The organism is Pseudomonas sp. GL-R-19, from assembly GCF_019956375.1.
GTDB lineage: Bacteria > Pseudomonadota > Gammaproteobacteria > Pseudomonadales > Pseudomonadaceae > Aquipseudomonas.
The window spans coordinates 1-115,343 of the sequence record NZ_JAHBDJ010000003.1; the positions used below are offsets into that span (position 1 = coordinate 1).

The window sequence follows — 115,343 nt, forward strand, 5'->3', positions numbered from 1 at the left end:
TCGACCTGATCGACGACCGACAATTTAAAGGTCAACGTGTAGTCGCGCTGACTGCGCCTTTCACCCGTGTTCATTACTTCCTCCTGAGAATGGGTCAGAAGGTGTAAACCTTATTCAGGACGGGACACTGCACTAAAAAAGGGGCGACCAATACGGTCGCCCCTTTTTTGCAATTGCGCTCAGCGAATCAGGCCAGATCCACCAGAACGATCTCACTGTCCTCAATGGCCGTCACCCGCAACACGGTCTCATCGGCAACCGCGACACCATCTCGAGCTTGTGCACGCAACCCATTGACTTCAATGATTCCGGTGGCCGGCACCAGGTATGCACGACGACCGCTGTCCAAATGGTATTCGGCAGACTCGCCGGCCTTCAGATTGGCGGCTACCAGCCGGGCGTCGGCGCGGATGCGCAAACTCTGGTCGTCACCTTCCTTGCCGCTGGCCAGGGTGACAAAACCTTCGCGGTTGCCTTTAGGGAACGGCTTGGCGCCCCAGGAAGGGGCCAGGCCGGACTCGTTCGGGATGATCCAGATCTGGAAAATCCTGGTCGGCGTCGCTTCCAGGTTGTACTCGCTGTGGGCGATCCCGGTGCCTGCACTCATGACCTGGACGTCGCCCGCTTCGGTGCGGCCCTTGTTGCCAAGGTTGTCCTGGTGGGTGATGGCGCCTTCGCGGACATAGGTGATGATTTCCATGTCCCGGTGCGGGTGTTGCGGGAAACCGGTGCCGGGGGCGATCACGTCGTCATTCCAGACCCGCAGGTTGCCCCAGTTCATGCGCTTGGGATCGTAGTACTCGGCGAACGAAAAATGATGGTGAGCATCCAGCCAGCCATGATGAGCACCGCCGAGCGAGTTGAAAGGTCTGAGTTCAAGCATGATCGTCTCCAGAAAAGGTTCGTCATGGGGCAAGGCGCCTGAGCCACGAAGCGAGACCGGTGGGTGATGACGGCCATCATCCAACAGGCAATAATCGATAAAAAGCGTAAAAAATGCAGCATTCCCATCGAATATATTGATATAAAACGAACTCGAAAGTTTCTCATCCAGCCTTCACTTCATCGCATAAGCCAATGAGTCATAAGCAATTGACTAGAACTCCAGAGCAAATGCAGACACCATAGCGCTCAACAGCCTCACACCCTGGAGTCAGTCCGCGTGCCGCAACACACCCCCGATCTTCCTCCTGAACTTCGCCCCTTGGCCGAGATGCCGCTGATCAAGCGATTGCTCGCCCGATTCTTCGGTTACAGCCTGACCCGCCTGCATGCCCAGCACCGAGCATCGTGGTTGCACGGCCAGGCGGACGGTTTTCGCAGTGGCCACAGCGCCGGGGTCGATTACGGTTACAAGGAAGGCAAGCTCGAAGGACTGGAGGAGGGTCGACAGGTCCTGCTGATCCGCGACTCGCGCGCAACCGAACACCGGCCACCGAATGTCGATGACCTGTTGTTCGACGATTGGCGCCTGCCGTTGAACGCCGAATTGAAGAAGCGCATGAAGGCGGATGTTGCCCGGTTGTTGCCGGCTCATGCCCAACCCAGCGCCGCCCAGTGGAAAATGATCTTCAGCGATACACCGTCCACTTCGGTGATCGCGGGCGCCGGTGCCGGTAAATCGACCACGCTGGTGCTGCGTATCCTGCTGCTGAGCCATTACCTGGGCTTCGAGCTGAGTTCGATGACGGTGGTGACCTTCACCCGTGAGTCGCGCAAGGATTTCATCAATAAACTGATCGAACTGTTTGCGCTCTGGGGCCACGCCATCAGTTTCAAGGCGGCGCGGGATCTGGTGCGCACTTTTCACTCGCGGATCCTGCCGATGGTGCGCAGTCTTCCGGGTTTCGAGCGTTTGCAGGCTTTCGAGAACCTCAGCCTGCGGGCTGCACAGGGTGACGAGGAAGTCGACAGCAACCCGTTCGATCTGCGCATCAACGACGCTCAACGCCAACAGCTCAACGCCTGCTATCACCGGCTGCACCGTGACGATGAGCGCTTTCGCGAGTTGATCAAGCCACTGTCCCGGCATGCCTTGCAACTCAAGGAGCTGGAACGGGACCACCCGGATGTGCAGAAACGCATGGGCGTTACCGAACTGGCGGCCAAACGCGATGAAGAACTGTGCGACGTCATTGAAGACCTGTGGTTTCGCGCCGGTGCCTGGCCGATCAAGGGCATCGAACCGAAACGTCAGTCGTTCGATATCAACGGTTCGACATTCCATTGTCACGGCTACATCCCGTCCCTGGATGCCTGGGTGGTGCTGGGGTTCGATCCTCGGGAAAACCCGCAGGTCACGCGGCCAAACGCCAAGCTGACGGTGCGCGCAGAGTGGGCGGTCAAACGCACCCTGTTTCAAGCTTTCTGTCGTAAGCCATTGATATGGCTAGATAGTTATGAGTCATCGAAACGTGTTTTGGCCTCGCTCGCGGGTGATGCCAGCGCCGGGCCGGGCTTCGATTACAAGGTCAAGGGCGAGCTCGCCTCCGCGCCGTTGCTCGATTGCTTTGTCGCCGCCGCCGGATTCATCGAAAACCTCGGGCTGGATGTGCCGAGCGCCGTCGGCCAGATGAGTTTCGCCAAGGACGATCCCGACCGGTTCTTCTTCGAGGCCTTGAGCCTTTACTGGCGGGCACTGGAAGATCACTTGCTGGATCAGAAACCGCCGATCATGACCTACAACCGGATGTTTGCCCTGTTCAGCGAGCATTCGCCGGAGAACCTCAAACTGCTCGGCGATGAACTGCTGCGGCCGCTGTCGCACCTGATGATCGACGAATTTCAGGATGTCTCGCCGCAAATCGTCTCCTGGATCAGGGCCAGCCTGGCAGAGATCCGCAGTCGCGGACCGGCCATGCACGTCGGACGTGGAGCCCAGCGCTCCTCATTGCTCTGTGTAGGCGATGACTGGCAATCCATCTATGGATGGCGCGGCAGTTCGCCGACCTACTTCATGGAGTTCAACAAGGAGTTCCCGTCGCCGAGCACCACCAAGGTCATGCTCAGCGACAACTACCGCAGCCACCAGCACATCATCGATGCCGCCGAGCACATCGTGCGCGCTGCACCGGCAATTGCCGGGAAGAAAGCCAAGGCCAGCGGCGAACCCAAGGCATTGCTGCCCGTGAACGTGCTCGATCGTGATGACCAGGGCATGGCACAGCGCCTGATGGAGCATTACCGAAAGGGCGACTCAATCTTGATGCTTTATCGAAAAAGCAGCGATAAGTCATTGATAGAAGAGCATATTCAGTCTGTAGTTAATGTTGATTCGAGCTTGCCGCATGAGGCTCGCAGGCTCAAGCAACTGACCTATCACAGTGCCAAGGGCCTCCAGGCCGATGCGGTATTCCTGCTGGGCGACTGCCAGCACCTGACCAGCTCACCTTACAAGAATCAGGTGTACCGGATGGCGGGCCTGGGCAAGGCCGGTGACAGCGAACCCTACGACAACGCCCAGAAGGACGAGATCCTGCGGCTGGCCTACGTGGGCATTACCCGCGCCATCAGCCATTGCTACTGGTACGTCGATGCGCAAGACACCCAGGCCGCGAACATGCCCAAGGCATCCGACCGGATCGGCAAGGGCAAGGCGTTTTTTGTCGACCATCGTGAAGGCCAAATCACCGCCTGAATCGGCACTCTGTAGGAGCAGCCGGTCGACGCTCGATTGCTCGCGATGGTCGTTAACGATAACGCGTATTTACTGGCTAAACGCGGCGCTCTTGAGTCCATCGCGAGCGAGCTCGCTCCTACAGGGAACAACGCTCAACAAAAAGCCCACTTAAAGTGGGCCTTTTAATAACCGAGCCTTCAGGCATAACTCCTGAGGGTCTCCGGTGGGATGAAGGTTTCAAGTTCATCCTCCACCGCTTCGATTATTAGCTCTACATCCGCGGCATTCATGACGGTGGCGCAAGGAATACCGGCAATGGCGATCATGGTCTCGCCAGTGGCACGATCAAAAAGACGGGCAATCATGCTGCCCGGGGCGTCCATGCTCGCCTCGAAACCCATGGGATGAAAATGCCAGCGCATCAGCTGGCAGGCGTTTGGAAACGTGACCTTACTGAACCCTCTATTCATGTGTTACCCGCCTTCATTATCGAGCGCTTCCCTTAGCTCATGGTAGGAGGGAAGAACCTTCATTGGTTCAACCAGTGACAATGTTTAAAAGTAGCATCCGGATGTGAAAAGCGTGTGGCTTTTTCAGGCCATTTGGCGATTGCCGCCATTATTTTGATTCAGTCATGCTCGTGCGCATTTGCGGCCAAAAGCCATCATCCGTTTAGTCGTTGAAGACAAGGCGCAAGTTGGGCAAGCTCGGGGTTTTCCCGTCGAGATGTTCAATGCACGCCGATGATGATGGCCCGCTGCAAACCCAGGCCACGGGCGAGACGGTCATGCGCTATCACTTGCGCTGGAAGCACCGGGATCTGGACGGCGTCATGGCGCTCTATCACCCAGAAGTCCAGTACAACGACTTTTTCCAGAACCGGGTCATGGGCCTGGACCAATTGCGTGAATACGTGCGCAACAGCATGCCCCGGGATCCGGATGAAGCGCTGGAGCATTCCGACCGCATACGACTGGACGGCAACACGGCGTTCATTCAATACCGCATCACCTTGCGCGGCGGTGAAGGGCTGGTGTCGTTCCGCGCCAGCGAAGCGATTACCGTCAAGGACGGGCTGATCTGGCGGGTAAACGAATACGCTTCATTAGTGCATGAGCAACCTGCAAGCACAACGTCCAGCAACCAGCGCCCGGCGGTCAGCCGACTCGGGTTGTCGCCACGCCAATTGAGCTTCATGGCCGATGATCTGCAGCAATATTTTCAGCGTCAGCAACCTTATCTGGACCCGGAACTCGATCTGCAACGGGTGGCGAAGGAGTGCGGGTACAGCCGCAATCAGATTTCCTATCTGTTGAACCAGGTGCTGGGGCAAAGCTTCTACCGCTACGTCAACCAGGCGCGCCTGCAACACTTGCTCGCGGCGCTGGATGCCGCCACGCCGCCGCTGCGTATCGATGAACTGGCCTTCGCTGCCGGATTCAATTCGCTGTCGGCGTTCTACAGCAGTTTCCGCCAGCACACCGGCCAGTCACCCAAGGCCTACGTCAAACAGATTTCTTTGCGTGCACGCACGCAAGACAGCCCCTGAGCCCACGCACTAGGATCGACGCCATCGAAGTTTGAGTGGCGGAGTCTTGCATGCCGGCGTGGCGCACTATCAGTTTGTGGATGGACCAGCTCGACGAGCCTCTATTGGCGCGTCCGGCGCTGGAGCGGGACCTGGATGTGGACGTGGCGATCATCGGCGCGGGCTACACCGGTCTCTGGACCGCGTACTACCTCAAACAGCACAAACCGGACCTGAGCATTGTGATTGTCGAAGCGCAGACCGCCGGTTTCGGCGCGTCGGGGCGCAATGGCGGCTGGCTGATGGGCAACTTGCTGGGTGAAGATCGCCTGCTGGCCGACCTGCCGGCCGAAGAGCGACGTGCCTCCTACGATTTGTTGCATCACATACCGGATGAAGTGGAGATTGTCCTCGAACGTGAGGGGATCGACTGTGATTACCGTAAAGGCGGAGCGCTGTACTGCGCTGCGCGCTATCCGGAGCAGGAGACCAGCCTTCGCCACTATCTGGACGATCTCCACCGCCAGGGCCTCAACGACAGCCACTATCGCTGGCTGAGCCCGGAACAACTGGCGCAACAGATCCGCGTCGCCAAACCCTACGGCGCAATCTTCGCGCCGCACGTGGCGACCATTCACCCGGCCAGGCTGGTCCGAGGGCTGGCCCGGGCGGTGGAGCGCCTGGGAGTCAGAATCTACGAAAACAGCCCAGTCACCCATTGGCAGTCCGGCAGCCTGCGCACGGCCAAAGCTTCGGTGCGCAGTCGCTGGGTGGTGCCGGCGGTAGAAGGCTACTCCGTGACGCTGCCGCCATTGGGGCGTTACCAGATGCCGGTGCAGAGCCTGATCGTCGCGACCGAGCCATTGTCGGCGGCCACCTGGGACGAAATCGGCCTGAGCCGCGGCCAGGCGTTCAGCGAGGCCAGTCGCCAGGTCACCTACGGCCAGCGCACCGCTGACAACCGATTGATCTTTGGCGCCCGTGGCGGCTATCAGTTCGCGGGCAAACTGCGCCACGACTTCGACCTGACCACGGATGAAAAAGACCTGCGGCGCTACCTGTTCGGCGAGCTGTTCCCGCAGCTGAAGAACGTGCAGATCACTCATTCCTGGGGCGGCAACCTGGGCATGTCCCGGCACTTCAAGCCGCACATGCTCTGCGACCAGGCCAACGGCATTGCCTTGTCTGGCGGCTATGGCGGGGAGGGTATCGGCGCCAGCAACCTGGGAGGACGGACGCTGGCCGACCTGATCCTGGGCCGCGACACCGATCTGGTGCGCCAGCCGTGGGTCATCCCGCAGCGCGGCCTCGACGCACTCAGGGCCTGGGAGCCGGAACCCATCCGCTGGCTCGGCTACAACGCGATCATCCGCAGCTTTGTCCATGAGGACCAGACCCTGGCCAACCCGGCGACCGCGCCCTGGCGGCGCAAGCTGGCCAGCGGGGTTGCCGGTTTCATGGAAGGTTTCATGCACTGAACGGCGCGCTCTTCATCTACAGGCTACATCGACAGGTATTCCCATGAGCATCACGCAATTCAAGAACACTGCAACCCTGAAACTGGATGAGTCCAACCCGGTCGCCGTGCCGGCCGACGCTCCGGACGAAAAGGCCGGTTACGCCTTCATGGACTACCTGCTGCGCCCGGACGTCATGGCCAGCGTCAGCAACTACGTGCATTACGCCAATGGCAACGAGACGGCCGACAACCTGATCGACCCGGCGATCAAGAACGACACCAAGGTTTACCCAAGTCCTGAAATGATGGGCAAGCTGTTTGCGCTGGAGGCCATGCCGCTGAATATCGATCGGGTGCGTACGCGAGTGTGGAACAAGATTCGCACCGGCAGTTGAAGCGGTGAGCGGCCATCGGGACAGGACGTCCCGATGCCATCGTCCTCAGCCGACCGGCTCGGCTGCGCAATTCATCTTTGCTGAACCGGGTATCTGCAAAAACACGTCATCGCCGATTTGCCAGAAGCTGTAGTTGCCTTTGTAATCCTTGCCCGTGTACTGGGTTCCGTAATTGTTCGGTACCTGGTCCAGGGTGATGGAGGTGTTGGCCCACTTCAGGAGCACAACGCCCGGTTCGACCGTAAAGAAGGTCGCGGCAACCAATGCGTTAAACCCTGCGCAACGATAAGCCAAGGGGCCTTCCGTGAGCCTGCTTGGGTCCTTGGTTCTCGCTATGGCCGAACCCTGACGCAGCTGGAACGCACGCTCGGCATAACTTCGCACGATGCACGCCCGGGCTTGCGGCCCGGCACCACACTGGTTACGGGACTCTAACCAAAACCGATGATCAATCTCGACTTTATTCGGGCGCGGCACTGAATGTTCATCGGTGAGCGCCAGCAGATATAGACGATTGAGCTCCAGGTCCATGCTCGCCAGTTGGGCGTCGTGGCAGATGAGTTTTTCGACGGATGCCTGGGGCGTGGCGCAATCGAAACTGGTTTTGTACGTTGGCAAGGGCTTTGGTTTTGGTTTTGCTTTTGTGGCGGCGTCACACAGGCTCGCCGTCACGCACGCGCTGACGGCGAGCACAGTGGCCAGAAGTGGCGTGACCATTTTCATTTCGACGTCACCTGAGTCTTTGCGTGATGCCCGCATTGCAACGCATCGTGTCGAAGCGTTGCACAGTCATTCGGTCGCACGGGGCCTATCGAGTGTAAAGCAGTGCTCGAAACCTGCCACATCGTGCCAGCAGAAACGTTAGTCTTCCTTGAGAATCGTCGCCACTTCGTCAGACCTGACTTTCACCGTCTTACCTGAAATGTCCTCAAACTCGAAGAAGCCGTCGATGGTTTTGGTTTTCGGCATGTCTTTGGTCAGGTACTGAGTGCCGTTCTGCAGCGTCACCACCGTTGGCGTCGAGCAACCGGCCAGCGTCAGCAGGGCCGCTCCCGCCAGGGGCCAGCCCAAAGTCTTGAAATCCATAATCACCTCCATACGTTCTGAAGCAGCGCCATCCGTTCGATGGCTTTCACTGCACCTCTATCGCGGTTGGTGCCGCCGGGGGGCAGAAAGTTCTACTGCTCGGGAAAAATTCCTACGGCGCCATTTATCCTTTTCCGATTGCACCGGGCAGGGTGGAACTGGTATCTGTACGCATAACCAGTACTCGCTCGCCATGGCCCATTTCCCTGTGACTGCAAATCCCCTCGACGATCCGTTCTATTACCTGAACAACTTCATGCAAGTGCTTGATTGGCTTGAGCGGCGCTCTGGCGATGTGTTGAGCGTCGAAGAGCAGCATTTCATTCAAGCGTTCAAGGGGTTACCCCGTGAATCGCAGGCACTGCTGGTCAGAATGGTGATGCGCAAAGGCATTCATTTCAGGGCGAGCAAGCTGCATTACGACGAAATCGGCGATATCGGCACAGCCATCGGCCCGTTGCTTGAACTGGGTTGGGTCGACAGGCAAATGCCCATCGCCATCGACGAACTGTTCGAGGTGCTGCTCAAGGCCGAAATCCTCCAGACCTTTGCCGCTGCCATCGAGCAACCCAAAGGCAGGAAAAACGACTGGTTGCCGACGCTGAGCGCGCAATTTCCCCAGACGCAGAGCTTTAACGACTGGTGTCCGTGGCTGGATGAGCGCCTGTTCAGCCTGACCATCATGGCGTTGTGCGATCGCCTGCGCCTGATGTTCTTCGGCAACCTGTACCAGGACTGGTCGGAGTTTGTGTTGGCCGACCTGGGCATTTATACCTACGAAAAAGTCGAGTTCTGTGCCGAGTCCCGCGGCTTGCGCTGCCGCGAAGACGTGGATGCCTGTGTCCTCCTGTACGCGTACCAGCAACAATTCGAGGCCGGTGAAGCGCTGGAAGAAGTAGTCGAGCGCATCAAGGGGCTGGTGCTGGACAACCCATGGTTGCAACGGCGGCGCGGCAAGCTGCTGTTCCAGATGGGCCAGTATTGCGAACGCATCACGGATTTCGCCATGGCCCTGAACCTCTACCGCGAATGTGCCTATCCGGGCGCGCGTTCACGGCTGATTCGCGTGCTGGAACGCAGTGGCGAGTTTGAGTCGGCGCTGGACCTGGCCGCACAGGCCGAACAGGCACCGGAAAGCGCCGCCGAACAACAACAGCTGCTGCGTGTGCTGCCGCGCCTGCGGCGCAAGCTCGGCGGGCCGCCCATCAAGCGGGCTGCGCCTCGGGAAATGCAGCGTCTGGACCTGCAACTACCCAGAGTCGATCCCGCCGTGTCGGTCGAGTTTTATGTTCAGACGCATCTGGCTGAGGATTCGGCGCCGGTGCACTACGTCGAAAACAGCCTGTTCAACTCGCTGTTCGGCTTGTTGTGCTGGCCGGCGATTTTCGCGCCGTTGCCGGGCGCGTTTTTTCACCCGTTCCAGCGTGGGCCGGTGGATTTGCTCAGCGAAGATTTCCATGGCCGTCGGGCCGAACTGTTTCAGGTTTGCCTGGCCGAACTCGACGACGGGCGCTACCGGCAGACCATCCGCGAACGTTATGCCGCCAAGTGGGGCGTGCAGTCGCCTTTCGTGTTCTGGAGCGTGCTCAGCGAAGAACTGCTGGAGCAAGCGCTGGATTGCCTCCCGGCCGAGCACCTCAAGCACTGGTTCAACCGGTTGTTGCTGGACATCAAGGCCAATCGCGCCGGCATGCCGGACCTGATCCAGTTCTGGCCGCAACAAAAGACCTACCGCATGATCGAAGTCAAAGGCCCGGGCGATCGCCTGCAGGACAACCAGTTGCGTTGGCTGGAGTTCTGCCACGAACACCAGATGCCGATTGCCGTGTGCTACGTGCAATGGGCGGAGCAGGGCGCTTGAGCTACAGCATTGCGGTGCGGGCGATGTGTGAGTTCACCGCCAAGGCCGGCGACCTCGATCTGCGCTTCACGCCGTCGCCCACCGCGCTGGAGGGTATCGTCGGGCACCGCACCGTGGCATCGCGGCGCAGCGAGGGTTACCAAAGCGAAGTCGTCCTTGAGGGCCAGTATCGAACCTTGACGGTCAAGGGCAGGGCGGACGGCTACGACCCTGGGCAAAACTGCCTGGAAGAGGTCAAGACCTACCGCGGCGACTTGAGCAAGCAACCGGCCAACCACCGTCAGTTGCATTGGGCCCAGGCGAAAATCTACGGCTGGTTGATGTGCCGCAAACTGGACCTGCCCCGGATCAACCTGGCACTGGTGTATTTCGACATCGTCAGCGAAAAGGAAACCTGTCTGGTCGAGCCCTTCGAGGCGGCGCAGCTGCAACCGTTCTTCGAACGGCATTGCGCGCGGTTCCTGCAATGGGCCGAACAGGAAGTCGCCCATCGTGACGGGCGCAATCTCGCGGCGCAGCGTCTGGCGTTTCCCCACGCCGACTTTCGGCCGGGGCAACGCCATCTGGCCGAGTCGGTGTTCAAGGCGGTCAGCACGGGGCGCTGCCTGATGGCCCAGGCACCCACCGGAATCGGCAAAACCCTGGGCACCTTGTTCCCCATGCTCAAGGCGCTGGCGCCGCAGCAGCTGGACAAAGTGTTCTTCCTCACGGCGAAAACCCCGGGACGCAAACTGGCCCTGGACGCCGCGCAAGTGATGCTTGCCAGCGCCGATGCGCCGCCGTTGCGGGTGCTGGAGATGATCGCCCGGGACAAGGCCTGCGAACACCCGGACAAAGCCTGCCACGGTGAGTCGTGCCCATTGGCCCGGGGTTTCTACGATCGCCTGCCCGCCGCGCGGCAGGCGGCCAGTCGACTGAGCCTGTTGAACCAGAGCGCCTTGCGCGAGATCGCCCTGGCGCACGATGTCTGTCCGTATTACCTGAGCCAGGAAATGGCGCGCTGGGCCGACGTGGTGGTTGCCGACTACAACTATTACTTCGACTTCAGCGCCTTGTTGTTCGGTCTGGCCCAGGCCAACAACTGGAAAGTCGCGGTGCTGGTCGACGAAGCCCATAACCTGGTGGAACGCGGCCGGCAGATGTACAGCGCCAGCCTCGATCAAGGGACCTTCAACGGCGTGCGCAAAACCGCGCCCGAAGCGCTGAAAAAGCCGATGCAGCGGGTCAACCGCGAGTGGCATGCCCTGCATGGCGCGCAAACCGGTGCTTATCAGGCCTATGACAAGGCGCCGGAAAAGCTCCTTCAGGCACTGTCGTCGTGCAGCGCCAGCATCGGTGATTACCTGAACGATCACCCTCAAGGGCTGGACAGTGCATTGCAGGGTTTTTACTTCGACATGCTGCATTTTTGCCGGGTGGCCGAGCTGTTCGATGAGCAGTTCCTGTTCGACATCAGCAAGCGCGACCTCGAGCGCCAGCGCAACCTCTCGCAGCTGTGCCTGCGCAATGTGGTCCCTGCCGGGTTCATCCGCCCGCGCCTGACGGCCGCGCGCAGCACGGTGCTGTTTTCCGCGACCCTCAGCCCCCGGCACTATTACGCCGATTTACTGGGGACACCGGCGGACACGGTGTGCATCGACGTCGAGTCGCCGTTTCATGCCGATCAACTGCAAGTGCACATCGTCGACCAGATTTCCACGCGGTTCGTGCATCGCCAGTCCTCCCTCGAACCGATCGTGGACTTGATCGCCAGACAGTTCTGCGCACGCCCCGGCAATTACCTGGCGTTTTTCAGCAGCTTCGATTATTTGCAGCAGGTGGCGCAGTTACTCACCGAGAAGCATCCGCACATCAGTCTGTGGTCGCAGTCCCGAGGCATGGGCGAAGCGCAACGTCAGCAGTTTCTCGATCAGTTCCACGCCGACGGCCAGGGTGTCGGCTTTGCGGTGCTGGGCGGAGCCTTTGGTGAAGGCATCGACTTGCCTGGTGCCCGGCTGATCGGCGCATTTATCGCCACCTTGGGGCTGGCGCAGCTCAATCCGGTGAACGAGCAACTGAAACGGCGAATGGCCGCCATTTTTGGCGCCGGTTACGACTACACCTACCTTTATCCCGGTGTGCAGAAAGTGGTGCAGGCCGCTGGACGGGTGATCCGCACCCAGCAGGATCAAGGGGTGGTGATGTTGATCGACGACCGTTTTGGCGAGAGCAAGGTCAGGCAGTTGCTGCCGCGTTGGTGGGCCATAACAGGCAATTGGGTTGTCACCCTGTAGGAGCGAGCCTGCTTGCGATGGTCGTTAACGATTACGCGTATTTACTGGCTAAACGCGGCGCCTTTGAGTCCATCGCGAGCAAGTTCGCTCCTACAAGGGGTATCAGGCCTTGAGGTTGCGCAAACTGCGTTCCATCCGCGCAATGCCTTCTTCCAGCAGCGATCGTGGGCAGCCGAAGTTCAGGCGCACGAACTGCTTGCAGTCATCGCCAAAGTCCAGCCCGGCGCTCAAGCCAACTTTGGCCTGTTCGAGGAAGAACTGTTGCGGGTTGTCCAGCCCCAGTGCCGTGCAGTCGAGCCACGCCAGATAAGTGCTTTGCGGCAGGTTCATGGTGATGCCCGGCAGGCGGGTGCGCACAGCCTCGGCGAGGAAATCGCGGTTGCCTTGCAGGTAGACCTTCAGCTCGGCCAGCCACGGCGCGGCTTCGCTGTAGGCGACGCGGGTGGCTTCCATACCCAGCGGATTGACGCTGTCGACCATGCCGCAACGGGCGTGGTTGACCTTCTCACGCAGGTGACGGTCCTGGATGATCATGAACGAGGTCTTGAGACCCGCGATGTTGTAGGCCTTGCTCGCCGACATCAGCGTGATGGTGCGCTGGGCCACTTGTGCGCTCAATGTGGCCATCGGAATGTGCTGGCGCCCGTCGTAGCACAACTCGGCGTGGATCTCGTCGGAAATGATCCAGGCGTCATGCTCCAGGCAAATGTCGGCAATGGCTTGCAGCTCTGTGCGGGGGAAGGCCTTGCCCAGCGGGTTATGCGGGTTGCTCAGCAGCAGTGCGCCGCCACCTTGCAGCGACTGGCTCAAGGTATCCAGCGGCGTGGTGTAGGTGCCATCGGCTTGCGCATCGAAGTTCAGCTCGACCTTGTTCAGGCCCCAATGCCCGGGTGCGTGGCGCAGCGGCGGGTAGTTCGGCACCTGCACAACGACGTTCTGTGACGCCTGCACCAGGGCCTTCAGCGCCATGTTGAAACCGGACTCGACGCCCGGCAGGAAGATCAGCTCCTGGGGCTCGACGCGCCAGGCGTACTTGTTCCAGAGGTCGGCGACGATCGCCTCGCGCAGGTCGTCCCGGGCCACGCTGTAACCGACCATCGGGTGTTCCAGGCGTTTTTGCAGGGCCTGGATGATCACCGGCGGCGCGGCGAAATCCATGTCGGCGACCCACATCGGCAACACATCGGCCGGGTAGCGGCTCCATTTTGTACTGCCGGTGTTGTGACGGTCGAACACCTGATCAAAATCGAAAGTCATGCGCAAATCTCGTAAAGGCCGGTTAATCATGCCAGCCATGATAAGCGCCAACCCCCTGTAGGAGCGAGCCTGCTCGCGAAGGAGTGTCAGATACGGTGATGTCGACTGACACACCATCGCGAGCAGGCTCGCTCCTACAAGGATCTTCACGGCCCGCTGGATTTGCCCGACGGTCGGTTTTCACACAAAACGCTAGTGCATTGACTACAGTTTGTAGTGTCGGCAGTCAGACTGCCACTACCGTGGTTGTTCAAAAAAACCCGGCCATATACCGGGTTCCACCTGATCAGGAGTGCACGATGGATCTCAGCCGTCGTCAGTTCTTCAAGGTCGCCGGTATCGGCCTTGCAGGCTCTAGCCTGGGCGCGTTGGGCATGGCCCCGACGACAGCCTTTGCCGAACAGGTGCGTCACTTCAAGCTTGCCCACACCCATGAAACCCGCAACACCTGTCCGTATTGCTCGGTCGGCTGCGGGTTGATCATGTACAGCCAGGGCGATGACGCGAAGAATGTCGCGCAAAACATCATCCACATCGAAGGTGACGCTGACCACCCGGTCAACCGCGGCACCCTTTGCCCCAAAGGTGCAGGCCTGCTGGACTTCATTCACAGCCCCAGTCGTCTCCAGTACCCGCAGGTGCGCAAGCCTGGCACCACGGAGTGGACGCGAATCTCCTGGGATGAAGCGCTCGATCGCATCGCCGACCTGATGAAGGCCGACCGCGACGCCAACTTCATCGAGAAGAACGCCAAGGGGCAAACGGTGAACCGCTGGCTGACCACCGGTTTTCTCGCGGCGTCGGCATCGTCCAACGAAGCGGGTTACATCACCCACAAGGTGATTCGCAGTCTCGGCATACTGGGGTTCGATAACCAGGCGCGTGTCTGACACGGTCCGACGGTGGCAAGTCTTGCCCCGACGTATGGCCGTGGTGCCATGACCAACCACTGGACCGATATCGCCAACGCGAATCTGGTTCTGGTGATGGGTGGCAATGCCGCCGAAGCGCACCCTTGTGGTTTCAAATGGGTCACCGAAGCCAAAGCCCACAACAGGGCGCGGCTGATTGTGGTCGACCCGCGTTTCACCCGTACGGCCTCGGTGGCCGACTATTACGCGCCGATCCGCACCGGGACCGACATTGCCTTCATGGGCGGGCTGATCAATTACCTGTTGACCGAAGACAAGATCCAGCACGAGTACGTGCGGGCCTATACGGACGTGTCGTTCATCGTCAAGGCCAGCTACGGTTTCGAGGACGGGTTGTTCAGCGGTTACGACGCGAGCAAGCGCAGCTACACCGACAAGTCCGGTTGGGGCTATGAAATCGGCGAGGACGGCTTCGCCAAAGTCGACCCGACCTTGCAAGACCCTCGCTGCGTCTACCAATTGATGAAGCAGCATTACAGCCGCTACACCCTGGAGCTGTCCAGTCAGGTCTGCGGCATGCCCGTGGACGCAATGCAGAAAATCTGGGAAGAGATCGCCACCTGCTCGCAACCGGGCAAAACCATGACGATTCTCTACGCGTTGGGCTGGACCCAGCACTCAACCGGCTCGCAGATGATCCGCAGCGCGGCCATGGTGCAATTGCTGCTGGGCAACGTCGGCATGCCGGGGGGGGGCGTCAACGCCTTGCGTGGGCACTCCAATATTCAGGGCCTGACCGACCTCGGCTTGCTGTCCAACCTGTTGCCCGGTTACCTGACCCTGCCGGCCGAAGCCGAACAGGATTACAACACCTACATCGCCAAGCGCGCACTCAAGCCGCTACGTCCCGGGCAGATGTCTTACTGGCAGAACTACGGCAAGTTCCACGTCAGCCTCATGAAGGCCTGGTACGGCGCCAATGCCACCGTCGAGAACAACTGGGGCTACGACTGGCTGCCCAAGCTGGACATTCCCGGCTACGACATCCTGAAAATGTTCGACATGATGGGCAAGGGCGAGGTCAATGGCTACCTGTGCCAGGGCTTCAACCCGATCGCCGCCTTGCCGGACAAAAACCGGGTGATGAAGGCGCTGGCCAAACTCAAGTGGCTGGTGGTGATGGACCCATTGGCTACCGAAACCTCGGAGTTCTGGCGCAACGTCGGGCCTTACAACGACGTGGAAACGGCCAACATCCAGACCGAGGTCATCCGCCTGCCCACCACCTGCTTCGCCGAAGAAAACGGTTCGCTGGTCAACAGCGGCCGCTGGCTGCAATGGCACTGGAAGGGTGCCGATGGCCCGGGGCTGGCGCGCACCGACGTGAAAATCATGGCCGAGCTGTTCTTGCGCCTGCGCAAGCGTTACCAGGCCAATGGCGGTGCCTGGGCCGAGCCGATCCTCAAGCTCGACTGGCCCTACAAAATACCGGATGACCCGACGCCGGAAGAGCTGGCCCGGGAATTCAACGGCTACGCCGTCGCCGATGTCACCGACGCCTCGGGCGCGGTGGTCAAGGCCGGTCAGCAGTTGTCCGGCTTCGGCCAGCTCAAGGACGATGGCAGCACGGCATCCGGTTGCTGGATTTTCTGCGGCAGCTGGACCGAGCAGGGCAACAACATGGCCCGGCGTGATAACAGCGACCCTTACGGGATGAAGCAGAACCTCGGCTGGGCCTGGGCCTGGCCGGCAAATCGACGGATCCTCTATAACCGCGCCTCGTGCGACCCGAAAGGCAAACCATGGGACGCGAACAAAAGGCTGGTGTGGTGGAACGGCAAGGTCTGGACCGGCACCGACGTGCCCGACTACAAAGTCGACGCCGCACCGGAAGCGGGCATCAACCCGTTCATCATGAACCCCGAAGGCGTGGCGCGTTTCTTCGCCCTCGACAAGATGAACGAAGGGCCGTTCCCGGAACACTATGAGCCGTTCGAGACGCCCATCGGCATCAACCCGATGCACCCCAACAACAAGCAGGCGACCAGCAACCCGGCCGGGCGGATCTTCGATTCAGTCTGGGAAAGCCTCGGGCAGGCCAAGGACTTCCCGTATGCGGCGACCAGCTACCGGCTGACCGAACACTTCCACTTCTGGACCAAGCATTGCCCGATCAACGCCATTACCCAACCCGAACAATTCGTCGAAATCGGCGAGGTGCTGGCCAAGGAGAAGGGCATTGCTGCCGGTGACCGAGTAAGGGTCAGCTCCAAGCGCGGGCATATCGAAGCGGTGGCGGTAGTGACCAAGCGGATTCGTCCGCTGCAGGTCAACAATCAGGTCGTTCACCAGATCGGTATCCCCTTGCACTGGGGCTTCACCGGCGCTACCCGTCACGGCTACCTGACCAACACCCTGGTGCCGTTCCTCGGCGATGGCAACACCCAGACCCCGGAATCCAAGTCATTCCTGGTCAACGTGGAGAAAGTCTAAATGGCCAGCCAAGACATCATTGCCCGCTCGGCCACCACCACCCCCGCGCCGTCGATACGCGGCGTGGAGGAAGTCGCCAAGCTGATCGACACCACCAAATGCATCGGCTGCAAGGCCTGCCAGGTCGCCTGCTCGGAATGGAACGAGTTGCGTGACGAGGTCGGTCACAACCATGGCACCTACGGCAACCCGCAGGACCTCACCGCAGAAACCTGGACCTTGATGCGCTTCACCGAGCACGAGACCGACGCCGGCAACCTGGAATGGCTGATCCGCAAGGACGGCTGCATGCACTGCGCCGAGCCCGGTTGCCTGGCGGCATGCCCCAGCCCGGGGGCGATCATCAAGCACGCCAACGGCATCGTCGATTTCGATCAGGACCACTGCATTGGCTGCGGCTACTGCATCACCGGTTGTCCGTTCAACATTCCACGGATCTCGCAGAAGGATCACAAGGCCTACAAATGTACGTTGTGTTCGGACCGGGTGGCGGTAGGGCTGGAACCGGCCTGCGTGAAAACCTGCCCGACCGGTGCCATCGTGTTCGGCTCCAAGGACGACATGAAGGAACATGCCGCCGAGCGTATCGTTGATCTCAAGAGCCGTGGCTTTGAAAACGCCGGTCTGTATGACCCCGCGGGCGTCGGCGGCACCCATGTGATGTACGTACTGCACCACGCCGATACGCCGAAACTGTACGCCGGTTTGCCGGCCGATCCGATCATCAGTCCCTTGGTCAACCTGTGGAAAGGCGTGAGCAAACCTCTGGCGCTGCTGGCCATGGGTGCGGCGGTGCTGGCCGGGTTCTTCCACTACGTGCGGGTCGGCCCGCAAGTGGTCGAAGAGGATGAACACCCGAGCCCGCCGGATACCTCGGTGCACGAAGTCGACCCGGCGGTGCATACCTTCGATCCCCGTGGGGAGGGTAAGCCATGAGCAACAAGACCATCCTGCGCTATACGAGCAACCAGCGCACCCATCACTGGCTGGTGGCGATTCTGTTCTTCATGGCCGGGTTGTCCGGGCTGGCGCTGTTCCACCCGGCGCTGTTCTGGCTGAGCAACCTGTTCGGGGGCGGGCCATGGACGCGCATTCTGCATCCGTTCATGGGCGTGCTGATGTTTTTGCTGTTCCTCGGTCTGGTGCTGCGTTTCTGGCGCGCCAACTACTTCATCGCCAACGATCGCCTGTGGCTCAAGCGCATCGACCGGGTAATCAAGAATGAAGAGGAGGGCGTTCCACCCATTGGCAAGTACAACCCCGGGCAGAAGTTGCTGTTCTGGACTTTACTGCTGTGCATGCTGGTGTTGCTGTTCAGCGGCCTGGTGATCTGGCGCGCGTATTTCAGCGATTACTTCGGCATCACGCTTATCCGCTGGGCGAGTTTGCTGCATGCGCTGGCCGCTTTCGTGCTGATCCTGAGCATCATCGTGCACATCTATGCCGGGATCTGGATCAAGGGCTCGGTCAGCGCCATGGTGCACGGCTGGGTCAGCCGCGCCTGGGCGAAGAAGCACCACGAACTCTGGTACCGCCAAGTAACTCAAGATGAGACGCGCAACGCAGCACCCAAGCGACCGATCACCAAAAAGGGCTGACATTTGCCAACTATCCTGGAACCTGGAGAAATCGAAGCGGCGGCCAGTTCGCCGCCGTTTCTGTACATGCCGCCGCCTAACCTGTTCAGCCTGCGCGCCCAGCGCCTGGAAACCCTGGCCGAAGGCCACCCGCTGGCCGATTACCTGCGCCTGATTGCCGGATTGTGCCGGGTGCAGCAACAGGTGCTGGACGACCCGCCGCTAAGCGAGCCCCTCGACCGACAACGCATCGAGTTGTGCCAGCAACACGGCTTGCCGCCGTTCGCGGCCGACAGCCTGGCGCGCGAAGACGATTGGCAGCTTTACCTCGATGCTTTGCTGCAGCGCTATAGCGCACCGTCACAATCCGCCGTGGCCGATGCCGTGCAAACCTTGCGCCTGGCCGGTGCCGGGCAGCGTCGCGCCTGGGCGGTGGCGTTGGTCAGCGGCCAGTATTCGCTGGTGTCGGCAGCATTGGTGCCGTTTCTCGGTGCGGCGCTGCAAACAGCCTGGAGCCACTGGCTGTTGAGCACGCCCAATCTGCAACTTACCCCCGGTGACAGCCTCAGCCAGTGCCCGGCCTGTGGCTCGCCGGCCATGGCCGGGGTCATCCGCCATCGTGGCAAGTACAATGGTTTGCGTTATCTGGTCTGTTCGCTGTGCGCCTGCGAGTGGCATGTGGTGCGGGTCAAGTGCGTGTATTGCGAGCAGAGCAAGGGCCTGGAATACCTCAGCCTTGAAGATGACCGCCATGCCGCCAACCAGGCGCCGTTGCGCGCTGAAGTCTGCCCCGGTTGTAACAGTTATCTGAAGTTGCTCTATCTGGAGAACGATGCGGATGCCGAAGCGCTATCGGCAGACCTGTCCAGCCTGATGCTCGACATGCGCCTGACCCAGGACGGTTATCAGCGTTTGGCCCCGAATCTGCTGCTGGCTCCGGGAGACGAATAAGCGCAGCGTCTACACTCTGGCGCGAGGGTCTTTCGTTTTCAGGAGCGTCAGATGTCTGCACGCGGTGCCAGCCAACCCCTGCGTCTACCTTCCATCGACAGTCTGTTGCGGCACCCGGCGTGCCAGCCGTTGGCCGAACGCTATGGACGCGACGCCTTGCTGAGTACCTTGCGGCTTTTGCTGGATGAGTTGCGCGAAGGGGTGCAGCGGGGGTTGCTCGAACCTGCAGAAGTCAGCGCCGAAGTGCTGGCGGGCAGGGTCGGCGAACGATTGACAACCCAGCATCGCAGCCAGGTGCGCCGAGTGTTCAACCTCACCGGCACGGTGCTGCACACCAACCTCGGGCGGGCGTTGCTGCCCGAAGAGGCGATTGAGGCGTTGCAAATGGCGGCCCGCTATCCGCTCAACCTGGAATTTGACCTGCGCAGCGGCAAACGCGGTGACCGCGACGACCTGATCGAAGGCTTGATCCGCGAACTGACCGGCGCTGAAGCGGTGACCGTGGTCAACAACAATGCCGCAGCGGTCTTGCTGACCCTCAACAGCCTGGGTGCGCGCAAGGAAGGGATTATTTCCCGGGGCGAACTGATTGAAATCGGTGGCGCCTTTCGCATCCCCGACATCATGGGCCGCGCCGGGGTGAAGCTGATTGAGGTCGGCACCACCAACCGCACCCATGCCCGCGACTACGAGGCCGCCATTGGCCCGCGCAGCGCATTGATCATGCGCGTGCATGCGAGCAACTACAGCATTCAAGGCTTCACCACGCGTGTGGCGACGGCTGAACTGGCGAAAATCGCCCACCAGCATGGACTGCCGTTGCTCGAAGACCTCGGCAGCGGCAGCCTGCTGGACCTGACCCGCTGGGGCTTGCCCGCCGAACCGACGGTACGCCAGGCGCTGCTCGATGGCGCGGACATCGTTACCTTCAGTGGCGACAAACTGCTTGGCGGGCCGCAAGCCGGGCTTATCGTCGGCCGCAAGAAATTGATCGCCAGGATCAAGAAGAACCCGCTCAAGCGTGCGCTGCGGGTCGACAAAATGACCCTGGCTGCCCTGGAAGCGGTGTTGGCTTTGTACCGCAACCCGGACCGACTGGCCGAGCGCTTGCCGAGCCTGCGTCTGTTGACCCGGCCACAGGCCGATATCCTCGCCCAGGCTGAGCGATTGCGGCCAGCGCTGGCGCAGGTGCTGGGTGAGGGCTGGAGCGTCAGTGCCATGCCGTCACTGGGCATGATCGGCAGCGGCAGCCAACCGGTGGCACGGCTGGCCAGTGCGGCGCTGTGTGTGCGACCACTCACCTCGAAGCGTTTGCGCGGGCGATTTTTGCTGAATCTTGAGCAGGCTTTGCGCGGTTTACCGATTGCGGTTCTCGGGCGCATTGACGACGACGCCCTGTGGCTGGACCTGCGACAACTGGACGACGAGCCGGCATGGCTGGCGCAGCTCGATCAATTACACGTGGAGGGCCGGACAGGGTGATTGTCGGCACCGCAGGGCACATCGACCATGGCAAAACCGCGCTGCTCCAGGCGCTGACCGGTCAGGCGGGTGACCGGCGCCGGGAAGAGCGCGAGCGCGGCATGACCATCGACCTCGGCTACCTGTATGCCGCGCTGGCGCCGGGAGCGGGCCTGACCGGTTTCATCGATGTTCCCGGCCATGAACGCTTCACCCACAACATGCTCGCCGGAGCGCAGGGTATCGATCTGGTGTTGCTGGTAGTAGCCGCCGATGACGGGGTGATGCCACAGACCCGCGAGCATCTGGCGATTGTCGAGCTGCTGGGCATTCCCCGGGCGCTGGTGGCAATCACTAAATGCGACCGGGTCGATGGTGCCCGGGTGCAGGCTGTTCGCGAGCAGGTGAGCGCATTGCTGGCGCCCGGTCCGTATGCCGGTGCACCGCTGATGGCGCTGTCGAGCGTGACCCTTGATGGCATCGGCACCTTGCGCCAGGCGTTGCTCGATGCCCAGCGTGAAGTGTCGCAACGCAGCACCGAAGGTGGTTTTCGCCTGGCGATCGATCGCGCCTTCAGCGTGGCCGGGGCCGGTATCGTGGTGACCGGTACGGCGCTGTCCGGCCAGGTCGCGGTCGGCGATACCCTGCTACTGGGGCCGCAAGGCAAACCGGTGCGCATTCGCGGCCTGCACGCGCAAAACCAGGCCACCGACCATGCCTTTGCCGGCCAGCGCGTGGCGTTGAACCTGAGTGCCGAACGGCTGGCCCTGGAGCACATCCATCGCGGCCACTGGTTGCTGGCCGCCGGCTTGTACGCACCGACACAGCGCCTGGACATCGACATGCAGTTACTCCCCGGCGAACCCCGCGCCTTCGAGCACTTTCAACCGGTGCACGCGCACCTCGGTACCCAGGACGTCACCGGGCGAGTCGCCTTGCTCGAAGGCACCAGCCTGGCGCCCGGTGGGCGGATGTTGGCCCAACTGCTGCTCAATGCACCGGTGCATGCGGTGAGAGGCGATCCGCTGGTCCTGCGCGATCAGAGTGCCCAACGTACGCTGGGCGGCGGCCGGGTGCTCGACCCGTTTGCCCCCACCCGGCAACGTCGCAGCCCCGAACGGTTGGCGCAGCTGGTCGCGCTGGCGAACAGCGCAACGCTGGAAGATGTATTGCCGGCATTGTTGGCCCATAGTGACAGCGGGATCGATCCGCAGCGCCTGGAACGGCAGTTCAACCGACCGCGCAGCAGTTGGGTGTTGCCCGCTGACGTGCGCTTGATCGACACCCGTCAAGGCGCGTTGCTGTTCAGCGCCAGTCGTTGGGAAGCCTTGAAGCTGGCGGTACTGGAGCACCTCGCACGCTTTCATCAGCTCGATGCGGATCAAATGGGGCCGGACCGGGATCGCTTGCGTCGATTCGCCGGCAGCACGATGGAACGCGCGACATTTATCACCCTGCTCGAGGAGTTACTGGCCAGCGGCGACATCGCCAGCAGCGGCCCGTGGTTGCATCTGCCCGGGCATCAGGTGCGCTTGAGCGAAACGGACGAAACCCTGTGGCTGCACTTGCAGCCGTTGTTCGAACAGGCCGGTTTCGACCCGCCGTGGGTGCGCGACCTGGGGCATGAGGAAGCGGCCGTGCGCGACTTGCTGCGCAAAATGGCGCGCCTGGGCTTGATGCACCAGGTGGTGCGCGATCTGTTCTATACCGACAGCATGATTCGCCGATTGGCGGCTATGCTGTTGCAACTGGCCGACGCCAACCCGGTGATTCAGGTGGCGGCATTTCGGGATGCGGTGGGCCTGGGGCGCAAGCGCAGCATTCAGATACTGGAGTACTTCGACCGTATCGGCCTGACCCGGCGCTTTGGCGATCGACGACAGATTCGCCCGGACAGTGCGTTGGCCCAGCACACAGAGCACTGATTCAAAGGCATGACTTCAAGGAAGGCAATCGCGCCCGGTGGCGCGGCCGGGCTTCAAACCCGGTTGGGGACGGCATCCGTTCCCGGGCAGGTTCGACTCCGGCTGCCTTCCGCCACTTTCCACTCAGAACGGCCCGAAGTCCAACGGGTACTGGATGACCACGTACACCCGGTCGATGTCATCGCCGGCCTGGGCCGCGTTGGCCCGGTGCGACACATGGGACAGTTGCAGCGACAAGCCCTTGGCCGCCCCGGACTGCACGACGTAGTGCAGGTCGATGTCGCGCTCCCAGTGTTTGCCCCCGTCACCCTGTTGCGGCACGAAGGTGCCGGTCGCCGGGTCGAACGGGTTGTAGGCCCCGCCTTGTGGCGCATGGGTGCCGTCGATCTGGTCGCCGGTGACGTAGCGGGTCATGAACTTCAGGCCGGGTACCCCGAAGGTGGCCAGGTCCAGGTCGTAGCGAACCTGCCAGGAGCGTTCGTGGGCGCCGTTGAAGTCGGCGTACTTGATCGAGTTGGCCAGGTAGATGGAGTCGCCACCGACAAAATCGAACGGCGTATCACCGTTGATTTTCTGATAGGCCAGGGTGAAACCATGGGCGCCCAGCGTGTATCGGCCGGACAGGCTGTACGCCGTATTGTCGATGGCGCCGGCCAGTGCCTGACCGGTGTCCCGGGTGTGATAGAGGTTGGCGTCGAGGAAGACTTCGGTCTGCTTGAAGTGCAGGTTGCCGTAGTACTGATGCCAGGTGTCAGTCAGATCCGAGGCATACAGGGCGCCACCGACCGGGCTTTGGGTAAACAGGTCTGCGCCGACAAACGAAATGCCGCCGGCCTCGGTGTTGGCGCCATAACCGAAAAAGTTGCCCTTGCCTGACGCACTGTCCTGATTCTTGAATGCCGTGAAGTGGCCGGCCTGCAGGTTCATACCGTCGATTTCGCGGCTGTCGAGCAGAAACCCGGTGGCGTACTCCGGTTGCAGGCGTTTGTCCGCGGTGTCGAACACCGGGCTTTCGACCTCCATTTCACCAAACGCCAGGGTGGTGTTCGAGGCCTTGAGCTTGATCGCGCCGCCACCGCCGGAGTAATCGCTTTCACTGCGGCCGTCACTGCCCACCGGCAGTAATCCGGTCCCGGAATGGCCCTTGCCGCCATCGAGTTTCAATCCCAGAAAGGCATGGGCATCGAGGCCGAAGCCGACCGTGCCCGGCGTGAAACCGGATGTAAAAGCGCCGATAAAGCCTTGAGCCCATTCGGCTTTGTAGCTCTTGCCGGTTGGCGAAGGGGATCGATAGTCGCTGTTCAGGTAAAAGTTTCGGCTGAGTACGCCAAGGGTCGCTCCGTCGAAAAATCCTTCTGCGCCTTGCGCCGGTTCATCGGCCAGTGCGTGGGTAGCGAACAGGCAGAAGCACAGGGCAATCGTCACCCTGAAGTCTTGCGGGAAGAGGGTCATCAATGGCTCACCACAGGGGGTAGCGACTGCGATGATTCACTGTAGGAGCGAGCTTGCTCGCGATGGTCGTTAACGATAACGCTTGTTTACTGGCTAAACGCGGCGTTCTTGAGACCATCGCGAGCAAGCTCGCTCCTACGGGAGTCCGCCTGCAGTCGCTGGTTTTTCAACGGACCTTAATGGCCTTCGGATGCACCAAACATGGTCTTGGCGTAGATCAGGCCCAGACCGTAGGCACCACCGTTGGCAATCGAGGTTTTCACCGTTTCGTCGTAGGTCTCGGTGCGGGCCCAGTCGCGTTGCAATTCCAGCAGGTATTGCAGCGCGGTCATCGGCCGGGCGCCGATCTGGATCATGCGCTGCATGGCCATTTCATGGGCTTCGGTGCTGACGTCGCCACAGGCATCGGCAATCACATACACCTCGAAGCCCTGATCGATCGCCGACAGCGCCGGGCCGACGATGCAAACGGACGTCCACAAGCCGGCGAGGACAATCTTCTGCTTGCCGATGGCATTGACTTCCACAGCAATGCGTTCGTCTTCCCAGGTGTTCATGCTGGTGCGGTCGATGACGTTGTGTTCCGGGAACACAGCTTTGATTTCGTCGAAGATCGGCCCGGAAAAGCTCTTCTCGGCGACGGTGGTGAGAATGGTCGAGACCTTGAAGCCACGGGCTGCCTTGGCTACCAGTGCGGCGTTGTTGCGCAGGGTCACGGCATCGATCGACTTGGTCGCGAAGGACATCTGCGACTGGTGGTCGATCATGATCAGGGTGTGGTCGGTCGGGGTCAGCAGGGTTTTGCCGGGGACTGCTTTTGCAATGGCCATGACAGGGTCCTTACGGGGTGAGTGAGGACGTCATGGTTACGCAGATCGAATCGGGAATATTGAATTGGTGTGCTGTCTTTGACCGACGCGAGCAGTGAGCGAGGCGCGTACCTGTAGGAGCGAGCCTGCTCGCGATGAGGCAGGTACATTCAATAATGATGTCGGCTGACATGCCGCCATCGCGAGCAGGCTCGCTCCCACAGGGGGCTGTGTTTGCCAATCCTTTTCAGTTCGTTTTCACCACGGCCGGTGGGGTCCATTGGCCGTTGAGTGCCTCGGACTCTGGCCAGTAAGCCCGGATATACAGCGAAAAACTGGCGTCCCTGGGCGAGGGCAGCCAGTTGCTTTCCTTGTCCTTGCCGGGTGATTCGCTTTGCACGTAAAGGGTCAACGAGCCATCAGGGTTGGTTTGCAGGGACTTGTTCCTGGTGCCAATGGAATAGCGCTTGAGGGCATTCGGGGCGAAGAAATGCTGTTCGTTGTACAGCGTCAGCGACCAGAAGCCCCTGACCGGCGGCAGCTTGCCTTTGGCGAATGTCACGCTGTAGCCGTACTGGCCGTTAAGGCGCAGGCCGTTCTCATCCAGGTCCTGGTAGAAGTATTTGGCCTCTTTCTGCTGGTTCACGAAAATGTTCGAGCGCGCCACGGCGGTACGACTGAAATAGTCAGTGCCGAACGCTGCGCCGTTGCTCACTGTGCTCCAGTGATCGGGCAATTGCAGGCCATAGTTGCGGAACTGCAACAGCGGGTCGATCACTTCGTTGTCAGCCTTTTTCGCCTCGTCGATCATCGCGGCCCGAAGTTGCGGGTCGGCCTTGGCGATGGCCGCCAGGGCGGCCATTTGTGCGTAGCGGGACTCTTCGCCCGGCAATGGCTTGGCATCCTTGAGCAGGGTCGGCAGTTCGTCGAAGAACTTCTCCGGTATCACCCATTTGGTTTCGGCGTTGCCTTCGGAAGCCTGGGCCGGGAATTTCGGCAGCCTGGCCCAGGCACGCGTCTTCATCTTGCCGTCGTACTGCGACAGTGGGTACATGTCGATGCCCGACAGTGCCGGTTGCACAGCCAGACGGTCGGTAGCGGTGTCATCCAGGAATACCCGCGGGATCACGAACCCGGTGTTGGTGCGCGCTCGGTACACCCGCTTGATGCCGGGCGGCACCTTGCCGTTCCAGTCCGGGCCGACCAGCAGGTAGAAACCCGGTTGGGTGTTATACATTTTGCCCAGTTCGGCAAAGCTGTCGGAACGCAGGTCGACCACCTGATACACCCAGAAACGGCCGTCGAAGTCCGGTACTTGCAGCACCACCGGCTCAATGTCCAGGGCGATGCTGCCGGCGCCGTACACCACGTCCTGGTTCGGACAGGCCACCAACCGCTCGGCCGGGTCGATGTAGTCGCTGAGCATCGACAACCGATTGATCGGAGCCACGGGCACGATGCCGCCCATCAATCCGGGTTCGGGCAGGTTTTTTAAGGTCTCGCGACGATTGAAGATGTTGGCCATCGGCCAACCCCAGAAATACGCCTCGCGCGCCATCATGCGCACGTACGGCTCAGTGACTTTGGTGCCGGCGACGGGGCCCGCGACCGCGCTGGCGGCGGTGGCTTCGACAGCGCGGTTCTGTGCCCCCGGCAGAGGAGTGGCGGCGAGCGTACTGGCAATGGTCAAGGCAAAAAGAGCGTGGCGTCGGGGCAAACGAATCATAATGCGTCCTGACTTGTCAGCGGTCACCTGATGCAGGTGAGTTGCTGAAAAGATAGCTCATGTTTGCCGCAGCAATACCTGTAGGAGCCGGCTTGCCGGCGATGGACTCAAGTGCACCGCGTTTATCCGGTTCACACGCGTTATCGTTTACGACCATCGCCAGCAAGCTGGCTCCTGCAAGGGATCGTGCCCACGAAGGTGGTTATTCGGCAACAGCAGGCGAATGCCGGATCCGCCCTTAAAGATGATCCGCATCGATCACCGCCTTGGCGAACGCCTGCGGATCTTCCTGCGGCAGGTTGTGGCCGATGCCGCCACTGATCAGCCGGAATTGGTACTTGCCGGTGAAACGCTTGGCATAATCCGCGGGGGCAGGGTGGGGCGCGCCGTTGGCATCGCCTTCCAGGGTAATGGTCGGCACGCTGATGGACGGCGCCGTGGCCAGTTTCTGCTCCAGCGCTTCGTACCGGCTTTCGCCCTGGACCAGGCCCAGGCGCCAGCGGTAGTTGAACACGGTGATGTCGACATGGTCCGGGTTGTCCAGCGCCTTGGCACTGCGGTCGAAGGTGGCGTCATCGAACGCCCATTTCGGCGAAGCCGATTGCCAGATCAACCTGGCGAAGTCGTGGGTGTTCTTTTCATAACCGGCGCGACCACGGTCAGTGGCGAAGTAGAACTGATACCACCACTGCAATTCCGCCTTGGGTGGCAACGGGTTCTTGCCGGCCGCCTGGTTGCCGATCAGATAACCGCTGACCGAGACCAGCGCCTTGACCCGCTCAGGCCGCAACGCCGAGACAATGTCGGCCGAACGCGCACCCCAGTCATAACCACCGAGCACCGCTTGCTTGATCTTCAGGGCATCCATGAAGTCGATGACATCACTGGCCAGCGCAGCCGGTTGGCCATTGCGCAGGGTTTTGTCGGAGAGGAAATGTGTATCGCCATAGCCGCGGGCATAGGGCATCAGCACCCGGTAACCCTTGGCTGCCAGCAAGGGCGCGACCTCATCATAGCTATGAATGTCGTATGGCCAGCCGTGCAGCAGGATCACCACCGGCCCGTTGGCCGGGCCTGTTTCGGCATACGCCACGTCCAGCAGCCCGGCGTTGACATGCTTGAGCGGGCCGAACGGCGAGGGCGCCGCCTGAGTGGTGCCAGCCGCGGTTGCCGCTGGCTGCGCAGCGGTGGCCGTTTGCCCGTGGGCTGCGCCGAAAACGCCGAACAGGGTCAGCGCAAGGATCGAAGGGCCGACCAAGTGGCGGCGAGCGTTGCCGGTGTTGCTGTTGCTGTTGCTGTTGCTGTTGCTGTTGCGCAGTGCCATCTTCATGGGGTTTCTCCATTGCTAGTCATGGGTCAGGGGGCCGGTCCGAGCCCCTTTAAAGCTGGCTTGCATTGAAACGCGGCAACGTATCCGGCCTGTGTCGAATCGCCGGGCGGGTGAAAGTCTGTGTATCGGGCGTTGGCGTTGACACACTGTGATACACAGGGACTTGGCCTGAGCCTCTTGGATACGCAGCGAAACTTGGTTGAGACTGAGGAGCGGGGAAGTCGACCGGTTTTCTGGTACGGCTTCGAGCCAGAGTAAAAGCCAACTCGACTAAAGCACTATTTAGTCGAGTTATGTCGGCAAATGCTGCGAATGCGGCACTAAGATCGCGAATAATGGGGTATACGACAAATGACTCAAAGCACCCTGAAAATTGGAGAAATGATCAAAGCCCTGGGTCTTGAGCCCCATATCGAAGGTGGATTCTTCCGCAGAACCTACCAATCGGCCGACGAGAACACGGTTGTGATTGCGGGTGGCCTACGGCATTGCATGACGTCGATTTTCTATCTGTTGACCCAGGATTCTCCGATAGGTCATTTCCATCTCAACCAGTCAGACATCGTTCATTACTATCATCTGGGCGATCCGATTCAGTACACGTTGATTTTTCCGGATGGCACGTTGAAAACCATCGTGATGGGTCACGACGTTCTCGCCGGACAATGCTTGCAACTGCACGTGCCCGGTGGCATCTGGAAAGCTTCGCAGGTGATGCAAGGCGCTGCAGGATTCGGCTTGATCAGTGAAGCGGTTACGCCAGGATTTGATTTCGCCGATATGGAAATGGGCGACCGGCAAAAGCTCGGTCAGCAGTTTCCTGAACATTGGGCGCTGATCGAAAAGCTGACGCGGGGCTGAGGTGGTTGCGTGTTTCAAGATCTGTGCGTGTCAGGGTCAATCTGGCAATATGGCGTTACGCATAATGTATATTATGTTAAATCGTGTATTGAGGCAGCCCCCACTGCAGGTGTCTTCGTCAACGATGAAAACGTTGAAAGAAAACCGGAATCTATTGAAGTTTGACTGGAATCGCCAGTTTTTCAGAGCAATGCATATTAAATATAATCCTAAATCTAACCAGCTTCGATGCCCTTCATCGATTGATAATCGACCCCCCCAATCGCTAACCCACTGAAATTGAACACAAGCTCAAGAAATTCCGGTTTGTTCTGTGGGAAATCTCACGTCAAAACTTTATCGGACAGATTGTTTTGAGTGTGTATCAGTTGATTTTTTTCTTCTAAAATCAGCCTCTTAAGTGTCGTAAATTAAAGCGGACGATTTAAGGTCAGTGATTTTGCCCTTCACCTAGGGTCAATTTTGTCTCGCGTCTTAGGGGGCTCGTCCTCTCAGAAGATGGCGCGATCCCAAGCAACCTTCTTAAACCACCGCATCAACCTGACCAACCTCAGGCGCAAGCATCTCCGTTGCCATATTGTTAGTGATGCCGAAGGGGATGTGCACTGACGGAGCAACCGCGCTGGTCGATTTGAGATGGCCGGATTGGTCATCAAAGAAGATGTGGGGTTTCAGTACGCCCAAAATCTTACCTTTCTCGATGCCACCCAAGAAGAACGCGTCATTGGCCATAACGCCCCAACTCTTGAGTGTATTCATCGCGCGTTCATGGGACGGTGCATTACGTGCCGTCACGATCGAAACGCGTATGCGGTTTTCGTATTCAGGATTGAGCTTCTTGTGCTTTTCCTCGACGGTTTGGATCTTGGATATCCGCACCATGAATTCCTTCAGCGGCCCGGGGTTGTGGGGCTGCATGACGTTCTTAACTTCATGGGCATGAAACACTGTCAGCCCAGAGGTCTGCATAATCGATTCAGATTCATCGCCGGCGAGTACGCCGTCAAAGTCGAATGCGATGCGCAGGGTTTTGTCAGTTTCGTCGTCTTCGAATTTTGAATCGAGCACCTGCCCTGCCGGATACCCTGCCTTAATCGCACCCTCTACGTCCTTTTTTTCACCAGACAAAAACAGCGCGATATTCAGTGCAGGGATGTACTCATACGGCGATTTTCCCTGCATGAAAATTGCCCTTGTCATCCCAAGTCCGTAGTGCTCGATGGTCTTCAATACGCGCAGCCCAGTATCGGGATCATTTCGCGATAGAAGTATCACCTCGACAAGTGGATCCGCAGGATCGACGCTGAGGTCATTCACCGACAACAGACGCTTGATGAAGGGAAACGCTATCCCCTTGGGAAGCGGGACGTGGAGGTTTTCTTGCTGAAACTTCCGATACTCCTCCTCTCCCTGGCTCTGAAAAACTGCATCTGACGCCACCAGGTCGAACACGGCACTGGAAGCCACCCCGATCACTAAGCGATTTTCTAACTCGTAGGGCATTGGAACCTCTCTCGATGCTTTTGAACGCAAAGTTTGTCGGGCGCCGAACATATCGATCGCTAGTCGGCGCGCGGCGCAACTTACAAACTGCACGCGCAACGTCTAATTTCAGGTGCTAGATAACACCATGCCTTTCGATTTGGTGGTGGCGCTGATGAGATCCCCCTTCTGCGTCACGGTCTGTACGAAACCTTTCGCTTGAAGGGCATTGACCAGTCTCATGTTGAGATCGCTGTACGGCACTTCAATTTTTTTAACTGCTGGTGACAGCTTGGAAAAACCGTCGCCTAACAAGCCAAGGACGGAGGCTGATTCTGCCCAGTTGTACGATGGCAAGCATTGGATCAGCATTTCAGAACGTTGATGGTGAGCCAGCCCTTCCCCACCGACAAAATTCTTGAGCTCAGGGATCAGAGTTGATGGGAAGCTTGATGAGCGTTGATTCGCCAAGCCACAAACTCTAGCAATTTCCTCAATGGCCTCGTTGCTGCCACGAATGAGCTCAGGCGGTAAGCTTGCCCACATGTTCATTTTCTCATCCAGTTCAGACACTCGGCTTTTGCTTATGGCCAGCACTACATCGAGGGGCAATTGGGATAGCTCAATTTGCCCACGAGCCTGCGCCCAGTGTGCCACAAGGTATGGCGCCTCCAAATCCGCGCTGAAAGAGTGGACTGCGTTACGAATCTCCGGGCTAAAGGCTAGGAAGGGTGCGCTGATGAGCATTTCCCAGCGTTCCCTGGATTCCAGTCCCTTGAGGATCAAAGGATCGTCAAGGACAGTTTTTGCGAAGAGCACTGCAAGCGTTTCGTTAGAAAGCCCTGTTGGGCCGAGTAGGTAACTCTGCAGTACATGATGTATGGGAAAATTGTCATCCCACAGTACATCGCGTAACTCTTGTGCGTGACGTTGGATGAAACTCGCGAAGGCTTCCATGTCGAACGTTGCGCAACCTTTTTCCTCAAGAGCCGGAATGAAAACGTCTTTGAAGAATCTCCACACTGCCTCAGGCTTCATTTTCACCCGATCAGACAGAAGCATTTTCGCCCACAACGACGGAGTCATATCTTCGAGTTGATCGAACGTACAGGTCGTGTGATCAAAAAGTTGAGCCGCTGCATCAGAGTCTGAGGATTCGTCTAAGATGGCCTGTACCAATGCAGAAAAAGAAGCCGTGGACTCGTCCAGCATTCCCACTTGAGTCAAAAGAGTGTTCGCAAAGTGTTCCGGCGACTCCAACAGGAGATCTTCCAACCCCTCGATATCCAGCGTCTGTAATTGACGATATGAGATGAGCCCTACATCGTTGTCGTCGGTCTTCTTGGTTTGAGCAGATTCTGCTTTGTGGCAAATCAGGGAAAGCATGTGCAGATTTATGTCAATGCAGCCCCCCCTGATTAGCCTCTTGAGGTCGTCAAGGAGGATGGTGTCATCCAAGTTAGTGAAACGCATCGGCTGCGCGGTCAGCCAAGGCCAACCTTTAGCAGTAGTCTCAATCCCAGCCATCAGGCGCGAGACATCTTCCAGATTCGCAATCAGGTCGTAGATTGTCGTATTCGGCTGAGAATCAAGCTGTCTGATCTGAGCAACCTCCAATCCATCCATCATCGCACCTATCAGGGCCTGTTTCGATACAGCCGACTCAAAGCGTTCGGCCTTCAACAACTCTCGGAATAACCTGGGCTCGGTAGCATAAACAGCCTGGACAAATCGAGGCGAAGTCGGGCCCGAAACCAATATTTCTGTTGCCTCAGCCACCCTATCTAAGTGTCCTTCAAGCCCACTCTTGAGAATGGTTGCAAGCGTATTGCGCTGATGACTCATGCTGGGTTCGTGGTAGAGACAACTGGAGAGGTAGTCCATCAGTGCGACAATAATCCCCCTGCCATTAGTCAGGTCGTCTGTATCAAGTTTTTCTACGACCTTTTCTGGGGCGCTAATCACTGTGGCGACATCTACGGAGCCACCACTCCGGAGGCTCAATATCAGGTTCTTGTCTTCGGATGTGAGAGACCCTGGGTAGAAATAGCCAAAGTAGTCCATATAATCCGTATCGATGTAACCGTGGCGCAACAAGTAATTGATGACATCCAGGCCTTTCAGCTTTTGAGTGATGATCTCGCCATAGTCTTTTTTTACAGATGCACGAAAGGTCTGGTGGTTAATACGATTAGCCTCAATTCGTTGCTCGGCTATCGCACTATCGATCTCAACGATCGTTCGCTGAAGGAGGTCATACCTCTTTTTATAGAGCGTCGACATCAAGAGCTCCTTCGCCCCTATGGCTGCCGAAGACCGACTGTACACCTGCCCATGCTCATTGACGGCGATCATTATCAGTTGAGCATCCTGAGAAAAGATCGCTTCAAAAATTTCATCGAGAACGAATTCCTTCAGGCTATATTGTTCGCCTCGTCGCACTTGAACGTGAGTGGCGATAGAAATACCTGATTTTTTCAGCAACTCAAGCCAAACGTAGGCCCGAAGCTCACCCGTGCTATTAGCGATTTCCTGCCCACGTCTTTCCCTTTGCTCTCGCAACGCTTGGTAAGCATCATCAGCCTGCTTGAATTGCTGGAAGCGCCAATCACTGAATCCATGAATGGCGTCGTAAATGACTCCATGCCTCCTTACCAGATCAGCGTATTCGATCGGGTGAAGGTTCCGAATCGCGATGATTGCAAACAGCTTGTTTGGATCAAGCTTCAGTCCGGAGCCAGCGCCAATGATGCTGGAAAACATGTCGTATTCATTGACAATATTTTTGATCAACCGCATGTCGTCAATGAAATAACAAACGGTTTCCAACAACGAGTAATCAAGCCCGGCACCTAGCTCAGCACCGTTGAATTGGCGTTCACGAAGCAGCTCAAGCATCTTCTCACGAGAGTTTTCAGAGTTGACAACGGGAATGATTGGGATGATCAGGTCGAAAAATTTCGTTTTCTCACCGACGGCGAATAGCTCGTCGCGAAGCGCGTAAATGAAATAAACAGGGCGTTTGATTTGCGGAGATTGCTTGATGATGAAATTGATTTCCCGCAAGCGTGTAAAAACGTCATGAATACCGAATCGATCCAGATCCTCAATCACCACGACGTCGATTTTGCTGCGTTCGAAGCAGTAGACGATTTCATCAACGTTTTTATGCAACACGGAGCCATGATGGGTCGTTTCCAGCTTCCCTCCCTTGATTGTGAAGCCATCAATGCTGAACAATGATGCCAGTTTTAACGCGGAGAACATCATGTACAGCGCCCCGCTCCCGAGCACGACGACGGCCGCCAACCCCGGAATTTGTAGAAGCCCTTCGACCAACCATGCCGGATCGATGTTCGGTAGTTTTTCAACCGTCGGAACGTAAAGTCTAAGGCCTGCCACAACCATCAAAAGAGTAAAAATGGTTCGAAGCCAGATGATCGATGAAGACGCCTGAATGATGCGCTTCAATCGAGTCTTCGGTAGTTGTCCGGAGGGAACCGCATATAGAAGTTGCTGAACAACGGTCTCTTCGATTCGCGTCAAGATGTCGGAATCGCTTTTTTTCTCTGCAGCTTTTTGATCTGAGGCGCTCCAAGTGGACTCAAGGGGGACGGTTGGCGAGTCAACCGCGGCCCTACCCGCCCTCTCCTTGTCCAGGTCTTTGCCAAAGGCTGCCAATGAAACGAACGTGTAGGTGAGCTCAGGATGACGGTCGACAAACGTACGAATAACGCTGCTCTTACCGGCGCCATACTCACCAGTGATGGCGATATTGCGAACCTGGTCATTGTTAAGCGCACTCAACAGCTCGCTTTCGTAACGGCGTGACCGATCTGATTCCAGCAGAACAGGCGTCAAAGGCTCGAAAACATTTGTACTGCTGGGAAGAGACAGGAACTCGGTTGCGGCAGACACCGCTTTTTTGCCCGCTTTCTTGTAGCGCTTGAACTGCCCATTAATACGACCTAGTGCATAGTTGAAGCGCTCGTACGGTGAGCAAAAAAATCGAGTGATATGACGGAACATCCCTGTCTCCTAAGTCGCGTAAGGCTGTCCGTGGGAACCGCCAAAAAATGGGCTTTACTGGATAGGCACACGCAGTAAAACGTAAGGGGAGCAGCGGAGCAGCTATGGCACCGAAGTCTGAGCTGTCAGCTCCAAAATCGACCACCCGGCTGTTTTGAGCGCCGCCCTCCGCTTCTCTCCAGCGGCACCCTCCCCCAAGGTGCTCTGACGTATGGCCAGGCACAGCATGTGAGTCGGCCGAGTCATCCCCACGTACATCAGCATCATGTCTTTCTTAGCGCTGTCCGCTGGTCTCTTGGCAGCGGCCTTTTGGCCCTCAAGCCACGGCATGAGTTTCTGAATGAAGTGGGTCTTCCTGAAGGTCTCTAGGATCAGCGTCGCAGAGTGGGTTTTGCCCTTTTCCGAATGAATTGATGACATCCGGATATCGACGCCGTCGGCGCCCTCCTGGAATCGGTAGGTGTTGATCAGTGATCCGCCGCTTTCTCCGGCTTCAGTGGCTGCGGGGGCAGGCTCCCAGGCGAGGTACTGATGGCCTTGAAGATCAGCTGCTACGCCCTCGGCATCATGTAGAACAGCTGCCAGCAGTAAGAGTTTGGGCGAAATGACCTTGACCCAATCCCGCTCTGTGACCTCCGACGGCACGAACAGAATCTGCTGAATGCACTCGCGGTACCGAGCGAACGCTTCAGGTTTGGTCGTGAGTTTCTCTTCGACTGAAGCTTGGCGCCGGCCTCTCAACTGCACCAGGCTGTCAGGAAACGCTAGTACGCCCAGGTTGGCCAGGCAGGAAGCCAGCAGCTCAACGGCTGAAGCAGCTGTGGGTTCTCGCATCGCGTAACGCCGAGCAATGTGTGCACCTTCAGCGAACGTGCGAGGCTTGAACGATGTCTTGGTCGTATCAGACCGATAGGATGGCCAGTAGTGCTCCAGGGCCTTCGGGTACTGGTTCGCTTTGAAGTTCTCAAGCCGATGCACGGCGCCGACGGCGAACACACCCGCCTTGCGGGTTTCCGTCGGCAGATGCTTCAGCACCAGCTTTGCGAACTCATCCAACACCTGGGTCGCATCTTCGTCAGGGAAGACGATGATCGTGTTGGGGACACTGTCTGGCGTACGCGGAGCCCGAAGTCCTACCAAACCATTCGTGATGGGAACATACGCAAAGGGGTTGGCGATCGATGCAATGGCCTGATCAAAGCGGAAACTGCTGGCGATCTCCAGCTGACGCCCCGGGTCAGGGAACGGATCCTGCAGTGACGTCTTCTTCTCGAAGATTTCCTGGTTTGGATCACCGACGCGAATGACCCGTACATCTGGGTCATCGTGGGGAAAGACACGCTGAAGCACGCCCGCCTGGTCAGGTTGGGTGTCCTGCATTTCATCGATCAAGACGCAAGGGAAGCGCAGGCGTAATGCAGCGCCCACGCCCGCCTCCTGATCGAGTAAGGCGTGGCCCAGCACGAACACCTCATCGAAGCAGAAGTAGCCAGCCTTGGCTGCGCCACTGAGCGATTTCACCACGCTCTTGTAGGTGTCCGTGTGTGGCGCAAAACCAATATCTTCAGCGCCGAGCGGTTGGTCGAAATCGGCAGACCGGATCCGCAAGCTGTGAAGACTTTTGAATTTTTTCTCGAAGGCGGCTTGTGCACCTAAGTGCTCGCGGTACGTCAGCTCCCTTCGGCGTGCTTTATGCGTGGCCTCATCGTCAATGACCTGCAACGCAATCCCTTTCGAGCGTAACCATGGCGAGGCCAGGAATCGGCCGGTGAAACCATGGATGGTGTCGATGTAGTGAGGAAAGCGCAGCAGCCGTTGCCCCACCTCGGTGCCGCCTAGCCGTTTCTCGATCTCTTCTCGAGCCGCGTTGGTATGCGATAGCACGCAGATTCCTTGCATGCGGCTTTTCCAGTGGCGTGCCAGAATCGCCAGCTTCGCCACTACCAAGGTCGTTTTGCCGCTGCCGGGACAAGCCGCGACATCAACGGTATCCATGGACTTCAGAAAATCGCGACGAGGCTCGTCTAGCGCCTCAAGCCCCATCAGCTCCGTGACCCAGTCCACATCGGCGTCAGTGATGGGGGCAACCAGATGGCTGAGCGTCATTTGGCGACCTCCTCCACCGGGTCAGCAGATCCTGGGTTTGGCGCGGTGAGTACCATCACGGGGTGAGCCGAACTGGAGGTCGTGCCTAATGCTGAACCCCGCGTCGCATATTCGATCGCGTGGACAACGTAAGTGGGCAGCAGTCCTCGCAGCGTCGTGGCATCCAGGGTGCGGTCATCGAAACGTTGGTCGATCAAGTCGATCAGGTGCTGTGCTGCGATCGCTTTGGAGGCCCTTTTGAACAGCTTTTGAATCGCGGAGCACCGAGCTTCCTCGCTGGCATGGGTGGTCTGAATTTTAGCAAAGGCCGTGTCTGCCTTTTTCAGCAAGCTGCCTTTGGTTTCCTTGCCTTCATCGACCTTGTCCTCATTGATGGCCAGGTATCCGGCATGATGGACTTCCCTCGAGAGGCCTTTGAACGCCAGGTCGTATTCGAGCGTCCAGTGGTCGGCAACGAACGTGCGTACACATTGCCCATCGCTCTCGGTTCGCTTGTCGCGATGCGCCTTGAGACCTTTTTCAAGGTCGGCCGGTGTGATACCAAAGTCTTTCATGGCGCGCCAGCGCCGGTCAGCTTTGTCTGGCCAGACCGATCCTTTCACCCCCTTCAGGCTCATAATCTCGGGCGCGCAGTCCGGCATCACGTCCATGTCGGTGATGCATGCCGTAGGCACGGTGATCTCGCCTTTTGAAGCATCTTTGCGTTGCAAGATTTTTGAGTAGCGCCGCAGCCCCACACCGCCCACATTGATGATCGATACGCCGTGCTTGGTGAGATCCTTGCCCAACCGTCGAGCAAGCGAAGGCAGCAGGATTGCTTCCGCATCGCCTTCGACGACAAGCAAGCCCTTTGCGAAGAACAGCCCTGCCTTGGTGACGTCCAGGAAGCGGCTGAGGAAGCGATAATCATCAGGCGCCAGACAGGTCTGACTCTCTGCGAGCGAGAAGGCCTGTTGCCGTTGCATCAGCACCAGGTTCTGCAACGGTATCTTCGAACTCAGGTTGGGGCTATGGGTGGTGAGGATGACTTGTACCGGCCTCAAACCTTCGGAAGGCCTCGCTGCCGCTTCGAGAAACTCCATCAATTGGAGCTGACGTTGCGGGTGCAAGTGCGCTTCTGGCTCTTCGATGAGGAGCAGCGGGAGTCCGTCCGGCTCCTTACCGAGCAGCAGCAATTCGCAGGCCATGAACAATACGTTGTTTGACCCCAGCCCGTAGATGCCTCGCGCTTGTCCAGTGGCATGATCCAGCAGCCCCAGCTCCAATCGCTCCAGGATCTGCTTGAGCTTGGCTGGATCAGCTCCGGCTTCTCCAAAGCCGATGCGACTCGTGAGCGGCTGGCCAGCGAGTGAAAGTGGGCGAAGGTAAGTTTCGTTGATCTCCTTCTGAGCGGAGATGATGGCGCCGTGACGGTTCACTAGGTGGCGAAGGAAATCGCCCATGCCGGCAATGCTGAGCGCCTCCGCGTCAGGGAGGTCGGCCGGGAGTGCGGCGGGATCGAACGAATTGCCCTCATCAATATTAGGGAAACTGCTTAATACTTGGGACAGCCTGGAATTGCGGCCAGGGGACATTTCCCGCTCAGCGTCCCGCAGTGGTTTCAGGTATGCAGTGGCTAACAGTTGCCGTACACCCACATCCAGAGTCGGGCCTTCTCCGTTCTCACCCGATCGAACCGAGATATCGACCCATTTGCGGGTTGAGGCCGATGCAACGACGCGGCGAGCCGACCAATGAACGTACAGCCGCCCCACGCCACCGGTGTAAGTCACGTACTCAGCGAAAGCGCCGAGTTCGGCCAGGCTAAGGCCTTCCAGGGTGCATCTGAGGGTGATGGTCTCCGCCTGAGTGCCATCGTTGGCAATGTGGAAGTCCTCGATTTGCAATCGAAGGTACTCAGCATCCCGGGTCTGCAAAACGTACCGGATCGCATCGATGACGGCAGTTTTACCCGCATCGTTTTCACCTACAAGAGCAGTCACGCCTTCGTTGAATTGGATGTTCAACGCATGATTGTCATGGCCGAACTGGCGGAAATTTTCGATTTTCAAAGCCGAAAGGTACACAGCGCTGCCCCCATCCTGATTCCGTGGCAGGGAGAGGGTTTGCCTATCGCCAGCCTGGCTATAACCATTCCTCCCTGGATGTCGTAGCTATATGCCACGAAAGCCTGGCGAAGGCTACTCGATTCGGCCGCGTTGAATCCTTCTAGCCCAAGACGATGCGGTGTCCTGGCACCGGGCGAACATACAGCATCATGCTTCCTCGCTCTGGAGACGGCGGCGTGGTAATCGATCGCCATAATCATCCTTGCCTCGCCACTTAGCCTTGAGCGAATGGAGTAAAAAGGGTCGAGCAAGCTAGTCGACCTCATACGTTCTCCTATGCCACGATCATGCACCAAACAAGTGGGGTGGAAATGACATGGCTTTCAGCGATGACAGCGGCGGATTCGCTTTTTCATGCACGGACGCAAAGATTTCCATTGGCGCGTCGACATGGGCTACGCGTTTGAGTCAAATCAACAAAGCCACCGGCGAAATCTTGATCCTGACCCGTGGTCTCCGTCGGCGAGAAAAGCTGAGGCTCGATCGGCATCTTCAGATTGATTTTTGACTCCTTCTCCCGGATACGCTCCACGAAGACAGCCCTTCTCTTAGCCCAGACGTCTGCCCCGAGCCTATCCACAAGCAGCTTGTAGAAAGCTTTGATTCTTGCACGCTCAACCTGACGAACATCCAGCGCAATCTCTCCCTATATCGATCTAGCTAGCGAACCGAGCAGATAATCAGCGTGATTAACGATTGGTAGCTTTCAGATGCGGGGACAAGTGAGTATCAAAAATGAAATAGTCACTTTTATTATCGCTATCGATTGTAGTCACTCTATGAAGTAAAACATTACTGAGGGCGTCAGATTTTTCAATGAGCGCTCGCAGTGCGGAGACGTTACTTTTCTGCGCTTGATTCATGTCTTTCTTGAAAGCAATCAGGCTTTTAGTAGGTGTTTTTTCAATAAATGAGAAGTACCTACCTAAAAAACCAGCAACAATATCAGAAAGCTGTATTTCGAAGTGCTGCTTGGAGTCGACAAACTGATAAGGAATTTCCCTTCCGTCGTGTGTAATTCTATATTTTTCAATCGCCTCCCTTACTGATTTTTCCTCATCAAAGATATGGGAAGAGTTTTTAAAAGCACAAAGTCGATATAGAAAAAAAGAATCAATACCCTTAATTAACACCCCCGGATTATTACCTACTAAAAAACAAAGCTCTGGTACTACCCTAGCTCGCAAAATGATTTCCTTTAATGCGTTTGTCGGTGCAAAAACGGTTTCAGGCCAGTTAGCAACAAGAAAGCTATAAAGCTCTTTCAGGAACTCGAAAGTAGCCTCTCGCTCGACATTAGGATAATCATACTTATTAATCAGAGCCAAAAAGCTCGGCATATCTTTTGTTGCAATGTTATGCAGTTCATTTTTTAGTTCGCGATGCATCAGAAAATAAGAAGCAAACTCGTCGCAAGCAATTATTGAGTCAATGATATCTACGATGAACCAGTTCACTATATTTAAATTTGTGTAGTGAATTCCGATATCTCGCTCCAAAAGCCACTTGAGTACATAATTAAGCTTCGACGAGCCCAATACCTTTTCAAATGCACCATGACCCACCATGTCAAACTTAACTTCATCCGCAGTAGGTTGTATTCTAAATAACTTCCGAAACTCGCTCGCATCACCAGCATTTTGGTTTGGCTTTAAAACTATTCCGCCCAATACAAAATTATCACTTTTAGTTACATTCAAGCCGGCTGCAGAAAGCTTCAAATTTCCAAAGTTATTTGTTTCATCATAATAAAGAGTTAGATCCTGATCAGTCCCTCGACCTGTAGGTGTTTCGAAATAAAACTGCTTAGCTTCGACTTCAATTTTTTCCACTAACGGCGAATCCGATGTCATACACTAACTCCTTGAGTTTTTGAGCTCATAAATTATAGCGACAAACGCGCAAAGAGATAAAACGCACGAAATTTTACTGATCCTGAGCTTGTCCAGTGCCGGCATTATCTCCTACCGTCCCCTCCGTGCGCCCAGAGTGAGTGACGCGTATTGAGTCACTCACTGTAATTTCTTGGGTACTATGCAAGTCCTGGTATCTCCACCCACCAACCTGGCTATACATAGGAAAAAACGACCAAAATGCCTCGAACTCCGAGTCACTCGAAAAGTCCAACTTATCCTTGCGCGAAAAAGGCAATATAAATACGTATACAAAAGACCCAAACCTCAACTCAGTCAGCACATGAGGTAGAGTGTAGTCTTTAGTTTTTCGAGTAAATACCGCGATCGAAAAATTCGAGTCACTAGGTTTGCTGTGGACAATATTAATCGCCACTTTCGGGAGCCGGACTTGTGGCCGGTCATTTCTGACCCAAGCTACTGTATCCTCCAGCCCAATCATATCGTCGGTCTTTATAACCGACAATGTGATCTTGCAAAGAGCGCGATATAATTTCGCAGGCGTTAACTTTCTGGCCCCACCTAAATCAACAAATATTCCATCATCAGTGACTTTTATCTTTTTAGCTATTACCGTTGGAACCCCATTATGAGAGGTAATTTCACCATTTGTATATTTGAGGTTAGGCACCCCACTCTTCCCCTTGACCCCGAGAAAAGCGCGATATATATCGAACTGCCCAATTAGATGAGGCTCGATACTGTCACCGAAATATTTATTACATTCGTCGCACTCATCACCCAGGATAAGAGATTTATTTCCCAGCGCCTCAGGTATTGCATGCGCAACCTTGGCGAACGAAGAACCAGTGTCCAAACTCCCCCTACAGAATCGACAGACTCTGTCATCTTTTTTAGCATTTCCGATTGTGACTCGTATGTCTGTGCGAGGAGTGAATAGGTCGTAACTATCAAGAAGGCTTCCAGTAAAATCCTTTACACTCTCAACTCTTCTTTTCCATTCGGCTCCGACCTCAGCTTCATCAAACTCGTTTAGAACCTCCAGCAGTATTTCCAGCTCACTCTTCGTTGAAGAGTCCGCCGGCATATCCTTAGCAATAAGAAATATCTCACCATCCGGCATATCCTGAATTTTCTTTTGCAACCTATGAAAATAATGATGCGTCTTGCCGTGCCTCGAAACAAAACGTTCAACATCAAGCTTAATTTCTGGATTGACCGTCACCCAAAGCTTATACTTTCCAGTTTTATAAAAGCATCTCAATAGCTCACTATAAACTTCAGCACCACTAGGAGTTGGCTCACCGAACTCCATCCTAAACCCACCCTTCAACATCATAAACTCGACAGCTAAAACATCCATGTGATCACTCACTTATCTTTAAATAAAACAGTGACTAGGACTATTCGATCTTCCACCCCCTTCATTAGCCTGCATCACGCAGTGATCGAAGGGCACAATAAATAACAAAATTTTCTCCGGTTATCCGGATAATTACCACCCTACAGTATCAAGTAGTCTTAGTAGCTGGCCGTTAGCACAACTGCTGTTGGGCTTAACGAGTCCTTACACAATACTTTTGACCAGATAATAGCAATATGCCATATGAAGGCAGCGAATTCTAGCTGGTGCCAGCCATGCAGTCTGAACGCTTCAGATAGCCCGGAGCGTACTCATCACAGCTCAACGGACAAGCGCTCCTCCGCTAGTGCAATGTGCAGCGGCGGCATTGGTGTACAGTCAGCGACAGTGATAATGCCTCTCGGGGCCAGTGCCCACTCACCATGCTCCCTAATGAAGGAACCATCATGGACGATCTCTTCACCTACGCCCGGTTCTGGCGCTGCGCCCTGCAGGTCAACCCGTTTTCATACCATGGTGCATACCGAGGTGCCGATCACCAACTGGACGAAGCCGCCTACAACCAAGCACTGCTTCAGAAATGCTTGGAACTAGATATCAGGGTAGTTGGGGTCGCCGACCATGGAAGCGTCGCGGCGGTAGAGGCTTTGCGCCAGGCCCTGACCCCTCACGGGATCGTGGTGTTTCCGGGCTTTGAGATTGCGGCGAGTGACAAGACCCATTTCGTCTGCCTGTTCCCCGAAGACACCTCGGTGCAGTCCCTTGAGCGTTACCTGGGGAACCTTGAGCTGCTGGATCCTCAAGAGCGCATTCTTCCCTCTCAGTTGAGCTCCATCAAGCTGATCGACAAGATCGAGCAACTGGGTGGATTTATCTATGCCGCCCACTGCACGCACGACAGCGGGCTGCTGAAAAATCGCCTGAGCCACGTCTGGAAGCACCCTACGCTCAGGGCAGCCCAGATACCCTACTCCGTCGAGAATCTGGCAGGCGAAGAGAGTGACTTCTACCGTCGCGCGCTTCTGGGCAGGGATGAAGCGTATCGGCGAGAAAAACCCATCGCGGTCATCAATGCAAAAGATGTCGCGAAGCCTGAAGACCTTGAGAAGCCCAACGCAACGTGCCTGATCAAGATGACCCGGCCGACCTTTGCGGCTTTCAAGGTGGCATTCCTCGATCCCGAGTCACGCATACGACTGAACTCGACTGAGGCCAAAAGCCCCATTGGCCGACTGATCAGCATGAGAGTGGCCGGGGGTTACCTTGACGGAGTGCATATCAATTTTTCCGACCACTTGAACACCGTCATTGGTGGCCGGGGTACAGGCAAGTCGACGCTGCTCGAATGTGTACGGTTTGCGCTCGACTGCAAGCCAAAAGGAAAACAGGCGCAAAAGCTGCACACCGAGATCATCAAGGAGAATATTGGCCTTGAAGGTGGACGGGTAGAGCTGACCCTGGTTTCGTCTTCACAAAACGGCCGGCGGTATACCATCAGCCGCCGCTTTGGCGAGCCGCCAGTGGTTCGAGACGAAAACGGCGCAGTCTCAACCATGACGCCGGGCGACGTGATGCCCGGGATTGATATCTATGGTCAAAACGAGATCTATGAGCTCGCCCAAGACGAATCCAGCCGCATACAGCTGCTCGAACGGTTTCTTCCCGAGGAGGGTGATTACAACCACAAGCGAACTGACGCTCAACGCCGGCTGAAAGCAAACCAGCAAAGCATTTCTGAATCACTCGGAGCCATCGATGATTTGGCGACACAGGTCAATCGCCTACCCAATCTGGAAGAGCATTTGCGCGGTTTCGACGATCTGGGCGTAAAGGAAAAGCTGGCCAAGACCTCCCTGCTTGCACGAGAGCGTGAGATAGCCAGGAGCTCCAAAGAAGCGATCCGCAAGGTCGAAACCGCAGTACCTACCTTCGGCGACCACTTTTCAGACCTCTCATTTATCAGTGATGAAGTTCTTGAGGGTGTGCCCGACATCGATGCTCTGGTCGCCATACGCGGTACTTTGGAAAAACTCACAACGGACTGTGCCGTCCACCTCCAGGCGATGCAGACGCTCGTGGACGCAGCATTACAGACTTTCAATGCCCAGCATGACGCTTGGGAGCAGCAGGTCAAACATCATGACGCCGAGCTTGAGAGAGAGCTTCGTGGCCTCCCCGACGCGGCCGGCAAAACAGGTCAAGCGATCGGTGCGGAGTACCAGCGCGTGCAGGAAGAGATCGAGCGTATCAAGCCACTGAACGCGAAGCTCCCTACCCACCAGGCGCAGCTTAAGGAACTCGAACAGGAGCGCCGCAATGTCCTGGCTGAGCTATCTGATCTGCGCGGCGAGCGCATTGGCGCCTTGGTTAAAGCTGCAAAGAAAATGAGCAAGCGGCTCCAAGGCAAGCTCAAGATCGAGATCATCCCTGAAGCGGACAGATCCCCTATCTTCCAATTTCTCATGGCCTGCAAGCTCGACAACGTTGGCGAAAAACGCCTGGGGTGGATTGAGACAGTCGCAGCCATAACGCCCATGGCTTTGGTGACTTCCATCAAGCAGGGCCCCGCTGTCATCTGCCTCGACTGGGGCACACCGCAGATGGTGGCCGATGCACTTGCCAAACTACAGCCCTCTCAAATAATGGAGCTTGAAGCACTGGAGCTGGCCCACAGAGTCGATATTTCTTTGAACGTCGCTCATGGTGGTGCCGAGCCGGTTTTCAGGCCATTGAGCAAGCTGTCGACAGGACAGCAATGCACGGCGATCCTTCACATGCTGTTGCTCGACAACCCCGACCCGCTGCTCATGGATCAACCTGAAGACAACCTGGACAACGCGTTTATCGCCGAAAGGATCGTGGCCGAACTGAGGGATGCGAAGACTTACAGACAGTTCCTGTTCGCCACGCACAACGCAAACATCCCGGTTTTCGGTGACGCCGAATGGATTGGGGTTTTCACGGCGGAGGAAAGTCGAGGATCGCTGAACTTGGAAGCTCAAGGCTCGATTGATGTGCCGGCGATAAGAGATCAAGTGGCGAAGATCCTGGAGGGTGGCCGGGCAGCCTTCATTCAGCGCAAAGAGAAATACGAGTTCTAGGTAGTTCTCACTCCAAGGTCTTTCAAGTAAGCCGAATCAGCGGCAGACAAACCGCCCGGGAATCCGGGCGGCGCCTGAAAAAAAGGTGACACGTCAGTTTTTGTTGGCGGCCCCCGACATGTAGGTGTCAGGCGGCTCCGGTAGTGCGGCAAGCATGTCGTGCAGTCCGGCAGCCCACTGCATTCGGACACGAATGAAGTACGGGTCATCGGCCGTGATGCGATAACTTTTGGCACCGCTAAAACTGTCTTTCCTGTACACCAGCAGATCCAGCGGCATGCCTACCGACAGGTTGCTGTGCATGGTCGAGTCGAACGAGATCAGCCCACAACGCAGGCCCTCCTCGAGTGACGCTCGATGTGTCAGATTGCGATCGAGGATCGGCCGGCCATATTTGCTTTCACCCAATTGCAGGAAAGGTGTGTCCTCGGTCGCCTGAATGAAGTTGCCTTGCGGGTAAATGCTGTACACGTCCATCGGCTCGTGCGCGATCTGCCCGCCGACCAGAAATGAGCAGCTCAAGTCGGTCTTGCCTGCCAACTTGGTGCGATCCCGGGCGACGACTTCGCGAACGGTTTCGGCCACCAGTACCGTGGCGTCATAGAGCGAGCGGACATTCAACAGGTGCGGGCCCTGCCCCATGGAGCGCTGCTTGAGCAGGTTGACCACCGATTGCGAAGTGGCCAGGTTGCCCGCGACTTGCAACACAATCAGGCGTTCGCCCGGCGTGCTGAAAATAAACAACTTACGGAACGTTGAAATCTGATCAATGCCTGCATTGGTTCGTGAGTCGGAGATGAACACCAGCCCGTCGGCCAAGTGCATAGCGACGCAATAAGTCATTCGTGTTAACTCATGAATTTGAGATGAGAGGCCATACCGTCTCCACGACGGTATAGCCAGTTTGCTGCGACTGATTCGGGGGTTATTGGTGCTGAACCTGAAACAGGGACGTTACCTGTACCCGAGCCAGCATCGACTCAGCCCCGCCGCCACGACGCATACCGCGTACCGGACAAGCGTCCAGATAGTCCAGACCCACCGCCAGTTTCAAATGGCGTTCAGGCCGGGCCAACCGATTCGTCACGTCGAAGCTGTACCAGCCATCGTCGAACCACGCTTCGGCCCAAGCATGACTGGCCAAGTGATTTTCATCTTCAGTACACAGGTAGCCAGAGACATAACGTGCGGGAATTCCCAGGCTGCGGGCGCAGGCCAGGAAAGCATGGGTGTGGTCCTGGCACACCCCTCCTCCGCCCGCAAACGCCTCGGCTGCGGTGGTATCCACCGTGGTCGCGCCCGGGTTGTAGACCATGTGGTCGGCCAGGCCATTCATCAAGTCGATCAGCGCCGCCCGGTCACGCCGCGCGCCGCAGTGTTGCAAGGCAAAGGCGTTAAGGGCGTCATCGGCCTTGGTCAGATGGCTGGTGCGCAAGAACGGCAGCGGCGACTGAGTGTCGTGCTCCACGTCCATCGTCTGATCGATTTCAACCTGACCATAGGCAGTCAGTACCAGGGTGCCGTGGGGTTCGTCCATCGTCAACACATGCAAGACGTTGCCGTAAGGATCGAACTGGCTGCGCACCAGGCGCGGCAGCTCCAGGTGCCACTCCAGAATGTGCTGGCGCTCGGTGTTCTTGGGCGTCAAACGCAGGAACTGGATGCTGGCGCAGACTTCGTCGGCGTAGCTGTAAGTGGTGTCGTGGCGTATGGACAGTTTCATACGACCTCCAGATAGGATTCGTGAACGGTCTGACCGAGATGGCGAACCTGGGAGATGAAATCAGTCAGCCACAGGTGCAGACCGAAGCCGAGAATCTCGTCGATCCCGGTGTAACGCAGCCGCGCATTCAGTTCTGCGGCCAGGCGTTGGGCCGGACGACCGTTGTTGCCTGGCAGGCTGGCGAGGATCTGGTCCAGTTCCTCGATGCAGGCGTGCAGCGAGCGTGGCACATCGCCGCGCAACAGCAGCATTTCGGAAACCTGCTCGGCGCCGGGCGCATTGCGGTAGATCTCGTTGAACGCCTCGAACGACGACAGCGCCCGCAACAACGCGCTCCACTGGTAGTAGCCGCGAGCCGAGTTATCACTCACCTCCTCCGACTCTTCGCCGAACATTTCGTAGCGTGCATCCAGCAGACGCAGGGTGTTGTCGGCCCGTTCGAGGAAGGTGCCCAGGCGAATGAAGCAGTAGGCATCGTTGCGCATGATCGTGCCTGAGGTCGCCCCGCGAAACAGGTGCGAGCGCTCCTTGACCCACTCGCAGAAATGGCTGATGCCGTATCGACCCAGACCATTGCTGGCGATATTGCGCATTTCCAGCCAGGTGGCGTTGATGTTCTCCCACATATCGGCAGTGATACGTCCGCGCACGGCGTGAGCATTGGACCGAGCCGCCTGCAGGCAGCAATAGATACTGTCGGGGTTGGTTTCATCCAGCGCGAAGAAGTGCAGCATGCGCTCGGTGTTGAGTTCGCCGTAGCGTTCGTTGTAGTCGTCCAGCGTGCCGGCGGCCAATAGCGACATCGCCAGCTCGGCGCGGCCATCGGTGCGCCCGGCCTGGGGCATCAGCGACAGCGAGTAACTGACTTCGAGCATGCGCGCCAGGTTTTCGGCGCGCTCCAGGTAACGGGACATCCAGTAGAGGTCCGAAGCGGTTCTTGAAAGCATGTCTTAGTCCTCCACTACCCAAGTGTCTTTGGTGCCGCCGCCCTGAGACGAGTTCACCACCAGCGAGCCTTCGCGCAATGCCACGCGGGTCAGGCCACCGGGCACCAGACGGGTTTCACTGCCCGACAACACAAACGGGCGCAGGTCAATGTGGCGTGGAGCGATGCCGTTTTCGACAAAGGTTGGGCACGTCGACAGGCACAGGGTTGGTTGGGCTATGTAGGCTTCAGGGCGCGCCTTGAGACGCCGGCGGAAGTCCTCGATTTCCGCCGCCGTGGCGGCCGGGCCGACGAGCATCCCGTAGCCGCCGGAACCTTGGGTTTCCTTGACCACCAGTTCGGGCAGATGAGCCAGCACATGGGACAGCTCTTCGGGTTTGCGGCATTGCCAGGTTGGCACGTTCTTGAGGATCGGTTCCTCGCTGAGGTAGAAGCGGATCATGTCGTCGACATAGGGATAGATCGATTTGTCGTCGGCCACACCGGTGCCGACGGCGTTCGCCAGCACCACATTGCCCGAGCGGTAAGCGGCAATCAGGCCTGGCACACCGAGCATGGAGTCCGGGTTGAAGGACAGCGGATCGAGGAACGCATCGTCGAGACGGCGATAGATCACATCCACCTGTTTCGGGCCAGCGGTGGTGCGCATGTAGACATGATCGTCACGGACAAACAGATCGGCGCCTTCCACCAGCTCCACACCCATTTCACGGGCCAGGAACGCGTGTTCGAAGTAAGCACTGTTGAAGCGACCCGGGGTCAGCACCACGGCAGTGGGGTTGTCCAGGGGGCTGGAGCTCTTGAGGGTGTCCAGCAGCAGGTTGGGGTAGTGATCGATGGGCGCCACACGCTGGGCGGCGAAGAGTTCGGGGAACAAGCGCATCATCATCTTGCGGTCTTCGAGCATGTAGCTGACGCCGCTGGGGGTGCGCAGATTGTCTTCCAGCACGTAGTAACTGCCATCACCGTCGCGGACCAGATCGACCCCGGAGATATGGGCATAAATGCCGCGGTGCAGATTCAGGCCCTGCATGGCGACCTGATAACCCTCGTTGGCCAACACCTGTTCGGCCGGAATAATGCCCTCCTTGAGAATGCGTTGCCCGTGGTAGATGTCGGCCAGGAACATGTTCAATGCCTGGACCCGTTGAATGCAGCCACGCTCGACCGTCTGCCATTCGCAGGCTGTGATGCTGCGTGGAATGATGTCGAACGGAATCAACCGCTCTGTGCCCTGCTCGTCCCCGTATAAGGTGAAGGTGATGCCGGCTCGGTGGAACAACAGGTCGGCTTCGCGACGACGTTGATCCAGCAACTCCAGAGGTGTGTCCGCCAACCAACGCGCGAACTCCTGGTAATGTGGGCGGCAGCCACCACTCGCATCATACATTTCGTTAAAAAAAGCTTGGGACATACCCTACTCCTTGCCACGATACAGACGGCATTTTCTTATAACTTCGCTATTTCAATAAAATTAGGCCTTACGTTGTTTAGTGAGTACTGTTTCTGTTGAGCACCTCAGTGTGCGTCGTTAACTTCCTGTTTCATGCGAAAATAAATTCCTCATGATTTCGGCAATCTATTGACGCGTTCCGACGCCAGAGATTTTGCCTTTCTGATTTGATTTCTGGCGCCCAATTTATAACGTTCCCCATTATCTTTTTCGTAGAAAACCACACTTTCGGTGATTTGAAAGTACTTTTGCAAAGGCTGTGCCTAAGTAGTGTTACAGGTGGCAAAAAGGCAAGAAACCCTTCAATAAAGATACCTTGGCGACATTTTGTGTCACTTTTGAGCCGAAAATCGTAAAGCTTACTGAAGCGTTTTTTCCACTTGTAACTTGCACAACTCTGAAGCGTACGAAAACGGTGCAATTAGCAACTCAAGTGAGTTTTGTGCCCTATAAGCGGGAAATTTCTACTCACTGTTTTTATTGCCCTTGTAATACAAAGCCTCCCTCGCAGCACGATGATTAATGGCGACGCACTACTAATGATCACAAAAATGCACCAAGAGCTGACGTCTGGAGCGAAAACGCCAAGTCATGATGCAAAAAAGGAATGCAAGAGAGACGGCCAACCCCTGAGGTATTGCCGTCCGTGTAGAGGAGTAGACTTACTGCGGATTATTTGAGGAATTTCCGGGTCAGGGTCACCAACGGCATAGTCGGGGTCATCATTACAGCCTTGGGACGACGCAACAGATACCAGCCGCCGACCAATAAAATCGCTACAACCGGTAACGCAGCCACGGTCAATGTTCCGTTTGGATAATCAAATGCCATCATTACCAATACGCCCACCAGGAACAGCAAAGTCAGCCACGAAGTTACCGGCGCTCCCGGCATCTTCAACGCAACTGTTTCATCGGGCCACCTCGCTGCCATCCGCCAAGGATGACGACGAAGAGCCGTCTTCCCTGTTCGCCTGTATGACTTCGTTATCCTTGGGGGCTAGCAGCACAATTGCCCCCACGATCACTTCGAAAATCCCGGCACCGACAATAACCAGGCCGGTTTCAAAGCGGGCATACAGCGCAGCACCGCAGGCACCGGCAATCAGAATCGACGCGCCCAGCGCCGCAAAACGCAGCCGTGCCAGCCCGGCGATTTCGCTTTGTCTGAACCGGGTTTGAATCAGCAGAATGAAGGAGATGTCGATCAGTGGCCCGCCGAGTGCCGCAAGACTTGCGCCGACCATCATCCCCGTCAGGACGTGTTCCGGTGGCAGGTACAGCACCGCCGCACCGATGATCGCGATGCCCAGGCCGTTAACCACGGAACCGAAGGTAAACCCGTGATACAAGCGACGGATCTGCAGGTTGCCCACAACAAAAATGGAGATCAGGTTCCCTGCCCCGTAAGCCCCCATGATCAGGCCATAGGCAGCAAAACCCTGTACGCCGAATCCCTGGATATCGTATTTGACGACTGCCAGCGCCATGCCGATCGATATACCCACACTCCAGGCAACATTGCCCAGTCCCGCACACACATACACCGCCTGCATCTGGCTGCGTCCCGCAAGACTTCTCCAACCGGCGGTAAATCCGGCACGCCGGCTTGTTGCCTTGACAGGTTGGCGCGGCAACGCCTTGCCCAACTTCATGACCGCCCACGCGGAGATCAGGAAGGTGATGCTGTTCAGGGTAAACAGATGCTCGATTGGAATCAGCAGCGTAATCGCCGCTGCCAGCATTGGCCCGATCACCCGGGCGACCCGGATGATCGCATCAAACAGCGCGTTGACCGATTGCAGCTGGTCCGGCGCCGCGGCAATCCGTGGAAGACTGGCGCGCAGCGCCGGCTCGAACAACGAGTTGACGATCATCATGAGCATGAGCGGCACCGCCAGCATCCACAGACTCATGATGCCGAGCCCCCAAGCAAGCACCGGAATCAAGGCAAGCCCGGCCCGCGCCAGGTCGGCGCCGATCATCGTGCGACGGTGGTCCCAGCGCTCAGCCCATATTCCTCCCAGCAAAGCACCTGTCAACGCGGCAGCACCGCGTAAAGCACTGAGCCAGCTTGCATCGGTTCCGGCGATCTGCACCGCCATCCAGGCGATGGCAATCGCGAAGAGTTCGTCACCGATCGAAGAGAGCGCCAACCCTCCCCACAGCAAGGCTACGGGCCGCTGAAGCAACGGCCTGAACAATTTCATATCATCAGCTCCGCACAGTCACTCAACAGGTCTGAAAAAAGCCTGTCGTCTCGTTACTCGTTGGTTGGAAACGATATGCCTCTCGCCCTGTGACCCAACCGGTTTGCGTCAATAGAGGTTTTTAGCTAGGGCATAAACCCAGGTAACTGCCCCACCCGCTCGGCCAGATATTGCATCAGTAATCGCGTACGCAGTGCGCGGTAGCGGCGCTCGGGATAAATCAGAAAAGCGTCGTTTGGCGGGCCATTCCACTCGGGCAGAACACGTACCAACTGCCCGCTTTCAAGCAGGTCGCTGACAAGCCAGGCCGGGGTGATGCAGAGCCCGGCGCCCTGCAGAAGACCGTCGCGAATGGCCAATGAGCTGTTGGTTCGATAGCGCCCCTGAATCGTGACGCTTACCTGCTCACCCAGAGGGCCATTGAGTTGCAGACGATCGCCTGCGGTCAACCAAGCAAACCGCAGGAAATTGTGCTCGCTCAGGTCTGCCGGGCTTTTCAAGGGGGAATGCTGGCGCAGGTATTCAGGGGCTGCCACCAGATACCGCGGTGAGGTCGCTATGCGTCGGGCGACGGCGTTCGGTGGCAAGCTGCCTCCCAGGCGCAGGGCCAGGTCGACATTTTCCTCAGTGAGGTCGACGAAACGATCATTGAGGATCAGCTCCACTTCAATGGCCGGGTACTGCTCCATGAACGACAACAGCAACGCATTCAGACGCAACACTCCCAGACTGACTGGAACGTTGATGCGCAGAAAACCCTCGGGGCGTTCGGTCAGACCGCGCACCTCTGCAACAGCTTTGCTGTACTCCTCCAGCACGCCTTTGGCACGTTCGTAGAAACGCTTTCCCGGTTCGGTAGGTGTCAGCCCGGTCGTGCCCCGAATCAGCAGGCGGGCTCCCAATTGCTTTTCCAGAGCGGCGATCAGCTTGCTGACCGTGGGCTGGGTGCTGCCCGACTCACGGGCGGCAGATGACAGACTTCCTAGCTCGACGGCGCGGACGAAACACTGCATCGCCTTAAGATTGTCCATGGGTATTCGATTCAGGAATGGGCTGCATGGGGTTTCCCCTTCTACCACACTCATTTTGAATAGATCAATCTGGCCTTCCTGAACCATTTACCGACCAAGGAGAAACCTGGATGACCGCCCTTCCCTCGAGAATATCTCTCGCATTGACTGCCCTGCTTGCCGCAAGCCCTGTCATGGCAACGGAAAACTGGGTCACCACCTGGATGGCCAGCCCTCAACCCACCTGGGGCAATGAGTTGCCGCTGCCCACGCGAATTCCTCAAGCACTGGCCGATAGCACGATCCACCAGACAGTGCGTATCAGCAGCGGCGGTAGCCGTATACGCGTGGTGGTCTCTAACGAATATGGCCGGCAACCGCTGGTCATCGGTGCCGCGCGTGTCGCCTTCATAGAGGGTATCGATCACATTCGCGCGGGCTCCGGGCACAGCCTGACGTTCAGCGTTCAGCGATCAGGAGCAGGTCAGCATCGCCGCGGGCGAAACGCGGATCAGTGACCCGATAGACCTGGCAGTGCCAGCACTCAGTGAGCTTGCGATCTCTTTTTATCTGCCGCAGCACACGCCGTTGACGACCTTCCACTGGGATGGCAAACAAACGGCATTCATCACACCCGGAAAACAGGTCAACGCTCAGCGGCTGGAAGGCCGCGAGCAGGTGGAGGCGCGGCTGTTTCTCAGTGACATTCTGGTGGATGCACCGCCCGACACCCGTGCACTCGTGGTGCTCGGCGACTCCATTACCGACGGCAATGGCTCGACCCTGGACAGCAATCGACGCTGGACGGACTTCCTCGCCCAGCGCTTGATTACACAGAAGCTCGCCATACTCAACGCCGGCATCTCCGGGGCTCGTCTACTCGAGGATGGCATGGGGGTCAGCGCGCTGGCACGTTTCGAGCGTGATGTGCTGGGCAAACCCGGGGTAAAAACGGTGGTTCTGATGCTCGGCATCAATGACATCAGTTGGCCGGGCAGTTCCTTCGAACCAGACAGGCTCGTACCGCTCAAGGAAAAACTGATTGCTGGCTATCGTCAACTGATCGATCAAGCGCGCCGGAACAACATTCGCATCATTGGAACAACGCTGATGCCCGTCGAAGGCGCCCTGGAGGGAACGATCGTGAAGAATTATCACAGCCCGGAAAAAGAACAATTGCGCCAGGCGATCAACCACTGGATACGAACCAGTCACGCCTTCGACGCAGTGATCGACTTCGATATCCTGACCCGCGATCCTGAACACCCCACTCGCTTACTGCCACTTATTGATTCGGGAGACCACCTGCACCCCGGTGATGTTGGCAACAAGGCGATGGCGGAGAGTGCCGATCTGAAAATGTTTTTCTAACACCGTTATCCCGGGACGCAGGATTTCTCAGGCAACCATGAGGGCTGCCCTTCCGACAGACCTAAGTCAAGCCGGACGTGGCCCGAATGGGCGATTATCCCTCTTAACGTCAGGGGCTACCGCTCATGACGCTCATGACGCTCATGACGCTCATGACGACTTTTATGCGAGCACTCCCCTCTCCTCCACCTCAATGCAGTCTCCGATGTGGGAAGGGCACAAACCCACTAGACTTCCGGTGGGTGAAGCACCCTCTACATTTACAACCCGCATTGCCAGGCCAACGACGATGCCTTGCAGACGGCGCGCGCCTGCATTCCCCACATCGCCATCGTTCACCTGATGGGTACCCTGAGAACGGAGTAATGGATGCTTTATTTTCAGCAAATGTTGGGCACCGCCGTGTTTGCCATTACCGGATTGTTGGCTATCCAAAAGGTAGGTGTCGATCTGTTCGGGGCCGTAGTGCTGGGCATCATCACTGCTATTGGTGGTGGCACCATTCGAGACCTACTGCTCGATCAACCGATTTTCTGGGTTGCAGACTTCAACTACATCTGGGTCGCGTTGGTTACCTCACTACTGGCATTTTTTCTCACCAATAGATTGCACAAACGCTATCAGCTATTGCTGTATCTCGATGGTTTTGCGGCCGCACTGTTCGGATTAGTCGCTACTGAGAAAGTGATGGCATTACAACTTGGTGCACCTTTGGCAGTGATGATGGGCGTGCTGACCAGTATCGGGGGCGGCATAGCGCGTGATGTGCTAGCCGGCAGGGCCTCGTTGTTGATGTCACGTGAGATCTACGCCACGCCAGTCCTGCTGGGGTGCACCTTGTATGTCTTGCTGCGCGATACATTTCCGTCAATCCGGATCGCTGGTTGGATCGCTTTGATATTCACCTCAGGATTCAGGTTTCTCGCTATCTACAAGGAGCTCCAAATGCCAGCGATTTTCTCCACCAGGCAGAGGTAAGCTTGACGCTGATATTCGTTAACTGCGACGAACGGAGTTTCTACGGTAACCGTCCGGCCAACACATCTTCCTGATCCCCCCGCATTTAAGGCTACGGGGTCTGCCTTTGTCGATGTCAGCTACGCGGATCGAGCTTCGGCTCTAGAAGCTCTGATGGCATCAATTACGTCTTGAGCGAGCGCCATAACTGTCGTTGTACTGATTTCAATCCGACTGATAATGTCTTCTCTCGGGCCCTGCTTCCAGGCAGCGCTTGCGTAAAAAACATCTTGAGATACTTGGCGATGGCTCTCGCTTTCATAGGCGCGAATCAGGTGATAGCTGTCACAATCATGTAATGAGCTGCCATAAGAAACGACATCCATGCCAGCTTCCAGGTGAAGCGGAACACTTACATCCTGCATTATTCGATGAAAATCCAATCCCGATCCTGGCTTTAAGGTGTACATCAGGATTTCAATAATTCGAGTCATTCCAAGTCTTCCCTGTGGCGTTTCAACGTGAGCATCCGTACATCCCGGCTTACGTTATCAGGCGGGAGTCCAGTTATGCGGCAGCAGCTGCGTAATCTCACTCGCCGGTTGAGTCGGCAGGCGAGTGAGAACGTCCTTCAGATAAGCATACGGATCATGCCCATTGAGCCGTGCAGACTGGATCAAACTCATGATCGCAGCCGTACGTTTTCCGCTGCATAGCGAGCTCGCGAAAATCCAGTTCTAGCGTCAAGTGCCCATCGCAGGATTCAAGGCAACGCATTGAACTGCATGCTGGTGTCACCCAAAAACCGCCACGCGAGCTTTGTTATATGTTCCGGATTGGTCGATGTACAAAATGTGGCGCCTGGCTCGTGACCACATGCAAATTCTGGATGACGTGCTAGGTAACCAGCAAGACTGCTTGCCGTCACTTTTGGTTGAGAGAAAATCTCGACATCGTTTGGGATGGCCTCTGCAAACAGATCTTCGATCAACGGATAATGGGTGCAGCCGAGCAATACACCGTCTAAGCGTTCCTCGCCCAATCGCCGCATTAACAGTTTCACGTAACGTCGGACGGCGCGCCTGAGATCCTGCACCGGGGCATTTGCCTCAATGAGCCGAACGAGACTAGGGCAGGCTTGCTGCACGAGATTAACATTCGGCGCTCGCTTCGCGGTCTCCTCGACAAATACTCGACTTTCCACGGTATAGCGTGTTGCAAAGACGGCCACGGTCTTCTTTCCGTGGTTTTGCAAGCCACTATCGGATTCGGCTGACCAAGGAACACCAGTCATCGCCTCCACCATTGGGACGATAACGCCAATCACTCGTTTGTCCGGGTAGCGAGTTGGAAGCCATGTTTGCTGAAGACGGCGGAGGCCGGTTGCAGCTGCCGTGTTACAGGCGACGATGATCAGCGAGCACCCCAACTCAAAGAGTCGCTCCAACGAAGATACTGTGAGCTCATAGATCGTGTCGGCGTCTCGATTGCCATAAGGCGCGTTGCCGTGGTCGCCGTAATAGACGAAACGCTGATCAGGAAAGGTATCCCGAAGCGCTCTGAAGACCGTCAGTCCACCACTACCAGAATCAAATATCCCGATCATTTGTCCTCGCTCCCTCGATTCGATATTTTATCTTCCACATGGGTGGCAAACAGTGCATGTCTCCTCGTTCATTCCTAGAATGGGTCACGACTTTCATCGATTTGCGCGCAGTTGTCGAACTGCAGGTTCGGCCGTTCGGTGCCCCACTGATGAACGATCAAAGCGTCCTTCCAACACACCTTGAGTGGCTAAGCGAGCGCCCATTTGTGCGGCAGCAACTCGGTAATCTCACTCGCCCGCTGCATCGGCAGGCGTTCGGAGCGAATCACACTCGGACTGGATTGGTGAGCGCTACGTCTCGAGTAGGGCCATTCCAAGCGATGGGTAACAATAGGAATACAACGATAAGGAATGCTACCTGGGACAGGTAGAACGGCTCCAGCCACTGCTCCTTCAATGCGACGTAGAACGTGTTATGAATTACGTCGACCAATATAATCGTTGCCGTAAGCACGATTCCGGCTCTTGGCTTGATGAAAAGTAGCAGAGCTGCAAGCGGGTCAAAAAACGTAAGCGCCCCCCAGAAAATACGGCTAGCCAAGTAAGCGCTAGACCCGTATCCATAGTCCCAGAGCAGTCCATGCGAAATATCTGCACGGATGTGATTAGCGGTTGCGATGAAAAGGCAGCATGCGAACAAAATTCTGACGGCGAATGACAATCTTGGCATAGCGTTATCTACATTCGTAATCTACGCCATGCATGATAGCGGGATCGACCAACGGTTTGCTGTGGTCGTCAATGTTGATTGGCGCCACTCAACCACTGGCTGGCATTTTGCGGCGTGAAAATGTGATCAAGTGGATGGATTGCACCACCGGTATGGTCTTTGTTCTGTTTGCCACTCGGCTGGCTTTCAGCAAGCGTTGAGAGCGGCATCTCCCCCCTGCTTTCACATTTCCATCAGTGATTGGGGTGATACCTGCCGAGCTAGCATTCCTACTGTTTTTTTCAAAGTGGCCTGAACCGGATTCTTCGCAAAAGCATTGATCTAGAGCCTTTGTTTCATTTTGATACATCTGAAAAGTACGCTACGATCCGCCGCACCAAAACGCATAGGGATTGCAGATGAACGTCAGAATTGAAGCACATGAGGAAGGCAGTGGATGCACGGTCTGGCTCGACAACAATGCAGTGTCGTTCCAGAACCTGGAGGAAGCGAAGACATACGTGACTCAGTTGCAGGAACGGATTGAAGCCGCATCCAGTTCATTCGCTCAAGGAACAACAGATTCCGAGCAAATGTAAGCGTTCTACCTGGCAGCAGCTTTGGCTGTAAGCCATGGAGGGCTCAGCGCTGCCGGGATTGAAATAAAGCTGTTCATCGCACCATCCAAAGTGTGGCTTAGGCGGACCAGCTTCAAGTGGTGGACGCGGGTCACGCGAGCTTGATGGCCCCGCCTTGGATATCGTCCCGCGCCATTCGCAAGTCATTGGCGTCTTGGTTGAGCCGATGAATCAAGTTCAGCAACCGTTGGCGCAGCACCTCATCCTGGAGCTGCTCTGCAGCACGCATCACATCAAGCGACGCTGCCTCGTTGTTGGTGGCAACGGCGTCGAGCAGTTTGCGCATGCTTCTTGATGGCCGATTCATCTACAAACCTCCCAGGTTTCGGTGGTGCGAATCATATGGCCGGAATGTTTCGTTAGTGTTTCAGCTGCACGAACTGGTTTTGAATCACAGGCTCTGGATGGTTTGACACTGGCTGGAGTGACGCCCCTGAGGGGGCGATTACACTTGTAACAGCCCATCCGTGATGAAGCTAAGCGGCCCGCTCCAGGGCGTCCAGCAAGCCAACAAACTCCAGCGAAAGCTTATGTCGCGGGGCCAAATGGATGATGGGAACTGACATTTCGTGAGATTCGCGCATCTTGACGGAGCTGCTCAGATAAACCGGTAGCACTGGCAAGCCTTCGGCCAGCAACTCATTCACGAGAGATTGATGCAGGCCGGTATACCCGGTGAACTGGTTGACCACCACCCCTTCCACTTTCAGTGATTCATTGTGATCAAGACGTAGTTCTTCTACCTGTGCGATAACACGGTACATCGCCTGGCGAGAAAAGCTGTCGCAATCGAATGGAATCAGCAATCGATCTGCAGCCACCAGCGCGCTGAATGTGTAGAAATTCAGCGACGGAGGCGTATCGATATAGATGCGGTCATAGTCCTCGGACAGCTCTACCAGCAACTTGCGCAGCTTGTTGATCTTGAACCTGCTCTCGAGTTTTGACTGGAGGTCTGACAGTTCAGAGCTAGCAGTCACCAGGTGAAGGTTGTCGTACAGGGTCTCGGTGATGGCCACTCGATTCCTTCTGCCTTCAAAGCCACCGGACAACGTTTGTTTGAAGAAGTCGGCTATGCCTGCGGGAATGTGCTCGTCGGTCAGGCCCGTGAGGTAGTGAGTCGAGTTTGCCTGGGGATCGAGATCTACCAGCAGCGTTCGGTAACCTTCGGCAGCACTCACGGCAGCAAGGTTGCAGGCAATGCTGGATTTCCCAACGCCCCCTTTCTGATTGAATATGACACGACGCATAGGGCTTGCTCATCCATGAAAAAGGCCAAAGGCCGGCTGAAGTGTGTAAGAAGTCATGTCAATTCTATGACGACAACATTACAGTTTTGCGACAGCGATTGGCCAAAGCTGCGGACTAGAGCATTTGACTGCCAACACAAGGTGGTAGCGATAGATTTACACGGATGAGCAATCCCCTGGGTTTGCCAGTGCTAGCCGCTTCAGCAAACCTTCCACATCAGCTAGCGCTGGAGCATGGGCTCCTGCATGGCGGCAAGATATGGATGCGCAAGCCGCTGAAAATTGCAGGCGCTCTTTCAAGCCTGCGATCCCCAACAACTCTGCAGCCAGCCAACCAGCCATACAAGCGTCTCCTGCTCCAACCGTGTCTTCTACCTTTACGGCAATCGCCGTCTGATCGAGTTGGCTGTCCGGGGTGTGGAGAATCATCCCGTGTTCCCCTCGGGTAAAAAGGATCTGCGCCTGAGGATTAAGAGCGCGAAGCTCATCCATTGCCTGATGTTCTGTCAGCCCTGGATAAATTTGCCGAAGGTCTTCGTCGGAAAGCTTAATCATGTCAGCAAGGGTGGTCATCGTAGGGAAGGTCTGCTCCCGATAATGGCTATCCATTAAATTGCGCCAATTCGGATCATAGCTAATCCGTTTACCGGCTTCTTTGGCCTGCTGAGCAATTTCAACCAGCCTGTCTGCGAGTGGCTGTCGAGCCAAACTGATGCAGCTGAAATGACACAGCTCTGCATGGTTGATCCATCCTTCGGGCATCAGATCCGGATCAAAAAACAGATCGGCATCTCCAGCAAAAAAGTACCTTGGAGGACGGCTCGACGGAACGATGGCGACCAAAGGATCTCGGTCTACCCGTTGGATAAACCTCATATCCAATGCTGCCGCTTCCGACTGCGAAACTATCTCGTCACCCAGTGAATCCATGCTCACCGACCCAGCAAAAGCACTGCTGACACCCAAGCGACTTAGCGCTCGTGCAACGTTCCAGGGAGCACCACCCGGGTAGCCCTTCCACTGTCCAGGAGTGCCTTGGACAAGATCGGTCAGGGCTTCGCCAAATACTACTGCGCGAGGCAATACCATCGTCATTTCCTCAATTTTTTGTCGTAGGGAACTGCTGGCCGATCAGATTCGACCCGTAATCACTTACTCAATGCGCTTTGATGAAAGGCAGGGTTTGTTGAAGTCAGAGAAGTTCGCATAGCCAACCTCAAAGCAGATGTTGGCCGAACGCGCTCAAATATTAAAACCAGGTTTCCATCTGTATACCGTATTGCCATACACCTCCGGCTTTGAAGTCCGTCATGCCAAAGGAGTCTGTGGTACTGAATCCGTCCAGATCAGAAGACCAGTTCATGAAGCTTGCGAACACGCGCAATTCGGGACGTGTAAGAAGATCTCCAACCTCAGGTTTGAATGTCGGGGCGACAGTGAATTTCCAGAAGTTACCGTCGACCGCATTACGTTGTAGATAGTCCTTCGGGTCGAGGTTCATGGTTTGCCAGCTTATTTCGTAGGCCATCTCGAAATTGGTGTTGATTTTATTGGCCAAACGCACGTTCAGGGTCAGCCAGCGGTAGTCGTCACCCTTGACGTATCTATCCTTGCTCTGTTCGGCCAGCAAGCTGGGGCCGATACGCCAGTCAGGCGCAAGGGGTGTCTCACCGTAAAGTGCCAGACGCAAAGCGCGGGCATCATCAATCAGTTCACCATCCGAGCCGACGTTCTTGACCTCAGCTCCCAGACCTTGCCCATAGAGCAGCGCCGTTTTGAAGAAGCCTTCTCTGCCGAAAAAGTTTTTCTGGTGATTGGCCAGCATGCTGTGCAAGCCGGAATCCGCAGGCGTCAAACCCGCTGCATTGGTGCGGGTAGCGAAATCGTTTTTCTTTGCACCGATGCCATTGAACATCCACTGCCACTGACCATCCTCGAAGAACTGGTTGGAGGTCAGGATGTAGCTTTCTACATCGGCACTAAGATCGCCTTGACTGAAATCCCCGTAGTTACGCCCGATCAAAGAGTAGTTCGAACGCCAATTCTTGTTCATCTGCATATCGTAGATTCCACCCCCGGTGCCGGCCAGATAGACAACGTCCGAGTCCAGCCAGTGGATATCGAAATTATCTCTATCGAATCGCTTGCCTGCCCACAGGGTGGCGTTCTCGAACACTGAATTGCCCTTGAACGCAGCGAGATGGTCAAGCGCTGTGAATACCTGGCGCACGTTCAGTTTGCTTTCGTCAGCCGTCCAGTCATTGGAACTTTCCACACCGTCGGCGATGGAGACCGTGAATTTGGAACGGGTGCCGTTTTGCGCATAGATTTCTTTCGACAGGTCTATACGCATGTAGGTGTCGTCCTCGTTACCGAGTCGCCCGACTGCACCACCGACTGAACCGGCGGGCGTTTCATAAGGGCCACCACGACCACCACCCAGCCGATCGTTGATCAGCAATCCGGAGCGGGCGTAGCCGTTGAAGCTGAACCCATCAGTGAGGTGTCCGGTACTGCCCTCTTTCTCCAGGCTTTGCTGACGGGCCTCGAGTTTTGCCACTCGGGTATCCAAAGCGGGCGCCGAAATGACTGCCGCAGTAGACGCGGCGGGCTGCAAGGGAGCAGTGGCGAGTTTGATCTGCTGCAATTCCCTGGCAAGTGCCTGGGTTTGCTGTTCGGCTGCGGCCGCACGCTTCTCCGCTGCGCTGGTACGGGCTTCAAACGAGGCCATGCGTTCTTCCAGAGTAGCGGCCTGAGAGGCCGTCGCCGAGGTGCTGAGCACGCCTGCGAGTAGCCAGCTTGATGCTTTCTTCATGTGGATTTCCTGTTTTGTTTTTATTGTCTTGTTCCCGCGACCGGCCATTTTTCGTGAGTTGCGAATTGTCGAAATCGACGAAAAAAAAGGTGCCTCATCGCAAATACGCTGCTACATTTGGCGATGTTAACGTTAACTTTTCTAAAAACAAAAATAAAGAGGGCTTTATGAAACAGCTTAAATCTCTTCTTCCAGCAGCACTGCTCACCCTTTGTGCCGGGCTTCCATCCCTCTCGAACGCAGCTGATTTGACGATCTCCTGCGGCGCGGTGGGTGCGGAGCTACAACTCTGCAAAGAGGCTGTCGAGGCGTGGTCCAAACAGACCGGCAACCACGTCGAGGTGGTCTCAACACCTAACTCGGCAACCGAGAGGTTGTCGTTCTACCAACAGATCCTCAGTGCGCAGTCCTCCGACATCGACATCATTCAGATCGATATGGTGTGGCCAGGGATGCTGGCCAAACATCTGATGGATCTGCGCGAAGTGCTTCCTGCCAATGCGACCCAGGGCTACTTCCAGGCACAAGTGGATAACGCCACGGTGAACGGACGGCTGGTGACGATGCCGTGGTTCACCGACTCGGGCCTGCTGTATTACCGCAAGGACTTGCTCGATAAGTACGACAAGCAGGTTCCCCAGACCTGGGAGGATATGACCGCTACGGCCAGGGATGTTCAGCAAGCCGAGCGCAACGCCGGGAACCCCAATGCCTGGGGTTACATCTTTCAAGGGCGCGCCTACGAGGGCCTGACGTGTAATGCGCTGGAGTGGATCAGCAGCCAACCGCAAGGCGGGCTGGTCAATCCGCAAGGCGACATCGTGGTCAACAACCAGGCCTCAAGAACGGCATTGACCCTGGCGAAAAGCTGGGTAGGAGACATCTCCCCGCGTGGCGTACTCAACTACACCGAGGAGGAAGGCCGTGGCGTATTCCAGTCGGGCAATGCGCTGTTCATGCGTAACTGGCCTTATGTCTGGGCCTTGGTGCAAAGCCAGGACAGTGCGGTAAAAGACAAAGTCGGCGTCGCTCCCCTGCCCCGTGGCGGCGAGACCGGTACCCATGCCTCCACCCTCGGTGGGTGGGGCCTGGCGGTGTCGCGTTACAGCGCCCATCCAAAACTTGCCGCAGAACTGGTGAGCTACCTGACCAGTGCCCAACAGCAAAAACATCGTGCTCTGGCCGCCGCCTATAACCCCGTGATCGAGTCGCTGTATCAGGATCCCGAACTGCTCGCGGCAATGCCTTATTACAGTCAGCTCCATAGCATTCTCAACGATGGGGTCATGCGCCCCGCCTCCATCACTGCCGATCGCTATCCACGGGTCTCCAATGCGTTCTTCGATCGAGTGCATGGTGTGCTGGCGGGCGAGTTGCCTGTGGATCAGGCGCTGGCCGAGCTGGAAAGCGAACTCACGCGCATCAAACGCCGGAACTGGTAAGCCACAAGGAAGAAAATCACCATGTCTGTCTCTACTATCCATGCCCCCTGTGACGAGCTTCTGCTCACCAGGGAAACGCCTGTGCAGCGTCGTCGAGTACGCGCCGCCTGGCTGTTTTTGACACCGATGTTGCTGTGTCTGGCCCTGGTGGCGGCCTGGCCGCTACTGCGCACATTCTGGTTCAGCCTGACCGACGCCAGTCTGTCGGACACCGCTGGCGGATCCTTCATCGGCTTGAGCAATTATCTGTTCCACAACGGCTCCAGCTGGTCGGGCATCCTGGTCGATCCGCAATGGTGGAACGCTGTGCGCAACACCTTGCATTTCACCGTGGTGTCGGTGGGGCTGGAAGTCGTCCTGGGACTGTTGGTGGCGTTGCTGCTCAACATCAAGTTCACCGGCCGTTCTCTGGTGCGGGCGATGATTCTGATTCCCTGGGCGATTCCGACCATTGTCTCGGCGAAGATCTGGTCATGGATGCTTAACGACCAGTTCGGCATCATCAATCACCTGATGCTGAGCCTCGGCCTGATTGACGCGCCCCTGGCCTGGACGGCCGATGCGGACCTGTCGATGTGGGCGGTGATCCTCGTCGACGTCTGGAAGACCGTGCCGTTTGTCACGCTGCTGATGCTGGCGGCCTTGCAGATGTTGCCGAGCGATTGCTACGAAGCCGCGAGGGTCGATGGCATTCATCCGCTGAAAGTGTTCTGGCGTGTCACCCTTCCCCTGCTGATGCCCGCACTGCTGGTGGCGGCGATCTTCCGCATCCTCGACTCGCTGCGGGTATTCGACGTCATCTATGTGCTGACCTCGAACTCGTCGAGCACCATGAGCATGTCGGTGTATGCCCGCCAGCACCTGGTGGAGTTCCAGGACGTCGGTTACGGCAGCGCGGCCTCGACGCTGCTGTTTCTGGTGGTTGCGGTCATCGCCATGCTTTATCTCTACCTCGGACGCCGTCAACTGGAGGTCCGGTCATGAACCTGCGCCTACTGAAAAAAGCACTGTTGCGCCTCGGGTTCTGGTGCCTGATCGGGGTATTGCTGCTGTATGCGGTTTTCCCTTTCTACTACGCCATCGTGACTTCACTGAAGCCGTCCAGCGCCTTGTTCGAGGTGAGCTACTGGATCGACAACCCCGACTTCTCCAACTACGCGGCGGTACTCCATCAAGCTTCATTCCTGCGGGCGATCGGTAATTCGCTGGTGGTGGCGCTGTGTGTGGTGACGCTGGCGCTGTTCCTCAGCGTGACCGCCGCCTATGCCTTGGGCCGGGTGAAGTTCCGAGGGCGTGGCACGGTTTTGATGTTGGTTCTTGGCGTGTCGATGTTTCCGCAGGTCGCTGTACTGTCGGGTCTGTTCGAAGTGATCCGCGCCCTGGGCCTGTACAACACGTCCTGGGCATTGATCCTGAGCTACACGATTTTCACCCTGCCCTTCACTGTCTGGGTGCTGACCACATTCATGGGGCAACTGCCCCATGAACTGGAAGAAGCGGCCATCATGGATGGCGCTTCGCCTTGGGTCACGCTTACCCGGGTGCTGTTGCCGCTGCTATGGCCCGCATTGGTCACTACTGGCTTGTTGGCCTTTATCGCCGCATGGAACGAGTTTCTGTTTGCCCTGACCTTCACCCTCACCGACACGCAACGCACGGTGCCGGTCGCCATCGCCTTGATTTCCGGCGGGAGTCCTCATGAGCTGCCTTGGGGGCTGTTGATGGCCGCATCGGTGGTGGTCACCGTCCCACTGGTGATTCTGGTGCTGATCTTCCAGCGCCGAATCGTTTCCGGTCTCACTGCCGGCGCGTTAAAGGGTTGATGCCCGACAACTATAAGGAACAGCATCGTGATCAAATTGAAACTGGACAACGTGAACAAACAATTGGGCGGCGCGCGGATTCTTCGCGACGTCAGCCTGGAGATCGCTGCGGGTGAATTCGTGGTGTTCGTCGGCCCTTCGGGCTGCGGCAAGTCGACTCTGCTGCGACTGATCGCCGGACTGGATTCGATCTGCGGCGGCGACCTGCTGATCGACGGGCGTCGGGTCAACGACCTGGAGCCGCGCGAGCGTGGCGTCGGCATGGTGTTTCAGTCTTATGCGCTGTACCCGCACATGAGCGTCTACGACAACATCAGCTTTGGTCTCAAACTGGCCAAGACTGAAAAGAGCAGCTTGCGCGAGCGCGTGCTGAAAACTGCGCAAATCCTGCAGTTGGACAAACTGCTGCAACGCAAGCCAAAGGAACTGTCTGGCGGGCAGCGCCAGCGTGTGGCCATGGGCAGAGCCATGGCGCGGGAACCGGACATTTTGCTGTTCGATGAGCCGCTCTCCAATCTGGATGCATCCTTGCGCGTGCAGATGCGCAACGAAATCGCCCGGCTGCATGCCCGACTGGGCTCGACCATGATCTACGTCACTCACGATCAAGTGGAAGCGATGACCCTGGCCGACAAAATTGTCGTGCTCAATGGCGGTCGCGTAGAACAGGTCGGCTCACCGCGCGAACTCTATGAGCGCCCAGCGAGCCGCTTTGTCGCCGGCTTCCTCGGTTCGCCCAGAATGAACTTTCTGGCGGCACGCCTGCATGCACCGGGTGAAACCAGCCTGGTCGATTGCCCGATATTGGATATGACCTCCCTGCCCTTCGACAGCACGAACCTGGCGGCGGACGCCCCACTGAGCCTGGGGATTCGCCCGGAACACATGTCGCTCAAGGCGGCGCAGGGAACTGCCGGCGTCGTCGTGACCGCGGTCGAATACCTGGGCAGTGAAACCTATGTGCACCTCGATACAGGTCAGGACGAGCCACTGATCTGTCGTTGTGAGGTCAACGCCGGATGGCAGGCGGGCGATCGGGTCGAGCTGCAACTGGACGTCGACAACCTGCACCTGTTCGACGCCGACGGCACGGCCTTGAAACGCCACCCACACGCCATTGAAACCCTGCCGGATGGCGTCCCTCTACGCTCGGCACGAGCAGGCGCCCTATGACTGTGTCTTTGAATTCCATGAGTGTTCCAATGTCCGCTGCCCTTGAGATTGCGCAGCATGCGCTGAGTGATGGCCTGTCTCGTGTCATCCACGATTATCGACCCGATTATCATCTTGCCCCCCCCGTGGGCTGGATGAACGACCCCAACGGGGTGGTGTACTTTCGTGGCGAATACCATGTGTTCTATCAACACCACCCTTTCGAAGCGAAATGGGGCCCGATGTATTGGGGGCATGCCAAAAGTGCCGATCTGGTCCATTGGCAACATTTGCCCATTGCGCTGGCGCCCGGCGACGACTTCGACCGTGACGGTTGTTTTTCCGGTAGCGCGGTGGTGTGTGGCGATACCCTGGCACTGATCTACACCGGGCACACCTGGCTGGGGGAAGTGGGTGACGAACGCTCGATCCGCCAGGTCCAGTGCCTGGCCACCAGCATCGACGGCATCCGGTTCGTCAAGCATGGCGCCGTCATCGAGAACGCGCCGCAAGACACGATCATGCACTTTCGTGACCCCAAGGTATGGCAGAAGGATGACTATTGGTACCTGATTGCCGGCGCGCGTCTGGGTGATAAACCGCTACTGCCGCTATACCGTTCCACGGATCTGCACACCTGGGAATTCCTTGATTATGTGTCCAGCGGCAGCGAGGGCGATGGCTATATGTGGGAGTGCCCGGATTTGTTCCGACTGAACGGGCGCGATGTCCTGCTGTACTCCCCCCAGGGCATGCAACCCGAGGGTTACGAACGGCTCAACAAGTACCAGACCGGTTATCGAGTGGGCCGACTCGACAGCGAATGGCACTTCACCGGCGGGCCTTTTATCGAACTGGATAACGGCCACGATTTCTATGCCGCGCAAACGCTATTGGCCGCCGACGGCCGGCGCCTTGTATGGGCGTGGCTCGACATGTGGGAAAGCCCGATGCCGAGCCAGGCCCATCACTGGTGCGGCATGCTCGGGTTGCCGCGCGAACTTGAACTGCATGCAGATCGCCTTTACGTGTATCCGGCACGGGAGCTTACCGCTCTGCGTAAGGCGCCATTGCCGGGCACGTCCTGGTGGGATGGTTCGGGAGCCCGATGGGTGCGGGAAGTGAATGGCGACAGGCTCGAAATCCATGTGCATCTGGATTTGCTCGGCTGCACCGACGGCCACCTGGGAATCGCCTTGCGTTGCAGCGACGATGGTCAGGAAGAAACCCTGCTCTACTACGATGCATCACTGCAGCGTCTGGTGCTTGACCGCAGCCGCTCGGGTGCACAAGTCACCGGTCAGCGCAGCGTGGCGATAGACCCGACACAAGAGCGACTGGAACTGCGTGTGTTTCTCGATCGCTCGTCCATCGAGGTGTTCGACGCGAACGGACGCTTCAGCCTCAGCAGTCGCTTCTATCCGGGGCCCGACAGTCTGGGCGTGAAGCTGTTTGCCAGCGGAAGTGGCGGGCGTGTCTCGATTCCCAAGGCATGGCCTCTGGGCTCTGGATGGCTATGAGCAGCGTCATTCGAGTCGCGAGAAGCCCGGGCCCTGTGTCATGATTCTGCGTCAACCTGACCGGTCTCACCTCGCATGACTTCAGTGAAAGACGTTGCACAGCTGGCCGGCGTGTCCCTGATGACGGTTTCTCGAGCGCTCAATAATCCGGAAAAACTGAGCCCCGAAACCCTTCAGCGGGTGCGTCGCGCCATTGATGAACTGCAATTCGTACCGAGCCTGTCGGCGCGCAAGATGCGCGGCGACAACCTCCAGTCGCGAACCATCGGAGTGTTCGCGCTGGACACCGCGACCACACCGTTCGCGGTCGAACTGTTGCTGTCCATCGAACAGACCGCGCAACAAGCCGGCTGGAATGTCTTTATCCTCAACCTGTTGAGCAACCCGCCCACCGACCAGAACATCGACCTGATGTTGTCGCACCGTCCCGACGGGTTGATCTTCAGCGCCATGGGGTTTCGCCAGGTGAGCATTCCCGAGCGCTTGAAGAGCAAACCGCTGGTACTCGCCAATTGCCTGGCCGATGACAGTCACCTGGTCAGTTATGTGCCAGACGACGAGTCGGGGCAGTATCGCGCCGTACATCACGCGTTGAGCCAAGGCTATCGGCGCCCTCTGTGTATCAATCTGCCCAAACAGAGCCTGGCCTGGGACCTGCGACAAAAAGGCCTGCAGCGCGCCTGTCAGGCATTCGGCCTGGCGCCTGACGCACTGCTGCAATACGACCTTTCCGATCATGATGCCTATGGTGAAACCGCAGCCATCCTCGACCGGCACATCATCGAAGGTCGTCCCCAGTTCGATGTTCTGATCTGTGGCAACGACCGCATTGCCTTTTGTGCCTATCAGTTGTTGTTGGGCCGTGGCCTGAAAATTCCCGACGATGTCGCCGTGCTCGGCTACGACAACATGATCGGTATTGCCGAGCTGTTCATCCCGCCGCTGACCACGGTGCAACTGCCGTACTACGAGATCGGTCGCAAGGCTGCCCGGCACCTGATCGAGACCCTCGACGTATCGGGAGCCCAGCCAGTTGATTGTCCATTGGTGGTCAGGGCATCGCTATGAGATTCAGTTAATTCGGTGATGCCCGAACGGGCGACTAGCCGCCCTCCTCTTATGCAGCCTGTCGACGCATGGTCAGGATGGCGGCTCCGAAGCAGATGAACGTCGACCCTACCACCCGGCTGACCCACCGGGACAAATCAGGCCGCGTCAGCACGCCCTTGGCCCGGGAGGCAAGCGCGGCATACAGGCTCAGCGACGTAACCGACAACGCCATGAAGATCGAGGTGAGGATCAGGAACTGCGGCAGCAACGTCGCGCTCTGATCGATGAATTGCGGGAACAGCGCAGTGAAGAACATCGTTGCCTTAGGGTTGGTCACCGCCGTCAGGAAGGCCGACTTGTACAACTTTAAGCGAGTGGGCCTGCTCTTCTTCGAACCATCCTGCATACCGTCCGCGAGCATCGGGCTCTTTTTGAACAACTGCCTTAGCCCCAGGTAGAACAGGTAGCCGGCACCGATGATCTTCACCGCATTGAACAGCCATTCGGAACTGGCAAGCAACGCCCCCAGCCCCAGCATGGCAGCGGCAGACAGGCAGAACAGGCCACTGGCATTACCAAGGGACGACCACACTGCGCTGCGCTGTCCGTGGGCCAGGCTGTTGTTGATCGCCATCAGTGTCGCAGGCCCTGGGCTCGCAATGGCAATTGCAGCGACCAGGGTAAAAGCAAGAATCGAGTGAAACTCCATTTTCAACGCTCGTAGTGGGATAGGCGCTCCATATTACAGAAGATGATCTAGCGCGGACTACCATGCGTTGATCATGGAGTCGATTTATGGAGACCATGGCATTGATGCAGGCTCCACTGACGGCATCTGCAATAGAGGGTCAGATCGACAAGCTTCGCTCGCGCAGTTCAACGTTGAGGATGCGGTCGTTTTCCGAGTAATCGACAGGACAGTCGATTACGTGCACCCCTGGGGTGCTGATGCAGTGCTCGAGCAATGGGCGCAGACCTTCAGCGCTTTCTACGCGATACCCTTCGGCACCGTAGGCTTTCGCGTACAGGACGAAGTCCAGATTGCCGTAGTCCAGGCCGAAATCGGCGAAGCCCATGTTCGATTGCTTCCAGCGGATCATGCCGTAGCCATCGTCACGCAGGATCACCACCGTGAGGTTCATCTTCAGGTGAACCGCAGTCTCCAACTCCTGACTGTTCATCATGACGCCGCCATCGCCGCACACCGAAATAACCGGTCGATCAAGATAGACAAGATGAGCAGCCATAGCCGAAGGTAGACCCGCCCCCATAGTTGCGAGGGCATTGTCGAGCAGCACTGTGTAGGGTTTGTGGGCCTTGTAGTTACGGGCAAACCAGAGTTTGTAGATGCCGTTGTCCAGAGCGACGATACCCTCGGATGGCAAGACACGACGAATGTCAGCGACCAGCCGCTGCGGGTAGATTGGAAAGCGGTTGTCGTCAGCACCCTCGATAATCTGCGCCTCATTGGCCTCGCGGATCGTCATCATCCGCGTAAAGTCCCAGTGCGAGGTCTCACTGAGGGCCTCGCCGATCTGCCAGATAGCATTGGCGATGTCACCGATTACCTCGACCTGTGGGAAGTACACCGGATCAACTTCGGCAGAGCGGAAGTTGATGTGAATGACTTCGGTACCTCCGCGAACCATGAAAAACGGCGGTTTCTCAATGACGTCGTAACCAACGTTCACGATCAGATCTGCCGCTTCAACCGCACGGTGCACGAAGTCACCGGACGACAGTGCAGCGTTTCCGAGGAAGCGAGGATGGCGCTCGTCGACTACCCCCTTGCCCATCTGCGTGGTTATGAACGGGATACCGGTCTTGTCGATCAGTTGCTTGAGTACCTTTGCGGTCATCTTGCGGTTGGCGCCGGCGCCGATCACCAGGATAGGGCTACGAGCGGTCTGCAATTTCTCGACTGCGGCCTCGATGGCCTTGTGCTCAGCGAGCGGACGACGATGCAGGCTTGGTGGGATCGGTAGGCTGTCGGTTTGTTCTGCGGCGATATCTTCCGGCAACTCCAAATGCACTGCGTCGGGCTTTTCCTCTTCGGCCAGGCGAAATGCCTCGCGTACGCGGGATGGAATGTTGTCAGCCGAAGCCAGCTAGTGGGTGTACTTGGTCAGCGGCTGCGCCATGCCGACCACATCGAGGATCTGGAATCGACCCTGCTTGGACTTTTTGATCGGCTTCTGTCCGGTGATCATCAGCATCGGCATACCGCCAAGGTAGGCATAAGCGCCTGCGGTAACCAGGTTCGTTGCACCAGGGCCGAGTGTCGAAAGGCTAACGCCAGTCTTGCCAGTCAGTCGCCCATAGGTCGCTGCCATAAAGCCTGCTGATTGCTCATGCCGAGTCAGCACGAGTTTGATTTTGGAACGTCGAAGCGATTCGAGAAGATCCAAGTTCTCTTCGCCGGAGATACCAAAAACATACACGACGCCCTCACTCTCCAAACACTGAACAACGATGTCCGAGGCCTTTGCCATTTTCTGTTTACCTGAAGTGATGAAGGCGATGCCTCGACTTTCATGTCCGAATGGAGGAAGAATGCTGTCTGGATTTAATACGCTTCTAGCAGTGCCACTCGCCCATCATGTTGTTGGCTGGAGTCAGCTTGATCGTGATCATCCAACTCCTTTGCCAGTGCATTTTCGAGTGCGACAAAGACGCCTTCTAAATTGCCGGAGGTTTCATCGCGTTGGACCAGGACTGGGTTGCCTAGCTTGATGGCTACTCGCAGTTCGCCATCAGGGCTAAATCTCCACGCACATGTGCAATATCGAAACTCATGACTGCTCACCTCTTTCAGAATCTGGAAGTGGCTCGCAATCAGTTTTCTGGCGGCTCTTCACAAGCATTCCAACAATTAAGACCAATATCGCACCGACCAACCCAGCTGCGTAATGCGACCACGACGGGAGCTTCGGCAGGCTAATGTCACCAATAGCCATGCTGCCGGCGATCCAACCAAGCAACGCTGCCCCGAGTGTGATGACCAATGGAAATCGATCCATAAAGTGAAGCACTAACTTGCTGCCCCAGATGATGATGGGAATGCTGATGACGATGCCAAAAATCACCAGTTCCAGGCTTCCGTTGGATGCACCCGCAACCGCAACAACGTTATCCAGGCTCATGACCGCATCAGCAACAATGATCGTTTTGATTGCTCCCCACAGCCGAGGATGGGCCGTGAGGTTGTCATGCGCATCCTCCTGCTCTGGAATAAGCATCTTGATACCAATCCAGAGAAGCAGCGCTGCACCGATGAGTTTGAGGTAAGGCAACTCCAATAATTGCAGTGCAAAGAAAATCATCACGATGCGAAGCACAATCGCGCCCAGAGCACCACCGATAATGGCACGATTGCGCTGAGCCTCTGGGAGCTTGCGGCACGCCAATGCAATGACAACTGCGTTATCACCACCGAGCAAAATGTCGATGGCGATAATTTGCGCCACTGCCAGCCAAAAGGTTGGCGAGTTAAGAAGTTCGATCAAAGTACGCACTCCAAGCAACTGCACATCAGCCAGTCAGGCTGTGCGGAAAATCGTGCAAAACGGGCTGATATTTTAAATCATCTGGTCATTTGGAGTAAGAAGTAGCCGCCGCACTTGATACGCCAACCCAAGTTTTTTACATGTTCCGGACAGGCCTCATGTAAAAAGTGTGATTGCTCCTGTAAGCAATGACACACAGGTCATCAGCAGCGACAGTAATACCGCCCATTTGATCGTGCATTTTTGGAAGTCACCGAGATCCCGGTCAATCATGCCTACCAGCAGCAACGTGGAAGCCACCAGCGGGCTGATTTGATGAACTGGCTGACCCAGCACCGAAGCCCGAGCAATCTCAATAGGGTCGATGCCGTAGGCGGCGGCATTGGCAAGTATCGGTACGACACCAAAATAATAAGCATCGTTGGATAATAGAAAAGTCAGAGGCATGCTGGTGATGGCGACCACCAGAGGGAACAGATGCCCCCAGGAAGGTGGAATGACATCCACAAGTAGCTGTGCAATCGCGTCTACCATCTTCGTGCCCGAAAAAATCCCGGCAAATATGCCCGCGGCAAAAACCAAAAGCACTACCACCATGGCGTTGCCCGCGTGAGCGAGCATCCGCTCCTTCTGCAAGTTCAATTGCGGGTAATTCATCGACAAGGCAATAATGAACCCGAGCATGAAGCTGATTACGGAATGCAGGAGCCCTGTAACCAGACACACCATTACCACAAGAACCAGTACCAAGTTGGGGATCACCATCTTGGGGTTCTTGTTCACGCCATGACCTACGATTGATTCGATGTAGCAATCATCACCGCCACTGGTCAAAGCCACGTTCCCAATAATTTTTCGCTCGCGCCGCCCCAGCAAAAACGCCGTGCACAGCACGCCCAATGCACCCACGGCCATAGTCGGGAGTAGCGGGATGAAGAAATCGCCGGGATCTAGTCCAAGAGCTGCTATCACCCGAGTTGCCGGGCCGCCCCAAGGCGACATCCCGCCCATCACGCTGAGCGACAGTACGCAAATGCTTGCAAGGATCATTGGGTTAAGGCCGATGCGTTTGTAGAGGGGCAACATTGCTGCACAGGTGATCATGTAGGTCGTGGTGCCATCGCCGTCCAGCGCGACGGTCAACGATAGAATGGCAGTGCCAACGGCGATCTTTACCGGGTCACCATTTACTTTCTTCAAGATGAATTTGATCATCGGATCAAAGAGTCCTGCATCAAAAAGCACGCCGAAAAAGAGAATAGCGAAAAGCAACAATGCTGCGGAGGGCGCTACCATCTTGATGCCGTCGAGCATCATCTTGTCAGTGGTAAGGGCAAAGCCGCCGATTATCGAAAACACTACTGGCACGACGATCAACGCAACTATCGGGGAAAGACGCTTCGCCATTATCAGGTAGGTAAAAACCACGACCATCGACAATCCGAGAAATGCCAACATGTTAGATACTCTTGTTTTTATAATGAATTAGCAGCTGGCCTGCGGGCGACGCGCCAAAAGGGTAGCGCTCCCGCAGGCGGATTTGACTTTTTTTGAAGTCGACGCTTTCAGTCTGCGACGGTGGCACCAACGATGCCGTGGTGTTCTAAAGCTTCTCCCACGAACCCGCTGGCCTTCGCCCGTTCAACGAATTGCCTGAACAAGTTAGCCGCTTCCTCTCCATATATATGAGGAATCCCCATGGCTTGGCGGATTTCCATGAAGCGACCTCGTAATAGACGCAAGCCCGAAAAACGCTCTGCATCGAATTCCAGCTGTTGCTTTACACCGGCAGCCACATCGGCATTTTCAGCTAGGAATACATCGACGACATTCGGCGAGGTAGGTGAACGAACAATCGTCGCAGCCTTTAATTCACGGGTCAGGTGCAGATCGTAGGCGCTCCCTTTACCGACAACTACCTGGGTGTGCACGCGATCAACCTGAGAGTTGTCTGTCAGTGGTGAATCGATGCGTACTAAGTAGCAGCCCTCGATCAGCACGTAGGGTTCGGTAAACGCCAGTTGCTCAGCTCGTACAGGGTCAATTGCGAAAAAACCAAAGTCTGCCTTGCCGGCTGAAACCGCAGCGACTGATTCCCCGGCGCTTTTGAACACGCAAAGCTCCAAGGGTAAGCCAGTCTCCTTAGCGAAAGCAGTTGCCAGATCAACGGAAACACCTACCGCATTGCCTTTGTCATCAAGCCGAGCAAGGATCGGGTTGCCTACGTTGATGGACGCACGGAGTTTACCGGTGGGTGCTATTACGGCTGCTAGTTCTGGATTGATTAATGTCATGTTGAAACTCCCTATGCCGTCCGGCTTGCATAGCGGTCAAGAAGTACCTTGGTTGCTTGATCCACAGGAACACCGTCGCGCAAATACCGCTGCATCTTTTTCAATTCGATCTCACCTGGCACGATGACCGGCAAATTGCTGTCTACGGGCGGGCTCGCATGCAGGATGGAGGCAAAATCGGTCATCCGATCCTTAAGCCAGTTCGTAGATCCAAGGCGTGTGGTATCGATAAGAATGAAAAAATGGCCAAGGTTTTGTGGTTCATCCGGGGCGTCGACCCAAGACTTCACATGGGTGAGGTACGCCGCATCGGACAGTAATCCCGCGAGTAGATCCACCACCAGCGCTAAGCCGTAGCCCTTATGGCCACCAATGGGAAGCAGAAATCCGTCCAGCGCCGCGCGGGGATCAACGGTAGGTTTGCCGTGCGCGTCTGTCGCCCAAGTGTCGGGGATGCTTTCTTGGCGCTTGAGCGCATTACGGATCTTGGCACGGGCCACCACGCTCATCGCCATATCCAACATGAAATGCTCGCCACCTGGGTGTGGAACGCCGAATCCGAGAGGACTATTACCTAGCCGCGCGTCACTGCCCCCCAAGGGTGCAATAGTGGTAGTCGCGTTGCTGCCAATGATGCTGGCAAAACCTTGTTCGGCAGCGATGTAAGAGTACGGAGAAATCGGCCCGAAGTGGTTGCTACCATTGGCAAGTACGAAGCTGATTCCGTACTGCTTGGCGATGCTCATACCAGCTTCAAGCGCGGCCATGCCCACCAACGGGCCGACAGCGTTCTGCCCGTCAACTTGGGCAATAGCCGGTGCAAGCACTTTCACCTTGGGAACTGCCGAAGCGCTGATACCGCCTGATTCTAGTCGCTCACCATAAGACTCGATGCGACTCAGACCATGAGTCGTCAGTCCGAATAAATCGGCCATCACTAATACATTGGCGACTTGCTCGGCATTCAACGCAGTAAGACCAAGCCCTTGAAAGGCAAGGCGTCCCAATTGACGGACATCATCGACAGAAAGAGAAGATACTTCATTATTATTGTTCATTTAGTTAGGCCCACTCCAACTCCAGGCAATATTGTGCGCACGTGCGTAAATCGCCCGAAGTTCGGCAAATAAAGAGTTGTTAATCGGACAGGACAAAATCAAAGTTATTTCGTAGTGCCTGCGAGTTGACAGAATGAGAGACGGCGATTAAAAAGTAAATTGCAAATAATAGTGCAATTTATGAGGATTACGCATGAATTTCGATCTGGCAGATCTCCGCGGATTTCTTGCGGTAGCTGACCTTGGCAGTTTCAGCGCTGCAGCCCAGGCAATGCATCTATCCCAGTCCGCGCTATCGCGCAGGGTCGACAAGCTGGAAACAGCGCTAGGTGTTCAGTTGTTCGAGCGCACCACGCGCAGGGTCGAGCTATCCACTATCGGGCGGGGCTTTGTGCCTCGCGCAAGAAACGTGCTCAACGAACTCGAGAATGCTCTAATTGGCTTTCACGACCTTTCCCACCGGCTCTCCGGCGAAGTCACCATCGCTTGCGTGCCTTCCGCCGTTGCGTATTTTCTGCCAGACGTGATCGCTCAATACCATGCCAAGTACCCCGGAATTCGGATTCGGGTCATCGATGAATCGTCTTCCACCATATTGACCGTGGTAGCCAGGGGCGAAGCGGACTTCGGCCTTACCTACATCGGTACCCAAGACTCGGAGGTGGTTTTTCAACCATTGTTGGAAGAAGATTTCATCGTTGCACTTCGGGTGGGGCACCCGTTAACCGCGCGCCCATCGCTGACCTGGGACGATCTCTCGGGCTCTGATTACATTAGCTTGGCGCAAGGCAGCGGTAATCGGTTCTTGATTGACCAAGCACTAGCAAAGCGCGATGTTTGCCCACGATCTTTTTGCGAAGTTAAACATGTACCCGCCTTGGTGAGCCTGGTAGAGGCTGGCTTGGGGATCGGTGTGGTGCCCAAGCTGGCAATGCCCGCTGATGGTCATCCCACGCTTGTCACGCGTCCATTGACTCAACCTTCTATCAGTAGAACCCTAGGGCTCATATCACGCCGGGGGCGTGCTTTATCACCTGTAGCACAACTTCTATTTGACCTACTGATGACTAGGAGGAAGTAATCAGTTTAAAAATAATTTCTGACTTACTTCCCCCTTCAGAAACAGGCTCGGAGAGAGCTGGCCCAACGCATCGAAGGGCTCTCATTTTCACGACTGTTGTCCAAACGACCTCCAAACAAAAAGGCCCTTAAGGGCCTTTTTTGTACTCAAACCGAATTCACTTGGTAAGCCAAGACTCAACGGTCGCGGAGCCGTGTTCTGCTTTCCATTCCTTCAGCGTTTTGTGATTCCCGCCTTTGGTTTCGACGACTTCGCCGGTATGAGGGTTTTTATAAACCTTTACCTGGCGAGGCTTACGAGTACCAGCCTTGGACCCAGCGGCTGGAGCGCGACGGCCAGACTGTGGATCAAGCAGATTGACCACGTCTTTCAGGCTGTAGCCATACTCGGCGAGCAGAGCACGAAGCTTGGTTTCAAATTCGATTTCTTTCTTGAGGCCAGCATCGCCTTTCAGGGCTTCGAGAGCTTGGAGCTGTTCGGCCAGGTGTTTTTCGAGTTGGCGGAACTCTGCGAGCTTGGACATGTAAGACCTCCATGCGATCTGGGTTAGCAAGAGAAAAGAGATGTAAAAAAATCTACTCTTTCATCGCTAATACGTTTTAACAGTATCTTATAAAATCCCGGTATCAGCTACTTTGCGACACCGGGGTGCTGCAGTTTATTAGCTAGCTAAAATCTGCTGGCTCACTTTTTCGAGTCTCAGCCGGCTGGATGCAGTCAACTTCTGAAGTCCCAGCTCTCTTGCCATGGCATGGAGTAATGCCTCCCCTGCTTTGCCCTTCGCACGAAGCTCTCGGGCGAGTGCTGCCAATTCATCACCACAGACTTCATCAATCGGCCGAATACTCGCCTCATCTCCCGGGCGCCGACATACAACGGTAGAAGAGTCAGTAAGATGGCTCGGCCAGTAGAACTCCCCTACGTCCTCGCTAGTCTTACGGTGAGTGCTCTGCGCCATCAACGATACCCTTTCTCGGATCTTGGAACCGGTGCGCACCCAGCCATGGGCTCTCGCGATTCGCCGAGCAAGAATCACATCGAGAATAGGCCCTTCCTCATTGATCACATAAGCAATAAGTGCACTTAAAACGCCGGAGTAACTCGACTCAAAGAACGCATCTGGATCTACCCCTTGCACGCTGGAGGCTGGATCAGACTCTAGGTAGTAAATGACCTCAGCCGGAAAGAAATGCGATTGGATGTCGCTCACAGGTTGAGGTCGTGAAGCAACTGCCGCGTAGTGCTGGCTCATTGGAGCGCTATTTTCGTCATTGGCGCTCTCGACCGTCATCGACTCTGTAACTGAACTTGTGACCTCCTCGATCACCTCTATTACTTCCACCACAGCGGCATCCGCTAACAAACGGGCAGCCTCTTCTCGCGCTTCTTGCTCAGCCCGTTGAGCACGGCTTAAAGCAAGCAAAGCGGTCAGGCGTTCATGGATGAGATCAGCGGTGCCAACGGCGTTGATCCACCAATCCGTAGACCAGATGCGAAGAATCTCCCATCCAAGACCACGTAATACGTGCTCACGCAGTTTGTCTCTATCTCGTGCGGTGGCGCTGCGATGGTAGGTCGCCCCATCACACTCTACACCGGCAAGATAACGACCTGGCGCATCAGGGTCGACCACTCCCAAATCAATTCTGAATGCTGAAACGCCGACTTGAGTATGCACTTGCCATCCACGGCTGGTGAGTGCACGGGCAACGGCTTCCTCGAAAGGGCTATCGAAGCCTCCAACGCTGCCGGTGACTGCTTCAGCCAACGCGCGAGGCCCTCGCTGGGCAAACTCGAGGAAGTGCTTCAGGTCACGTACGCCGATCGCTTGGGTTCGAGTTAAATCTATTTGCTCAGGTTGCAAGCTAGCGAAAACACATAGCTCGTGCCGGGCACGCGTAATTGCAACGTTTAATCGACGCTCGCCGCCTGGGCGGTTAATAGGGCCGAAATTCATTGCCAAGGCGCCTGTTGCATCACGGCCATAGGTGGTCGAGAAGTAGATGATGTCTCGCTCATCCCCCTGAACGCTCTCAAGGTTCTTCACGAACAGAGGCTCAAGCTCGGTGTCTGCAAAATAAGCTTCAAGCGAAGGCTCGTTACGACGGGCTTCGTCCAACAAATCCTCAATGAGCTTCTGTTGCTCACCGTTGAATGTCACCACACCTATGGTCAACTTACTTTCCCGGAAGCCCGGCGAGCGCAGGCGAGCAACCACATCAGTGACGACTGCACGCGCTTCGATCAGGTTAGTCCTCGACCCGCCCTTGGAATAAACGCCTGCGATCTCGTGCAGTTTGACGGCACGATCATTCGTCACAGGTGATGGGAACGTCACGAGCTTAGACTCGTAATAGCGTTGGTTTGAGAAGGCAATCAAGCTTTCATGGCGACTGCGGTAGTGCCAATTAAGATGACGAGTCGGAAGGTTCGCACTGATACATTCATCAAGAATGCTCTCAAGATCAGCCTCAACGTCCTCATCATCCGCCGTTGATTCCGCCCGATCAAAGAAGGATGTCGGAGGCAGCTGTTTGGGGTCGCCCACCATTACGACTTGCTTACCGCGTGCCATGGCTCCGACAGCATCCCAGACGGGAATTTGCGAAGCTTCATCGAAGATCACGAGGTCAAAGGCACTTGCACCAGGCGTGAGGTATTGAGCAATGGATAGCGGGCTCATCAGCATGCATGGCGTCAGTTTCGTCAGTGCATCAGGGATCTTGGCCATCAACTCCCGAAGCGGCAAATGACGAGTCTTCTTACCCATTTCGTACCGCAGTACGCCCCACTCCGAAGAACGAGTAACAGTCTCCGGATTGGGTAGGTCTGCACAAAGGCGAGCTCGCAGCCAGTCCCGGGTCAACGCAGTGAAGCGATCATCCAGGGCTCTGAAGTCCCGAATTCGCTGCTCATGTTCAACACTGACAAAACCACGAATGACTGGTTCGTTGTCGACGACTGCGTTCAGCCACCACCGCGCATAATTGGTTTCAAAAGAAAGGCGGACTTCACCAGGGTTTACGAGATTTTCCTCCATCGCCTGAACCAGACTAGAGAGACAGGCGCCGACCGCCTCTTCTCGCACCTTACGCCATGCACACCAAGCACGAACACCAGGTTCAGATCGAACGATGGCCTCGCAATGATGCAGTAGCGCATCAAGTGTCAGTTGCTGGATGTCCGCTTGCCCTGATTCTGAGAAGCACCCTGCTGTCGCCAGAACATCCACACGTTGACGGAGCGACTCAAAGCACTGACGCAATTCAGAGCCAGACTGGCAAACCACACCCTCTGGTTCAAGCAGTGCATTGGCGTCGCCGAGCAGTACCTGTATTGCACTGCGATAAGCAGATACAAGCTCAGGCCTTGTGCCGAGCTGCGCTAGCGCGGACGCTAGATTGCCTTGGAACGCGACCGCGTCCGAGACCTTGTCTACTTTGGATTTGAGACCCGCCCATAGCCCCGAGGTAACAGCACTCAGATCATCAAATTCTGACAGCGCTTTTTCAACGAGATGTCGTTGCTGGAGCACTGCCAAATCTGCCTGCATGGCCTTGCCGCAGTGGCCGGCTGCCACTGCGTCATGATCACTCTCAAGTCCACCGTGCTCAATCACTGGGCGACGCTCGGTTTGAAAAGCGATAGCAGCGAACAACGATTCAGAGTCGGTGTTAAGCCCAGCCCACAATCCCTCTGTGAGGTCGCCCAGGTGAAGGGGTGCAAGCTCCTGGTCAAGCAAGACAGTGGAGCGCATATGGGAGAGGTCTGATTTCAACTGCTCACCGCAATGCCCTTCAGCGACCACATCAAACCCGGTATCTGTCCAGGGCTCGTCCGACGCCAAACACAACATTGCCTGACGTAGCTGAATAGCCGTCTTAAGATGCTGCGCGATCGATAGTGCACCTCTCCAGATTTGGGCGCAGTGATCACCCACCTCCAACGCGTCGAGTTTACCGCGCAGGTCACGGATCTGAATCCAGGCGTGCAGGTCGTTGGCCACATCAGGCTCTGCATCACCAGAGACGGCTGTTGAGAGGGTCTTTGTGACTTTGCGTGTCCCCAACAGGGACTTGGGCCAGAACGACTGCTCTGCGCTTTGCCAATTCCCGAGTAACTCACGCACATCAAGTGTTTCGATGATATCGGTGTAGGTCACAGAGAGCTCCCGCGTGACCTCAGCGATACGCTCAAGCATTTCTATTGCTTGGCTCAATGTCTCAAACGTCTGCACTGGCCATGCGGGACTGAGCTGCGACATCAAAGCCCTACGCCTAGCCAAAAGACTGAGGCCTTTTTCAGCAGCATTAACCGTCGAGATGGCCCACACCGGTGAGAGTTGTTGGCAGAGTGCACGATGCTTCTCTACAAGCGTGCTGCTTTCAGTCAGTCGCTGCGCAATCATGCGACCGTCTGGGCGCAGTACGAACCGCCAATCATGCCCCGCCGCTAATGGCAATATCGACGAGAGGAGCGAAAGTCCGTTGCAAACTGAAGGCACTAGACTCGCGACAGGTAAACTCGTAGCAGCACTGAATTTCTCCGCGGCCCGGATTGCAGCTTGCGCGGCAGGCAGTACTTCTCGCGCAGCTTGAATCAGTTGTTGCTGCCATGAAGGCGACCACTCTCCCTGACCAACCAGGCTCAGTGGATGACTCGATAGCGCACCATATCCAATGGCCTGTGCATTCACTTCCAGACGATCAGACAACTCCCGCAGTGCAGCCATATCCTCCCGCGTGTGAGCATGTGGCGATGACCATGACATGCTCAATGGCGTGATGGCTGCGCCGCCGCAAACAACGCCAATCGCATGGTAGATGCTGTATCCATTCGTATAACGCTGATGCAGTCGCTCTACGTAAGTGTTCAAGCCTTCGCGTAACGCTTGAAGACGATCAGCTTCGGCATGCCATGTCGCAGAATCCACAACCCCCTTCGCATCCCATGCTGACTGCAGCTGAGCCAGGACGTCGGTTTTGCGTGCTTTACTGGAATGGACTTCCAGGCAGAACTCACCCAAGCCAACTTCGCGTAAACGCCGGTAAACGACATCCAGCGCTGCGATTTTTTCAGAGACGAAAAGCACGCGTCTTCCCTGAGCCACCGATTGCGCAATAAGGTTGGCAATGGTCTGGCTTTTCCCGGTTCCGGGCGGGCCAATCAGGACGAAGTCTTTTCCTTTCGAAGCCGCCATCACAGCGGATAGCTGCGAGGAGTCCGATGGCAAAGGGCAGAACACATCTCGGGGGTTGAAGTCGACGTCCAGACGTCGATCCTCAGGAAAGGTAATGTCGGATGGGAAGGCGTCTCGCGGAGTATCCAACAGGTGCCGAACGACCGGGCTTTCGCGAAGCGCTTCGGCATTCTCAGCGAGGTCTTTCCACATCAAGTATTTTGCAAAGGAGAACATTGACAGGACGACGTCTTCCACGACCTCCCAGCCTGCGACGTCCTTGACCGCGCGACCCACCGCTTTCCAGATAGCATCAATATCCAGGCCCGAGTCATCCCGAGGAAGCTCCGTTTCAAGTGACCCAAGATTCAATTCGAAATCTTGGCGAAGCATCTCGATGAGCGTCGGGTTGAACCTGGGTTCGTCGTCATGCAGCACCATCGAAAAGCCGGAACGCGCGCTTTTGCGCTCAAGCGTCACAGGGATCAGGACAAGCGGTGCCCGGTACTTCTGCCCGCCTTTGTCCGCTCGCTCCCAGCTGAGAAAACCCAGGGCAAGGTAAAGGGTGTTGGAGCCCCCTTCCTGCAAGGCAGTACGTGCCCCACGATAGAGTTCGATCAGCCGTGCTTCCATTTCAGTGCTGGAAAGGCCGACAAACACCTCATACCGTTTCAAGGCATCCAGGGCGTGGAGACGACGAACATCTTCTCGCTCACGTAATTCGTACAGCGCCTGGTCACGTGGATCAGCCCCATCCATCAGGTCGGGACGTGTCAGCAATTTCAGCTTCTTACCGCTGGCCAGGATATCTTCCAGCGCTGCAGGATCGGGTGACTCAAGCTTCAGCGACTTTTTTCCGGCCTTGAAGTTGAGCAAGTTATTGCGAAGCGATAAGTCCAGTAGCTTGCGTTGCCACCGTCCCAGGCGATCTTTTGGGTCGAGCAGACGCTCATCCACCTCGACCGTAACCGCCTCATCAGGAAGCGCCGGCGCAATACCGACTAATAGCTCCGACCCATCGGCAAGATCATCATCCGTCGGTAACTTTGAAACCTGCGTATCGGCGCTGGCCAAGGGCTTGATACGTTGCAAACGTGCTCTACGGACATCCAAAAGCAGGTGGAAATTTTCGTCCTGTCCTTCTGCGATCAGTTGTTCGCCACGATCTGTGGCATACGTGAATGGCGGCACAGGATGCTGGGTCGCAAACGTCGTCTCGAACAGCATCAGCTCCTTGAGCTTTATGCGTTTGCGCACGGCCGTGATGTCGTCGATGACGGTCGTGGAAAACTCTTCAGGTTTAAGCCAAAAGCCCGCAAAAGCGTGTCCCTTGGTGAACACCAGGACAGGGTTAAGACCTGCCTGCTCAATTGCGGCACAAAAGAACAATGCAAGATCGAAACACGTCGCCAGGCCATGTTCCGTAACGTGGCTTGGGCTACGCACCTTCTGGCCGGTTTGCTCAAAGCTCGCCGGTGGTAGTGCGTAATCCAGCTTCATACGTGCCACTGCAGCCCAGATGGCTGAAGTCAGCTCCCAGGCTCTTTTCGCTCCACCGGTGTATCCATCTAGGGCAGAGCTCTTTTCGCTTTGACGTAATACCTCAGCCGCCTGCTTGAGCAACCGCTCCACCGCAAGATCATTCGGTTGAACAAACGCTGCAGTCATATCCGGCAGATGAGAAAGGCCACCCCAGTGATTGCGAGGCAGCAACTCCAGTGCCAAATCCAGGCGAGCAATTTCGACTCGACCATCTTCAGCAGCGGTATCCGCGGCGGTTAGCGTGTAAGTGAGAGTGGCATTTTCCGCTTCAGTGAGGCGCCCAAGCAACACCCCATCCAATACAAGGTCATGACCGGGGATGGGCATAAATGCATCCTGCATCAGCGCATCAATGCGCCAGGTCTTGGGTTTGAAAACCTCGGGATAGGCGGTCAGGGTCAATACCAAGTCGTTGTACTTGGTGGACGTTTCATTGACGACTCTCAGCTCCCTAATGACTGGAACTGCGTTTTGATAGTCTGCGAGATTTAGCTTTGCGACGACGGTACTGTGAATGCTTACAACTTTGACTGGCTCTACTTCAGGCTCAACCGTAATTTTTGCGGCCTCGTCCATGTGCTTCCCCTATCCTGCTAATGGTGGCGCACATGAACGCGGAGCGAGGTAAGTGGGCTCAACGCGGCAAGTAGACGCCAGAAATGACCACTATCTTATAACGGGATCCAGAGGCGAGTCCGCGGTATTTGCCCATGCAAAAGCGGTTCACCAATACCGTCTATCTGTTAGGCGTTAGTGACGAACTGTCGAGCATCAAGCGCTTTAACAGGTTGGAAACCGGACGTCTTTTTAAAGGATGTGTTGTGCACGAAGTTTTTCATGGAATCGGAAGGATCGATCGAATCCATATTCAATGCATCCAGGGTGTGCCTGGAGAGCGCTACGCTCAATATAGGTAACTCTTCTATATGCCCCGTAGCTGAGTTCAGCACATCGTCGACGGCCGTCACGATCACAAGGTCATCAGGGAGCATCGACAAAAGCTCGCGCCCTACCCTCAAAACACAGCTGCACACATAGTCCTGCAAAAGCTCATTGTACTTTCCGGCCGGCATCTTCTTCGTTGAAAGCTTTCCGCTCTGCAGCAAGGACTTGATCTCAGCTGGAATTACGCGAACACCATGAACGCCAAGACTAACCTCCATTAGACCCGTCTCCCCTATTGAGAACTTGATCGATGTGCCGAGATGAGAAATGTCCGTGAATGGATCGACGAGCTTGATCGCTTCAAGCTTTGCCTTGACTGAACCGCTCAGAACTCCTTGCGCGATCGTGAGTTCCTGCTGCCAAGAATCATGCTCGACTCGCCACTTCGCGACAGCGGCCTCATGCTGTTTAGCATCGTGTAGCCGCCCCGTCTCAATGGCGGCAGCCAAGTTTTTACGTTGGCGCGTTTCGAGCTTGAACAACCTTGCGAAGAAACCAGGCTTATAGGTTTGCTCTTGAGCTTTAGCATGCGCTTCGCTCGTATCTGCGAATGCGGGCTTTACGGGTTCAGCCCTATCAACGAATGATTGCCAATCTATTTCCTCCCCACATTCTTTATGCACGGAGAGCAGGACATCAATTAGGTTTTCGTAGACCTCGACTTCGTAGGCCGCTTGCTCCAGCGCCTCCATCTTGGCGTACTCTTTCTGGCGAGTCTGAAGCTCACGTTGCCTACGCTGGGCGTTACGATCAGCTTTGCGCGAAGCTGCCTGCATCGAACGCAAGGTTCCTTTCCAGCCCATATCTCATTCCTTCGAAGTATTGGCTGAGCGGTTTCAGACCACGAACAGCCTCGGATGATGATGGCAGCTTAGCACCAAGACTCGATTTGGAAAGGTGATGAGCCAGTCAAAAGTGATGCAGGTCAACTCTGCGGTGCTTACAACCTTCCGCAGGAAATCAAGAACGTGATTCCATTACCCATTACCCATTACCCATTACCCATTACCCATTACCCAAAAATTCCAGTTAAATTGAACGTCTAAAGGCAGTCTATTCAGACACTGGGGAGGTGTCAGATGAAGGTTTTCATAAGCTCAGTTGTTCGGGGGTTTGAAGAATTCAGATCTGCAGCGAAAGACGCAGCGTTTCAAAAGGTGATCTAACCCCTGCCCATTCACTCCTTGCTCGATTTGGGTATCGCTATACGGCTACTGGTCTTGACCTCGCGTAAAGCCAGACTGGACTGGATGGACGCAATACCCACCTGACGCCTGAGCACCTGCTCGATAAAGTCACTGTAGCTATCAAGATCCTCTGCCAACACTTGCAGAACGTAATCGGCATCCCCGGTGATCTTGTGACAGGACAACACTTCAGGCAATTGAGCAATCACCGCCTCGAAAGCGTCGGGAGCGTGATCGGCGTGGGTGGAAAAACGGATGTGCACGAACGCCATGATATCCAACCCCAACATTCGTCGATCAAGGTTCGCCTGATAGCCCTTGATCACGCCCGCCTCCTCCATTCTCTTACGCCGCCGCCAGCAAGGTGTCAGGCTTAACGACAAGCGCTCACTGAGCTCAGCGTTGGAAATACTCGCATCTTCTTGCAGCAATGCGAGGATTGCCAAGTCGGTATCGTCGAGACTGATGCGCTTGGATGATTTTTTCTGCATTACGCCATTCCAGAGTAAAAACGCCCGAATAATCTAGCAGGCCACGAAAACAAAGCAAAGAAAGCGCATCCCGGCCGGAACAGAATATTTGCACTGGCTCACATTAACGGATGCGCAGAATGTTTACAGTTTTCAGTGATTCCCACCGCTTGCACCACGGCACCGAATTGAAAGACGGCGTGCTCAAGCCATCGTTCGAACAGCCCAGTCGGGCCGATACCGTCCATAAGCGTGTCAAGCAGGTAGGCCTTGGCCAGATCGTCGAACCGCGAGCATTTGACCGGTCGTGTTATGTCAATGCGCACAGCGAGCGCTACGTCAGCTTTCTAGAAGGCGCCTGGACTGAATGGTGCGCCACCGGACGTACGCACGACGCCCTACCGCTGGTATGGCCAGTGCGTGACCTGTCCAACGAGCAAGTCCCGACGTTCATCGACGGCAAGCTCGGTTTCTACGCCATGGACGCCGGCTCCCCGATTACCGCCACCACTTGGCAAGCGGTGAAAACCAGTGCCGACATCGCCCTCACCGGCCTGGCACTGATCGATGAAGGCCATGACAGTGCTTTTGCCCTGTGCCGCCCGCCCGGCCATCACGCAGCGCGTGAATACATGGGCGGTTACTGCTATCTGAACAACGCCGCCATTGCTGCACAACAGGCCATTACCCAAGGTGCCAATCGTGTCGCGGTACTGGACGTCGACTTTCATCACGGAAATGGCACCCAGAACATTTTCTACGAGCGTAGTGACGTCATGTTTGTCTCGCTGCACGGCGAACCGGCGGTGTCCTACCCGTACTACTCAGGCTTCAGCCACGAAGTCGGCACAGGCGAGGGCGAAGGTTACAACCTGAACTATCCGCTGCCGAAGAACACCACCTGGGAAAGTTATCGCAACGCCTTGCTCCACGCCTGCAAGAAACTCCAGCAGTTCGCCCCTGAAGTGCTGGTGATTTCACTGGGCGTCGACACGTTCAAGGACGACCCCATCAGCCACTTCCTGCTGGAAAGTGAAGACTTCATCGGCATCGGCGAGCTGATCGCGGGGGTGGGCTGCCCCACCCTGTTCGTCATGGAAGGTGGCTACATGGTCGATGAGATCGGGATCAATGCGGTCAACGTACTGCATGGCTACGAGAGCAAACGCGCCTGAGCCATCCCCTGAATCGCAACGTTTCAACTATTGAATCGGAGAATAAAAACATGACTCTTTTTATAGACGTCGATCATGCTGCACGCCTGTTCGCCACGGTGGGAATTCGCCGGGCAATCCGCGAAATGGCCACTTATATCGAAGCGGACTATTTGCGCTGGGCGCAGTTTGATAAGTCGCCCCGTACCGCCAATCATTCGGCCGACGGTGTGATCGAGTTGATGCCCACCGACGATGGCCAACAATATTCCTTCAAATACGTGAATGGTCACCCGGGCAATGGTCAAAGCAATTTGCTGACGGTCATGGCCTTCGGCGCCCTGGCCGATGTCCACAGTGGCTATCCAACCTTGCTCAGTGAACTGACGCTGACCACAGCCGTGCGCACGGCAGCGACTTCCGCATTGGTCGCACAATCTCTGGCGCGTCCAGGTGCAAGCTCCATGGCAATCATCGGCAACGGTGCCCAGAGCGAATTTCAGGCCCTCGCCTTCCACGAAATGCTGTCCATCAAGCAAATCCGCATTTTCGATATCGATCGCGACGCTTCACTCAAGTTGAAGCAGAACCTGTCAGCATTCCCGGGGATTGAAGTGATTCTGGCCAACTCGGTACAGGAAGCGGTCAAGGGTGCGCACATCGTCACCACGGTCACTGCAGACAAGGCCTATGCAACGATTCTGACGCCCGAGATGATTGAGCCTGGCATGCATATCAACGCCGTGGGCGGTGACTGTCCAGGCAAAACCGAACTGCACGCCGACATCCTGCGAAACGCCCGGATCATCGTTGAATTCGAACCGCAAACCCGGATTGAAGGCGATATTCAACAGCTGGAAGCCGACTCTCCCGTCGTCGAATTCTTCCGGATTGTTCAGGGCGAAGTCCCGGGCCGCGAGAACGACGCACAGGTCACCGTGTTCGATTCGGTGGGTTTTGCCCTCGAAGACTTTTCGTCACTGCGCTACGTGCATGACCTGGCGCGGGAGCATGCCATCGGTGAGCGCATCCATCTGGTGCCGACGCCTGACAACATAAAAAACCTCTACCAGCTGCTTGATCAGCAGCCAGCAATCGTCCCCTCACGCCTGCGCACAGTGAGTTGATAGCCAGTGGTGATGCCCCTGAGCAAAGTGCCAAGGGGCTAATCACTGTGTGAGTGGACAACCAACCCTGCCGCCAGCAAATCACCACCGTCAGTAGCCGTTACATCTCCAACAAGAACGCTAAACACCCACTTTTCTGCCAAAACTCAAAAACATAAAATCAAGAGGTTTTGTAATGAAATCGACTCCGTCCGAGCGGGTTGAACAGCCCGCGCTGCAGCGCACGCTCAGCAATCGTCACATTCAGTTAATGGCCATGGGAGGCGCCATCGGTACCGGTCTTTTTATGGGTTCCGGGAAGATCATCGCCCTCTCCGGCACGTCGATCATCCTCATCTATATGATCATCGGTCTGTTCGTCTACTTCGTCATGCGCGCCATGGGCGAACTGTTACTTTCCAACTTGAACTTCAAAACCTTCGCGGATTTTGCCGGTGCCTACCTTGGCCCACGCGCAGCATTCTTTCTCGGCTGGTCATACTGGCTAAGCTGGAGCGTTGCAGTGATAGGTGATGCAGTCGTGGTGGGTGGGTTTTTTCAGTATTGGTTCCCCGATGTACCCGCCTGGATACCCGCGATCGGCATGCTGATGACACTGTTCGCCTTGAACGTGCTGACTGTCAGGCTCTTTGGTGAAGTGGAGTTCTGGTTCGCGATCATCAAGATCATTGCCGTCGTCACCCTGATTGGCGTCAGCATGGTGCTGATTGCCAGCTCCTTTGTCTCACCCAGTGGCGTCACCGCATCCCTGAACCACTTGCTGGATAAACAGGCCGCCTTCCCCAACGGCTTGTTCGGTTTCTTTGCCGGGTTCCAGATGGCGATTTTCTCATTTGCGGGCACCGAGCTGATCGGTACTGCAGCCGCCGAAACACGCTCCCCCGAGAAGACCCTGCCTAAAGCCATCAACTCGATTCCGCTGAGAATCATCCTGTTTTATGTGCTGGCACTGGCCTGCATTATTGCAGTGACTTCCTGGCAACAGGTTTCGCCCAACAAGAGCCCCTTCGTCGAACTGTTTCTGGTTGCAGGGTTTCCCGCAGCAGCCGGCATCGTCAACTTCGTGGTACTGACATCCGCCGCCTCATCGGCCAACAGTGGCGTATTTTCATCCAGTCGCATGCTGTTTGGATTGGCTAATCAGGACAACGCTCCGGGGATTTTCCGACGTCTGTCGAGCAATAGCGTGCCTCTGCTGAGCCTGGCGTTCACCACACTGTTGATGCTGGTAGGCGTGTTGTTGCTGTTCATCGTTCCAGAAGTCATGACCGCGTTCACCATCGTCTCTACCGTGTCGGCAATCCTGGTGATTTTCACCTGGTCGACCATCCTCGCGTCGTACATTGCCTATCGCAAAAAGCGACCCGATTTGCATGCGATATCGGCCTACAAGATGCCGGGCGGCGTGCCGATGGCCTGGTTTTCCTTGGGGTTTCTGGGTTTCGTTCTCTGTCTGCTGGCATTGAGACCTGACACCCGTATTGCCTTGATTGTCATGCCAGGGTGGTTCATATGGCTGGCGATTGCCTATCAGCTGACCCATACCAGGAAACTCAAACCCGCTGTTGGCTCGGCAAGTCATTACAGCTGATGTTCACCTATTGATGGTATTAATTGGCTGAAAGGCTTTTTTCCAGCACAAAACAAACGCCCCGAACATGTCGGGGCGTTTGTTGGCGCCTTCGCTAGCATCGAAGGACTCTATAGATCTCAGAAATCACCTGCATCGTTGCGTCTTCGATCGTTCCTTCATTACGGCATAAAACCCAGCCGTGATCTGCAATCGCTCGCTCGAACGCCTTGGTACAAGCGACATGTTCTTCCAGCTTATGGATCACAGTACTGCTCAGCCCACGCCGTCGTGCCGCGGCCCTCGCCCATGAAATATCAGGGGCGGTGACAACCCCGACATGCAGGTCTGGCACTCGCACGTTTCGATCGATGTTCAACTGTAGAATCTCTGCAAACGGGACTATCCGGCGAAACGCGGCATCAGACGGGTACCAGCGATCGATCAAGATGATGCTGCCTGGTGGCTGTTTAGCCAGCACGTGCCGGGAAATCCAGGTACGGCTATCAGCAAAGCGCTCACAAACCTCCAACTCCAAATCCCGGGTGGGATTTCTGACGAGTTTGTTAACGAGGGTCATTGTTTCACCCCTATAGGGATCGCTTTTTTTCTCGCAAAGTCGGATCACTTTTTTGTTGTCTGCCCTCAGTACTTTCGTAACGGCCTCCAACAGTGTGGTTTTGCCGGCTCCCTTGGGCCCATCCAGAGAAATAAACAGCGGACGATTCATTCTTCAAACAACGATTGATATACGGTTTTTTTTGCCCTGTTCGTTCGGTGGAACCGCTTGGCGCGACTACGCGAATCGAGTGGAGGGTTCCTTATGAACAGACATTGATGAACACTCTAACCTGTTTCTGGCTAACGAGTCTCAAAATCCAGGGTTACAGCCGCTTATGAACATCGGTCATCGCCCATAAATCATGTACTGAGGCAGATTCCCACCGCAGGTTCTGAGAACTAGAGTTCCCGGAAGTAATTCTCCAGAACTAGAGTACTCCGAAGGAAATCTTTGGATAAAACTGTAGGGGCTCCGAGCATTGCTTGTAAACTCCGAGATGGTCGCAGTCGTGCCCGATTACGTAGCCAAAACCATGCCGCGACAAGGCGGTCTACACAGACCCCGTTCCAATGAATCTGCCAGCCCTCGACCTCTCTATGCCATGGAGTTCCACCTTGGATAATGATCCCGGCGAACGCTGGCTACGCTCCCGATTCAGTCATTACCTCAGCGAAAAAAAGTGTTTTTCCAGCGAAACAAGTATCTTAAAAGAAGCCGCTTAAAGATTCCGACAATAATCCTGCTTGCCAAGTGGAAATTATTGCGTTTATTGCCAAACAAGAAACCCGTGACCTTAAAGCTTTCCACACAAGAAGCAGGGAAATGGTAAAGCATTAGATTGATCTTATATAACAAACAGACCATTACTCCTTCTTATTCTTGGACGCCAAACGAGGCGCCCTCTAACATCGCCATTTAAAATTCAACCTTGACAGACTACAGCGCGAACTTACCCATGAAAGCACTTATAGAAGGGCTCATAAAGTTTCAGAAAGAAGTATTCCCGTAACGAACAGACCTTTTTAAATATCTCGCCACCACCCAAACCCCTGAAACCTTGTTTATCACCACTATGCACCACTAACCTGGAGTGACCGTCATGGCTGAATCTGAAACTCGTCCCCCACTGCCACCATTTGATCGGGAATCTGCAATCCTCAAAGTACGGCTTGCTGAGGATGGCTGGAACACCAGGGATGCGCAGAAAGTTTCTCTTGCTTATACACTTGACACCAAATGGCGCAACCGAGTCGATTTTGCGGTGAACCGAGCTGAGGCCGCAGCATTTCTGACTCGGAAATGGAACAAGGAGCTCGATTATCGATTGATCAAAGAGCTGTGGGCGTTCACCGATAATCGAATCGCCGTACGGTACGCATACGAATGGCACGATGACTCGGGGAACTGGTACCGCTCGTACGGAAACGAGAACTGGGAATTCGCTGAAAATGGGCTGATGGCTCACCGCTTTGCCTGCATCAATGACATGCCAATCAAAGAGTCGGAGCGAAAGTTCCGTTGGCCGCTAGGTCGGCGCCCTGACGATCATCCAGGTCTTTCCGAACTGGGACTCTGATGAGCGGTGCACGACAACCGATACGGCGAAAGAGGAAGTGAATAGGCACATGGCAAGGCTGATCAGCCCGCTCCTGTCGCCACTCCGCCGAGTTGTCAGGGTAGGTGTGGCGATGCGCATCAATGGACAAAGGGCGGCGGCGTTTTATGTTGGCCGCACATGATGATCAGGACTGGAGCAACGTGCATACATAGTCCGCAATAGCAGCACAGGCAAAGAGCAAGTAGTGCGCTCTCCGCGTGAAAAGTTTGCTGTTGGCCAACAGGTAAACGTCAAAGGCTTACGACTCCATGCCGTTACCCCCTGGAAAAATCTGTAGAGCCCGCCACTCGCGGGCTCTATTTTTCAAATGACACTTCACACTTGCACCTCGTTGGCCAGATCGAGGTGCAGACCTCACGCCCCCCACCTCTGCTCTAACAGCTTTGCCAATGCCTTTGGCAAATCGCCCAGCCAATCCCGGAACGGCCGGACCGCAATCGATTCAGGATCAACTTCATGAGATTGAGTGGCCCAGACCACGTCGAAACGGGCGAGGATTTCAATCATGTCGCTGCGCTTATAGGCATTCTGAGTGGCTGCCTGCGCAAGGTCGCGGAAGGCTTGTTCGACTGCGCCAGGCCATAACACCGCACCTACGGTACTCGGACCGGATCCATGCTGATGGATTCGGTGCGCAACTCCAGGGGAGAGTTTTATAGCGTTGCCTTCTTGAAGTAACGCTATCCGTTGTCGACCGGCACGTATATCCAGTTCGCCCTTGAGTGCCACCACCAGCTTTGTTTCCTGACGATGCATCAACGGTAGGTTGTGAGCATTCAAGGGCAATACAAATCGCATGGCTGTGCCCGCCCCGCCAATGCTCGCCTGAGCCACATCTATCCATACCGGGTAGCCGTCAGGAATTAGCAGTATGGCCTCTGAGTTTTCAACGTTCATGAGCGCTCCGACTGCATCTATAGGATGAGCGGCCGATGTCACCCACATTACAAATCCAGCACAAGGGGGGCGTCGCCCTCCTTGGCTTGTGCAGGAACCGCGCAGCAAATAAGCACCTCCCCTTCGGCCGGCATCTCAGCCGGCAGATTCAGATAATGCACTTGCCCACTGACCAGTCTGGTTCGGCACGTTCCACAGGATCCACCCCGACAGCTAAAGTCCGGATTCAGGCCACGGCTTTCCGCCAGCTCTAATAAACTCCCGCCACCAGGTTCCCAACGGGCTTCTTTAGACGATCCTGCAAACAACACTTTGACCGGGATACTTGCTGCCGGCACCTGCTCGACTGCTGGTGTCAGTTGATCCCGCTGACGCACCAAAGTCGAAGGGCCAAAAGTCTCCGCGTGAATACGATCATCGCCAATGCGCAACTCGCGTAAGCCGTCGTATAGCGCTTGAGTAAATGGTCCTGGTCCACACAGGTAAAAATCATAATCGTCCAAGGGCAACAACGCCTTGAGTAGCTCAACGTCGATGCGTCCTGCCATCTCATAGTGCTCACCTACGCGGGCATGAGCCTCCGGTTGACTGAGTACTCGTAATGCACGGATTTTATCTTTGGCGCGAACCGCCAGCTCGTACAACTCATCGCGAAACCCCAGCTCGGCCAAAGTGCGTGCACTTTGAATAAACCAGGTAGGACGTGTGCGCCGGATACGCTCTCCTTGATAAATCACCTCACGGAGCATCGAGAGCATCGGCGTTATTCCAACACCTGCGGCCAACAGAACCAACGGTCGATACTCATCGGCCTGAACGGTAAAGCGCCCCTGTGGCGCGCGGGCTTCGATCAGATCCCCTACTTTTACCCGATCATGCAAATGCGACGAGACCACTCCATCACGCTTGACGCTGATGCGGAAAAAACTGTCGGAGGGTGCGCCCGATAGACTGTAGGTTCTAACCAGGGGGGGCTCTCCTGCGGTCACGCAAATACGCACCGGCAAGTGTTGACCCGCCTCAAAGCCCGGCAATCCTGCACCATCATCAGGTTCAAAGTAGAAGGATCGAATTGAGCTGCTTTCATCAACAATGCGGGTAACCCGTAATTGCCGCCATTTGTCGCGTAAGGCATCAGCCTGCAAACGTCCCGCGGCCTGCTCCCAACTACCAGTCATCAGACTGTTGGGTGAAAAACCCTCAAACTGCCAACGTAGAGCCAAAACCGCGTGGCGTCGAACCACCTGTTCAACGGTCAGCGTCCAATGCCGCTCGGCCCCTTGGAATGCCGCGATTTCCGGGCTATCAAGAATGATTTCGGTGCGTCCGGCAACTTGCAATACATCACCCGATTCGAAGTCGATAAATACCAACCCCGCACGTGGATTGAGCAGGAGGTTACCCAAAGTATTGAAGTGCAGGTTGCCGGCAAAATCAGGAATCGTCAGCACGTTGCCTTCAACTCTGACGAAACCTGGATTTCCCCCACGGTGCGACACATCCACCGAACGTTTACCGTCCTGATCCAGGTAACTGGCGACAAAAAAGGTATCGGCTTTGTTGATCGTTGCCTTTGCGTCCTCATCGAGTTCATTGAGGTGCTCAGCTACGGAGTTTGATGAGGTGTGACCGAGGCTTACGGGTTCAACACTACGCAATTGAATGTATTGGGGGCAGTTACCGAAACTGTGCACCACAGTAATGGCACAACCGCCAGAGGAGGCAGTTGAGACATTACCGTTCATACGATTACGCCTTCGAGTCTTCAGATCGATACCGAGCAAACCTACGGCTGCTCCGTTTTGTAGTGCCGGCCTGACGGGATCACCGTCCGCGGGTAGACAATCGATTTGCAACACCCGCGGTTCGGGAGAATGTGCGAAACCCGGGGGGCCTTCAACGAGTGTCGCCCAAGGGGTGCCATGCTTATCGACGGCACCCAAAATCAAATAAGGGAGTTGGCTGTAAAACAGTCGGTGCTGATCTGGCATGTAATCACGCACGACTCTGCGCCCATTTGCCTCCATGACCTCTGCGACACCAACAGTTTCCTGTAATTGCCGCTCACCTGCATGCCAGGGTGATTCCCCCAGCCCGTCAATCTGACTCATGATCACCTCTACGCATTCACATTCGTAAACCAGTGCATTTCGCTCGCTTTTAAACGAGAGTACAGATCCAGGGGGGCGAATCAGGGGACTTGCGGTGTCTCAAACCAATCTTGAGACGGCGTTGAAAAGCGCATTTTCTTACGGATATGAGCCGCATTTTCTGCACCGCTCAGTTGCTCCAACAACAAAAAAGCGACTTCGGTGGCGGTGCCTGGCCCGCTCGATGTGATGATGTTGCCATCGACGATCAAAGGACGGTCAACGAAGCGAGCACCCGTTTCGAGCAATTGGTTTTTGCGCTTGCCGCCTTCCTGGTGGTACGTCGTAGCATTTTTTCCTCGCAGCACTCCGGCGACGCCTAAGCACACAGAAGACACACAGACGCTGGCCACTGGTTTGCCGGTCTGGACAAAGTGGCGAATGGTATCCAGAAAGGGTTCGCTTAAAGCTTCCTCGTAAAAACCTGCTGGCTCAAAACCACCGGGCAAGGCCAATGCGTCGAAGCTGCTCACATCCACTTCACCCAGAAGAAAACCTGGACTCAGATTAAGTCCGAAGGTCGTCACGATATTTCTACGAAGGCCGGCGTTGACCAACTCAATAGAGACATTACCTAGTAAGTTGGCCCAGCCAAGCACATCAGTAAAGGCGGCCATTTCGAGTGGCTCAACACCATTGGCGAGCAACATGAGTACGCGTTTCATCAGGAAAAAGACTCCGCTGTCTGGTGTGAATATCAATTGAGTGTGTGAACGCATGCTCCGCTTTAACCGCTGTTCAGAGAACGTCCAAAAAATGCAATCCACTGTTACGCTCAATGAAATGCCCGTGCTGAGGTTTGTATCCTTTTGTAGCCAGAGCGAGATGAGACACACTGCAATGAGTATCACCGGGTGATCAGACACATACAGGACACAGCATCGGTTTCAAATGGGGCCTGTCGCTTCACTCTTCCTCTCCCCCCAAGGAACGCCCGATGAACAAGTTATTCGCAGGTCTTGCTCTCGCCACAGCAATGTTCAGTGCAACTGCCGCGCTGGCCGCCCCGGTCAAACCTACTGTTGTGCTTGTGCACGGGGCATTTGCCGACTCCAGCAGCTGGAATGGCGTGGTCAAGATTCTGGAAAAAGATGGCTACCCAGTGATCGCTGCTTCAAATCCGCTTCGCACGCTCAAGGGCGATGCTCAGTCGATAGCTGATGTGCTGAAAAGTGTAAAAACACCTGTCGTACTGGTCGGACACTCCTATGGTGGCGGGGTGATCAGCGAAGCCGCCTACGGTAATGCCAACGTCAAGGCGCTGGTTTATGTCGCAGCATTTGCACCTGAAGCAGGTGAATCCAGCGCGGATTTGGCTGGTCGCTTCCCAGGCAACACCCTGGGTCCAACCCTCGCGCCCCCGGTTGAACTGGCTGACGGTGGAAAAGATCTGTACATCCAGCAGGACAAGTTCCACGATCAGTTCGCAGCCGACGTATCAAACGCCGACGCCAGGTTAATGGCCGCTACCCAGCGCCCTGTGACTGTAGCGGCGCTCAATGAGGCGTCGAGCGAGCCAGCCTGGAAAACTGTTCCGTCGTATTTCGTTTACGGTGACAAAGACAAGAACATTCCTGCACAAGCCCTGGCGTTCATGGCTGAGCGGGCGCATTCCCAAAAGACCGTTGTAGTCAAAGGAGCGTCCCACGTTGTGATGGTGTCCAATCCGAAAGCCGTTGCCAGCCTGATTGAAACGGCAGCCACCGCCAGGTAATCAAAGGAGCGGTCACACATACCGCGACCGCTTAACGAATTCAGAGAGCATCTGGCCGCATTGCCGGATGCTCGCGCAGGCCCTCGACGATAAAGTCGACAAAGCTGCGTACCCGCATCGACGCTTTGCGTCCCTCGCGGTACACCACATGCACTGGCAGCGCTGGCAACTCATAGGGTTGTAAAACCCGTCGCAATTGCCCTCTATTCAAATAGTCGTACAACGGATAGCTAAGGCAGCGCATTAGTCCTGCACCGTGGGCTGTCGCATCAATAGCCGCCTGTACGGTGGCACAACTGAGCCGCGTGCGTGCTTTGATGGGGTTCAATTCACCTTCCTGATGAAAGTCCCACTGAACCTTGTCCCGATAAGCCTGCGTGGCAACCAACCGATGATGCTTCAGATCCTCAGGTGTTTGTGGCTCACCTTGAGTCGCAAGGTAACCAGGACTGCCACAAACGATAGAATGTACATGGCCGACGGGCCGCGCGATCAATGACGAATTTGGCAGGTTGCCAATCAGTACCGCAACGTCCAGTCCCTCATCATTCATATTCGGAAATCGATCGTGGTATTGGGCGAATACCCTGACCTGCGGATACATGCTCATATAATTTGCCAACATCGATGTCATGACATAGCGACTGAAAAGCAATGGCAGCAGCACTTTCAGATTGCCTTGAGCCTCGACATGCAGACCTTTGGCAGATGCCTCAGCCTCCTCGATCCCCTTGAGAATGCGCGAGCAATCGGCCATAAAAGCTGCCCCTGCGTCAGTCAGAGCTACCCCTCGAGTACTGCGTACCAATAAGGGAACGCCTAGACGTGCTTCCAATCTCGCGATGGCGCGAACGACCGTGGGACCGGACACATCCAGGCGACGTGCTGCTGAGGCGAGACTGGGACGCTCGGACAGTGCTTCGAACATCTGCATCTCATGAAATCGATCCATCACTCTGCACTCTTCACAACAGGTTTGAGAGCAGCATCCCGGCCCAATCGATCCGCGAGAAAATCGACAAAGGTGCGTACCTTCGCGGGCACTCGATTGCTTTTCTGGTACACCACCTGAATCGGTAACGCTGGCGGCTCAAACTCCTGAAGCACCACTTCCAACGCTCCGCTAGCAACATGGCCAGCGACTTGATAGGACAAAACGCGAGTGAGTCCCCAGCCTAGACATGCAATATTAATGGCGGCCTGATTTGCGGTAACGACCAGGCGTGGTTCAAAACGGAAGCTCAAAGCGTTGCCATCATTCACGAACTGCCAATCGCTCAAGAGATGACTTGCGGACGACATGACTATGTTGGCCGTACTCAGCTCCCCAGGGTGCCGTGGCTTACCGTACTGTTCAAAGTAAGCCGGTGCAGCACATATCACCTGTCGTACCTCACCCACCTTGATGGCGTGCTGATTGTTCTCATGCAGATGGCCGATGCGTATTGCCACATCGATTCCTTCGTCTGCCATGCTCACGACACGGTCGACCAGCAAAGCATTGAGATGCACCGAGGGGAATTGGTCTAGATACTCAGCCAACAACGGTGCGATGTACAACTCACCGAACATGACCGGAGCGGTCACTGTCAGATACCCGCACGGTATGGAAAAGCTACCGGCAGCGGCCTCCTCCGCTTCATCGACCTCGCTCAATATCCGTCGACAATCTTCCAGATAGCGTTGACCGGCTTCAGTGAGGTGCAAGCTTCGGGTGGTTCGAGACAGGAGTTGTGTGCCGATTCGCTCTTCCATCGCGGCGATGGCACGGGTCACGCTTGGAGGGGATATGTTCAGTCGACGAGCGGCTGCGGCAAACCCTTCTTCATCCGCCACAGCCATAAAAATCTGCATTTCATGAAAGCGATCCATGGGCGACCCTTTCTCGATGAAAGAACTGCAAGGTATCTGACCGTATAAGCGTACTGACTCAATCTGCCAGTATTTTCGGCAGACAGCGACTTTCGCACGTTATGTCTCTGACGGGTATTGCAAAAATACCCATTCGAGGAAAAGAGTTGCGAAACGAAATAGAACAGAGGCTACCGGAATAAGCTCGGCAGCCCCTCAGGATTGATTCAAGCCTCTTGCAAACCCTTCGCTGTACGTTGCATGCCAACGAAATGTGGCATTGCTTCGATGCTGCTCAGCCAGGTACGGACATTCGGGTAGTCGGTGAGTGCGACATTGCCTTCCGGCGCATGGGATACGTAGGTGTAAGCGGCAACGTCAGCGATAGTTGGCTTATCGCCAGCCAGAAACTTGCTCTGCCCCAGCTCTTCTTCCATGACTTTAAGCAAGCCATGAGAACGATTGATGGCATCTTCGGCGTCATAACCGGCACCAAACACGGTGATCAACCGAGCAGTGGCAGGGCCGGAATTTATCTGACCTGCGGCCGCCGACAGCCAGCGTTGAACCTTGGCTTGATCTACTGGATCGCTTGGCAGCCATTGCCCTTTACCGTATTTGGCCGCGAGATAAACCAGAATTGCGTTGGAGTCCGCCAGGACGGTGCCGTTGTCATCGATCACCGGCACCTGCCCAAACCTGTTGCGAGCCAAAAATTCAGGGGTTTTGTGCGCGCCTTTCATCAAGTCTACGAATACAAGTTCGGTTGGTAATCCAAGCAGGGACAGCATCAATTCGACACGGTGAGCGTGACCGGACAAAGGGTGACGATAAAGTTTGATCGCTTGCTGGGACATGACGTACTCCGACTGTTGTTTGAGTTCGACCCGGTTATCGCGTCGATGGGGGGTATCTTCCCCTCTCCTCACAAACACAGGAATTACCAGCATTTACAATCCAGCATTCCGCAGGCTGAAATGATGAATGCCCGTTTACCGAATGACCTGTTTTTACCGGTCCACTAGTGGACAAGTCACCCACGCTCTTGACCACGCGGGTCCGTATCAGCAAGCGCCGGTGTGCTGTCGGCATTGTTTCACCCAGCACAATTAAGTCGTTACAACCCTGCCCATTCTCTAATCCTCCCTTGATGGCGAGACTGACGCCAGAAGCAACTGACCGTTTCCGGTCATTACAGCGTTCTCCATCTTGGGAGTCATCACATGATTGATTTCAATCCCTCCAGCATAAACAGCACCGGGCCGGACTATTCGGTCATGTCGCAGAGCGAGTACGAAAGCGGCTTTCTGCTGCCCCAACTGATGGGAGCACTGGCCAACGATGCCAGATTTGCAACTTTGAATAATTGCTCTCGGCAGACGTGCAGCAGCGGCTTTTTCCTGAAGCTGCGCACCTCGCTTAAACGTGCACTGAAGCTTCGTTGACTTGCCCATTAATGATTTTGGATAGCCAGTGGCTGTTCACTCCTTTTTAGAGAAATGAAATGACCTACGACTTTGATTTGTTTGTAGTTGGTGCGGGCTCCGGTGGTGTACGAGCAGCACGTTTTGCCGCAGGGTTTGGTGCCAAAGTGGCTGTTGCCGAAAGTCGATACCTCGGAGGTACGTGCGTCAACGTAGGTTGTGTGCCGAAAAAGCTTTTGGTCTACGGCTCGCACTTTGCCGATGACTTCGAACAGGCCGAGGGCTTTGGCTGGACCGCTGGCAAAGCACAATTCGACTGGGAAAAGTTGATTGCCAACAAGAACCGCGAGATCGAGCGACTCAATGGCATCTACCGCAAGCTGCTGATCAACAGCGGCGTGACGTTGCTAGAAGGTCACGCACGCCTGACCGATCCCAACCACGTCGAAGTCAATGGGCAGATCTTCAGTGCCGAACGCATTTTGATTGCTACTGGCGGCTGGCCGCAAATTCCGGATATCCCTGGTCGCGAGCACGCCATTACCTCGAACGAGGCGTTCTTTCTCAAGCAACTGCCTAAGCGCGTTCTAGTTGTCGGTGGTGGCTATATCGCCGTTGAGTTTGCCGGGATCTTCAATGGTCTGGGCGCTGACACGCGTCTGCTGTATCGCGGCGATCTGTTTTTGCGTGGGTTTGATAATTCTGTCCGGAGGCATCTGGTGGAAGAACTGACCAAGCGCGGACTGCAATTGGACTTCAACGCAGGCATCGCTCGTATCGACAAGCAGCCAGACGGGAGCTTGTTGGCGACACTTGACGATGGGCGTCAGCTTGAAGCCGATAGTATTTTCTACGCGACTGGCCGGCGGCCGATGCTCGACAATCTGGGCTTGGAAAACACCCGCGTTGAACTCAACGAGAAAGGCTACGTTGTGGTAAACGACAACTTCGAAACCCACGAACCATCGATCCTGGCGTTGGGTGATGTGATTGGTCGAGTTCAGTTGACCCCAGTAGCTACGGCGGAGGGTATGGCAGTCGCTCGTCGTCTGTTCAAACCCGAGCAATACCGTCCAGTGGACTATCGGCACATTCCTACCGCAGTATTCAGCCAGCCCAACATCGGCACGGTCGGTTTAACCGAGGAACAGGCGCTGGAGAATGGCCACAAAGTGACAGTCTTCGAGAGCCGCTTCAAACCGATGAAGCTAACCCTCACGCAATCATCCGAGCAGACGCTGATGAAGCTGGTGGTGGATGCTCGTACTGATCGAGTACTGGGCGTGCACATGGTCGGTCCGGATGCCGGGGACATCATTCAGGGGCTTGCTATCGCTCTGAAGGCTGGTGCCACCAAGCGCCTGTTCGATGAAACCATCGGTGTGCATCCTACTTCGGCAGAAGAGTTTGTGACCTTGCGGACACCTGTCGCTGGCAGATGACGGTGGTCGGCAAATCGGGTAGTTTCTCCGACACTCCAACTGCCGGAGAACAGCTATCTCAGCTTGAATTACTTGACTCGAGCGGCCTGCGATACTGCGAATGTATCCTCGAGCATTTTGAAACTGCTGATGAGCCCGTTGCTGATTTCGAGCACCAGTACAAAAGACGTCTCAATAAGCTTGCCCGTTGCGTTGACGCGCGATGCGAGCGCCCCCTGGATCATCGCACGATGTTCATTCGCCAAAATATCCTCAACAACAAGACTCTCGCTCGTGAGCAGTGTCGCGGTATCTCTCACGAAATTAACGATCGCCTCTTTGCCTTGCTGCTTGCCGAGCCAAGGTAGCGCTCCAACGTCACCCGCAATCTCCCACTTCGCATCCTCTGCGAAAAGGAGGGCCAATGCATCCGCGTCACCAGTGCCCAGCTTCTGCAAAAAGTCTTGTGCGAATTCCAAATTGGCTTGCCCGTTCATCGTCATTGAGTCTCTAGTCGTTTTGAAGACTGCATTGTCGAGTAACGAAAATGGATTTCCTAGTACGCACCATTTGGTAAGTGCCCTACAAAGGTCCAGATCGAGATCGTCGAATGAGCCCCTCCACCTAACCTTTGTCCAACGCGCTGAAGATCAGGTCGTCCTTTGCGGTGTTGGTATTACGTACCCTGGCAATCGCAGCGATGACATCCATGTTTTGCGTACCCCATTCGCAAACAGGTTGTAGCGCACGTCCCATTTCGATGCCAAAGGCTTCCAACTCATATTCGACGTGCGGCGGCATCATCTGAAAATCGATGCGACGCACCAATCCATCACGAATCATCTCCTTCAGCTGCTGACTCAGTACCTTTTCGCTGACGTCGCCAACAAGTCGCCTCAGTTCGCTGAAGCGTCGCGGTTGCCCGCTCAGGTGGAACAAAATCAACAGCTTCCACTTTCCGCCTACCAGATTGAGCACGGCTTCCAAACCGCACCCGAATGGCATCTGTGTCATACCTTTATCTCCACTTCAAAACCTTCGATCAACGCTACAAACCTAGCTGTTAACCCGATGGCTCAGTATCCGGGCAGCGTTCATATACCAAGTTGCTGCAAGTGTTGAAGCCTTAAGCCTGGTCCAATCATCCCCATTGGCCGCCAGTGTTCATTAGTTAGTGTTCAACGCGGTGAACAATCAAACCGAGGCTTTTAAATCCACGCCCAGTGCCTGGGCAAATGCCTTCACCAAGGGGCTGCGCACAGTGTTATGGCGCAAGATCAGACTGAACGGCGTGACGATGTTGATCAGGTCCGGGCACACCGCGCGGAACTCTCCCCGCGCCACCATCGGCGCGGCGTAATGCTGGGGCAGGAACCCCAGGAAACGCCCCGTCTTGATCAGTAGCGCAACGGCCTCCACCTGGGTTGCCGAGGCGGAAAAGCTGTCGTAGTGGGCGAATTTCAGTTTATCGCGATGAATCGCGTAGCGATGGTTGATGCACTCGTAATCCTTGAGCACATTACCCCCCATGTCCGCGTCCGCCATGGAGAACAGCGGGTGGCCGAGAGCGCAATAAACCTCCGAGCGTTCTTCGTATAGCGCGTAGTAATCGAACTCTTCGCGCTTTTGATAAATCGGCACAATTCCCGCCACTAACCGCCCTTCGACGACACCTCTTTCAACCTCATCAAGTTGCGTTGCCTGAAGTTGAAATCTAACCTTGGGAGATTGCTCGTTAATACATCTAAGCGCGGCAACTAACGGCGAATTGGCGTCAGAAATTGTGTTATCAATAACCCCCACGCCAAGGTCACCGACAAGTTCGTTTTGCGCTGAACTAAGGCGGTCGCGAAAGTTGTCGACCGAGGCAAATAAGTCTATCGACGCCTGATACACAAGACGCCCTTCTTCCGTCAGGTGAAAGCCCTCTCGCCCCCGCGTGCAAAGGCGCATGCCGATACGGATTTCCAGGTCGGAAATCTGTTTGCTGATGGCTGCCAGCCCCACATTCAGCTCATTTTGCGCGGCACTGAAGCCACCTGCCTCGACCACGGCCTTGAATACTTTGAGCAGTTTGAAGTCGAGCCCACTGAGGGCTAACGGTGCCCGTTGCAGCGTTTTCGGCGGCGGGTTTCCGGAATTGGAAAGTGGGGTTTCCATAATGCTTATTTACCTCTGGTGCCCTATTAAACAATCTGTGCCCAACAACAAAAAATAGCTGACTTAATAATAATGAACACAGAAAACCAGGTTTGGCAACCGCCAATAAATCCCGAATATCAGTGCCAAGTCACTGATCTCAAATCATTAAAAGCTGACACTTCGATGTAGGAGCTGCCGAAGGCTCGGGCCGCGTTCGGACGATCTTTTGATCTTGATCTTTTATGGGCCAACCAAGATCAAAAGATCGCAGCCTACGGCAGCTCCTACCTGAAATATCGCTTGCGCGTGACGGCATACCCCTTTCAGCTCGCGTTACCGACGAGGAAAACAACAATGTCTCAAACCACCGACCGTCTCTGGGGTGCTCGCTTCAAAAGCGGCCCGTCCGAAGCCTTGGCGGCCCTGTCCCGTTGCCCTGAGCGCTACTTCCGGCTCACCCCGTACGACCTCGCCGGCTCCAAGGCCCATGCCCGGGAACTGCAGCGTGCCGGACTGCTGAGCGAGCAAGAAACCCAGACCATGCTCGACGCCCTGGAACGTATCGGCGCGGACTTCCGCGCCGGCAGCATCGCCCCGACCCCGGACGACGAAGACGTTCACACCTTCATCGAGCGCCTGCTGACCGAACGCCTTGGCGCCCTCGGTGGCAAGCTGCGCGCCGGCCGCTCACGCAACGACCAGACGGCCAACGACCTGCGGCTGTTCCTGCGTGACCACGTGCGCACCCTGGCCGTTGAAGTGCTGGGCCTGCAGCAGGCGCTGGTGGACCAGGCCGAGCAACACATCGAGAGCATCTGCCCCGGCTTCACCCACCTGCAGCAGGCACAACCGATTGTGTTTGCTCATCACCTGCTGGCCCACGCCCAGTCGATGCTGCGCGACGTGCAGCGCCTGGTGGACTGGGACGCGCGTACTTCGCTGTCGCCACTCGGTGCGGCAGCCATGGCTGGCTCGGCTATCGCTCGTTTACCTCAGCAATCGGCAAAAGAAATGGGCTACAGCGGTGTTTGCGAAAACTCCATCGACGCCGTGGCCAGCCGCGATCACGTTGCCGAGTTCCTGTTCATCGCCAGCATGCTTGGCATCAACATCTCGCGCCTCGCCGAAGAGTTTTGCCTGTGGTCGTCGCGGCAATTCCGCTGGGTCGCGCTGGACGATGCCTACGCCACCGGCAGCTCGATCATGCCGCAGAAAAAGAATCCGGACATCGCCGAACTGGCGCGGGGCAAGGCGGGTCGCCTGATCGGCAACCTGACCGGACTGTTGTCCACCCTCAAATCCCTGCCGCTGTCCTACAACCGCGACTTGAGCGAAGACAAGAACGGCGTGCTCGACAGCGTCGACACCCTGCTGCTGGTGCTGCCGGCCATGGCCGGAATGGTTGCGACCATGACGGTCAACGTCGAAGAGTTGCGTCGTCAGGCACCGCTGGGCTTCACCCTCGCCACCGAAGTTGCGGACTGGCTGGCGGTGCGCGGCGTGCCGTTCAAGGAAGCTCACGAAATTACCGGTGCGTTGGTCCAGGCTTGCGAGAAACACGACATCGAATTGTGGGAAGCCTCCCCGGCACTGCTGGCGGAAATCGACCCGCGCCTCACACCGCAAGTACGCGAAAGCCTGACCCTCGAAGCCGCCATCGCCGCCCGCAGCGGCTGGGGCGGGACCGCGCCACAGCAGGTGCGCGAACAGATCGGCCGCCTGAAAACCGCCCTTGCCGCCCAGCAGCGATGGACCGAGGACTATCAGGGCTTCCGCCTCTGACCCACAACGCAAAACCTTGCAGGAGCGAGCTTGCTCGCGATGGAGGCACAGACACCGCGGGGTGTCAGGCAACCAGCGTCATCGTTGACGACCATCGCGAGCAAGCTCGCTCCTACAGATAACGTGTACGGAGAACCACCATGAGCCAGACACAGGCAGAACGACTCCAGGCGGAGCGCAAACTGGCGGAAAACCAGTTCGACATCACCCAATACGATCATGTGCCCCGGCGTTACTACGGGCGGATTTTCTTCGCCACGGTGATCGTCATCGCCATCATCGGCCTGGTGCGCGCCTTCGCCGAAGGCAAGATCGAATGGTCGTACATCGGCCAGTTCCTCACCTCCCAGGCGATCATGTGGGGTTTGCTCAACACCATCGTCATGGCGGTGCTGGCGATGGCGCTGGGCATCGTGTTCGGCGTGATCACCGCGATCATGCGCATGTCGGCCAACCCGATCCTGCGCTATGTGGCGCTGACCTACACTTGGCTGTTTCGCGGTACGCCGCTGATTCTGCAACTGCTGTTGTGGTTCAACCTGGCGCTGATCTTCCCCACCATCGGCATCCCCGGCCTGTTCGAAATGGACACCGTGAGCCTGATGACCCCGTTCGTGGCGGCCCTGCTTGGCTTGAGCATCAACCAGGGTGCCTACACCGCTGAAGTGGTGCGTGCCGGCCTGCTCTCGGTGGACACCGGGCAGTATGAAGCCGCCAAGTCGATCGGCATGCCGCGCTTGCAAGCGCTGCGCCGAATCATTTTGCCCCAGGCCATGCGCATCATCATTCCACCCGTGGGCAACGAGTTCATCGGCATGGTGAAAATGACCTCGCTGGCGAGCGTCATCCAGTACTCGGAACTGCTCTACAACGCGCAGAACATCTACTACGCCAACGCCCGCGTGATGGAGCTGCTGATCGTCGCCGGCATCTGGTACCTGGCCACCGTCACCGTCCTGTCCTTTGGTCAAAGCCGCCTGGAGCGTCGATTCGCCCGCGGCGCCGGCAAGCGTTCCTGAGGAGCCGCACATGAGAAGCATCGTCAAGGCCGTGAGCCTGAACAAGTACTACGACCAGTTCCACGCACTCAAGGACATCAACATCGAGGTCGAGCAAGGCGAAGTGCTGTGCATCATCGGCCCGTCCGGCTCCGGCAAGAGCACCTTGCTGCGTTGCGTCAACCAGCTGGAAAAAATCGACAAGGGCGGCCTGTGGGTCGACGGCGAACTGGTGGGTTACCGGATCGTCGGCAACAAGCTGCACGAACTCAACGAAACGCAGATCGCCCGCCAGCGCCTGTCCACCGGCATGGTGTTCCAGCGTTTCAACCTGTTCCCGCACATGACCGTGCTGCAAAACATCATCGAAGGGCCGTGCCAGGTGCTCAAGCGCTCACCCAAAGAGGCGAATGAAGAAGCCCTGGAATTGCTCGCCCGCGTCGGTCTGGCCGACAAACGCAACAGCTACCCGATCGAACTGTCGGGTGGTCAGCAGCAACGTGTCGCCATTGCTCGTGCATTGGCCATGCGCCCCAAGCTGATGCTGTTCGATGAACCCACTTCGGCACTCGACCCGGAACTGGTCGGTGAGGTGCTGTCGGTGATGCGCGATCTGGCGCAGACCGGCATGACCATGATCGTCGTCACCCATGAATTGGGCTTCGCTCGCGAGGTTTCCAACCGCATGGTGTTCATGGACGGCGGGCAGATCGTGGAGGCTGGAAGCCCCGAAGAAATACTAATAAGTCCGCAAAACCCTCGCACCCAAAGCTTCATTTCTGCCGTTCGAACCTAAGGGCCTGGCTCGCAAATCAAGAGCTGCCTCACAACACTCATAAGAGAACGACCATGAAGAACTTCGTTATTCCAGCAGTATTCGCCGGCGTTATGGCATCCGGCTTCACCTTCGCGGCCCAATTGCCGGCCAGCATCGAGGCCAAGGGCGAGATCGTCGTAGCGATCATGCCGAACTACCCGCCGATGGATTTCAAGGACCCGGCCACCAACACCCTCACAGGTCTGGACTATGACTTGGGCAATGCCCTGGCCGAACGTCTGGGTGTGAAGATCAAATGGCAGGAAACCGGGTTCGAGCAAATGATCAATGCCCTGACCACCGACCGCGTGGACATGGTGCTGTCGGGCATGACCGACACCGCTGAACGTCAGGCCAGCGTGACCTTCGTTGACTACTTCACCAGCGGTCCGCAGTTCTACACCCTGCAGAAAAACAAGGACACCCACGAAATCGTCGACCTGTGCGGCAAGAAGGTCGGTACCAGCCGCCGTACCACCTTCCCGGCGGAAATCGCTGAGTGGAGCAAGGCCAACTGTGAAGCCGCCGGCAAGCCTGCGATCAATGTGATCGGCACCGAAGGCTCGGCCGACGCCCGTGCGCAACTGCGCCAGAGCCGCATCGACGCGGCCATGCAGGGCAGCGAAACCCTGCCCTACCTCAAGACCCAGGAAAAGGACATGTACAAAACCGTGGGCCTGCCGATCTCCGAGCAGTACTCCGGGATGGGCGTGAGCAAGAAAAAACCTGAGCTCAGTGAAGCGTTGAAGGTTGCGCTGCAGAGCATGATCGATGATGGCAGTTACCAGGCGATCCTGAAGAAGTGGGATCTGGAACTGGGTGCGATCAAGACGGTGACGGTGAACGCCGGGAAGTAACCAACCAACTCAAATCCATTGTGGAAGCGAGCTTGCTCGCGATGGCGGTGTATCAGTCAATGAAGATGTTGAATGTACTGGCCTCATCGTCGGAACGCCGCCCGGAGCAAGCTCGCTCCCACAGGGTCTTGTGATTGTTTATAGATCGTCGGAGCACTAACGATGTCCTCCTCACCCCAACCATCCTGGCCAGGCCGGCACAAAGCCTGCCTGGCCCTGGCCTTCGACCTCGACGGCCCCACCGGCGATGCCATGCTCAACGGCTCGATCTGGCGCAAGCCCGAGTATTTCGGCTTCGGCGGTTATGGCCCGTACCGGGCGCTGCCGCGGATTCTTGATCTGCTCGACGAATTCCGTCTGCCGACGACGTTCTTCGTCCCCGCCTGGGTCGTGGAAAACTGGCCGAAACAGTGTCAGGCGATTGTCGAGCGCGGGCATGAGGTGGCTTACCACGGCTACAAACACGAATCCTTCTACGCCCTGACGCTGGAACAGCAAAAGGACGTGATGAAGCTGTCCCGCGAGGTGTTCTGGAAGCACCTGCATATCCGCGCCCAAGGTTTCCGCACGCCGTCCGGCGACTGGCGCGCCGAAACCCCGGCGATGCTGGTGGAGGCCGGCGTGACTTACTCCAGCAGCATGCGCGGCGATGACCGACCCTACCTGGTGAATGTACCGGGCCACGCCACGCCGCTGGTGGAAATCCCCGGTCGCTGGGAAATGGACGACTACGCCTCCATCGCCTATACACGCGCGCCGGACTTCCCTTCGGGGCTGGACCGCACCGCCAGCTACGCCCTGACCCTGGACAACTGGTGCCGCGAATACGACGGAGCCATGGATGAAGGGCTGTGCCTGACCACCCTGTTCCACCCCAAGATCACCGGCAAACCAGGACGCATCCTGTTGCTGGAAAAACTCTTCGAACACATGCGCCAACGCGACGACGTCTGGTTCGCCACCTGCCGCGACGTCGCCCAGTGGTGGCTGAAGGAACATCACCATGGTTGATTCCACTGTCTGGCCCAAGGGCTACCGCTGCGCCGTGGTACTGACCGTCGACTACAACGACATCCACGGCATTCTCACCCAGGCCCCGCAAGTTGCCGGACGCGACAAGACCCTGTCGGTCTGGCGCTACGGCACCCAACGCGGCGTCGAGCGTTTGCTCGCTTTGTTCAAGGAGCTCGGTGTTTCCAGCAGCTGGTTCGTACCCGGTATCGTCGCCGAGGAAAACCCCGGGCATATCCGTGCGATCCAGGCGGGCGGGCATGAGATTGCCTGCGCCGGGTATCACCATCAGAACTACGACACCCTCGACCTCGCTGCGCAGGGCGCCGACATCGCCAAAGGATGCACGGCGTTGACGGCGCTGACCGGTCAGCGTCCCACCGGTTTGCGCATCCCCGCCGGCAACGGTGCGCCGGGCTTCATCGAGGCGTTGAGGGATCAAGGCATTCGCTGGTCGTCGTCCTGGCGTGGTGATGACTTGCCGTTCGCTCACCCGACCGCGCCCGACGTGATCGAGTTGCCCCTGCATTACGAGCTGGAGGACGAACCCTACTTCGCCTTCAATCTCAGCCCGGCGGTGCCACCGGCGCAATCGCGGATCGCATCCTACAGCCACACCCTGAGCAACCTGCAAATGGACTTCGCCGGGTTTCATCGCTTCGGCCTGTGCTACGTGTTGCGCCTGCATCCGGAAGTCATCGCTACGCCGGGACGCATTGGTGTGTTGCGTGAATTGCTTGAGGGGATTTTGCAGCACGATGACGTATGGATCGCTACCGGTGCTGATGTCGCCCAGTGGTGGGCACAATCCGCAGTGCCGATCACCGAAGATCATCCGGCGTCGGTGTATGAGCGGCATTATCGGGACTACGTGCTATGACCGAGCGCATGCAACGACTGGCGAAATTTTGCGTGGATACGCGTTTCGAGGACCTGCCGCCCGCACTAGTGGAACAAGCCAAGCGCCACATCCTCGATACTGTCGGCGCGACCCTCGCCGGGGCAGACAGCGAAGTCGCGAAAACGGCAAGGCAGGTATTCGAAGACGAAACGGGCGACACCCTGGTCTGGGGCACTCGCCAGCGGGTCGGTGCCGCTCAGGCAGCCATGCTCAACGGGATCGCCGCCCATGCCCTGGAACTGGACGACACCGGTGGCTGCGACCACTCCGGCGCCGTAGTGCTGCCGGCGGTCATGGCGGCGGTGTCGATGGCCGGGCACCCGGTGACCGGCGGCGAGTTCATCACGGCCGTGGTGATCGGTTACGAAGTCGGGCGCCGGGTACTCGAAGCCTGCGGTGGCTACTCAACCCATAACGGCGCTGGCTGGCACTCCACAGCGACCTGCGGGGTGTTCGGCGCAGCGGCGGCCAGTGCACGGATTTTTCGATTGAATGCCGGGCAAACCTTGTCGGCACTGGGCATCGCCGGCAGCTTCAGCGGTGGCTTGTGGGCTTTCATCCACGACGGCTCGCAAAGTAAAAAACTGCACAGTGGCCGGGCCGCCGAAGGTGGGTTGCTGGCGGCGCGGTTTGCGCAGCAGGGCATCAGTGGTCCAACAAGGTTGTTCGAGGATGTTTGGGGCGGTTTTTTGCAGACACTTGCCAGCGCCACCTCAATCCCCGAAGCACTGGATGCCGATCTCGGTGCCGTATGGAAACTCGCCCGCTGCTCGATCAAGCCCTATGCTTCGTGTCGCGGCACGCATTCGGCCATCGACGGGTTGGGGCTTTTGCTCGACCAATTGAATGTGCCAGTCGATCAGGTCGAAGACATACAGGTTTCGCTGTGCAGTTTTCTCAAAGACATGTGTGGCGGCCAGGATGTCGGCACCCTCGCGGCGGCGCAGATGAGCTTGGCGTATGCACTGGCAGCACGGCTGGTACATGGCCATTGTCGATTGCAGGCCTATGACGATGAAGCGCGCAACGATCCACGCATTGTCCAGTGGATGTCACGCATTCGCCTTGATGTGGACCCGCTACTGTCCGAGGATGGCGAGCCAGTGGTGACTCTGCGGACCGTGGACGGTCGGCAAGCGAGCCTGTGCGTTGAAGTGCTGTTGGGCGCGCCGGGTAATCCGCTGAGTGATGTGGCGCTGGAGGAAAAGTTTTTCAGTTTGGCGATGCGGGTCATGTCCCGGGAACGGGTTGAGGAACTGCTCGGGCAGTTGTGGCGGATTGAAGAGCTGGAATCGGTGCGCTCGCTGGATCGTTGGCTGGCTTGATGTTTGTGCCATCCGCAAAGGCCTCTTCGCGGGCAAGTCGAATCGTCGCACCACCGCTCCTACAGGACTGCTGCGCTTTTGTGGGAGCGAGCCTGCCCGCGATGGCAGCGACACGATATTGCGGCGAACACCAACCATCTGAACAAGGACATTTGCACCACCGTGGCCACTTACTCGCTCGTTATCCGCCGCTTGATGATCGTTTCACTGACCATCGTGGTCAGCCGCGCCATCACCAGCCCCTTGCTCACGCTGTTCCTGAGCAACAAGCTGGGCCTCAACCAACAGGACGTTGGCTTGCTGCTCGGTATCGCGGTGTTCATCGCCACCCTGCTGGCTCTTTACGGCGGCTATATCATCGACCGCCTGGAAAAGCGCCGGCTGTTGATCCTGGCGATGTTCTCCAGCGCCATCGGCTTCGTGCTGCTGACCTTTGCCGAAAACCTCTACCTGACCACCGCCACCCTGGTGATCACCGAGACCGCGTCAGCGCTGTTCCTCATCGGCTCCAAAGCGATCCTCAGCGAAAACCTGCCCATGGGCCAGCGAGCCAAGGCATTTTCCCTGCGCTACACGCTGACCAACATCGGCTATGCCACAGGTCCCATGCTCGGCGTGGTGATTGCCGGGGTCTATCCGATCGCACCGTTCCTGATTGCCGGTGGCATCGCGTTCTTCAGCATCTTCCTGATGATAGGCATTCCCGAGGATTCGGCGCAGCCACCCGCCATTGGGCAACCCCAGAGTTTCCTGAAAACCCTGGTCACCCTGAAAAACGACCGCACCCTGATCATGTTCACTTGCGGCTGCCTGTTCAGCACCGTGGTGCACGGGCGTTTCACCCTCTACTTGTCGCAATACCTGCTGGTGACCCACGATTCCAGACGCGCCCTGGAAATCATGGCCGCCCTGCTCGCCTGCAACGCCATCAGCGTGATTCTGCTGCAGTACCAGATCGGCCGGTTCCTCAATCGCGAGAAGCTGCGCTACTGGATTGCCGCGGGCACCAGCCTGTTCATCCTTGGCCTGATCGGCTTCAGCCTGGCCGACAGTATGGTGAGTTGGTGCGTGGCGATGTTCATCTTCACCCTGGGTGAAATGATCATCTACCCGGCCGAATTCCTCTTCGTCGACACCCTGGCCCCGGAAGAGCTACGCGGCAGCTATTACGGAGCCCAGAACCTGGCGGCCCTCGGTGGCGCCCTGAGCCCGGTGATTTGCGGCTTTCTATTGATGCACACCCCCGCGCCCACGATGTTCTATGCCTTGAGCACACTGACCGCAATGGGTGGGCTCCTGTGCTTCATGAGCGGTCGTCGGGTGGCTATAGTGCAAAAATAATGCACTGGAACTGCATTACCATGAACCTTTCAGTGGCACGAGCCTGTGGTTGAATATCAGCGGGACGAATGTTTGGGTAGGAACACTTCGGCCAGCATGCAGCGCGCGCTGCCGCCACCGATGCGCTCGATGGTGTCGATGTTCACCGGCAACGGCGTGGTGTGGGTTTCGATCAAGCGACGCTGATCGGCGTCCAGCGATTGCCAGGCGGTGCGCGACATCACCAATAGCGGCTCGCCCGCTGCGTTGTGCACTTGCAGCATGTTGCCGGCAAAGGACTCCAGTTGCGCCCAGTTCAAGTCGATGAGCTGTTTGCCGCTGGATTCGAGTCGGTTACGCAGCGCCGCACGTTCACCCGGATGGGCCACGGACGCCAGGCAAGCGACGGCCAGGCGGGTGCCGACACTCATCATCACATTGGTGTGATAAATCGCCACGCCCTGGCGGTCCACCGCGTTGAATGCGCATAGCTCATAGCCCAGATGACTGACCAACTGATCCAGTGCCCGGGCGTGGGTGCGAGTCGAGTACCCGGCGTAGCAGATCCGCTGTTGCCGATCCAGGACCATGCTGCCGGTGCCCTCGAGGAAAACCTCCTGCTCTTCGAGGCTGGACAGGTCCAGCACCTGCTCGACCCGGTATTCGCCCAGCAACCCGTCGAGTACACCTTTGTCCCGCTCCAGACGCCGGTTGTGGCCTTGCATCGGGTACAGGACCAAGGTGCCATCCGGGTGGCTGCTCCACCAGTTGTTGGGGAAGATCGAGTCCGGGGTATGCGGCGCTTCGCGATCATTATGCACCAGGACCTCGACGCCGTGCCGACGCAACGCGTCAACATAGCCATCGAACTCGGCAAGGGCCTTGAGTTGTACGTCTTCGGCAACGGTTGCCGGACGCTGGAAGCGGTTGTTCGCCGCCGTGTCCTGATTGAAGGAGAAACGTGTCGGGCGAATCATTAATACCGTGTTGGTGGTTTGCATGGGCACAGACTCAATGAGGGGCGAGAGAGGCTCATTGTCTGTTTCGAGGTGGAAAAAACCCGGTTGATAACGGCTTTTTCGGTGATGAAAACGGCTGAAGATTGCTGGTTGCCCAGCCGATTCGGCGGGGCTGAAAAACAAAAAAAATCGCTGCTTTGGGCAGCGATTCTTGTCTTACTCCATGGTGGTCTTGACCATCGCCAGTTCCGGGTGGCTGACCAGTTTGTCGATGTGCAAATCCGGGTCGTCGAACCAGACCTCGGTCAACACCCGGTAATGCTCCATGTCACGGCAGCGCATGCGCAGGCTGTAATCGAACGCGCCGCTGATCAGGCGACATTCCAGCACCTGCGGGCAGGCCCGAACCTTGGCTTCGAAGGCCTTTTGCGCCGCGCGTCCGCTCTGGTTCGACAACGCCACCAGCACCAGCAGCGACAAGCCCGGGGTCAGTTTCTTCTCATCGAGAATCGCGCCATAGCCGCGAATGACCCCAAGCTGTTCCAGCTTGCGCACCCGTTCCAGGCAAGGCCTGGGGGTCAGGTGCACGCGTTCGGAGAGCTTTTGATAGGTGATGCGTCCTTCGTGGCGCAACACTTCAATGATTGCCTGATCGATACGATCAAGCACGATCGACAGATCGCGGATATCCGCCATGTACGCCTTGCCTCACTTCAAACGACCCGATAGAAATTGCTGCAAACGTTCACTGTTTGGCCGGTCGAGTATCGTAGCATCACCCTGCTCCTCGACCCGCCCCTGATGCAAGAACAACACCTGGCTGGAAACCTGTCGGGCAAACCCCATTTCGTGGGTCACCATCAACATGGTCCGGCCTTCTTCGGCCAGTGCCTGAATGACCTTCAGCACCTCACCCACCAGTTCCGGGTCGAGCGCCGAGGTTGGCTCGTCGAACAACAGGATTTCCGGTTCCACCGCCAGGGCACGGGCAATCGCCACCCGCTGTTGCTGCCCGCCCGACAGGAACGCCGGGTATTGATCAGCCACCCGTTGCGGCAAGCCGACTTTGTCCAGATACGCCCGTGCGCTTTCTTCAGCGGCCTTGCGGCTCATGCCCAGGACTCGACACGGCGCCAGCACAATGTTTTCCAGCACGGTCAGGTGGCTCCACAGGTTGAAATGCTGGAACACCATCGCCAGTCGCGTGCGCAAGCGCTGCAACTGCTTCGGATTGGCGACACGCATGCCACCGGCGCCTTGACGGGTGAGGACTCGCTCGCCATCCAGAGCAATAGCGCCTTCGTCGGCTCGCTCCAGAAAATTGATGCAGCGCAGCATGGTGCTTTTACCCGAACCGCTGGCGCCGATCATGCTCACCACGTCCCCTGCCCGTGCGTTTAACGAGACGCCCTTGAGTACTTCGTTGTCACCAAAACGTTTATACAGATTTTCAACGGTGAGTTTGTACATGCGAATACTCCTGGAGCGGCACACTTATCGGCGCCGCTCTGGATAAAGAGTGGAAGTCAGTGGGCCGGGCCGAGAAAGCTGAGCCAGCGTTTTTCCGCCAGGCGGAAGGCACCGACCAGCCCGAACGAGAGCGTGAGGTACAGCAGACCGGCAATGCCGAAGGCCTGAAAGGTCATGAAAGTCGCGGCGTTGGCATCCCGGGCAATTTTCAGGATGTCCGGAATCGTTGCGGTAAACGCCACTGATGTCGCGTGCAACATCAGGATCACTTCGTTGCTGTAGTACGGCAGCGCGCGGCGCAGCGCCGAAGGCAGGATCAGTTGCAGATACAGGCGCCAGCCACTGAGGCCATAGGCATGTGCCGCTTCGATTTCACCGTAGGGAATGCTGCGGATCGCT

90 protein-coding genes, 1 tRNA gene and 6 pseudogenes (1 of these 97 running past the window's edge) are annotated in these 115,343 nt (G+C 56.6%); 43 read left to right on the plus strand and 54 right to left on the minus strand.

Features of this window, described 5'->3' with window-relative positions:
* Positions 1-187 precede the first annotated feature (187 nt).
* Complete coding sequence (locus KGA83_RS01415) at positions 188-883, minus strand: pirin family protein (RefSeq protein WP_108215519.1); 696 nt, start codon at positions 881-883, stop codon at positions 188-190.
* A 279-nt stretch (positions 884-1,162) separates the two neighbouring features.
* On the opposite strand from KGA83_RS01415, the gene KGA83_RS01420 reads away from it, so the two are divergent.
* Entirely contained in the window at positions 1,163-3,637 is a 2,475-nt protein-coding gene (locus KGA83_RS01420; RefSeq protein ID WP_108215520.1) for a UvrD-helicase domain-containing protein, read from the plus strand.
* 179 nt (positions 3,638-3,816) lie between these two features.
* On the opposite strand, the gene KGA83_RS01425 is transcribed toward KGA83_RS01420, so the two are convergent.
* Entirely contained in the window at positions 3,817-4,089 is a 273-nt protein-coding gene (locus KGA83_RS01425; RefSeq protein WP_108215521.1) for a DUF1652 domain-containing protein, read from the minus strand.
* 263 nt (positions 4,090-4,352) lie between these two features.
* On the opposite strand from KGA83_RS01425, the gene KGA83_RS01430 reads away from it, so the two are divergent.
* The 3 genes and pseudogenes from KGA83_RS01430 to KGA83_RS01440 form a co-directional block, all read left to right on the plus strand.
* The gene (locus KGA83_RS01430; RefSeq protein ID WP_108215522.1) at positions 4,353-5,168 is read left to right on the plus strand and encodes a helix-turn-helix transcriptional regulator; all 816 of its coding nucleotides are present in this window, start codon (positions 4,353-4,355) and stop codon (positions 5,166-5,168) included.
* 50 nt (positions 5,169-5,218) lie between these two features.
* Entirely contained in the window at positions 5,219-6,625 is a 1,407-nt protein-coding gene (locus KGA83_RS01435) for an NAD(P)/FAD-dependent oxidoreductase (RefSeq protein WP_223527798.1), read from the plus strand.
* A 100-nt stretch (positions 6,626-6,725) separates the two neighbouring features.
* Positions 6,726-7,001 (plus strand): annotated as a pseudogene (locus tag KGA83_RS01440) (spermidine/putrescine ABC transporter substrate-binding protein PotF); the annotation flags it as partial.
* A 45-nt stretch (positions 7,002-7,046) separates the two neighbouring features.
* Here the strand turns inward: KGA83_RS01440 and KGA83_RS01445 are convergent.
* Both KGA83_RS01445 and KGA83_RS01450 read right to left on the minus strand, forming a co-directional pair.
* On the minus strand, positions 7,047-7,724 hold the full coding sequence (locus tag KGA83_RS01445) for an MliC family protein (RefSeq protein ID WP_108215524.1): 678 nt from the start codon (positions 7,722-7,724) through the stop codon (positions 7,047-7,049).
* Between the two features lie 138 nt (positions 7,725-7,862).
* Positions 7,863-8,087, minus strand: a complete 225-nt coding sequence (locus tag KGA83_RS01450; RefSeq protein ID WP_108215525.1) for a YgdI/YgdR family lipoprotein — start codon at positions 8,085-8,087, stop codon at positions 7,863-7,865.
* 193 nt (positions 8,088-8,280) lie between these two features.
* Between KGA83_RS01450 and KGA83_RS01455 the strand changes: the two genes are divergently transcribed.
* Together KGA83_RS01455 and KGA83_RS01460 are read left to right on the plus strand one after the other, a co-directional pair.
* Positions 8,281-9,948 (plus strand): VRR-NUC domain-containing protein, encoded by a 1,668-nt coding sequence (locus KGA83_RS01455; protein WP_108215526.1) that lies wholly within the window; start codon positions 8,281-8,283, stop codon positions 9,946-9,948.
* The gene (locus tag KGA83_RS01460; protein ID WP_108215527.1) at positions 9,945-12,221 is read left to right on the plus strand and encodes an ATP-dependent DNA helicase; all 2,277 of its coding nucleotides are present in this window, start codon (positions 9,945-9,947) and stop codon (positions 12,219-12,221) included. The genes KGA83_RS01455 and KGA83_RS01460 overlap by 4 nt, the downstream gene beginning before the upstream one ends.
* 102 nt (positions 12,222-12,323) lie before the next feature.
* Here the strand turns inward: KGA83_RS01460 and KGA83_RS01465 are convergent, their stop codons facing one another.
* Positions 12,324-13,478, minus strand: coding sequence for a MalY/PatB family protein (locus tag KGA83_RS01465; protein WP_108215528.1), 1,155 nt, complete (start codon positions 13,476-13,478; stop codon positions 12,324-12,326).
* 299 nt (positions 13,479-13,777) lie between these two features.
* On the opposite strand from KGA83_RS01465, the gene fdnG reads away from it, so the two are divergent.
* The 7 genes from fdnG to KGA83_RS01500 all read left to right on the plus strand — a co-directional run bounded on the left by fdnG (position 13,778) and on the right by KGA83_RS01500 (position 22,872).
* Positions 13,778-16,843 carry a formate dehydrogenase-N subunit alpha gene (fdnG, locus tag KGA83_RS01470; RefSeq protein ID WP_223527801.1) on the plus strand — a complete coding sequence of 1,022 codons (3,066 nt, stop codon included), beginning with the start codon at positions 13,778-13,780 and terminating at the stop codon, positions 16,841-16,843.
* Positions 16,844-17,779 (plus strand): formate dehydrogenase subunit beta, encoded by a 936-nt coding sequence (gene fdxH / locus KGA83_RS01475; RefSeq protein ID WP_108215531.1) that lies wholly within the window; start codon positions 16,844-16,846, stop codon positions 17,777-17,779.
* Positions 17,776-18,441, plus strand: coding sequence for a formate dehydrogenase subunit gamma (locus KGA83_RS01480; RefSeq protein WP_223527805.1), 666 nt, complete (start codon positions 17,776-17,778; stop codon positions 18,439-18,441). The genes fdxH and KGA83_RS01480 overlap by 4 nt, the downstream gene beginning before the upstream one ends.
* Positions 18,442-18,444: 3 nt before the next feature.
* A complete protein-coding gene (gene fdhE, locus KGA83_RS01485) occupies positions 18,445-19,371 on the plus strand; it encodes a formate dehydrogenase accessory protein FdhE (protein ID WP_223527811.1) in 927 nt (308 codons plus the stop codon).
* A 51-nt stretch (positions 19,372-19,422) separates the two neighbouring features.
* Positions 19,423-20,853 carry an L-seryl-tRNA(Sec) selenium transferase gene (selA, locus tag KGA83_RS01490; protein ID WP_223527814.1) on the plus strand — a complete coding sequence of 477 codons (1,431 nt, stop codon included), beginning with the start codon at positions 19,423-19,425 and terminating at the stop codon, positions 20,851-20,853.
* A complete protein-coding gene (gene selB / locus KGA83_RS01495) occupies positions 20,850-22,757 on the plus strand; it encodes a selenocysteine-specific translation elongation factor (RefSeq protein ID WP_223527817.1) in 1,908 nt (635 codons plus the stop codon). Before selA ends, selB begins: the two co-directional genes overlap by 4 nt.
* 19 nt (positions 22,758-22,776) lie before the next feature.
* A tRNA-Sec gene (locus KGA83_RS01500) sits at positions 22,777-22,872 on the plus strand.
* 8 nt (positions 22,873-22,880) lie between these two features.
* Here the strand turns inward: KGA83_RS01500 and KGA83_RS01505 are convergent.
* From KGA83_RS01505 to KGA83_RS01525, 5 genes are all read right to left on the minus strand, one after another.
* Positions 22,881-24,209 carry an OprD family porin gene (locus KGA83_RS01505; RefSeq protein WP_108215536.1) on the minus strand — a complete coding sequence of 443 codons (1,329 nt, stop codon included), beginning with the start codon at positions 24,207-24,209 and terminating at the stop codon, positions 22,881-22,883.
* Positions 24,210-24,385: 176 nt separating this feature from the next.
* Positions 24,386-25,039, minus strand: coding sequence for a hydrolase (locus KGA83_RS01510; protein ID WP_095942163.1), 654 nt, complete (start codon positions 25,037-25,039; stop codon positions 24,386-24,388).
* Positions 25,040-25,265: 226 nt separating this feature from the next.
* On the minus strand, positions 25,266-26,744 hold the full coding sequence (locus tag KGA83_RS01515; protein WP_223527819.1) for a DUF1254 domain-containing protein: 1,479 nt from the start codon (positions 26,742-26,744) through the stop codon (positions 25,266-25,268).
* A 16-nt stretch (positions 26,745-26,760) separates the two neighbouring features.
* Positions 26,761-26,910 carry a hypothetical protein gene (locus KGA83_RS01520; protein WP_158273923.1) on the minus strand — a complete coding sequence of 50 codons (150 nt, stop codon included), beginning with the start codon at positions 26,908-26,910 and terminating at the stop codon, positions 26,761-26,763.
* A gap of 72 nt (positions 26,911-26,982) precedes the next feature.
* Positions 26,983-28,074, minus strand: coding sequence for an alpha/beta fold hydrolase (locus KGA83_RS01525; protein ID WP_223527823.1), 1,092 nt, complete (start codon positions 28,072-28,074; stop codon positions 26,983-26,985).
* A gap of 351 nt (positions 28,075-28,425) precedes the next feature.
* Here KGA83_RS01525 and KGA83_RS01530 point away from each other — a divergent pair, with 351 nt between their 5' ends.
* Positions 28,426-28,935: a cupin domain-containing protein gene (locus KGA83_RS01530; protein WP_108215539.1), complete on the plus strand. Its 510-nt coding sequence runs from the start codon at positions 28,426-28,428 to the stop codon at positions 28,933-28,935.
* Positions 28,936-29,457: 522 nt separating this feature from the next.
* Here the strand turns inward: KGA83_RS01530 and KGA83_RS01535 are convergent.
* The 4 genes from KGA83_RS01535 to KGA83_RS01550 form a co-directional block, all read right to left on the minus strand.
* Positions 29,458-30,438, minus strand: coding sequence for a 5'-nucleotidase (locus KGA83_RS01535; protein ID WP_223527826.1), 981 nt, complete (start codon positions 30,436-30,438; stop codon positions 29,458-29,460).
* A 108-nt stretch (positions 30,439-30,546) separates the two neighbouring features.
* A complete protein-coding gene (locus KGA83_RS01540; RefSeq protein WP_223527830.1) occupies positions 30,547-34,446 on the minus strand; it encodes a hypothetical protein in 3,900 nt (1,299 codons plus the stop codon).
* A 102-nt stretch (positions 34,447-34,548) separates the two neighbouring features.
* A complete protein-coding gene (locus KGA83_RS01545) occupies positions 34,549-36,552 on the minus strand; it encodes a UvrD-helicase domain-containing protein (protein WP_223527833.1) in 2,004 nt (667 codons plus the stop codon).
* The gene (locus KGA83_RS01550; RefSeq protein WP_223527835.1) at positions 36,549-38,618 is read right to left on the minus strand and encodes an ATP-dependent nuclease; all 2,070 of its coding nucleotides are present in this window, start codon (positions 38,616-38,618) and stop codon (positions 36,549-36,551) included. Before KGA83_RS01550 ends, KGA83_RS01545 begins: the two co-directional genes overlap by 4 nt.
* 358 nt (positions 38,619-38,976) lie before the next feature.
* Between KGA83_RS01550 and KGA83_RS01555 the strand changes: the two genes are divergently transcribed.
* Positions 38,977-39,168 carry a hypothetical protein gene (locus KGA83_RS01555; protein WP_223527837.1) on the plus strand — a complete coding sequence of 64 codons (192 nt, stop codon included), beginning with the start codon at positions 38,977-38,979 and terminating at the stop codon, positions 39,166-39,168.
* A gap of 181 nt (positions 39,169-39,349) precedes the next feature.
* Here KGA83_RS01555 and KGA83_RS01560 read toward each other — a convergent pair whose 3' ends face one another.
* Both KGA83_RS01560 and KGA83_RS01565 read right to left on the minus strand, forming a co-directional pair.
* Positions 39,350-40,513, minus strand: coding sequence for a DUF3800 domain-containing protein (locus tag KGA83_RS01560; protein WP_223527839.1), 1,164 nt, complete (start codon positions 40,511-40,513; stop codon positions 39,350-39,352).
* 73 nt (positions 40,514-40,586) lie between these two features.
* Positions 40,587-41,897: an HNH endonuclease gene (locus KGA83_RS01565; protein ID WP_223527840.1), complete on the minus strand. Its 1,311-nt coding sequence runs from the start codon at positions 41,895-41,897 to the stop codon at positions 40,587-40,589.
* Between the two features lie 446 nt (positions 41,898-42,343).
* On the opposite strand from KGA83_RS01565, the gene KGA83_RS01570 reads away from it, so the two are divergent.
* Positions 42,344-44,998 carry a TrlF family AAA-like ATPase gene (locus KGA83_RS01570; RefSeq protein ID WP_223527842.1) on the plus strand — a complete coding sequence of 885 codons (2,655 nt, stop codon included), beginning with the start codon at positions 42,344-42,346 and terminating at the stop codon, positions 44,996-44,998.
* A gap of 93 nt (positions 44,999-45,091) precedes the next feature.
* Here the strand turns inward: KGA83_RS01570 and KGA83_RS01575 are convergent, their stop codons facing one another.
* The 7 genes from KGA83_RS01575 to KGA83_RS01605 all read right to left on the minus strand — a co-directional run bounded on the left by KGA83_RS01575 (position 45,092) and on the right by KGA83_RS01605 (position 52,360).
* Entirely contained in the window at positions 45,092-45,841 is a 750-nt protein-coding gene (locus KGA83_RS01575) for a peptidase (protein WP_223527844.1), read from the minus strand.
* An 82-nt stretch (positions 45,842-45,923) separates the two neighbouring features.
* A complete protein-coding gene (locus KGA83_RS01580) occupies positions 45,924-46,721 on the minus strand; it encodes a transglutaminase domain-containing protein (protein ID WP_115948005.1) in 798 nt (265 codons plus the stop codon).
* Positions 46,718-47,668 carry an alpha-E domain-containing protein gene (locus KGA83_RS01585; RefSeq protein WP_115948004.1) on the minus strand — a complete coding sequence of 317 codons (951 nt, stop codon included), beginning with the start codon at positions 47,666-47,668 and terminating at the stop codon, positions 46,718-46,720. The genes KGA83_RS01580 and KGA83_RS01585 overlap by 4 nt, the downstream gene beginning before the upstream one ends.
* A gap of 3 nt (positions 47,669-47,671) precedes the next feature.
* A complete protein-coding gene (locus KGA83_RS01590; RefSeq protein WP_223527846.1) occupies positions 47,672-49,081 on the minus strand; it encodes a circularly permuted type 2 ATP-grasp protein in 1,410 nt (469 codons plus the stop codon).
* A gap of 711 nt (positions 49,082-49,792) precedes the next feature.
* Positions 49,793-50,020: a hypothetical protein gene (locus KGA83_RS01595; protein ID WP_223527849.1), complete on the minus strand. Its 228-nt coding sequence runs from the start codon at positions 50,018-50,020 to the stop codon at positions 49,793-49,795.
* A gap of 10 nt (positions 50,021-50,030) precedes the next feature.
* A complete protein-coding gene (locus KGA83_RS01600; RefSeq protein ID WP_223527852.1) occupies positions 50,031-51,329 on the minus strand; it encodes an MFS transporter in 1,299 nt (432 codons plus the stop codon).
* Between the two features lie 125 nt (positions 51,330-51,454).
* Positions 51,455-52,360, minus strand: a complete 906-nt coding sequence (locus KGA83_RS01605; RefSeq protein ID WP_223527855.1) for a LysR family transcriptional regulator — start codon at positions 52,358-52,360, stop codon at positions 51,455-51,457.
* A 110-nt stretch (positions 52,361-52,470) separates the two neighbouring features.
* Between KGA83_RS01605 and KGA83_RS01615 the strand changes: the two are divergent.
* Both KGA83_RS01615 and KGA83_RS01620 read left to right on the plus strand, forming a co-directional pair.
* Positions 52,471-53,710: pseudogene (locus tag KGA83_RS01615) on the plus strand (SGNH/GDSL hydrolase family protein).
* 369 nt (positions 53,711-54,079) lie between these two features.
* Complete coding sequence (locus tag KGA83_RS01620; RefSeq protein WP_223527864.1) at positions 54,080-54,688, plus strand: trimeric intracellular cation channel family protein; 609 nt, start codon at positions 54,080-54,082, stop codon at positions 54,686-54,688.
* Between the two features lie 119 nt (positions 54,689-54,807).
* Here KGA83_RS01620 and KGA83_RS01625 read toward each other — a convergent pair whose 3' ends face one another.
* The 3 genes and pseudogenes from KGA83_RS01625 to murI form a co-directional block, all read right to left on the minus strand.
* The gene (locus KGA83_RS01625; RefSeq protein ID WP_223527867.1) at positions 54,808-55,161 is read right to left on the minus strand and encodes an NIPSNAP family protein; all 354 of its coding nucleotides are present in this window, start codon (positions 55,159-55,161) and stop codon (positions 54,808-54,810) included.
* A gap of 57 nt (positions 55,162-55,218) precedes the next feature.
* Positions 55,219-55,404: pseudogene (locus tag KGA83_RS01630) on the minus strand (transposase domain-containing protein); the annotation flags it as partial.
* Positions 55,405-55,430: 26 nt separating this feature from the next.
* On the minus strand, positions 55,431-56,273 hold the full coding sequence (gene murI / locus KGA83_RS01635; RefSeq protein WP_223527870.1) for a glutamate racemase: 843 nt from the start codon (positions 56,271-56,273) through the stop codon (positions 55,431-55,433).
* Between the two features lie 726 nt (positions 56,274-56,999).
* Between murI and KGA83_RS01640 the strand changes: the two are divergent.
* Both KGA83_RS01640 and KGA83_RS01645 read left to right on the plus strand, forming a co-directional pair.
* A pseudogene (locus tag KGA83_RS01640) lies at positions 57,000-57,143 on the plus strand (LysE family translocator); the annotation flags it as partial.
* 198 nt (positions 57,144-57,341) lie between these two features.
* Positions 57,342-57,521, plus strand: coding sequence for a hypothetical protein (locus tag KGA83_RS01645; protein ID WP_095053983.1), 180 nt, complete (start codon positions 57,342-57,344; stop codon positions 57,519-57,521).
* 130 nt (positions 57,522-57,651) lie between these two features.
* Here the strand turns inward: KGA83_RS01645 and KGA83_RS01650 are convergent, their stop codons facing one another.
* From KGA83_RS01650 to KGA83_RS01665, 4 genes are all read right to left on the minus strand, one after another.
* Positions 57,652-57,867, minus strand: coding sequence for a hypothetical protein (locus KGA83_RS01650; RefSeq protein WP_218428201.1), 216 nt, complete (start codon positions 57,865-57,867; stop codon positions 57,652-57,654).
* A 169-nt stretch (positions 57,868-58,036) separates the two neighbouring features.
* The gene (locus KGA83_RS01655; RefSeq protein WP_223527873.1) at positions 58,037-58,810 is read right to left on the minus strand and encodes a ParA family protein; all 774 of its coding nucleotides are present in this window, start codon (positions 58,808-58,810) and stop codon (positions 58,037-58,039) included.
* Positions 58,811-58,966: 156 nt separating this feature from the next.
* Complete coding sequence (locus tag KGA83_RS01660; RefSeq protein ID WP_223527876.1) at positions 58,967-59,899, minus strand: carbohydrate kinase family protein; 933 nt, start codon at positions 59,897-59,899, stop codon at positions 58,967-58,969.
* 160 nt (positions 59,900-60,059) lie between these two features.
* Positions 60,060-61,625 (minus strand): carbohydrate porin, encoded by a 1,566-nt coding sequence (locus KGA83_RS01665; RefSeq protein ID WP_223527879.1) that lies wholly within the window; start codon positions 61,623-61,625, stop codon positions 60,060-60,062.
* A gap of 167 nt (positions 61,626-61,792) precedes the next feature.
* On the opposite strand from KGA83_RS01665, the gene KGA83_RS01670 reads away from it, so the two are divergent.
* The 6 genes from KGA83_RS01670 (at position 61,793) to KGA83_RS01695 (ending at position 68,630) form a co-directional block, all read left to right on the plus strand.
* On the plus strand, positions 61,793-63,067 hold the full coding sequence (locus tag KGA83_RS01670; RefSeq protein WP_223527887.1) for an ABC transporter substrate-binding protein: 1,275 nt from the start codon (positions 61,793-61,795) through the stop codon (positions 63,065-63,067).
* A 21-nt stretch (positions 63,068-63,088) separates the two neighbouring features.
* Positions 63,089-64,051: a carbohydrate ABC transporter permease gene (locus KGA83_RS01675; protein WP_223527890.1), complete on the plus strand. Its 963-nt coding sequence runs from the start codon at positions 63,089-63,091 to the stop codon at positions 64,049-64,051.
* Positions 64,048-64,890, plus strand: a complete 843-nt coding sequence (locus KGA83_RS01680) for a carbohydrate ABC transporter permease (RefSeq protein WP_108215630.1) — start codon at positions 64,048-64,050, stop codon at positions 64,888-64,890. The genes KGA83_RS01675 and KGA83_RS01680 overlap by 4 nt, the downstream gene beginning before the upstream one ends.
* 27 nt (positions 64,891-64,917) lie before the next feature.
* Positions 64,918-66,063: an ABC transporter ATP-binding protein gene (locus tag KGA83_RS01685; protein ID WP_223527893.1), complete on the plus strand. Its 1,146-nt coding sequence runs from the start codon at positions 64,918-64,920 to the stop codon at positions 66,061-66,063.
* A complete protein-coding gene (locus KGA83_RS01690) occupies positions 66,060-67,562 on the plus strand; it encodes a glycoside hydrolase family 32 protein (protein WP_223527896.1) in 1,503 nt (500 codons plus the stop codon). The genes KGA83_RS01685 and KGA83_RS01690 overlap by 4 nt, the downstream gene beginning before the upstream one ends.
* Before the next feature lie 75 nt (positions 67,563-67,637).
* On the plus strand, positions 67,638-68,630 hold the full coding sequence (locus tag KGA83_RS01695) for a LacI family DNA-binding transcriptional regulator (RefSeq protein WP_108215633.1): 993 nt from the start codon (positions 67,638-67,640) through the stop codon (positions 68,628-68,630).
* 49 nt (positions 68,631-68,679) lie between these two features.
* Here the strand turns inward: KGA83_RS01695 and KGA83_RS01700 are convergent, their stop codons facing one another.
* The 6 genes and pseudogenes from KGA83_RS01700 to KGA83_RS01725 form a co-directional block, all read right to left on the minus strand.
* Positions 68,680-69,321 (minus strand): LysE family translocator, encoded by a 642-nt coding sequence (locus KGA83_RS01700; protein WP_223527899.1) that lies wholly within the window; start codon positions 69,319-69,321, stop codon positions 68,680-68,682.
* Between the two features lie 139 nt (positions 69,322-69,460).
* Positions 69,461-71,104: pseudogene (locus KGA83_RS01705) on the minus strand (acetolactate synthase large subunit).
* 300 nt (positions 71,105-71,404) lie between these two features.
* Positions 71,405-72,118, minus strand: a complete 714-nt coding sequence (locus KGA83_RS01710) for a TerC family protein (protein WP_223527902.1) — start codon at positions 72,116-72,118, stop codon at positions 71,405-71,407.
* A 156-nt stretch (positions 72,119-72,274) separates the two neighbouring features.
* Complete coding sequence (locus KGA83_RS01715; RefSeq protein ID WP_223527905.1) at positions 72,275-73,576, minus strand: CitMHS family transporter; 1,302 nt, start codon at positions 73,574-73,576, stop codon at positions 72,275-72,277.
* 107 nt (positions 73,577-73,683) lie between these two features.
* The gene (locus tag KGA83_RS01720; RefSeq protein ID WP_223527908.1) at positions 73,684-74,412 is read right to left on the minus strand and encodes an ABC transporter substrate-binding protein; all 729 of its coding nucleotides are present in this window, start codon (positions 74,410-74,412) and stop codon (positions 73,684-73,686) included.
* Positions 74,413-74,423: 11 nt separating this feature from the next.
* On the minus strand, positions 74,424-75,470 hold the full coding sequence (locus KGA83_RS01725) for an Ldh family oxidoreductase (protein ID WP_223527911.1): 1,047 nt from the start codon (positions 75,468-75,470) through the stop codon (positions 74,424-74,426).
* Positions 75,471-75,663: 193 nt separating this feature from the next.
* On the opposite strand from KGA83_RS01725, the gene KGA83_RS01730 reads away from it, so the two are divergent.
* Positions 75,664-76,551 (plus strand): LysR family transcriptional regulator, encoded by an 888-nt coding sequence (locus KGA83_RS01730; RefSeq protein ID WP_223527914.1) that lies wholly within the window; start codon positions 75,664-75,666, stop codon positions 76,549-76,551.
* A 157-nt stretch (positions 76,552-76,708) separates the two neighbouring features.
* On the opposite strand, the gene KGA83_RS01735 is transcribed toward KGA83_RS01730, so the two are convergent.
* From KGA83_RS01735 to KGA83_RS01750, 4 genes are all read right to left on the minus strand, one after another.
* Positions 76,709-77,074, minus strand: a complete 366-nt coding sequence (locus KGA83_RS01735; protein ID WP_223527916.1) for a histone-like nucleoid-structuring protein, MvaT/MvaU family — start codon at positions 77,072-77,074, stop codon at positions 76,709-76,711.
* A gap of 138 nt (positions 77,075-77,212) precedes the next feature.
* The gene (locus KGA83_RS01740; protein WP_223527918.1) at positions 77,213-83,848 is read right to left on the minus strand and encodes a DUF3320 domain-containing protein; all 6,636 of its coding nucleotides are present in this window, start codon (positions 83,846-83,848) and stop codon (positions 77,213-77,215) included.
* A gap of 167 nt (positions 83,849-84,015) precedes the next feature.
* Positions 84,016-85,020: a hypothetical protein gene (locus tag KGA83_RS01745; RefSeq protein ID WP_223527922.1), complete on the minus strand. Its 1,005-nt coding sequence runs from the start codon at positions 85,018-85,020 to the stop codon at positions 84,016-84,018.
* A 374-nt stretch (positions 85,021-85,394) separates the two neighbouring features.
* Positions 85,395-85,895 (minus strand): Lrp/AsnC family transcriptional regulator, encoded by a 501-nt coding sequence (locus tag KGA83_RS01750; protein ID WP_103393416.1) that lies wholly within the window; start codon positions 85,893-85,895, stop codon positions 85,395-85,397.
* Between the two features lie 119 nt (positions 85,896-86,014).
* On the opposite strand from KGA83_RS01750, the gene KGA83_RS01755 reads away from it, so the two are divergent.
* From KGA83_RS01755 to KGA83_RS01765, 3 genes are all read left to right on the plus strand, one after another.
* The gene (locus KGA83_RS01755) at positions 86,015-87,049 is read left to right on the plus strand and encodes a histone deacetylase family protein (RefSeq protein WP_223527925.1); all 1,035 of its coding nucleotides are present in this window, start codon (positions 86,015-86,017) and stop codon (positions 87,047-87,049) included.
* Positions 87,050-87,099: 50 nt separating this feature from the next.
* Entirely contained in the window at positions 87,100-88,155 is a 1,056-nt protein-coding gene (locus KGA83_RS01760; RefSeq protein WP_223527928.1) for an ornithine cyclodeaminase, read from the plus strand.
* 175 nt (positions 88,156-88,330) lie between these two features.
* A complete protein-coding gene (locus KGA83_RS01765; RefSeq protein WP_223527931.1) occupies positions 88,331-89,746 on the plus strand; it encodes an amino acid permease in 1,416 nt (471 codons plus the stop codon).
* Positions 89,747-89,840: 94 nt separating this feature from the next.
* Here the strand turns inward: KGA83_RS01765 and KGA83_RS01770 are convergent, their stop codons facing one another.
* On the minus strand, positions 89,841-90,455 hold the full coding sequence (locus tag KGA83_RS01770; RefSeq protein ID WP_223527934.1) for a dTMP kinase: 615 nt from the start codon (positions 90,453-90,455) through the stop codon (positions 89,841-89,843).
* Between the two features lie 787 nt (positions 90,456-91,242).
* On the opposite strand from KGA83_RS01770, the pseudogene KGA83_RS29885 reads away from it, so the two are divergent.
* Positions 91,243-91,356: pseudogene (locus KGA83_RS29885) on the plus strand (carbonic anhydrase); the annotation flags it as partial.
* Between the two features lie 30 nt (positions 91,357-91,386).
* Positions 91,387-91,863, plus strand: coding sequence for a DUF1348 family protein (locus KGA83_RS01775; protein WP_223527936.1), 477 nt, complete (start codon positions 91,387-91,389; stop codon positions 91,861-91,863).
* Between the two features lie 396 nt (positions 91,864-92,259).
* Here KGA83_RS01775 and KGA83_RS01780 read toward each other — a convergent pair whose 3' ends face one another.
* The 3 genes from KGA83_RS01780 to KGA83_RS01790 all read right to left on the minus strand — a co-directional run bounded on the left by KGA83_RS01780 (position 92,260) and on the right by KGA83_RS01790 (position 95,617).
* On the minus strand, positions 92,260-92,802 hold the full coding sequence (locus KGA83_RS01780; protein WP_223527938.1) for a hypothetical protein: 543 nt from the start codon (positions 92,800-92,802) through the stop codon (positions 92,260-92,262).
* Between the two features lie 47 nt (positions 92,803-92,849).
* Positions 92,850-94,895 carry a pyridoxamine 5'-phosphate oxidase family protein gene (locus KGA83_RS01785; RefSeq protein ID WP_223528086.1) on the minus strand — a complete coding sequence of 682 codons (2,046 nt, stop codon included), beginning with the start codon at positions 94,893-94,895 and terminating at the stop codon, positions 92,850-92,852.
* Positions 94,896-94,993: 98 nt separating this feature from the next.
* Complete coding sequence (locus tag KGA83_RS01790; protein WP_223527941.1) at positions 94,994-95,617, minus strand: DJ-1/PfpI family protein; 624 nt, start codon at positions 95,615-95,617, stop codon at positions 94,994-94,996.
* Positions 95,618-95,889: 272 nt separating this feature from the next.
* Here KGA83_RS01790 and KGA83_RS01795 point away from each other — a divergent pair, with 272 nt between their 5' ends.
* Positions 95,890-96,666, plus strand: a complete 777-nt coding sequence (locus tag KGA83_RS01795; protein ID WP_223527944.1) for an alpha/beta fold hydrolase — start codon at positions 95,890-95,892, stop codon at positions 96,664-96,666.
* Between the two features lie 40 nt (positions 96,667-96,706).
* Here KGA83_RS01795 and KGA83_RS01800 read toward each other — a convergent pair whose 3' ends face one another.
* From KGA83_RS01800 to KGA83_RS01810, 3 genes are all read right to left on the minus strand, one after another.
* Positions 96,707-97,618, minus strand: a complete 912-nt coding sequence (locus KGA83_RS01800; protein ID WP_223527947.1) for a LysR family transcriptional regulator — start codon at positions 97,616-97,618, stop codon at positions 96,707-96,709.
* A complete protein-coding gene (locus KGA83_RS01805; protein WP_223527950.1) occupies positions 97,618-98,538 on the minus strand; it encodes a LysR family transcriptional regulator in 921 nt (306 codons plus the stop codon). The genes KGA83_RS01800 and KGA83_RS01805 overlap by 1 nt, the downstream gene beginning before the upstream one ends.
* 206 nt (positions 98,539-98,744) lie before the next feature.
* Positions 98,745-99,374 (minus strand): glutathione S-transferase family protein, encoded by a 630-nt coding sequence (locus KGA83_RS01810; protein WP_223527953.1) that lies wholly within the window; start codon positions 99,372-99,374, stop codon positions 98,745-98,747.
* A 366-nt stretch (positions 99,375-99,740) separates the two neighbouring features.
* On the opposite strand from KGA83_RS01810, the gene KGA83_RS01815 reads away from it, so the two are divergent.
* Together KGA83_RS01815 and gorA are read left to right on the plus strand one after the other, a co-directional pair.
* The gene (locus KGA83_RS01815; protein WP_223527956.1) at positions 99,741-99,962 is read left to right on the plus strand and encodes a hypothetical protein; all 222 of its coding nucleotides are present in this window, start codon (positions 99,741-99,743) and stop codon (positions 99,960-99,962) included.
* Between the two features lie 59 nt (positions 99,963-100,021).
* Positions 100,022-101,383, plus strand: coding sequence for a glutathione-disulfide reductase (gene gorA / locus KGA83_RS01820; RefSeq protein WP_223527959.1), 1,362 nt, complete (start codon positions 100,022-100,024; stop codon positions 101,381-101,383).
* 68 nt (positions 101,384-101,451) lie between these two features.
* Here gorA and KGA83_RS01825 read toward each other — a convergent pair whose 3' ends face one another.
* The 3 genes from KGA83_RS01825 to KGA83_RS01835 form a co-directional block, all read right to left on the minus strand.
* The gene (locus KGA83_RS01825) at positions 101,452-101,865 is read right to left on the minus strand and encodes a nuclear transport factor 2 family protein (RefSeq protein WP_223527962.1); all 414 of its coding nucleotides are present in this window, start codon (positions 101,863-101,865) and stop codon (positions 101,452-101,454) included.
* Between the two features lie 121 nt (positions 101,866-101,986).
* Positions 101,987-102,376 (minus strand): winged helix-turn-helix transcriptional regulator, encoded by a 390-nt coding sequence (locus tag KGA83_RS01830; RefSeq protein ID WP_223527964.1) that lies wholly within the window; start codon positions 102,374-102,376, stop codon positions 101,987-101,989.
* A 180-nt stretch (positions 102,377-102,556) separates the two neighbouring features.
* Positions 102,557-103,522 carry a LysR family transcriptional regulator gene (locus tag KGA83_RS01835; protein WP_223527967.1) on the minus strand — a complete coding sequence of 322 codons (966 nt, stop codon included), beginning with the start codon at positions 103,520-103,522 and terminating at the stop codon, positions 102,557-102,559.
* Between the two features lie 336 nt (positions 103,523-103,858).
* Between KGA83_RS01835 and argH the strand changes: the two genes are divergently transcribed.
* The 8 genes from argH to KGA83_RS01875 all read left to right on the plus strand — a co-directional run bounded on the left by argH (position 103,859) and on the right by KGA83_RS01875 (position 112,536).
* Complete coding sequence (argH, locus tag KGA83_RS01840) at positions 103,859-105,286, plus strand: argininosuccinate lyase (RefSeq protein ID WP_223527971.1); 1,428 nt, start codon at positions 103,859-103,861, stop codon at positions 105,284-105,286.
* A gap of 140 nt (positions 105,287-105,426) precedes the next feature.
* Entirely contained in the window at positions 105,427-106,305 is an 879-nt protein-coding gene (locus tag KGA83_RS01845) for an amino acid ABC transporter permease (RefSeq protein WP_057396441.1), read from the plus strand.
* Between the two features lie 10 nt (positions 106,306-106,315).
* Positions 106,316-107,080, plus strand: a complete 765-nt coding sequence (locus KGA83_RS01850; protein ID WP_008001408.1) for an amino acid ABC transporter ATP-binding protein — start codon at positions 106,316-106,318, stop codon at positions 107,078-107,080.
* A gap of 53 nt (positions 107,081-107,133) precedes the next feature.
* Entirely contained in the window at positions 107,134-107,958 is an 825-nt protein-coding gene (locus KGA83_RS01855) for an ABC transporter substrate-binding protein (protein WP_223527974.1), read from the plus strand.
* A gap of 162 nt (positions 107,959-108,120) precedes the next feature.
* Positions 108,121-108,969, plus strand: a complete 849-nt coding sequence (locus KGA83_RS01860; protein ID WP_223527977.1) for a polysaccharide deacetylase family protein — start codon at positions 108,121-108,123, stop codon at positions 108,967-108,969.
* Positions 108,962-109,849, plus strand: a complete 888-nt coding sequence (locus KGA83_RS01865; RefSeq protein WP_223527981.1) for a polysaccharide deacetylase family protein — start codon at positions 108,962-108,964, stop codon at positions 109,847-109,849. Before KGA83_RS01860 ends, KGA83_RS01865 begins: the two co-directional genes overlap by 8 nt.
* Positions 109,846-111,195, plus strand: coding sequence for an MmgE/PrpD family protein (locus KGA83_RS01870; RefSeq protein WP_223527984.1), 1,350 nt, complete (start codon positions 109,846-109,848; stop codon positions 111,193-111,195). Before KGA83_RS01865 ends, KGA83_RS01870 begins: the two co-directional genes overlap by 4 nt.
* Before the next feature lie 162 nt (positions 111,196-111,357).
* On the plus strand, positions 111,358-112,536 hold the full coding sequence (locus tag KGA83_RS01875) for an MFS transporter (RefSeq protein WP_223527987.1): 1,179 nt from the start codon (positions 111,358-111,360) through the stop codon (positions 112,534-112,536).
* 56 nt (positions 112,537-112,592) lie between these two features.
* On the opposite strand, the gene ctlX is transcribed toward KGA83_RS01875, so the two are convergent.
* The 4 genes from ctlX to KGA83_RS01895 form a co-directional block, all read right to left on the minus strand.
* Positions 112,593-113,516: a citrulline utilization hydrolase CtlX gene (gene ctlX / locus KGA83_RS01880; protein WP_223527991.1), complete on the minus strand. Its 924-nt coding sequence runs from the start codon at positions 113,514-113,516 to the stop codon at positions 112,593-112,595.
* A 174-nt stretch (positions 113,517-113,690) separates the two neighbouring features.
* Positions 113,691-114,170 (minus strand): Lrp/AsnC family transcriptional regulator, encoded by a 480-nt coding sequence (locus KGA83_RS01885; protein ID WP_007974731.1) that lies wholly within the window; start codon positions 114,168-114,170, stop codon positions 113,691-113,693.
* Positions 114,171-114,182: 12 nt separating this feature from the next.
* Complete coding sequence (locus tag KGA83_RS01890) at positions 114,183-114,944, minus strand: ABC transporter ATP-binding protein (protein ID WP_223527994.1); 762 nt, start codon at positions 114,942-114,944, stop codon at positions 114,183-114,185.
* A 56-nt stretch (positions 114,945-115,000) separates the two neighbouring features.
* Positions 115,001-115,343: the 3' portion of an ABC transporter permease gene (locus tag KGA83_RS01895; RefSeq protein WP_218428243.1), read on the minus strand. Its footprint extends 368 nt past the window's final position; 343 of the gene's 711 nt are visible here — the last part of the coding sequence; its start codon lies beyond the right edge, outside the window; the stop codon is at positions 115,001-115,003.

Coding starts and splice junctions, on each gene's coding strand:
- KGA83_RS01415 (WP_108215519.1), bottom strand. CDS start 883: ATGCTTGAACTCAGACCTTTCAACTCGCTCGGCGGTGCTCATCATGGC.
- KGA83_RS01425 (WP_108215521.1), bottom strand. CDS start 4,089: ATGAATAGAGGGTTCAGTAAGGTCACGTTTCCAAACGCCTGCCAGCTG.
- KGA83_RS01430 (WP_108215522.1), top strand. CDS start 4,353: ATGCACGCCGATGATGATGGCCCGCTGCAAACCCAGGCCACGGGCGAG.
- KGA83_RS01435 (WP_223527798.1), top strand. CDS start 5,219: ATGCCGGCGTGGCGCACTATCAGTTTGTGGATGGACCAGCTCGACGAG.
- KGA83_RS01445 (WP_108215524.1), bottom strand. CDS start 7,724: ATGAAAATGGTCACGCCACTTCTGGCCACTGTGCTCGCCGTCAGCGCG.
- KGA83_RS01450 (WP_108215525.1), bottom strand. CDS start 8,087: ATGGATTTCAAGACTTTGGGCTGGCCCCTGGCGGGAGCGGCCCTGCTG.
- KGA83_RS01455 (WP_108215526.1), top strand. CDS start 8,281: ATGGCCCATTTCCCTGTGACTGCAAATCCCCTCGACGATCCGTTCTAT.
- KGA83_RS01465 (WP_108215528.1), bottom strand. CDS start 13,478: ATGACTTTCGATTTTGATCAGGTGTTCGACCGTCACAACACCGGCAGT.
- fdxH (WP_108215531.1), top strand. CDS start 16,844: ATGGCCAGCCAAGACATCATTGCCCGCTCGGCCACCACCACCCCCGCG.
- KGA83_RS01480 (WP_223527805.1), top strand. CDS start 17,776: ATGAGCAACAAGACCATCCTGCGCTATACGAGCAACCAGCGCACCCAT.
- selA (WP_223527814.1), top strand. CDS start 19,423: ATGTCTGCACGCGGTGCCAGCCAACCCCTGCGTCTACCTTCCATCGAC.
- KGA83_RS01505 (WP_108215536.1), bottom strand. CDS start 24,209: ATGACCCTCTTCCCGCAAGACTTCAGGGTGACGATTGCCCTGTGCTTC.
- KGA83_RS01510 (WP_095942163.1), bottom strand. CDS start 25,039: ATGGCCATTGCAAAAGCAGTCCCCGGCAAAACCCTGCTGACCCCGACC.
- KGA83_RS01515 (WP_223527819.1), bottom strand. CDS start 26,744: ATGATTCGTTTGCCCCGACGCCACGCTCTTTTTGCCTTGACCATTGCC.
- KGA83_RS01525 (WP_223527823.1), bottom strand. CDS start 28,074: ATGAAGATGGCACTGCGCAACAGCAACAGCAACAGCAACAGCAACAGC.
- KGA83_RS01530 (WP_108215539.1), top strand. CDS start 28,426: ATGACTCAAAGCACCCTGAAAATTGGAGAAATGATCAAAGCCCTGGGT.
- KGA83_RS01535 (WP_223527826.1), bottom strand. CDS start 30,438: ATGCCCTACGAGTTAGAAAATCGCTTAGTGATCGGGGTGGCTTCCAGT.
- KGA83_RS01540 (WP_223527830.1), bottom strand. CDS start 34,446: ATGTTCCGTCATATCACTCGATTTTTTTGCTCACCGTACGAGCGCTTC.
- KGA83_RS01545 (WP_223527833.1), bottom strand. CDS start 36,552: ATGACGCTCAGCCATCTGGTTGCCCCCATCACTGACGCCGATGTGGAC.
- KGA83_RS01555 (WP_223527837.1), top strand. CDS start 38,977: ATGGCTTTCAGCGATGACAGCGGCGGATTCGCTTTTTCATGCACGGAC.
- KGA83_RS01560 (WP_223527839.1), bottom strand. CDS start 40,513: ATGACATCGGATTCGCCGTTAGTGGAAAAAATTGAAGTCGAAGCTAAG.
- KGA83_RS01565 (WP_223527840.1), bottom strand. CDS start 41,897: ATGGATGTTTTAGCTGTCGAGTTTATGATGTTGAAGGGTGGGTTTAGG.
- KGA83_RS01570 (WP_223527842.1), top strand. CDS start 42,344: ATGGACGATCTCTTCACCTACGCCCGGTTCTGGCGCTGCGCCCTGCAG.
- KGA83_RS01575 (WP_223527844.1), bottom strand. CDS start 45,841: ATGACTTATTGCGTCGCTATGCACTTGGCCGACGGGCTGGTGTTCATC.
- KGA83_RS01580 (WP_115948005.1), bottom strand. CDS start 46,721: ATGAAACTGTCCATACGCCACGACACCACTTACAGCTACGCCGACGAA.
- KGA83_RS01585 (WP_115948004.1), bottom strand. CDS start 47,668: ATGCTTTCAAGAACCGCTTCGGACCTCTACTGGATGTCCCGTTACCTG.
- KGA83_RS01590 (WP_223527846.1), bottom strand. CDS start 49,081: ATGTCCCAAGCTTTTTTTAACGAAATGTATGATGCGAGTGGTGGCTGC.
- KGA83_RS01600 (WP_223527852.1), bottom strand. CDS start 51,329: ATGAAATTGTTCAGGCCGTTGCTTCAGCGGCCCGTAGCCTTGCTGTGG.
- KGA83_RS01605 (WP_223527855.1), bottom strand. CDS start 52,360: ATGGACAATCTTAAGGCGATGCAGTGTTTCGTCCGCGCCGTCGAGCTA.
- KGA83_RS01620 (WP_223527864.1), top strand. CDS start 54,080: ATGCTTTATTTTCAGCAAATGTTGGGCACCGCCGTGTTTGCCATTACC.
- KGA83_RS01625 (WP_223527867.1), bottom strand. CDS start 55,161: ATGACTCGAATTATTGAAATCCTGATGTACACCTTAAAGCCAGGATCG.
- murI (WP_223527870.1), bottom strand. CDS start 56,273: ATGATCGGGATATTTGATTCTGGTAGTGGTGGACTGACGGTCTTCAGA.
- KGA83_RS01645 (WP_095053983.1), top strand. CDS start 57,342: ATGAACGTCAGAATTGAAGCACATGAGGAAGGCAGTGGATGCACGGTC.
- KGA83_RS01650 (WP_218428201.1), bottom strand. CDS start 57,867: ATGAATCGGCCATCAAGAAGCATGCGCAAACTGCTCGACGCCGTTGCC.
- KGA83_RS01655 (WP_223527873.1), bottom strand. CDS start 58,810: ATGCGTCGTGTCATATTCAATCAGAAAGGGGGCGTTGGGAAATCCAGC.
- KGA83_RS01660 (WP_223527876.1), bottom strand. CDS start 59,899: ATGGTATTGCCTCGCGCAGTAGTATTTGGCGAAGCCCTGACCGATCTT.
- KGA83_RS01665 (WP_223527879.1), bottom strand. CDS start 61,625: ATGAAGAAAGCATCAAGCTGGCTACTCGCAGGCGTGCTCAGCACCTCG.
- KGA83_RS01670 (WP_223527887.1), top strand. CDS start 61,793: ATGAAACAGCTTAAATCTCTTCTTCCAGCAGCACTGCTCACCCTTTGT.
- KGA83_RS01675 (WP_223527890.1), top strand. CDS start 63,089: ATGTCTGTCTCTACTATCCATGCCCCCTGTGACGAGCTTCTGCTCACC.
- KGA83_RS01680 (WP_108215630.1), top strand. CDS start 64,048: ATGAACCTGCGCCTACTGAAAAAAGCACTGTTGCGCCTCGGGTTCTGG.
- KGA83_RS01690 (WP_223527896.1), top strand. CDS start 66,060: ATGACTGTGTCTTTGAATTCCATGAGTGTTCCAATGTCCGCTGCCCTT.
- KGA83_RS01695 (WP_108215633.1), top strand. CDS start 67,638: ATGACTTCAGTGAAAGACGTTGCACAGCTGGCCGGCGTGTCCCTGATG.
- KGA83_RS01700 (WP_223527899.1), bottom strand. CDS start 69,321: ATGGAGTTTCACTCGATTCTTGCTTTTACCCTGGTCGCTGCAATTGCC.
- KGA83_RS01715 (WP_223527905.1), bottom strand. CDS start 73,576: ATGTTGGCATTTCTCGGATTGTCGATGGTCGTGGTTTTTACCTACCTG.
- KGA83_RS01720 (WP_223527908.1), bottom strand. CDS start 74,412: ATGACATTAATCAATCCAGAACTAGCAGCCGTAATAGCACCCACCGGT.
- KGA83_RS01725 (WP_223527911.1), bottom strand. CDS start 75,470: ATGAACAATAATAATGAAGTATCTTCTCTTTCTGTCGATGATGTCCGT.
- KGA83_RS01730 (WP_223527914.1), top strand. CDS start 75,664: ATGAATTTCGATCTGGCAGATCTCCGCGGATTTCTTGCGGTAGCTGAC.
- KGA83_RS01735 (WP_223527916.1), bottom strand. CDS start 77,074: ATGTCCAAGCTCGCAGAGTTCCGCCAACTCGAAAAACACCTGGCCGAA.
- KGA83_RS01740 (WP_223527918.1), bottom strand. CDS start 83,848: ATGGACGAGGCCGCAAAAATTACGGTTGAGCCTGAAGTAGAGCCAGTC.
- KGA83_RS01745 (WP_223527922.1), bottom strand. CDS start 85,020: ATGGGCTGGAAAGGAACCTTGCGTTCGATGCAGGCAGCTTCGCGCAAA.
- KGA83_RS01750 (WP_103393416.1), bottom strand. CDS start 85,895: ATGCAGAAAAAATCATCCAAGCGCATCAGTCTCGACGATACCGACTTG.
- KGA83_RS01755 (WP_223527925.1), top strand. CDS start 86,015: ATGTTTACAGTTTTCAGTGATTCCCACCGCTTGCACCACGGCACCGAA.
- KGA83_RS01760 (WP_223527928.1), top strand. CDS start 87,100: ATGACTCTTTTTATAGACGTCGATCATGCTGCACGCCTGTTCGCCACG.
- KGA83_RS01765 (WP_223527931.1), top strand. CDS start 88,331: ATGAAATCGACTCCGTCCGAGCGGGTTGAACAGCCCGCGCTGCAGCGC.
- KGA83_RS01770 (WP_223527934.1), bottom strand. CDS start 90,455: ATGAATCGTCCGCTGTTTATTTCTCTGGATGGGCCCAAGGGAGCCGGC.
- KGA83_RS01775 (WP_223527936.1), top strand. CDS start 91,387: ATGGCTGAATCTGAAACTCGTCCCCCACTGCCACCATTTGATCGGGAA.
- KGA83_RS01780 (WP_223527938.1), bottom strand. CDS start 92,802: ATGAACGTTGAAAACTCAGAGGCCATACTGCTAATTCCTGACGGCTAC.
- KGA83_RS01790 (WP_223527941.1), bottom strand. CDS start 95,617: ATGAAACGCGTACTCATGTTGCTCGCCAATGGTGTTGAGCCACTCGAA.
- KGA83_RS01795 (WP_223527944.1), top strand. CDS start 95,890: ATGAACAAGTTATTCGCAGGTCTTGCTCTCGCCACAGCAATGTTCAGT.
- KGA83_RS01800 (WP_223527947.1), bottom strand. CDS start 97,618: ATGGATCGATTTCATGAGATGCAGATGTTCGAAGCACTGTCCGAGCGT.
- KGA83_RS01805 (WP_223527950.1), bottom strand. CDS start 98,538: ATGGATCGCTTTCATGAAATGCAGATTTTTATGGCTGTGGCGGATGAA.
- KGA83_RS01810 (WP_223527953.1), bottom strand. CDS start 99,374: ATGTCCCAGCAAGCGATCAAACTTTATCGTCACCCTTTGTCCGGTCAC.
- KGA83_RS01815 (WP_223527956.1), top strand. CDS start 99,741: ATGATTGATTTCAATCCCTCCAGCATAAACAGCACCGGGCCGGACTAT.
- gorA (WP_223527959.1), top strand. CDS start 100,022: ATGACCTACGACTTTGATTTGTTTGTAGTTGGTGCGGGCTCCGGTGGT.
- KGA83_RS01825 (WP_223527962.1), bottom strand. CDS start 101,865: ATGACGATGAACGGGCAAGCCAATTTGGAATTCGCACAAGACTTTTTG.
- KGA83_RS01830 (WP_223527964.1), bottom strand. CDS start 102,376: ATGACACAGATGCCATTCGGGTGCGGTTTGGAAGCCGTGCTCAATCTG.
- KGA83_RS01835 (WP_223527967.1), bottom strand. CDS start 103,522: ATGGAAACCCCACTTTCCAATTCCGGAAACCCGCCGCCGAAAACGCTG.
- argH (WP_223527971.1), top strand. CDS start 103,859: ATGTCTCAAACCACCGACCGTCTCTGGGGTGCTCGCTTCAAAAGCGGC.
- KGA83_RS01845 (WP_057396441.1), top strand. CDS start 105,427: ATGAGCCAGACACAGGCAGAACGACTCCAGGCGGAGCGCAAACTGGCG.
- KGA83_RS01850 (WP_008001408.1), top strand. CDS start 106,316: ATGAGAAGCATCGTCAAGGCCGTGAGCCTGAACAAGTACTACGACCAG.
- KGA83_RS01855 (WP_223527974.1), top strand. CDS start 107,134: ATGAAGAACTTCGTTATTCCAGCAGTATTCGCCGGCGTTATGGCATCC.
- KGA83_RS01860 (WP_223527977.1), top strand. CDS start 108,121: ATGTCCTCCTCACCCCAACCATCCTGGCCAGGCCGGCACAAAGCCTGC.
- KGA83_RS01865 (WP_223527981.1), top strand. CDS start 108,962: ATGGTTGATTCCACTGTCTGGCCCAAGGGCTACCGCTGCGCCGTGGTA.
- KGA83_RS01870 (WP_223527984.1), top strand. CDS start 109,846: ATGACCGAGCGCATGCAACGACTGGCGAAATTTTGCGTGGATACGCGT.
- ctlX (WP_223527991.1), bottom strand. CDS start 113,516: ATGCAAACCACCAACACGGTATTAATGATTCGCCCGACACGTTTCTCC.
- KGA83_RS01885 (WP_007974731.1), bottom strand. CDS start 114,170: ATGGCGGATATCCGCGATCTGTCGATCGTGCTTGATCGTATCGATCAG.
- KGA83_RS01890 (WP_223527994.1), bottom strand. CDS start 114,944: ATGTACAAACTCACCGTTGAAAATCTGTATAAACGTTTTGGTGACAAC.